Below are 109548 nucleotides of genomic sequence, written 5' to 3'. Positions count from 1 at the left end.
CCGTTTCTTTGTATCTTAATAGAGTATTCCTCCTTAGCTCAGTCGGTAGAGCATGCGGCTGTTAACCGCAGTGTCGTTGGTTCGAGTCCAACAGGGGGAGCTGGAAAGCCTGCAGATAGAAATGTTTGCAGGCTTTTTTGTTTCTCTAAAGTTATATCTGTCCGCAGGCTTGACTTGGACGCCGTTTATTTAAGCGAATCATCAGTATGACGGTAGCCGGATTACAATAAATGAAATGCAAAAAACAAATAAGTTTTGAACTAACGAATCCGCAATTCGAAAAGGATAAAAGTCTTCATTTCTGAGTTAAACAGAGAAAATCATGGAAAAACAAGGAAAAGACAAAAGTTTGATAAGCATCTTTAACTTGACCTTTTTGGTATAGTATGTTAAAGTTTAATCAAATAAGGAGACTGTCTATGTTATTTACCAGGGAATGCGACTATGCGGTGCGGATGATCCGGGCTCTGGCATCCGGGGAGATCATCAGCATCCACTCAATCTGTGAAAGAGAAAAGATAACAACAGCCATTGCCTATAAGATCGCAAGAAAGCTGGAAAAGGCCGGTTTGATTCGAAGTTACCGGGGAAATACTGGCGGTTACGCTCTGACCTGTGACTTAAACCGGCTGTCGCTTTTGGATGTGTTTTCCGCCATTGATCCCAACCTTCTGCTGACCGACTGCATGCAGAGCGGGTACGAGTGCCCGCGGAACCGACCGGGCGATCCCTGTCAGGTTCATGGGGAGTTGTGCCGGATTCAGGCGCAGCTCACTCAAAGCCTGAGGGAAAAGTCTATCGCGCAGATTTTACAGAAATGAGATTTTGGTAGTATTTATTTTTACCCTTAAACTAGACTAAATAAGTTAAGTATTGAAGGAGGACATATGCTATGAGCCAATGTTATGGATGCAGCACCTGCAAGAGTGCAGACAAACCGTTGGAGGACTTTATCCGGTCCCTTCCGATGGAGACATCCCATCACCGGGTGGAGACCCAGCGCACGAAATGCGGTTTTGGGCTGCAGGGAGTCTGCTGCCGCCTGTGCGCCAACGGCCCTTGCCGGATTACCCCCAGCTCTCCCAGAGGGATCTGCGGGGCCAATGCGGATACGATCGTAGTCCGGAATTTCCTGCGCGCCGTGGCATCCGGCAGCGGCTGCTACATCCATATCGTGGAGAATACCGCCCGCAATCTGAGGGATACCGCAAAAGCGAGGGGAGAACTGAAAGGCCTGGCCTCTCTGAATCATCTGGCGGAAATCTTCGGGATTGAGGAGACCGACGACTATAAGAAGGCGGAACGGGTGGCTGAGGCGGTACTGGCGGACCTCTACAAGCCGGAGTATGAGAAGGCAGAGCTGGTGGAAAAAGTTGCCTACGCTCCCCGCGTAAAGCGCTGGAAGGAGCTGGGAATCTTGCCCGGAGGGGCCAAGTCCGAAGTCTTTCACGGCGTGGTGAAATGTTCCACCAACCTGAATTCCGATCCGGTGGATATGCTGGTGGACTGCTTGAAGCTGGGAATCTCCACGGGCGTGTACGGCCTGACCTTGACGAACCTTTTAAATGACGTACTACTGGGACAGCCGGAGCTGCGCATGGCGCCGGTGGGGCTCCGGGTGATTGATCCGGATTACATCAATATCATGATCACCGGACATCAACATACGATTTTTGTGGATTTACAGGAGAAACTGGTTTCCCCTGCAGCCGTGGAAAAGGCAAAGGCGGCTGGAGCCAAAGGCTTTAAGCTGGTGGGATGTACCTGCGTCGGCCAAGATCTCCAGCTGAGAGGCGCGCATTACACCGAGGTGTTTGACGGGCACGCCGGAAATAACTATACCAGCGAAGCAATCCTGGCCACCGGGGCGATCGATGCGGTCCTGTCGGAATTTAACTGTACGCTGCCCGGTATTGAGCCGATCTGCGACCAACTGAAAATCAAGCAGATCTGCCTGGATGATGTGGCGAAGAAGGCGAACGCGGAGTTAATGCCCTTTGAATTCCAGCAGAGAGAGCAGCAAAGCGAAGCTCTCATCGATAAGATCATCGAAGCCTACAAGGAACGGCGGGGAAGTGTTCCCATGAATTTGATGAAGGATCACGGGAACGATCACTCCCTTACCGGGGTCAGTGAAGGTTCGCTGAAAGCATTTCTGGGCGACACCTGGAAACCGCTGATCGACCTGATTGTGTCCGGGGATATCAAAGGAATTGCCGGTGTTGTGGGATGCTCGAATCTGACAGCCGGAGGACATGATGTTCTCACCGTGGAGTTGACCAAAGAATTGATTGCCAGGGATATCCTGGTCCTGACGGCCGGCTGCTCTTCGGGAGGAATTGAAAACTGCGGCCTGATGACGCCGGAAGCCGCAGAGCTTGCCGGACCGAAACTCCGCGCAGTCTGTCGGAAACTGGGGATCCCCCCTGTTTTGAACTTTGGTCCCTGCCTGGCCATCGGACGTCTGGAAATCGTAGCCACGGAGATCGCCGCGGAGCTGGGCGTGGATCTCCCTCAGCTTCCTCTGGTGCTTTCCGCTGCTCAATGGCTGGAGGAACAGGCGTTGGCTGACGGTTGCTTTGGTCTAGCCCTGGGCCTGCCGCTGCACTTGGGTCTGCCTCCGTTTGTGACCGGAAGCCCCGTGGCGGTGAAAGTATTGACTGAGGATATGAAAGCGCTGACCGGAGGGCAGGTAATCATCAATCCTGACGCCAAGGAATCCGCGGATATTTTGGAGAAAATCATATTGGAAAAGCGAAGCGGGCTGCAAATTTAGGAGGTGGCTGGTATGAAACGAATCCTCATAGACGCCGCCAAGTGTGACGGCTGTATGAATTGTACGGTGGCCTGTATGCAGGCCCACCGGGAAGGGCCGGGGACTGTGTACGATTTGGATTTAACGGATATTCGTAATGAATCCCGCAACCATATCGTAGGGTGTGCGGACGGCAGCTACAAGCCGATCTTCTGCCGTCACTGCGACCAGCCGGAATGCGTCATGTCCTGTATGAGCGGAGCCCTGCAAAAAGATCCGGTCACTGGCCATGTGAAGTACGACGAAAAGCGCTGCGGGTCCTGCTTCATGTGCGTGATGAATTGCCCCTACGGTGTTTTAAAAGCAGATACCGCCACCAGAACCAAAGTGATTAAGTGTGATTTCTGCGAGGGGCTGGCGGACGGGCCGAGCTGTGTCAGCGCGTGTCCGAAAAAAGCAATTTTTGTGGAGGAGGTGGAGGTATGAGACATATCATTATAGGCGCCGGCGCAGCCGGGATACAGGCGGCCCAGACCATCCGCTCTCTCCGGCCGGATGCTTCCGTTCTTGTGATTGCTTCCGACGAGTACGTGCACTCCCGCTGTATGCTGCACCGGTATCTAAGCCATGAACGGGATGAGGCCGGTCTTTCCTTTGTGCCGGAACACTTCTTTGAAGACCAGAAAATCGAACAGCTCTTGGGCGTCACCGTCTCTGGGATCGACACCGGAGAACGGCGGGTGATTTTGGCGGATGGGCGTGCTTTCCCCTACGACCGCCTTCTGATTGCCACGGGGGCAAATAGCTTCATTCCGCCGGTGGGGCAATTCCGGGAGGCAAACAACGTCTTTGGCCTGCGCCACCTGAAGGATGCCCAGGAGATCCGCGCCCTCGCGGACCCGGCGGAAAAGATACTGATCGTGGGCTCCGGCCTGGTTGGTATGGATGCGGCGTATGCCTTTTTGGAGCAGGGCAAGGAGATTACCGTAGTGGAGATGGTGGACCGGATTCTTCCTCTTCAGCTGGATGAGACGGCGGGCGAGGCTTATCGGAAGCTGTTCGAGGCCGCCGGATGCCGGTTCCTGCTTGGGAAGAAGGCGACGGAAACCGTGATGAATTCTTCCGGCGCGGTTGAGACGGTGATTTTGGATGACGGGACTCGGATCGACTGTGATCTTGTGCTGGTTGCCGCCGGCGTTCGTCCTGCGATCGAGTGTGTCAAAGACAGCGGCATCCGGGCGGAGCGTTTTATCGAAGTGGATGATTATTTAAAAACCAGCTGCGAGGATGTCTATGCGGCCGGAGACGTGACGGGAATCGCCGGAATCTGGCCCAATGCCAAGAAGCAGGGAGAAACGGCGGCCCGCAACATGTGCGGGCAGGCGGTGAAATATGAAGACCGCTATGGGATGAAGAATACCATGAGTTTCTATGGCCTGACCACCCTCTCTTTGGGGCGCGGCGCGGTCCAGGAAGGAGACCAGGTGATCCGCTGCCAGGACTCGAAGGGTTACCGGAGAGCGATCCTGCGCGGCGGCAAGCTGGACAGTATCCTGATCCAAGGAGCCATCGACTACAGCGGCGTTTATCAATATGTCATCAAAAATCAAATAGACCTGTCGGGGATTCAAACCGATATTTTCCATCTCTCCTTTGCCGATTTTTATGGAGTCGGCGAGAGAGGACAGTATCTGTATTCTTGATTTTGGGCGGTGGGACGGAAACCGGGAACCTGCCGTGGCCCTGCGGAAGGAAATGCCAGGCTCCGCAGGGCCTATTCATATTTTTCAAGATCATGCGCATACTAAAAACAAAGGGCAGGACGAAGCCAGGAAAACAACTGCGGCCCGCGGGAAAGGAATTTCGCTCCGCAGATCCTGAAAACCGGCGAGCAGGCCGATGAAACTGGATTTACCGTAATATTTATCACAAAAAGCCCTTGCATTTCTCTGGAAAATATGATATTCTATTCAAGGTCAGTTCCGAGCTAGGGATGACATCTCGGCTCCGTGGTCAAGCGGTTAAGACATCGCCCTTTCACGGCGGTAACACGGGTTCGATTCCCGTCGGAGTCACTTGTGCTAACGCCGAAAGGTACGGCATATAATAGAAAGTGCCAGGATTGCAGAGCAGTCGTGGAGCACGGCAATAGAAATGAGCTGCCGGGCAAATTAAATATGGCGACTTAGCCAAGCGGTAAGGCAAAGGTCTGCAACACCTCTATCGCCGGTTCGATTCCGGCAGTCGCCTCTTTGGAAACCTTGGATGGAACCTTCCAAGGTTTTTTTGTCAGTTTTAGCGGAATGGCGTGTGCCTCTTTTCTGATTTTATCCGGAGGAAACAGGATGAACCTAAATCATTTGCACGATTTTCAAGTGCTTGCCGAGATCCGCCACTATACCCAGGCGGCCCGGAAGCTTTCCATCACCCAACCGGCTCTGACCAACGCCATCAACGCTCTGGAAGAGGAGCTGGGAGCTCCGCTTTTTATCCATGAGGGGAGAAAGGTGGAGCTGAGCCCCTGCGGCGAAGTATTTCTTCCCCATGTGAATCAGATTTTCAGCGAACTAAAGCTGGGGATTTCCCGTGTGGAGAATCTAAAAAAGCAGCAGGAAAACACGATCCGGCTGAGTTATATTGATTTGCTGGAGATGGATTTTATTCCTGCGCTGGCCAGGAGTTTTTCGGAAGCGGAGGGAGAGCGGGCGCCCCACTTTGAGATGCGTCATGCGACGACCGGAGAAGCGCTGCGGCTTCTCCGCCAGGACGCACTGGACTTTGCCTTCTGCCTGAACATAAGAGAAGAGCCGGACCTCGCGTTCCTGCCGGTGCAGGAGCGGGATTTTGTTCTGCTGGCTCCGGAAGGCCACCCGCTGCTTGAAAAAGAAACGGTTACGTTAAAGGATCTGGAGCCGTATCCGTTTATCCACTACAGCAGGGACAGCGGTATGCGGAGCCTGACGGAGGGAATTTTGCAGGGGAGAGGCGTTTTGCCTGAGAAGGTCAGCGAGGCGTACAATGAGATGGACATTATTGGTCTGGTTTCCTACGGAAAAGGTATTTCCCTGGTCCCGGAGATGCCGGTGCTGCAATATTTTGCTGTGGGCGCCCGAAAGATCGAAGATTTGGAGGAGAGATGTTCTGTCTGCCTGGCATTCCGGGCGGACCGGGAACTTGCCGGGACCCGAAAACGCTTTTTAGATTTTTGCCGGGAAGCCTGCGGCGGTGAACGTGGGAAAGACAAAGAATTATTGTGATAAGTTCCGCTTATCAAAAGGAAAAAAATAGAAATTAGACGGCGCCTGCTCGGTATGGTATGGTAGAAGCAGGAAGCCGTCTGATTTTGATTTGAGGGCAGGGCGCGGGTGAGGGCAGGGCGTGGGGATCTTCCGGCGACCGAAAGACCAGCGGCCTCCTCCGAATTTGAAAACGGCCGTATAAGGGGGTATGAAAATGAAAACAAGAGTAACGGAAATCCTGGAGATTACCTATCCCATTTTGCAGGGGGCCATGGCCTGGATCTCAGACTGCCATCTGGCGGCCGCGGTGTCCAATGCCGGGGGCGCGGGAATCATTGCCACTGGCGGGCAGACGGAAAACTGGATCCGGGAACAGATCCGCGAGGCCAAGCGCCTGACCAACCGGCCGTTCGGCGTGAATCTGGGCCTGGCGATCCCGGCTGATGACTTGAACGCCATGATCCGGGCGATCTGCGAGGAGAAGCCTGCGTTTGTGACCGTGGGGGCGGGGAACCCGGTTCCCTTTATCGAGACCTTTCACGCCAGCAAAATAAAAGTGGTGGGGATCATTCCGAATACGAGACTTGCGAAAAAAGTGGAAGCGGCCGGGATCGATCTGATTGTTGTCGAGGGTACGGAGGCCGGAGGCCGGATTGGGAAACTGACCACCATGGCGCTTTTGGAGAATGTGCTTCCGGAGGTGAAGCTGCCGGTTTTAGCCGCAGGCGGGATCGTGGACGGGCGCGGCATGGCAGCCGCCATGATTATGGGGGCTGAAGGGATCCAGATGGGGACCCGTTTTTTGGCCAGCAAGGAGTGCATCGTTCATCCTCAATATAAGGATGAGATTCTAAAGGCCGGGGATGAACAGTCGGTATCCATCGGACTCTCCCGGAATAAAGGGCTGCGCGGGTTAAAGAGCCCGTTCACGGAGCGCTACACCCAGATGGAAAACAGCGGAGTCAGCACCGAGGAGCTGAGCCTTCTGGTAGCCGGTATTTCTGAGAAAGTGGCGAAAGAGGGACTGGGAGCGGATGGCATGAACGGGATGGTGCAGTGCGGACAGGCCGTCGGGCCGGTCAAGGAAATCCTCAGCGTAAAAGAGATTATCGAGCGCACGGCAGAGGAAGCGGAACAGCTGCTGAAGAACGCTTACCGGCTGGCGGCGGAATCTTAGGGCGCACGGAAAAGGCGGGTTTTTCTCACTAATATAAGGGGCTGGCACAAGATTAAATTTGTGTCAACCCCTTTTTACCGATTTCGCCGCCAGGCGTTCTAATGAGTATAATCCAAGAGCCGGATCCCGTCTCCCAGATCGTTCTGAATCAGTTCTTTCATCTTTTTCGCAAAGGGACAGGGATACCCAATGGGCGTACCCTTCTGGATACAGGATGCAAACGCGATGGTATCCGCACCCCGCTCGACCAGTTTTCTGGCCCGCAGCACCGACTTCTTGGCCGGGCAGCCGCCGCAGTTGGCAAAGCCGACGATCTCAATCTCTTCTTCGACCCCTTCAAAAACGCCCTTCTTCTCCCGAACCATCCGAAAATCCGTGGTTCCCGGACAATAGTCCTCCGTCTGCATACAGCGAATCATTCCAACTTTCATGACAGGATCCTTTCTCTATGATTACTCTAAAATATCTATTTTTTCAGATTTCCTTCCGGCACGCCATAAGATAAGACCTATTCTCTGTATCCGATCTTTCGGGCGAGAAAAGAATCGATCTCTTACAGCTCCGGCGGTATGTTCTTGTGAAGCATTCGGTAGTCATTGGGCGAGTAGCCGATCCGCTTGATAAAAAGCTTGGTAAAGTGGGCCGGGTTGTTGTAACCGACGGTGTATGCGATCTCGGCAATGGAGAGATCCGTGTTGATCAGCAGCGCCTTTGATTTGCTGAAGCGCACGTCGATCAGATAATTGATCGGGGAAATCTGGAACTCTTTTTGCAGCAAATGGCTGATGTGTCCGGCGCTCATGTAAAAATGCTGGGACAGAGTTTCCAGGGAAATGTCCTCCGCATAGTGGTTATAAATATAGGAAAGAATATCACAGGCCAGAGGATTTTCCCTTGCCTTCCAGTGAGGCGCGGTATCTTTATAATTTTTCCGGAGAAGCACCAGGAGCGGGGCCAGAATCATGCGGCCAAGTTCGGTGTCCGGCTTTGGTTCCCGGTACATCCGCCAAAGCTCCATCATGGTGCTGCTCAGATAAGGCGTATGGGTCCCTTCTTTGATCAGTGGATAGGAAGTGGGATAAATAATGTTATTCGGCGCGGATTTGTCTTTCCAGTGGACGTCCGACACCACCAGTACCAGAGTTTTCATCGGATTGTGAAGGCTGGATGCGCCCGCATGGATGAAGCCGCTTTCAATGACCAGGATGTCCCCCTTCTCAACGGAAAAATGTTGATGATTGACCATATAGATTCCATTTCCGGAAGCGACATAAACCAGTTCGGTGACGTTCTTGTGCAGATGAAAGGTATAAGCCTGATCGGTCAGGTTATAGTCCAAGTGCATCCGCTCAATCGTGGGAAGGCAGCCGTCAAAGTAATCTTGAAAAAACATAGAGACTCCTTTCTGCAACGGATCAAAAAGGGCGCGGAAACAGGATGGAAACATCCTCATCTTAACATAATTCAGCACAAATCGCAAGATAGTTCATATCGAAACAAAAAGAGTGGCGGCTTTGCGGCTGAAAAACGTGTTTTTTTTCCTTTCACAGATGTAAAGATAATTTATGGAACAAGTAAAAATAGAGGATGGAAAATTAAGCCCGCCTAATTTATAATTTTGCTTGTACAAATTAAAGGTCGGACGGCCATTCACATAGAACAGACCTGGAATAGGTTTTTTGTAGGAAAACAATGACAGAGACAGGTCTGTCTATCGGGAAACGGCAGAATCGGATCCGAAGAAATAAAAATTATCAGAAAAATGTATGAGGAAATGAAACATGAAAATTACGAAAATCGAAGTCTTAAAGGTGAAAACGGTCCGGCCCACCTGGAGGCCAGTGTACTGCCGGATTTACACCGATGAAGGGATCTATGGTGACGGCGAGGCGGCGCTGGCCTACGGGAGGGCAGCGGACGCAGGCTTTGCAGCAGTAAAGGAATTTGCCGGTCTGGTCATCGGGATGGATCCTTTAAAAAATGAGGTGATCTGGGACAAGCTATATAAGACCACGTTCTGGGGGCAGAACGGCGGCCCGGTGATCTTTGCCGCGATCGGAGCCATCGACATGGCGCTTTGGGATATCAAAGGTAAGTTCTTTAACGCCCCGATCCATCAGCTTTTGGGAGGCGCCCGCAGAGACAAACTTCGTTCTTATGCCAGCCAGCTCCAAAATGGCTGGGAGAATAACCGGGAAGATTACGTATTCCAGTACGCGCCGGAAGATTTTGCCGATGCGGCGAAGAAGGCGGTTGCGGAAGGATATGACGCGGTAAAATTTGACTTTTTTGAGAAGAAGCCGGATCACGGCGCTTTTGACACGGAGGACCGCAGATGTTTTGTACTTCCCAAAGACCTGCATACGATCGAAGAGCGTTTGGCTGCTGTCCGGGAAGCGGTCGGACCGGATGTGGATATCATTGCGGAAGCCCATTCCCGGATGGACGCCCCCGGAGCCATTCGATATGCAAAGATTTTGGAAAAATACGACGTCATGTTTTTCGAAGAGCCGGACACTCCGACCCCATATATGACGAAATATATCGCCGATAAAGTAAACATTCCGCTGGCCAGCGGGGAACGGGTTTATGGCAGGTGGCAGTTCGTCCCGTATTTTGAGGACCGGTCCTTGCAGGTGATCCAGCCGGATCTTGGGAACTGCGGCGGGTTCACGGAGGTGAAGAAGATCTGCGATATGGCCCACGCCTACGACGTGGCGGTTCAGGCTCATATCTGCGCGAGCCCGCTGTCTACCACCGCGGCGATCCACCTGGAGGCGGTTCTCCCCAATTTCGTGATTCACGAGCATCATATTGTCAATCGGATTACATATAACATGGGGCTTACCACAGTGGATGAGCAGCCTGTAGACGGCTATCTGGCGGTCCCGAACGCCCCCGGTTTGGGAAATGAAATCAGCGAGCAGGCATACAAACAGGCAGAGGCATTTGCTGTTGTAGAATAAGGAAAGCATAGGAGGGAGAAACATGAAAAAAATATTATCTATGGCACTGGCATTGACGATGTTGGCGACCGTATGCACCGGTTGTCTGGGAGGCGGATCCGAAGCGACGACTGCGGCGGCCGGGACGACGGCAGCTGCGGGCGGTGCCACGGCGGCTGCGGAGACCACGGCGGCCGGAGAGACCACGGCGGCTCAGGACGAGACCAAGCCCCTGGCGGACGGCGCGGTCGGCCTGAAACTTTCTACCACCATGAAACAGTTGGAGCTGACAACGGTTCCCAACGGCATGGGCGTTCAGGCGATGGACGACGGTCTGCGCGAGAAGAGCAGCGGCAGCTTGTATCTGGACATGTATCTGGACGGCGTGCTGGGCAGCAGCGCAGATGAGCTGATCGGCGGCGCTCAAAACGGAGCTTTCGACATGATCGCATTATCTTTTGGCAGTTGGGGGGACTATACGGACGCATTCGCTCCGCTCTCGATTCCGTACCTGTTTACCAGCTCCGAGCAGCTCTATCAGTTTATCGACGGGGAGATCGGAGACGAGATCAAGCAGAAAGTGGAAACGGATACCGGCATGGTTGTTCTGGCGTTCCTGGACGTTGGCTTCCGCAACGTGACCAACAACCGCAGCCCCATCAAAACCCCGGATGATATGAAGGGGCTGAAAATCCGTACGTTAAACGACAGATATCAGATCGCCGCCATGGAAGCGCTTGGCGCTTCGACGCAGCAGACCAGCTTCTCCGAGCTGTACAGCGCGCTGCAGCAGGGCCTGGTGGACGCACAGGAAAACCCGATCATCAACACCTACACCTCCAAATTTTATGAGGTGCAGAAGTACATGACGCTGACCAGACATAACTACACCTTTACGATCCTTGCGATTTCCCGGACGGCCTTGGACCGCCTGACTCCGGAACAGCAGCAGATGGTCATCGACATGGGCAAGGTTGCTCAGGATACCTGCCGGTCTCAGCTGGCCGCCAAGGAAGGCGAGATCTTAAAGGAGCTGAGTCAGAAGATGGAGATCTATGATCCCACCGTCGAAGAGCTGGAGAAATTCCAGGAAGTGGCGAAAACCTCTTGGGGCCAGATCGAACAAGATATGGGCAGCGAAAACTTTAACCGCTATGTGAATGCGGCTAATGAGATTGCGGAGTCTCTGAAATAGAGCAGAGACAAAACATAACGACAACGGAGCCGGTGGATGGGGGATTGAAACCACCGGCTCATCTTCTCAAAACTATGTTTTTCTTATGGAATTTAACAGAATTGTCTATTCAGAGAAAGATGAGGGTAACCGATGAAAGGAAAATTCAATGGCAAGAAGTTTCTGAATGAATTTGAAATTTATCTGGGAACGATTGTTTTCCTTGTCCTGACCGCACTTTTGACCATCCAGGTGATTTCCCGTTATGTGTTCAACAGTGCGATTACCTGGGCGGAGGAACTGGCTGTTATCATGTTTGTCTGGCTGATTTACCTTGGGGTAGCCGGCGCGGTCACCAACCGGAAGCATTTGAAAATCGATGCTCTGATCAATGCGGTCCCATTTCGGGTGAAACGAGTTCTTTTGATCCTGGATAATGTGATCACATTCGGGTTTTGCGCTTTTGTCATTTTCCCGTTCAGCCAGCTGATTGTCAACCTGGCGAACAGCGGGACAAAGACTTCCCTGCTGCGTCTGCCGAAAGCAGCGATTTACAGTATCGTACCTTTTTGTCTGGCGCTGACCTGTATCCGGCTGATTCAGGATACCGTCAAGCTGACGAAAGAAAATGAGAAAGAACTTGGCAGTTCAAAACCTACGATTGATATCGAGGCCCTGGAGGCAAAGGCCGAAGAGCTGAGACGCCAGCAGGAACTGGAGAGAAAGGAGAGTGGCAAATAATGGGAGTAGCCGTACTGTTTATCGTGATGGCCGTGACGCTGGCAATCGGAGTTCCAATCGGCGTCAGCCTGGCCCTTTCTATGTATGCTCTGCTGTTGGTGGAACCGGTGACCACCAGCGCGTTTATTGCCCAGTCCATGTATTCCGGCGTGGCGTCCTTTACCATGTTGGCCCTGCCGTTCTTTGTGCTGGCAGGCGGGATCATGGATACCGGAGGCATTTCCAAGCGGATCGTTTCCGTGGCCAATGCCATGATCGGAAATGTGACCGGCGGCCTTGGGATCGTCACCATTGTGGCCTGCATGTTCTTCGGTGCCATTTCCGGTTCCGCTCCGGCCACCGTGGCTGCCATCGGCGCAATCATGATTCCGAGTATGATCATCAACGGCTATGATAAGGCCTATGCCACCGGCCTGGTGGCCGTGGCGGGAAGTCTGGGCGTGGTCGTGCCGCCGAGCTATCCGATGGTGATCTACGGCGTGACCAACAATGTCTCGATCAGCGCTCTGTTCATGGCCGGCATCGGCCCGGCTTTGGTGGTTGGCGGCGTACTGATGATTTTCAACTATTTTTACGCGAAAAAACATGGGCTCAAGGGTTCCGGAGAAAAATTCCACGTCAAGAGACTTCTCAAAGCGATCTGGCAGGCCAAGGCGGCTTTGCTGATGCCCGTGATCATCCTCGGCGGAATTTACAGCGGAGTATTTACGGCGACCGAGGCCGCGGTGGTATCCGTGGTGTACGGTATCTTTGTGGGATTGTTTGTCTATAAGGAAATCTCTCTGAGAAAAGTGATCGGCCTGTTTAAGGACAATGTTGCGTTTATCGGCGGCATGATGTTCACCTTTGCGCCTGCGGCCGCTTTGGGGAGCGTGTTCTCTTACCTGGGCGTCCAGAAAGCGATCAGCAGCTTTTTCCTGGGAATTTCGACGAACCCGTACATTGTTCTGCTTTTTGTCTTTATTATCCTGGCGATTGCCGGTATGTTTATTCAGACCACGCCCTGTACGATCATTCTTTCCCCGATTCTGCTTGCAATCGTCCAGTCGGTGGGAATCAATCCGGTCCATTTCGGTGTGATCATGACGTTGGCGCTCTGCATTGCTTTTGTGACGCCGCCCGTCGCGTCGAACTTGTTCGTGGCCATGACCATGACGGGGCTCAGTATGAACAAATTGGTGAAGATCGCCTGGCCATTGATCGTGGCGCTCTTTATCTGTCTGTTTATCTGCGGATATATCCCGCAGATCAGCCTGGGTCTCCTGGATCTTTTTGGGGTTCCGTATTAAAGAAGAACAAAAAATGGAAGGAATACGATTATCTGATTCGTATTCCTTCCATTTTTTGTTGCTCACCCGCTTTTTTGGGAAATGCCAAAAGAGATTATTCCCACCGGAAAAATTTCAGTGCAATCCCGGTGCAGACGAGGGTTAAGGCGCACATGGCCAGGAGGGGAAGCAGGACGCCGCTGATCGGAAGGCCGAGGGACGCGGCTTTCAGCAGCTTGATCCCCTGGGTCAAAGGAAGCAGATCCGCGGCTTTTTGCAGGGCGGCGGGCATGACCTCATAGGGCAGAGTCGCACCGGAGAAGATCAGCATGGGGAAATAGAGGAGGCTCGCGATCACGCTTGCCGTCTTTAAGTTCGGGGCGACGCCTCCCACCATCACCCCGATGCTGAACATGGAGATCAGTACCAGCAGATAGCCGCACAAAAAAAGGGCGGGAGAACCGTGGATCTGCAGCCCGAAAAAGAGTTTTCCCGTCAGCAGGAGAAGCAGCAGGGAGCAGACGGCATACAAGGTGTAAATGACAACCTGGACCAGCAGGATCAAAGCAGGGCTGGCCGGCGTCACCTGGAACCGTTTAAGTATTTTGCGGCTCCGGTAATCCGACACCACGAGCGGCAGCCCCATGACCCCGCCGGCGCAGATGGAGATGGAAGCGAGCGCGCCGAAGGACTGTTCCAAAAACGTGTATCCCGCGCCTTCAAAAGCTGGTTCGCCGCCGTAGATCATGCCCAGGATCGCTAGGACTGCGAGGGGCATGCAGATCGCAAAAAGAACCATGTCCATTCCCCGAAGGGAAAGTTTCAGCTCGGTTTTCAGCATGATTAAAAAAGTTTTCATTTTTCCTCCTCCGTAAACCAAAGATAAGCATCCTCGAATGTTTCAAAGGGGCTTGCCGCAACTGCCTCCGCCGTGGTCCCGGTGAATACGGCGCGCCCGTGTTTTAAGATGCAAATGCGGTCGCAGAGCGCCTCCACCTCGTCCATAAAGTGTGAGGTCAGAAGGACGGTCAGCCCTTCGGCCTTTAACGCGGAGAGCATTTTCCACACATCCCTCCGCGCCCGCGCATCCAGACCTGTCGTCAGCTCATCCAGAAAGACCACCTCCGGCCTGGGAATCAGAGCCAGCACGATAAACAGCCGCTGCTGCTCTCCGCCGGACAGGTCCGCAACCAGGTTTTTTTCTTTTCCCTCCAGCCCGAATTCAGCCAGAAGACGGTGAAAATCATCCGGGCCCTGGTAGAGGGAAGCGGTGACCTCGCAGAGCTCCCGGACTGTGATTTTTTCCTGGCAGGCGGTTTCCTGGAATTGGACGGCCTACCCGCTGAAACAGTTTCTTTCGTTCCGAACGGGGATCTTTTCCCAGGATGCGCACGGTTCCGCCATCCGGCCGCCTGGTTCCGAGCATACACTCGATCGCCGTACTTTTTCCCGCGCCGTTGGCCCCCAGCAGCCCGAAGACCGAACCGCGTCCCACCGACAGGGTCAGGGACTTTAAGGCGGAGAGGCTGCCGTATGATTTTGAAAGTTCCTTGACTTGTATTGCTTGCTCCATCATTTTGACCTCCTGTGTTTGTTGTACCAAAAGAATACCACCAGCGAAAAGACTGGTGGTAAAGTGGAGGCTTAGCCGAATTGAATTTTCATACCGGCGAGCATTTCCAGCATGAGGAGGGCGTTTTGTTCCGCCTCCTGGAGTGACAAGATCAGTTTGTCACAAGCGGAAATGATGTCGCTGTCGGCCCTCGGCGTATTGAGCGCCGTCTCTATGTTTGTATTGGGATCGGCGGAGAGTTCCCGGAGCAGCCGGAGAATCGCTTCGAGGGAATAATTGGCGCACCGGAGCGCCCGGATGATTTTCAGGCGCTGGACATCCTCGCCGGAATAGACGCGGTAGCCGTTTTCTTTCCGCCTGACGGTCAAAAGGCCGTTCATCTCCCAGTTGCGGAGGGAGTCCATGGAGATTCCCAGACAATCGGAGACTTCTTTTCGGGTCTGCAACGGGGCGAAAGCCGCCGCCCCACCGTCCAGAAGACGTCTGACAATCTCAATGGCCTCCTCCGCGTTCCGGCGCTCCTGCCGCACTTGGTTCAAATATTCCAGGGTCAGCTCCTGGGCCCGTCCGAAGTTCCCTTGAGCGGATACCTGGACCATCTCCACGATTTTTTTCCGCAGGCCGTTTTGCAGGACTTCCACCTGAAAAGCCAGGCGGGCCAGACGGAATTGGGCGATGTGGGCGTCGGTAAAGACGCGGTATCGGTTCTTCTCCCGCGCAGGTTCGGGAATCAGTTTTAATTTTTCGTACAGCCGAACGGTATTGGGGTGTATTCCAATGATTTTCGCAACCTCTGCGGTCCGGTAAGTCTGCATACGGCACCTCCTGTTCCCTTTTATTTTACCCCTCAGAATAAGTCTGGTGTTATAATGGAGAGTACAGTTTAACAAAAAGAACGGAAAAATGCAAATCAGCGCACCGCCGGTCAGAGGATGTTTTTTTCGGTTCGCTCGATCCTGACCTTTGGGACTTATAATTACAGCAAAAAACGTCGAGAATATTTTTAACCGTAAGAGTAAGATAGAAACTGTCAGGAGGGAACGAACATGACGGAGAAGGTAAAGGCGGTTCAGCGGATGCAGGACTATATTGAACAGCATCTGTGCGAGGAGATCACACTGGCGCAGCTGGCGGAGGTGTCCCTTTATTCACCCTGGTATTCCTACCGGCTGTTCCAGCAGTATACGGATTTGACGCCGGCCGATTATATTCGGCGGCTCCGGCTGTCCAAGTCCGCGCTGCGGTTGCGGGATGAAGCCTGCCGGATCCTGGATGTGGCCCTGGATATGGGGTTCGGGAGCGTGGACGGGTATCAGCGGGCGTTTTACCGCGAGTTCGGCTGCAATCCAAAAGAGTTTGCCACAAAGCCAATCCCCCTTCCCCTGTTCGTCCCTTACGGCGTCATATACCGAGAACTCAGAAAGGAGCCAGAAGAAATGGAAACAGTAAGAAATGTGTTTATCCAGACTGTTGAGAAGCCGGGGAGGAAAGTCATCCTGAAACGGGGCGTCAGCGCCGCCGACTATTTTCAGTACTGCGAGGAGGTTGGCTGTGATGTCTGGGGAGTGCTCACCAGCATGAAATCCATCGGCGGGGAGCCGGTGTGCCTGTGGCTGCCGGAAGCCTACCGCGCCCCTGGAACATCCGAGTACGTGCAGGGCGTAGAGGTGCCCGCAGACTATGACGGCGTGGTTCCGGAAGGGTTCGAGGCAGTGGAGTTCCCGGCTGCCCGGTACCTGATGTTCCAGGGACAGCCTTTTGAGGAAGAGGACTACTGCCAGGCCATCACAGAGGTACAGCAGGCGATCGAAAACTACAGTCCGGCGTCTCTCGGACTTGTGTGGGACGAGGCCAATCCCCGGATTCAGCTGGAGCCGGTCGGAACAAGAGGCTATATTGAGCTTTGCCCGGTGCGCCCGAAAGACGCGTAACGGTTGCTGCCGGTCAGCTTCCTTTCCAAGCAGTTGACAAAAAATGGGTTCGCGCTTAGAATGAGACTAACGCAAAGGATCATATCGAACACAAAAGAAAGGCTGTTGACTACCAGTATGGAAAAAATCGGAGAAGGCGACGAGGAAGTCCGGGACCGTTCCACTGTCCGGAGCATTGAGAAGGCGCTGAAAATTCTGCGCCTCTTTTCTTACCGGGAGGGCGAACTGTCCCACTCGGAGATTTCAAAGCGGATGGGATGGACCACCTCCACCACGTCAAGACTTCTGAACACCTTGGTGGAGAACCAATTTTTGATGAAGGATGCGGAAAACGGAAAATACCGGCTGGGCAGCGCGGTTCTCTACCTGGGCCGGGTGGCGGCTGCCAATGCGGACCTGAGGCGGATCAGTTATCCAATCTTGCTGAAACTCAGCGACCAGACCGGCGAGACCGCCCATATTTATGTGCGCGCGGGAATCTATCGAACCTGCTATGAGCAGGTGGAAAGCGAGCAGGCCGTGCGCCAGGTGTCGGCGGTGGGATCAAAGGAGCCGGTTTGGACGGGAGGCACCGGGACGGTTCTCCTGGCTTTTTTGGACGCCGGGGAGCAGGAACCGGTGCTGGCGCAGATCCAAAGAGAGCACCCGGAGGTCAACCAGGCCGCCCTGCGGGAGAGGCTTTTGGGGGCCAGGAGCCGCGGGTATGTTGAGCGGCACGGAATGGATGAGAATCAGGTTGGCTCGGTAGCCGCCCCGATCTGGAATGCCGAAGGGAAAGTGGAAGCCTGCCTGGCCGTATCCATGCCCAGCTTCCGTTTTCCGGAAGATCCAAAAGCGATTCGGGATGCGGTTCTGGAAGGGGCCCTTGAAATTTCCAGACAGTTGGGATACATGGGGTGACAAAGCGGGCCGGAAACTGGGGATAGGAGGAGAATAGGATGCTGGCACAAGACGGAGCTCAGAGCCTGCGGGACTTTACAACTAAGAATGATAGGGAAACCGTCTCCCAAGTGACGGAAGGCGTTTGGTATGTGCTGGGGCTCGGCCATAGCAACGCCGTTTTTGTGGAGGGGGATTCCAGTGTGATCTTAATTGATACGTTGGATACGCTGGAGCGGGGAAAACGGCTGCTGGAGATCATTCAGGAAAAAACAAGGAAAGAAGTAAAGACCATTCTCTACACCCATGGCCACCCGGATCACCGGGGCGGCGCCGGGGCTTTCCGGGAAAGCGCGCCGGAGATCCTTGCTTTTGAGCCGAAAAATGCTCCGCTGGAAAGAACAGAGCTCCTGCAAGGAATTCAGAATCAGCGCGGAGGGCGGCAGTTCGGCTATTCCCTCACCGACGAAGAAGCCATCTCCCAGGGAATTGGACCGCGCGAGGGTGTTGTCTATGGGGAACACCGCGCGTTTGTGCCTCCGACGGCGGTGTATTCGGAAGAGAAAGTCAATCGGAAAATCGACGGGGTGGAGCTGGAGATGGTCCGGCTTCCCGGAGAAGCCGAAGAGCAGATGATGATCTGGTTCCCGCAAAAAGAAGTGCTCTGCTGCGGCGACAATTATTTTGGCTGTTTTCCGAACTTATATGCGATTCGCGGGGGACAGTACCGCGACATTGCCACGTGGATCCACAGCTTGGATGTGATTTTATCCTACCCGGCCAGATATCTTCTGCCAGGCCACACGGCGGCTATCACGGGGAGGGGAAAAATCCAGGAAGTGCTGGGGAACTTCCGAAATGCCATGGACTTTGTCTTGACGAAGACTTTGGAAGGAATGAACGCGGGCAAGAGCGCAGAGCAGCTGGCTTCCGAAATCCGGCTGCCGGAGAAATACGCCGGACTCCCTTACCTGGCGGAGCATTACGGCTGCGTGGAATGGACCGTGCGGGAGATCTATTCCGCTTATTTGGGATGGTTTGACGGGAATCCAACCAATCTTCATCCGCTTCCTCCCGAACAGCGGTCGAAAAAAATGCTGGATTTGATGGGCGGAAATGGGAACGTTTTGGCCGCGGCCCAGACCGCGCTTCAGAACAAAGAATATCAATGGTGCCTGGAGCTCTGCGATTTGCTGCTGTTGTCCGATGGGGGTCAACCGGCGCGGCAAATCAAAGCAAATGCACTGGAAAAAATAGCGGAATATGAAACGAGCGCCAACGGACGGCACTATTATCTGGAATGCGCGAAAGAATTAAGAAACAGCCGGTGATCAAGGCCTTCTCTGATCTGCCGGAAGATCCCCCTCTTTGCGGAGGCTGAATCAGGGAGATCTTCCGGCGGTTTCTTTATTCCGTCACGAACCGGGGGGCTCTTTTCAAAAGAGTTTCCGCCTCCTCCATCACTTCTCGTATGATCTCCGCCGCCGGCTGGATTTTCTTTAACGGCTCCAGGCTTTCCCCTACCTGGACAATCCCGTTCTTTCCGTCTTCCCCGGTCCCCAGATCCGCCACGCGTTTGCTGCATCCATTGACGTATTGGCCCAGCGTTTCCGTGGGGACGCCGCTTACTTCCATGGATAGATATTCTTCGGCAAAGGGATTTTTAAGCCCACGCAGGCCTTTTCCGCGGGACCAGCCGATGGTGACGGAATCCGTGTCGGAGGCGGCCACAATGGCCTGAGCGTTGGAGGGGTGGCTCCCACATTCCGAAGCTAGAAGGAAACGGGATCCCATCTGAACGCCGTCGGCGCCCATGATCAAAGCGGCGGCCAGACCGCGTCCGTCCACGATTCCTCCGGCGGCGGCCACCGGCAGGGAGACTTCCGGGAGGATATTGGTCATCAGCGCCATGGTAGTCAGATTGCCGATGCGCCCGCCGGATTCCATGCCTTCGATCACCAGCATGTCGGCCCCGCAGGCCTCCATGCGCTTCGCCAGTTTTGTGTTGGGAACGATGCAGATGGTTTTGATGCCTGCTTCCCGGAAGCGGGGAAGAAAGGGGCGGGGATCCCCGGCCCCCAGGGTCACAAAGTCAATGCCTTCTGCAAGGATCGCTTCCACCAGCTTGTCACGGAGCGGCGTGGTCTGAAGGGAAAGATTGATTCCAAAAGGCTTATCCGTCAGCGTTTTGGTTTTGCGGATTTCCCGGCGCACCCACTCTTCGTCGCGGCCGCCTGCGCCAAGCACACCGGCGCCTCCGGCGTTGGAGACGGCTGCGGTCAGTCCGGCGGTGGTGATCCAGGCCATCGCGCCCATCAAAATCGGATATTGAATTCCTAAAAGTTCTGTCATTTTCGTCTTAATCATCGGAACATCCTTTCTTTGCTGCTCAACCATTTACCGGGCGGCGCGTCCGGAGGAGTCACATTTTTTATGGAATTAAAGGTAGCTTATCATAGCTTTTCTTTTTAGTCTAATCGATAAAATTTGGATTTTGATAGGAAATGACTATGAATGATCTTGCCATCCGGGAAAAGGACGGATATACTGGAGAAAAGGAGGGAGAGAGATGACGCTGCAGCAATTGCGGTATTTTTGTGCGATCGCCCGGCATGCCAGTTACCGAAAAGCATCCGAGGAACTGTTTGTCTCCCAGCCGACCTTGAGCGCGGCGATTTCCGCTCTGGAAAAAGAGCTGGGTTTTCTTTTGTTTGAACGGACGGGGCGGCAGATCGGCCTGACCAAGTACGGGGAGCAGTATTTTCATGAGGTGTCACCGGTGCTGGAGCAGTTGGAACGAGTGACGGACCGGGCGCGGCAGATGGCCAGCGCGGCGGAAGGGCATTTGGATCTGGCCTATAACCCTCCGCTCTCCAAAGGGTTTATTCCCGCCGTGGTGCGGATGTTTTTAGACCAGCCGGAGAATCGGTCTGTGACGGTCCATTTTCATCAAAACTCTTCCCGGCGGATTGTGGAGGGCATTCAGTCCGGCTGTTTCGACGTGGGGTTTTGCAGTTGGATTCCCGGCGCGGCCCGTGTGAATCTGTCCCCGGTTCTCACCCAGGAGATGGTGGGCGTCGTGCCGCCGGGACACCCGTTGGCCGGGAAGACGGAAGTCACGCTTCCGGAGCTGGGCCGGTTTCCGGTGGTGGCTTACTCCCCCCATTCCGGCCTCCGGAGAATCGTGGATGAGTTTTGGGAGACGGCTGGAGTCGCCCCCTGTATCCGGGCGGAAGCGGAGGACGAGGACGCGATTGCCGCCTTGGTGGCTTCCGGCTTTGGAGTCGGGCTGGTGGCAAAGATGCGGGCACTCCGTTTTCTCCCGGTCCGGCAGATGAAAATCAAGGGGATCTCTTGCTCCCGGACGTTGTACCTTGCTTCCTCCGCCGAGCGTTACCTGACGCCTGCCGCGCAGCGGTTTCTTACTTTTATCCGGGAGCTTGCCGGTACAAGGCGGCTCCCGGATATCTGAACATCGTTTTATACGATCCGGTGCATCTCGCGGAATTTTTCCGGGGAGACACCGGATCGTTTTGTGAAAAGCTTGCTGAAATGGTAGCAATTCCCATAGCCGACCCGCTGAGCGATCTCGTGGACCGGCTGCTGCGTGTTGATCAGATACCATTTGGCCTCGCAGATTCTTCGATTGATCAGATAATTAATGGGAGAGATATGGAATTCCTTTTTAAATTCGCTGCTGATGTGACTGCTGCTGACAAAGAAGGCCTGAGAAAGGGAGGCCAGGGTCACATCCTGGTCATAATGACTGTTGATATAATGAAGGATGTCCTGGGACAGGGATTTTTTCGGCAGAGAAAAGGCGATCTGCGAGGTGGAAAAGATTTGCCGGAATATGTTCCAGAGAGCGCCGCCCAACATATTACAGATATCGGCGTTTTGGGCGATTCCGTGCTGGGCAATTTCCACCATTGCCTCCATCAGCTTTAAAATAAAAGTGTAATATTTTCCGGAAGACATCACCGGAGAGACATCCGGCCGGATTACCACGTCTTCATTTCCCGGCGCAAAAGGCGACTGACGGAACCGGCAGGTATAAAGGTAGACAGGGGCGTCGGATTCCACCATATGAAGAAATCCGGGACTGATTGCAAGGATATCCCCGGCCGTCACGGTAAATGACTGGTTATGGATGGTGACGGTGGTGGAGCCTTGTTTTACGAGATGCAATTCAACTTCATTATCGTGCATGTGCACGTTGGCCTTCCACGTGTGATTTTCCTGTGAACAAGTAATCCTGGTCACGATCGGAAGGAAATCTTTGGACACGGTTTGAATTCGTTCTTGCGTTTCCCGTCTGTAATCCATTTGTAGTCCTCTCTATCCGGGCCGTCTCGGTTCCGCCTTAAATTTGCTTTTCCTCAATGAAAGCCCAAAGATCCGGCGGCTAAAGCAGCCGTTCGATTGATAAGATAGTTTAAAAAAGTGTGTAAGATAATTGGATGAAAGGGGAGATTTTCACCCCTTATCTTATCATAAGCATGAAAAAACGTCAATTTCCGCTGGAATGGATACCAGAAGATAATTGGAAAGGGTTCAAAATATATTACATTTCTTCTTCGGAAAAATTCAATATAATGCAGATATACCGGTTGCGCAGCCGAACAGAATCAGATGGGAAAACATCTGAATGGTAAGGAGTTAAAATTTGATGGATGCACTGGTAAAAAAAGAGAGGAAGAAAAGACGGACCGTGTTCCGGGTGCCGGTTATGACACCGCGGGAAGCAGTGGAAATGATCCGGGATGGAGATACCGTTGCCTTCTGCGGCGCCGGAGGGGGAATTACGGAGGCTACGGAAGTGATCGAAGCTTTGGCGGAGCGGTACCGCACGACCGGGTTCCCGAAAGATCTGACTCTCTTTCATTCGACAGGATTGGGGGACCGGAAGGAGAGAGGGATGTCTCCTCTGGCCCAAAAGGGCTTGGTGAAAGCCGCAATCGGAGGTCATTGGGGACAATCCCCGCGCCTCGCCGACATGGCAGATAAAAACGAAATCGAGGCGTACAACTTCCCGATGGGAGTGATGAGCCAGATGATGCGGGCGGCGGCGGCCGGACAGCCGGCGGTGATCACCCATGTAGGGCTTGGCACGTTTTTAGATCCCAGACAGCAGGGCGGCAAGCTGAACGAAGTTACGAAGGAAGACTTAATCGAGCTCTATGAGCAGGATGGAAAAGAGTATTTGAAATACCGGACCATCTTTCCGGACGTAGCGATCATCCGGGGGACCACAGCCGACACGGAAGGGTATCTGTCCATGGAGGATGAGGTGGTGAATGTGGACAACCTGGCCACGGCCATGGCGGTGCACAATAACGGAGGAACCGTGATCTGCCAGGTGCAAAAGGTGGTCAAAGCCGGCAGCCTTCACCCGAAACGGGTTCATATTCCCGGATATCTGGTGGACGCCCTGGTGGTGGTTCCGGAACAAAAACAATTATACGGCGCGCCGGTCAACCGGTTTATCTCCGGGGATTATATCCAGGACTTTGAAGAAGAGTCCGGACGGATGCCTCTCAATGAGCGGAAAGTGATCGCCAGGAGGGCGCTGATGGAGGTAGAACCCGGCGATATCGGGAATGTAGGAGTGGGAATCTGCGACGGCATCGGCGTGGTGGCAAAGGAAGAGGGGGTGAATGAACAGTTTACCCTGACCGTTGAGACCGGAGCCGTAGGAGGCGTGACCGCCCAGGGAATCTTTTTCGGAGCCACCGTCAATATGAGAGCCCTGGTGGATATGCCTTACCAGTTCGATTTCTACGACGGCGGAGGGCTGGATATTTCGTTCCTCTCTTTTGCGGAGCTGGACCGCTTTGGCAATGTAAACGTACATAAATTTAACGGCAAGGCCATGGGAACCGGCGGTTTCGTCAATATTTGCCAGAATTCCAGGAAAGCGGTGTTTTGCGGCACGCTCCGGAGCGGCGGGCTCCGGACGAAGGTGGAGGACGGGAAGATTTCCATCGAGCAGGAGGGGCGTTACCGGAAGATGGTGGAACAGGTTCCAGAGATCACTTACAACGGCCGGGAGGCCGCCGAAAGAGGACAGGAAGCCGTCTATATCACGGAACGCGCTGTGTTCCGGCTGAGTCCGGAAGGCCTAGTGCTGACGGAGGTTGCGCCGGGACTGGATCTGGAGCGGGATATTTTTTCCCAGATGGATTTTCGTCCCCTTGTATCTCCCGACCTAAAGGAGATGGATGCGAGACTCTTCCGGGATGAGAACATGGGAATCCGAGAAGAATTTAAGGCAAAGACAAAGGATCGGAAAGGAGCGGATCATGAGCCAGGAAAAGAAATATAAGCTTCCCTTTGCAATCGGGGACAGCACGACATTTACCAAAACCATAGCGGAGTGCGATATCTATCAGTTCGCAGGAACCACCGGGGATTTCAGCCAGATGCACACCAATGAGGCGTTTATGAAGACGACGAAATATAAAACCCGGATGGCCCACGGCATGCTGACGTTTTCCATCGGCGTAACCGCGACGACTCTGATCCAGATCCAGGCCAAATCATCGATGCCCAGCGTATCTTATGGATTTGACAAAGTGCGCTTTATCCGGCCGGTCTTTCCGGGAGATACGGTGACGGCTGTCTATACGATTGTGGAGCTGGACGAAGAAAACCTGAAATCCTTTGGAAAGCTGGAGATCTTCAATCAGAATCAGGAGATCGTGGTAGCAGCCACCCACATTTTGAAGTTTTTCCCGCTGGAGGAAACCGGCGAACCGGATCAGGCGTGCTGATTTGTTTCCCAAAAGCGTGTACTTCTATAGAACAAAATGACCGTGCGTGTACTTGAAAAAATGTGATAGGACTTTTTTCTCCGGACCAATTCCGGAGTGGAAAGATAAACAACTTGAAGGAGGAAATCAAATGAAAAAGGCAATGAGTATCCTGTTATCGGCAGTGATGGTTTTGGGAATGGCATCCTGTGGAAGCGGCGGAGGAACGACGACGGCGGCGGAGACTACGGGGGCGGCCGGAACCACCGGCGCAGCCGCGGCAACGACGGCGCAGGCGGACACGACAAAGGCGGAGCCGTCCGGCGATGCGATTGTCTGCAAGCTGGCCTTAACCGTATCTGCGGATCATGCCTACGCGAAAGCCTATCAGAAAATGGCGGACCTGATTGAGGAGAAGACCGGAGGAGCTGTCAAATGCGAGATGTATTATGACGGACAGATGGGCACGGACCGCGAGGTGATCGAGTCCATGCAGATGGGAATGATGAGCGGCACCATGTGCTCCACCAATACCTTTTCGATCTTTGCGCCGGGGCTGGAAGTATTTGACCTGCCCGCCCTGTTCCCGACCAGAGAGATCGCCTATGCCATCCAGGACGGCGAGCTGGGGCAGGAAGTCATGGATCTGTTAAACGGAACCGGAGTGACCGGCTATGGCTTTATGGAAGGTGGCTACTATTACCTGACCAACAACAAGAATGAAATTACCACCATGGATCAGTTAAAGGGGCTGAAGGTCCGTTCCCAGGAAGCAACTGCCCAGAAGATGACTTGGGAATGCCTGGGGATGCTGCCAACGATCATGAGCTTCAGCGAACTGTTCACAGCGCTGCAGCAGGGCGTTATCGACTCTCAGTGCAACATTGCTCCCAACGTGATCAATTCCAAGGTCTATGAAGTTCAGAAATATGTGACGGATTTCCCGGTCATGTATATGACTTTGATTGTTGCTTTCAGTGATCAGTTTATGAATCAGCTGACCGATGAGCAGAAGCAGGCCGTGCAGGAAGCGGTGGACGAAGCGATCCTGTGGCACCGTGAAAACAATCAGAAACTTGTGGAAGAGGATCTGAAGACCATGGAGGCGAACGGAAACGTCATTTCCAAGCTGGCGGACGGAGAGCTGGACAAGATCCGTGAGGCTTGCGAGCCGGTGTATGAATATGCGCTGGAAGCCCACGGGGATATCGTGACCCGCCTGAATGATGCCGTAGAAGCCATGAAATAATTGCGGCGGCGGCCGCACGGTTCGGGAGATGATTCTTCCTTGCTGCGCGGCCGCACCAAAAAACACTGGGGGGCACATGGTGAACAAAGTTTTCGCAGTGCCAACTACCTTTCAGGCTGAGGAGGAGAAGTAAATGAAGATATTTATTAAGCTGGTGGACGGGCTGAACCGGGTGGTAAAGGTCCTGGTTGTGCTGATGTTCGCCGCTGCCCTGGCATCCATTGTCGGTTCTGTCATCTGCCGTTCCGTGCTGCATATTCCGGTGGCGTGGTCGGAAGAAGTGGCGAAGTTTTTGACGGTTTACATTGTGTATTTTGCCGGAGGCCTGGCAGCCCGGACGGGCCGGCTGACGCGTCTGACCGTGCTGGTGGACGCCCTTCCGCTCAAGGGGAAAGGCAGAAAGGCTCTGGAAGTGATTGTAGGGCTGATCGCCGTTGCCTTTTATGCCTTGGCAGGCTATGCGGCCATGATGGCAATGCAGCTTGCGGCAATGCAGCAGAGCCCTGCTTTAAAGATCCCCATGTGGATCCCCTACCTGGGAATTCCGGCTGGGTGTGTTCTCTTAATCTTGAATACCTTTGCGTGCCTGATCGATCCGGACGCACAGGATGAAATCAAAGGAGGTGTGGCAGAATGAGCCTGCTGTTCCTTGTGATTGCTTTCATATTCTTTTTTCTGATTTCCGCTCCGATTGCGGTAGCCATCGGGCTTGCGTCCCTGCCGGTTGTGATTGACGCGGGGATGCCCATTATGTACATTGGCCAGCGCCTGTTCGCGTCCCTGGATTCTTTTACGCTTTTGGCGATCCCGTTCTTTATCTTGGCCGGTACGATTATGGAGGGAGGCGGCATCTCCCGCCGTCTGATTGATTTTGCCAATACCTGTGTGGGAAACCGCTACGGCGGCCTTGCGATCGTCACGATTGTGGCATCCATGTTTTTTGCCGCGGTATCCGGTTCCGGAAGCGCGACGACAGCTGCCATCGGGGCAATTATGATTCCCGCGATGGTGAATAAGAAATACGATATCCGTTTTGCTTCGGCGACGACCGCCACAGCGGCCCAGATCGGAGTCATTATCCCGCCGAGCATTCCGATGGTACTCTACTGTGTGGGCACCAACAATTCGATCGGAACCATGTTCATCGCCGGTATTGTACCGGGAATCCTGATCGGTATTTCGTTGATCCTCTATGCCGGCCGTACTTCCAAAAAGTTAGGGTATGTGGGAGACCGAAAATACACGGGGGCGGAAAAATGGACGGCTTTTAAAAAGGCAATTTGGGCGTTGCTGATGCCGGTGATTATTCTGGGCGGCATCTACAGCGGCGTCTTTACCCCGACAGAGTCTGCTGCGATTGCCTGCGCTTATGCGCTGGTGGTGGCTCTGTTCGTCTACCGGGAAATCACATTCAAGCAGTTATTCCAGATTTTCCTAAAGTCCAGTATCACCACCGCAGTGGTCATGATCATTCTGTCCACGGCCGGCCTGTTCGCCTCGGTTTTAACCTACGAGAAAGTGCCTCAGCTGGTGGCGGACGCCTTCTTAAGCCTGGGCGGGAACAAATATGTGTTTCTGATTATCATCAATATTCTGCTGTTCTTTGTGGGAATGTTCTTTGACGGAGGCCCTGCGATGATCATTCTGGCTCCGATTCTGGCGCCGGTTGCTGTTTCCCTTGGGATCGACCCGATCCACTTCGGCATCATCATGGTCTGCAACAGCGCGCTGGGCCAGATCACGCCTCCGTTCGGCGTCAACCTGTTCGTGGCCTCCCAGGTGGCGAATATTAAGATGGAATCGATGATAAAGAATTTGCTGCCTTATATGGCGATTGTCGTCATTGATGTATTGTTAATCTCCTACCTTCCGATTATCAGCATCGGGCTTCCGAAGCTGTTTGGGATGATGTAGGAGCGGAAAAAGTTTCTTTCAGGAAAGGGGCTGCCGGATCAGCTAATATATTTAGCTGGCCTGCAGTCCCTTTCCTTGAAATTCAACCTATTGGTTTAGCAACATGGCATACTCCGGCTGTTCCGCTTCCGGAATTTTCAACACTTGCATGGCCTGTTCTTCCGTTAGATTTAACGTCTGCATAATCGTTCGGATGTTGGCGAGAATGGCCTCTTTCCTTCCCTTTTCCAGGCCGGCTTCCAGGCCTTCCTCCCGGAGATCTTTCTCATATAGTTCCCGATCAAATTCTGTTAGTAGCACATCTATCACCTCGCTTTTATGCCGGACAAAGAATTCGCCCAGGCAGGGCCAGGCAACCGCCTCGTCCACCGCCCGATACACAGCTTCCGTCAGCTCCATCGACTTTTCGTATTCCCGAACTTTTGCCACATATGCTGCGTACTCTTTCAGCGATGGGCATTGTTCCATCAACTCCGTATTATGTCCGGCGTTGATATTGAATACGGTTGAAGTCCACTGGTACCCATGGGTCGGATCCGGAACGCAGAAATGATCCGACAGGTGCAGATCGTAGCAATCCTCCGCCAGGTCTTTTTTGCCGTTGTAGAACACGATACAGCGGGGAGTCGGAATCTTTACCTGCTTGCTACCAAATAAGTTTAGGCGGTTGGCCTTGCTGTATGCCTCCAGTTGCCTGGCATAGTAGAGTAACTCTCTTACTGGCATATTCGGATTGTCGGTACTTTGGTGTTCATAAAGATGGATCGTTCCCTGTACCAAAAACGAAACATCGTTTTTCATTCCCATGTAGATCACATCATCCAGCGTTACGATTTGCAGTTCGTTCGGATCCTTGTATTCCGTATGGTTTAGCGCATTGTAGAGGGAAAGCAGAAAAGCTCGGTTTTCTTCTCTTCCAAAGATGCTGCGGAACAGCCGGTCCTTGTACCTGGGGTTTACCGTTACGGTTTCTTTCGTCATTTTTTGTCCTTTCTCTGTGCCTTGGCAGGTATCCTGGGATCAGAGAACAAGGGATGCTTCCATGCGCTTTGAAAATGGAAACACATATGACGAGTAAAGTTATCACATTTTATACGAAGTATCAGATCTTATAGATAATTTAACACACTTGGTTTTCTTCTTCAAGTGTAAGTTCAAATTTGCTTATTAAAAATTTGCGCCTCGTTACTAATCTTGTAAATCGTTGCTTTTGTGAAAGAAGGTGGCAATCACATAAAGGACTTTATGTACGAATCGTTTCCCCGAAAATAATTGTTTGGGGTTTTGAGTCTCTGATTGGAGGGCCGAATTGGCCGCGGATCTGTAAACGGCGCCCTGAAAACTGTCAGGCCGCAGGAGCAGGAGATCAAAAAATGTCAACATATTATAAAAAAGAGCGCAGGATAATTCTATTTTACCTTGAAAAAACAGGAAACCGGTTGGAAAAAAAGGTAAAATGCAGGGGAATTTGGATGGATTTAGAAGGCACATGAACTGGAGAAATATATATAAATCTTAAGAGATTATATGGAGATTAAAATGGATTGCATCTTGGACTAAGAAAGCCGCGCTTTTCTATGGGATAAGAATTGAACCCAAAAGCGAGGAGGAGACACCTTTGCTGTGAGATCTGCCTTGAGAAAAATACGAAAAGCAAATGAAAAGAACAAAAGAAATTCCTGTTACCTATTTGAATAATAGCAAATTATGTGCCAGATATCTAATAGCTCTGATCAAGATAATACTAAACAGAAAACAACAAATAGGATGAGAAATAGTATTGACAAAATTGCAGGAGAAATGCTACGATAACCATACAAAGTTTTGCGGAGTTTAAGTCCGCTATACGGACTAAAAAGAAAAGGGAACGCAAAACGAGAAAAGAATCAAAAAGGAGGAAAATTTATGAAAAAGCGTATCATGTGTTACTGCTTGGCGGCGGTCCTGGCTCTGGGAAGCCTGGCAGGCTGTGGTGGATCGGGCGATACCACAACAGCGGCGGCGGGGACTACGGCAGCTGGAACAACAGCGGCGGCGGGCACAGCAGCAGCAGAGGGGACCACGGCGGCCGGAAGCGGCGCGGCGGTGAATCCGGATGATCTCGGCGATCCTCAGACCTTTAAATTCGGCTTGACGGTGGCAAACACTCACCCCTATGCGATTGCTTCTCAGAATTTTGCAAAACTGGTTGAAGAGAAGAGCGGCGGCAACATGAAGGTGGAGCTCTACTATGACAGTTCTCTCGGCGACGATGCCGCTCTGCTGGAAGCCATGCAGATGAACGGCGTGACCTTCGCCCTGATGGGCCCGGCGGGTATCCAGTCTCTGAACCAGATGTATAACTTCTTCGATCTGCCCTGCCTGTTTGACAGCAGGGACGCAGCCTATGAGTTCCAGGACAGCGAGCCGGTTCAAAAATTGCTGACCAGCCTGTCGGACAACGGAATCCGCGGCCTCGGTTTTTATGAGAACGGTTTCTATGCCATCAGCAACAACGAAAAAGACATCAAGACCGTAGCCGACCTGGATAACATGAAGATGCGTTCCATGACTTCGGATATGGCCATCGCATCCTGGGAGTGCCTGGGCGTGCAGCCGGTTCCGATCTCGTTCGGAGAACTGTTTTTGGCCATGCAGCAGGGTGTTGTGGACGGACAGGAAACCACGATCGGTTCTTTCTACAGCTCCAAGTTCTATGAAGTGCAGAAGCATCTGACTATGTCCAACCGTGTGTTCCACATCATGACTTTCCTGATGAGCAATGCGGCCTGGGAGGGCTTAAGCGAAGCACAGCAGAACATCCTGATGGAGGCAGTTGCCGAATCAAAGATGGCTCATAAGGATTACATGACCACTTACAATGAGGACGCTCTGAAGGACATGCAGGATAACTACGGCGTAGTCGTAACCGAATCTCTGGATGAAGGCGAATTTGCGAAGATGAAGGAAATGAGCCAGTCGATCTATGAGATGGTGAAGGGTTATGATTCGGCTCTGTACGATGAACTGATGGCAGCAGCCGATGCCGCCAACGCAGCGCATCCCGCAAAATAGATACGAAAATGAAAAGGGAGCGGGACGGTTTTCCGGCCGCTCCCTTTCTGACTGGAGAGGAGGTTTGGCAATGTCGCTTTACATTAAAATCGTGGATGCGGTTAACAAGGTAATCCGGGTGATCGTAATCGCAATGTTTGTGGTGATGTTCCTGGCGGCGTTTTTGCAGGTGATTGTCCGCAACTTTACCCATTTTTCCGTTCCCTGGAGTGATGAGCTCTGCCGGTTCCTGATCATCTATATCGTGTATCTGGGTGCAGGGCTGGCTGCCCGTTCCGGCCGCCTGATTCGGATGGAGGTCCTCCCGATGCTGGCGAAAATGTCGGACAAAGGGCTGCACCGTTTTTATTGGGTCGCCGCCGTGATCAGCCTTGGCTTTGCGGTTCTGACCGTATACTGCGGCGCATCCGCTATGATGGTGAACTATAAGTCACTGTCCGCAGCGTTGAAAATTTCCATGGCAATCCCGTATCTGGCGATCCCGGTCGGGAGCGTGTTCATGGCTTTGAATATGTTTGCCAATATTTTTGAATTAACGATTCAGGATAAGGAGGCGGCAAAGGTATGATCGTTGTAATGTTTATCGTAATGTTTGTTCTCTTTCTCCTGACCGTTCCGGTGGCGGTCTCCCTGGGGCTTGCCTCCTCGATCACCATCCTGGGCATGAATATGCCGGCCGGACTGGTGGCGCAGCGGTTTTTTACCGGGTTGAATTCCTTTACCCTGCTGGCAATTCCCTTTTTTATCCTGGCGGGAGCCTTGATGGAGAGCACCGGGATTTCCAAACGAATCGTGGACTTTGTCAGCTCGATGGTCGGCCATTACCATGGTGGCCTGGCTACGATATTGATTATTTCCTGTATGTTTTTTGGCGCCCTCAGCGGTTCAGCCGCTGCGACTGCCGCGGCCATCGGCTCCATCATGATCCCCAGCATGGTAAAGAGAGGCTATGACGTCCGCTTTTCCGCGGCAACCCAGGCTTCGGCGGCCGGGTTGGCGGTCATCATACCGCCCAGTATCTCCATGATCCTTTACTGCGTGGCCACCAATGTTTCGATCACCGACATGTTTGTGGCCGGTGTGGTTCCGGGGATCCTGCTGGGCCTGACGGAGATCCTCTATGCCTGGTATGTCTGCCGGAAAAAGGGTTACACCGGGGACAAGAAGCACACCTGGAAAGAAAGAGGAAAAAGTTTTAAGGATGCCATCTGGGCCTTGTTTATGCCGGTTATTATTCTCGGCGGTATCTACGGCGGCTTTTTCACCGCCACTGAGGCTTCGGCCGTAGCCGTGGCTTATGCGATTTTGGTAGGTTTTGTAATTTACAAGGAACTGACTTGGAAGAAGCTGATGGCAACCTTTGCGGAAGCCGCGATCCTGGTGGCGGTCATCATGCTGGTGCTTTCCACGGCCGATCTGTTTGCTTATGTGCTGACGTCCGCGCAGATCCCCAACAAGGTGGCGGAGTGGTTTATCGGCATTGCCGGAAACAAATATCTGTTCCTGATCATGATTAACATTTTCCTGTTTATCGTGGGCATGTTCTTCGATCCCGGTCCTGGCATGATCATTCTGGCTCCGATTTTGATGCCCGCGGCGGTTGCTCTTGGCATCGACCCGATTCATTTCGGTATCATTATGGTCATTAACTTCTCGATCGGCGCGATTACGCCGCCGTTTGCAGTGAATTTGTTCGTCTCGTCTCAGGTGGCGGGGATTAAGTATGAGGAGATTGTGAAGCCGATCTTGCCGTATATTGGGCTTTTGGTGGTGGATCTATTGGTGATCTCTTATGTACCGCCGTTGAGTTTGATCTTGCCGAATCTGCTGAAGTGATACGAGGGGGGGACCAGCTCAGAGTTGCGATGCCCGCAGGTCCCCCCCTCGCGCTCCCCTCCCCCTTGGGCACGCTTTTTGCCAGATGATTGTAGATGCTAGGCGGGCGGGTGTGATTGGGGGAGAGAGGAAAGGCTTGCTGTTCTTCACTTGGGGTGCCTGTTGCCTTGGCATGTTTTTGGGAAGGCGGGGGTGGTTTTGTTGTTGGAAAAGGAATTTTGGTGGAAGGGATTTTTCGGATGGGGGATGAGGAGAAGAAGTATATAAAAAGCGTGGAGAAAGCTTTGGATGTGCTGCTGCTTTTTAGTACGGAGGAGCAGGAGCTGGCCCATGTGGAGATCGCACGGAAGATGGGCTGGACCACTTCGACGGCATCCCGTTTTCTTAGCACTCTTCTGAAAAAGGATTTTCTTTTGAAAAATGAGGAGAATGGAAAATATCGTCTTGGGCACAGGATCTATTATCTCGGAGCGTTGGTTAGAAATAATGCCGGGCTTCGGCGCGTCGGACTTCCTGTTATGGAGCGGATCAATCGGGAAACGCAGGAGACCGTCCATATTTTTGTGCGGGACGGCATTCATCGGGTCTGTGTGGAGCAGGTGGACAGCCCTCAGAAAATCCGGATGGCTTCGGAGATCGGTGTACGGGATAAGCTCTGGGTCGGCTGTACGGGCCGGGTTCTTTTGGCCTATTGCCCGGAAGAGAAGAGGGAAAGGCTGTTCCAGCAGATTTTGGAGGCGGAGCCAGGGGTGGATGTGGCGTCTCTGAGAGACAAGATTATGCGGGTCCGGCAGCGGGGCTTCTCCTCCAAGGATGGACCTTGGGACCGCCATTGCGGCTGTGCAGCCGCCCCCATTTTTAATGCAGATGGAAAGCTGGAGGGCTGTCTTGCGATTTCTACCCCGGATTTTCGTTTTCCAGAGGATGTGATGGAATACGCCAGTCTTGTAATGGAAGGCGCAGACGAAATCTCTGAGAAAATGGGGCATTTGGGACGGAGAAAGGGCGGAGGCATAACCCGATAAAAGGTGGCGGGTTCCGGAAATTACGGAAAATCAAGGGCGATAGAATTGGCACGAAATATGCGTTACATATCACAATAAAAGGTATGCCCCCGTTTCAGCAGGGGAGCCTGAGGAATAAAAACTTAGGCATAGTATAAAGATAGAAAGGATGATATAATTTATGAGAGTTGTACTTTGCGGAGATTTCTTGTTTTCCAGCCGTCATCTGATGGATCGGATTGATCCTAAGATTGTGGAATTGTTAAAGGGCGCGGACGCTGTGTTTGCCAATGCAGAGTTCAGTACGCCGCGTCAGGATACGCCGCCTGGATTTACGATGTATTTGACCTCGGTGCATCCGGTGACATTAAACGAGTTTGTGGATCTGAATATTAAACTGGTGAATTTCGCCAATAATCATACGGTGGACTATGGCTGGCGCGGCTGCTTGGATACGATCGAGGAGGCGGAAGCAAGGGATATCGAGCCGTGCGGCGTTGGCAGAAATTTGTCGGATGCCAGGAAAGCCAAGTTCCTGGATACTGCCAAAGGGCGCGTCAGTGTGGTGGCGGCTTCGTCTACGTGGTCGGACCGCGCCCTGGGCGCGGATGCCAGTGCGGATACGGTGGCGCGGCCGGGGCTGGCGCCTCTCCGGTGGGGTCATACCTATTATGTAACGAAAGAGCAGTTTGAGCAGCTGAAAGCGATTGACCAGGCATGGGGAACCAGGGAGAGCATGGACGAGACAGGACGTGTGGAAACTTGGGCCCCTCAGGGAGAGACAAGCTTTAAACTGGGATCGGCCATGGAGCATTATCTCTATATCGAGCAGGGAGAGCGTGCAGAGGTAAAGACCTATACGAATGAAGAGGACGAGGACGCTTTGCTGCGCAGCATCCGGGACGCTGCGCGCCGGTCCGATTATGTGATCGCCAGCGTGCATTCCCACGAAGGAAAGAATGAAAACTGGTATTCTGATTTTTCACCGGAGTTCCTGGAAGAGTATGCCCATAAGGCGATTGATGCGGGGGCCAGCGTTTTTGTGAGCCATGGCGCTCATTACCCCAGAGGCATGGAGGTCTACAAGGGTAAGCCGATCTTCTATGATCTCGGAAGCACGGTGATGGAATTTGAGGCGGGAAACTCCATGGTATCGCCGGAGATGTACCATACATACCATCTTCCTGTGGATGCCTACCCCTCGGATCTGCACAGCTTCCGCGCCAAGTTTGAAGATGGCAGCTGGAAGGGATTTTATGCGGAACGGCGGTTCTCGGAACATTTTATCGTTGTTGTGGACATAGACGATGAAACCGGCGAGACAAAGTATGAGCTGCTCCCCATTGATATTGATATGCAGCGGGACAATCCGATTAAGCGGGGCCTGCCTTTCGTGGCCAGCGATGAAGCAGCGGAGCATATTGCAGAAGAAATGGCGCGCCGCAGCGAGCCTTATGGAACAGAATTTGCTTATAATAAGAAAACCGGTATGATTACATTTCAATAGGCAAATGGATCATTCGCGGTAGGTGTGACCGGCATCTGGCGCATGGAGACATGCGCCAGATGCCGTTTGCGTCAGGGAAAGATGCTGCGGCCCTGAAAAAAGGCTTCTCTTTCCATCAGCAGAAAGGACGGAAACAAATGAAAACATTAGCAATCGTTGCCTACTCCAAAGCCGCCCTGAAAGACTACTGGAATTTATTTGATAAAATCCTGAAGGGCTATGTGGATATAAAAGGATACTGTATGGAAGATGGCTCGGTCTATACCGATATTTGCGAGGATCTGGTGTTGGTATCCAGCGACGACATGTTTCGGATTGCCCGGAAACAGGTCCTCCCCGGCACCCGGATTGTCCGCGCCAATCTGACGATTTCACGGAAAGGGTATGAAGCAATCCAGGCCTTGCCGAAAGGCACCAGGGCTCTGTTGGTCAACGTCAATATGAACCTCAGCTTACAGTGCGTGGAACAGCTTTATCATTTGGGGATTCAAAATGTAGAGCTGATTCCCTATGCTCCTTATTCCGAGGTTCGGGAGAAAGTGGAGATCGCCGTCTCGCCCGGAGAGCGCTGGAGTGTTCCGCCATACGTCAAAAAGATTGTTGAGATCGGAAAACGTCAGATCGATATCGCCACGATCGTCTATATTCTCCTGACACTGGATCTGGGTTTTTTGTTTAATTCCCCGGCCGTCCGGCAGTATTGCCGGGAAATTATCCCGGCCAATTATGGATCCACCTTCCAGTATGTAAACAGCCCAGACGGAAAAGAGGAGGAGGCGGAGGGGCGCGGGCTGATTGCCTTCAGCGGGGACGGTAAGATCAAAACCTATAATTCTCTCGCAAAAGAGATTTTTGGGATTCAGGGGGAGGAGATGGTCGGGGAGGAAGTCCTGCGGCTGTTTCCCAAGGAGGAAATGCGGCAGTCTGTCATGAATATGAAGCCGGGGAAGAAGAAGCGCTATTCCATTCAGGGAAAAGAGGTGCTGATTCAACTTTATCTGGAACGGTTTCAGCAAGACAGCGTTTTAAATTATATGACCGTGGAATACGCGCAGGAAATCAAAACGAAACGGCATGTGCCGGGCCGGGGCTATACGGCGAAATATTGGTTTCCCGACATCATCACCCAGTCGGAGCGGATGAAGTCGCTGATCAGCCTGGCGGAAAAAAATGCAAAGTCGGAATCTTCTATTTTGATCAGCGGGGAGAGCGGGACCGGAAAGGAACTTCTGGCGCAGGCGATCCATAACGCGTCCTCCCGGAAAGACCGCCCTTTTGTCGGATTAAACTGCGCGTCTTTGCCGGAATCTCTTTTGGAAAGCGAATTGTTTGGCTATGAGGAAGGGGCTTTTACCGGGGCGGTTCGGGGCGGGAAGCGGGGGCTTTTTGAGCAGGCGGATACCGGAACTCTGTTTTTGGACGAGATTGGCGAGATGCCGATTCATCTGCAGACGAGGCTGCTCCGAGTCCTCCAGGAAAGGGAGATCATGCGGATTGGAGGAGACTGCGTCGTGGATGTGGATGTGCGGATCATTGCCGCGACCAACCGGAACCTGCGCCAGCAGCTGGAGCAGGGGACCTTCCGGAGGGATCTGTATTACCGCCTGAATGTAATTCCGCTGAAACTTCCGGCTTTGCGGGAACGGCCGGAGGATATTCCTCTTTTGATCGAGAACTTTAAACGCCAGCTGGGGTGTTCCTATCAGTTTTCGCCAGAAGCGCTAAAGTTCCTCCAGGCAACCTGTTGGGAGGGAAATATCCGGGAGCTGAGAAATTGCGTAGAATATTTTGCCAACTGGAATCAGGAGAAGATTACCCGAAAGGATTTGGATTCGCTGTTTGAACAGGAAGAGGCGGCGGCATTGCCGAAAAATGCTCTGCCGGAAGCATTTTTAACTTATATTCTGCACACCAAACAGGAGGCGTCTCTTTCCCTGCTGGTGTTGGAGCAGATCCGCCTGAGGACGGAGCGAGGACAGACGGCAGGGCGAAGGAGCCTGGGGGAGGAACCGGCGCTGAAAGAAGTGGGCTGCACAGAGGCCAAGCTGAGGGGGATCCTGCGGGAACTGGAACAGTTTGGAATGCTGGAGATGTCTCGCGGGCGCGGCGGCACGGTGCTGACCCCCAGGGGAAGAGAGACGGCCGAGATGCTAAAGGGGTATTTGGAAACCCAATAAATAAAAGGGGTGAGGAATTCCCCCATATTGCAAGAGCGGCGTGGCGGGAAAGGAAGAAAAACCGCGAAAAAACGCGGCTCTTTCATTTTAAAAAAGTTGGCACAGGAATTGCTATATAAAGAGATATCAACAAATCCATAAGAGATAGGAGGAAAAATCTATGGAACAATTTGTAAGCACGGTCAGTGGATTTCTGTGGGGAAATGCCATGATCGTCCTGTGTCTGTTTGTCGGAGTTTTCTTTGCGGTGCGGACCCGGTTTTTCTGGCTCCGCTATTTCAAGACATCCATCAAGCTGGTGGTGGAGAAAAACACCAGCGCCGCGGGAGTATCTCCCTTTCAGGCGTTTTCTATGGCCCTGGCAGGGCGGATCGGCACCGGTAATATCGTCGGCGTCGTTACGGCGATCGCAGTCGGAGGACCCGGCGCCGTCTTCTGGATGTGGATCCTGGCATTTTTCGGAGCCGGAACCTCTCTGGCAGAGTGTACCTTAGCTCAGATTTACAAAGAAAAGAAGATGGGCGAGTACCGCGGGGGCCCCGCCTTCTACATGGAAAAGGCTTTAGGTCAGAAGTGGATGGCTGTCCTGTTCGCTATTTTCTGTGCAGTGGGAAATCTGCTTTTGATCCCCGGCGTCCATGCCAACGCGATCACCACTTCCCTGGATAACGCATTCCATATCCCGACCTGGGCGGGCGGCCTGATCATCGTGGTTTTGATGGCTTTCATCATCTTTGGCAATGTAAAGCGGATCGCAACGGTTTCTCAGTATGTGGTTCCCTTCATGTCGGTGGCTTACATCGTCATGGTCCTGATCGTTCTGGGCGCGAACATTACCCAGGTACCGGCCACCTTTGGCCTGATTTTCTCCAGCGCGTTCGGCGTAAACGCCGTGTTCGGCGGAATCGTCGGCTCCGCCATTGTCTGGGGGGTAAAGCGCGGTGTGAACTCATGCAGCGCCGGTATGGGCACCGCTCCCCAATCCGCTGCTGCGGCTGAGGTTTCTCACCCGATCAAGCAGGGAATGGTTCAGGGCGTTTCCGTCTACGTCGATACTCTGCTGGTCTGCACGGCCACCGCACTGATGGTTTTGGTGACGGGCTGCTACAATGTAACCAGCGAGGCCACCGGCGAAGTGCTGTTTAACGGCATGGGCAGCGTGGCGGCCGGAGCTTCCTGGGCGCAGGCTGCGGCTAGCACGGTGTTCGGCAATCTGGGCAGCGCCTTCGTGGCCATCGCTCTGTTCTTCTTCTCCTTTACCTCCCTGATGGCGGCTTATTACATCGGCGAGACGAATGCCGTCTTCTTCATGAGCGACGAGAAAAGAGAAAAAGCAAAACCCTTGTTCCTGGCGTTAAAGGTGATTTTCCTGGGGATGGTACTGTTCGGCTCGGTGAAGTCGGGCGGCCTGGTATGGGCCATGAATGATATCGGAACCGGTTTTATGTGCTGGACCAACCTGATCTGCCTGCTTCTGCTTTCCGGCATTGTGAAAAAGGCAATCGACGATTTCGAACGTCAGAAAAAGGCCGGCCTCAACCCGGTATTTGATCCGGAAAAGGCGGGGATTCACAATGCTTCGCTTTGGTCTTCCGATGAGATGAAGAAGCGCTATCAAGATTTAAACCGGAACGCCGGAGAGAAATAAGTTTTGGAGAGTAAGAAAATGAGAAATTTTGATCAAGTAGTAAACCGTTTGGGTTTTAACAGCAAAAAATGGGATGCCTGCGAGGAAATGTTCGGCAGCCGCGACGTGGCGCCGATGTGGATCGCAGACATGGATTTTCCGACTGCGGAGGAGATCGTAGAAGCAATCAAAACGCGGGCGGATCATGGGATTTTCGGCTACACCGGCATGCCGGATTCCTATTCTGAAGCGGTGGCCGGATGGATGGAACGCCGGCACGGCTGGAAAATCGAACGGGAGTGGATCTGCCATTGTCCCGGCGTGGTCAGCGCGCTTAGTTTTCTGATTGATACCTTTACGGAGCCTGGGGATGCGGTGATCGTTCAGAGCCCGGTGTATTATCCTTTCGCCCGCGCCGTGAAAAACGGGGGCCGCAGGGTGCTGGACAATCCGCTGAAATTGGTGGACGGCGCCTACCGGATGGACCTTGCAGGCCTGAAGGCGCAGCTGGATGATAAAGTTAAGATGATCTTCTTGTGCAGCCCTCACAACCCGGTGGGCCGTGTGTGGACCCGCGAGGAATTAAAAGAGCTGGCGGATCTCTGCCTGGAGCACCATATTTTGATTGTGTCCGATGAAATCCATGCGGATCTGCTGTTTCAGGGCGCGCATCATACCTGTTTCGGCACCCTGGGGCCGGAAGTGGAAGAAAATCTGATCCTCTGCAACGCGGCCAGCAAGACCTTTAACCTGGCTGGACTGAAAACATCCAACATTATTATTCCCAACGAAAAGCTGAGAAAAGCGTTTACCGCCACCTTAAATAAATATAATGTGGGCTCCGGCAATGTCTTTGGCCTGGTGGCCACCGAGGCGGCCTATCGTTATGGGGAGCCGTGGCTGGAAGAGTTGAAGACATATCTGCAGGGAAATCTGGATTACATGCTGGAATTTATGAAGGAACGGTTGCCGCAGATTCCGATTATCCCGCCGGAAGGGACTTATCTGGTCTGGATGGATTTTCACGCGCTGGGCATGGAGGATAAGGAGCTGGAGCAGTTCTGTATCAAAGAGGCGAAGATCGCCTTTGACCCCGGCTATGAATTCGGCGAGGGCGGCTCTGGTTATATGCGCGCCAACATTGCCTGCCCCCGCGTTTTGCTGAAAGAGGCTTTGGAAAACCTGGCAAAGGCAGTGGAGGCAAGGAGATAACCCCTCCGGGTTGAAGGAATCCGATCCAGTCCATTTGTCATGGCCGGACGGCCCGTGAGGGAGCGGCTATTCGGATCCATTCCGGAAACGCTTTCCACGGGCCGGCGGTTGTGATACAATGCTCATAAGGCCGGCAATGTAGTCATTATATATGGTAGAAATTGTTTCGCTGGCATGATAACATGGATGAGCAGAAAGGATGGAGTAACATGGGTCAAAAATATGAAGCAGGCATGAAGATGTTCGATTTTACCTTTAACAGTCCGTGGAACGAGAATCTGGACTTTTATCAGGAGACGGAAGGGAGGCCTTGCGTTCTGATGTTTCTGCGCTATTACGGCTGCTCCACCTGCCAACTGGAGATGCACCGGCTGATCCAGGACTATCCGAAATTTGCAGCGAAGGGCGCAAAGGTCTTTGTTGTGCTTCAGAGCGAGCCGGAGACCTTGAGGGAGCAGAGCGCCGAGGATTATTTTCCGTATACCATCATCTGCGACCCGAAGCAGGAGCTCTATCAGGCCTGTGAGATCGGTTCTAATCCTCATCCGGATATCCGCTCGGCGGAGCTGGAAAAGCGAGTGCAGGAGGCGCGGGCCCTTGGCATCCGGCACGGAAAAAACGAAGGCAATGAAGCCCAGTCTCCGGCCACCTTTGTCCTCGCGGGGGATCAGACGATCCGGTACGCCTGGTACGGCGTGGAGAGCATCGACGTGCCCGCGAACGAAGAACTGCTGAACCTGCTGTAGACGGCGGGACCTCTGAGAAATCCTCCTCCGCATCCCGCCTGCTGTTCACGATGCGATAGGAGAGACTGTGGCAGAGATTCCCGTATTTCTGATCCAGCTCCCATAAGGCTTGCTCGGAACGTTCGAATAACAAATCAATGATTTTTTCATCCTCAATCAACTGCACCGCCTCCTTTCTTCCCTTATCGATATACTACGGTTTCAGCAGCGAAAACTACAACGATTTCCAAACAAAAAGCGCCTGGACGGATAATCGGCCGTTCGGGGCGCTTTTAGATCAGCAATTCCATTTAATTTTGGCGGGATTCGGCTCATCGGGGAAAGAAACCTGCTGCAAGGACTGAAAGGCTTTTATGAATTCGTTAAGAGCCATGCGGTCATAGCATTCGGCATTCTGTGTCAGTCCTGCGGTGTGATAGGCGGAAGCCGCAGCACCGTAGAACAGAAATCCCAGCGCGTTGGTAGGGGTCTGTATTGCAGCGCAGGCAGTGGCGACCGCGCGGGCGGCGGCCTGCGCCACCGGCTGGTCTGCGAGATTCCGGGCAATTTCCGCCGCTTCTTTTAAGACAGGCTTGATTTCCGTCAGCCTCCGGCCGCCGCGCAGATAGTCCTCGCAGGCAGAAATCCCCTCCCGCAGGCGGAGATCCCCGGGATATTCTTCTTCATATATAGTTAGATAATTTTCCTTCGCATAGGAAATCGCCCAGGCAGCCAGAGTGGATTTACTCTGGGTCTCAATCAGGCGCATCAAGTCGATGCACTCCTGAGATTGGAGATCACACAACATTTTTCTTAACTGTTTTTTTGCCATTGCAGTCCTCCGCCTGGATAATGGGTAGTGTGTGGATGAACATAGAGTGACATTTATTTTACATAATTAGAACTTAAACGTCAAGACAGAACGCTGAAGAAACAGAAGAAAGGTTAAACTGCAAGAATCGCCTATTCGCCTTCCAGCATTTGTCAGCTGTCAAAAGCTGGATTTTTTCTAAAAGGAAGAGAAAATTACCACAATCGAGAGGGGATCATGGTATAATGTCGGTAGACAGGTCGAATATACCAAGAGAGAATAGGAGTGCTGTGTGAATTCAAGAGATGAGATTACTTGTATGAAGCGGATTGACTTCGATATGGCCCGCGACTTTATCCGATCCTTCAACGGGGCTTCCCATCTGGGATGCACGATTGCGGATCAAGAGGGAGGTATTCTCTATGAGCTGGGGTATGGCTGCGCCAGCTGTGAACTTTGCCGCGTCCTGGGAATGGACCACAGCGTATGCTTTAACGCGCAGCAACATGGAATGGCTGAGGCGGAGCGGTTTGGAGGCAAGTATATTTACTACTGCCCAATGGGATTGACCTGTTTTGTCTCCCCGATCGTGGGGCCGGAGGGGAGTGCGGCAAAAATCATCGCCGGGCCGGTATTAATGGTAGACTATGAGGACTATATCGCCTTAGACTTAGAAGACCGGCTGCAAATCCACGGGGCAAGTTTGGATGAGGCGGTTCGGGTCGTAAAAAATATATCTGTGGTCCCTCCCAAAGAGGTTAACGCTCTGTCCAATCTTTTGTTTATGTCCGTGGGCTTCATGAACGATATCACTTATACGAACCAGTTGTTGGAGCGGCAGCGTTCCGACCGGATTCAAGGTGAGATTAACGAGGTGGTTTACCAGCTAAAACATGTGGATCAGAGGCCGCCGTATCCCTTGGAGCGTGAATATGAACTTTCTTACTGCATTTCTCATCAGGAAGCCGGCCGGGCGCAAAAATTATTAGATGAATTGTTGGGATATATTATTTTCTGTTTTGGCGCTTCTTTCTCCCATGCAAAATCCAGAATCCACCGCCTGCTGTTTTTGATCTCCCAATCTGCCATCGAGGGCGGCGCGGATCTGGAGCATGTTTTTATGCTGGATCATCAGTTTGGACAACAGATGCCGTATTTGCGCGACGCCCAGGAGATTTGTGTCTGGATCCATGATGCGATGCGACAATATATGGACCTGATTCTGGTACATATGAAAAAAAGCATAAAAATATTATCCTTCAGGCTCTGCAGTTTATGAATGATAACTATGCGGAGCGGATTACGCTGAAAGATGTGGCCGGGCACGTATATCTGTCGGAATCCTATTTCAGCAAAATATTCCGGGAGGAGACTGGACAGACCTTTAATTTTTACCTGAACCATATCCGGATTGAAAAAAGTAAGGGGATGTTGTTGAACCGAAATCTCAAAATCAGCGACGTAGCGATTCGGGTCGGATTTGACGACCAAAGCTATTTTACCAAGGTATTTAAACGGGCGACGGGAATGCTGCCGAATGCTTATAAAGAATCCATGGGAAGAAGGTGTGGATGATGAAGCTGCTTCATGAAATTTCTGAGGAGCTGGAGTTGGGACATGCGGTTCAGGTGAAGAAAAAGGTTTTGGCGGCGATAGAGGAGGGAACTTCGCCGGACCAGATTTTAAAGGAAGGGCTGCTTCGAGGACTGGACCACATTGGAAAACAGTTCCGGGAGAGCGAGGTGGGGATTCCAGAAGTACTCCTGGCGGCCAGAGCCATGAATACGGGAATCCGGGTGTTGAAACCATTTTACGACAAGACAAAAGAGCCTAGGGGAAAGATCTGCGTAGGCACGGTACAAGGGGATATTCACGATATTGGAAAAAATTTGGTCAAACTGATGATGGAATGCCAGGGGTTTCAGATCATTGACCTGGGGAATGATGTAGCGCCGGAACGCTTTGTGGAAGCTTCTCAAGAACACCACTGTACGCTGATCTGCTGTTCCGCGTTGCTGTCAACCACCATGAATGAGTTAAAGGCTGTGATCAAGGCATTTGAAAAGGCAGGATTGAGGCAGCAAGTGAAAATCATGATTGGAGGTGCGCCGGTCACCCAGCAGTTTTGCGAAAAGATTGGGGCGGACTGTTATACGGAGGATGCGATGGAGGCGTCCCAGTATGCGGTTTTGTATGATGAGGGAGAAAAATAAAATCAGAAAGTAGACAAAAGGACAAAGAGGAGACGGGCGCCTGTCAAGCGCTTGCCTCCTCTTTGCTGTTGGCAAAATTTTTTACTGCTGCAATACAGCCTAAACCTTTATTTTCCTGATCCGGCAACCTCTTGTAAAACAAAATTTTTCTTAAAAAAGATACCGGGAATATTACCAAAAGAAACAAGATTTTCCTGGAAAAAAGCCACAACTATCTTATAATAAAAAACAGATATGGTTATTGTCAAGCTAATATATGAGGTGAATCCTATGATTCTTATCGGAGAAAAAATCAATGGTTCCATTCCAGCGGTGGCAGAGGCAATTGCCCGCAGAGATGGGGAGTTCATCAAAAACCGTGCCAGGATGCAGGCGGAAGCCAATGCTACGTTCATCGACTGCTGCGCGTCGGTTCCGGAAGCAGAAGAGGTCGAGACGCTTCACTGGATGATAGATTGCATTCAGGATGTCACGGATCTCCCGATTTCTGTCGACAGTCCCAGCGCGGCGGTTCTGGCGGAAGCGTACCGTTTTTGCCGAAAGCCAGGATTGTTTAATTCAGTCTCCGGTGAGGGGAGTAAGCTGGATACAATTTTTCCAATCATGGCACAGGAAGCAAATCAAGAATGGCAGGTCATTGCTTTGCTCAGCGATGACACCGGAATTCCAAAATGTGCGGCGGACCGTCTTCGGGTCTTTGATAAAATCATGAAGAAAGCGGAAGAATATCAAATTGCCCCCGGCAGGATCCATATTGATCCTTTGGTAGAGATGCTTTGCACCTCAGAGGACGGTATTGCGACGAATATCGAAGTCATCCGGACGGTCAGAGAGCGGTATCCGGAGATTCATATCACAGCTGCGGTCAGCAATATTTCTTTTAACCTGCCCGCCCGCAAATTGATTAACCAGGGTTTTTTGGTTTTGGCGATGAACGCCGGACTGGACAGTGGAATTTTAGATCCGACGAATCGGGACCTGCTGGGATTGGTTTATGCGACGGAAGCGCTTTTGGGAATGGATGATTACTGTATGGAATATATCGGGGCCTATCGGGACGGTCTGATCGGGCCGGTTCGATAGATAAAAGAGGGAAAAGGAGGAGATAGGAATGTCTAAAATTGAAGAAATCTTTGCCGCGGTATCCGCAGGCAAGAAAAAACAGGTTCCCGGTCTGGTACAGCAGGCCCTGGAGGAAGGAATTGCCCCGGAAGTGATTTTGAATGAGGGAATGATCCAGGCCATGAATGAGGTGGGGGAGAGGTTCCGGCTGGAGCAGATCTATGTGCCGGAGATGCTGGTGGCTGCAAGGGCCATGAAGGCAGGCGTCGAAGTGCTGAAGCCTTATCTGGGAGGTGAGAGCAGTACGGTCCGCGGCAAAATGGTGATGGGCACTGTGGCGGGAGATCTCCATGATATCGGAAAAAATTTGGTGATTTTGATGATAGAAAGCGCAGGTTTTGAGGTTGTGGACTTGGGAGTGGATGTTCCTATCGCGGATTTTGTGGCGGCGGCCTCGGCGCCGGATGTGGATCTGGTGGGTCTTTCTGCTCTCCTGACGACGACGATGCCGGCGCTGAAAGACAGCGTGGAAGCTCTGAATGCCATGGATTGCCGCAGCCGTTTTCAGATCATGGTGGGAGGAGCTCCGGTGACTCAAGCTTTTGCCAACGAGATCGGAGCGGACATTTATACCGCGGACGCCGCATCGGCGGCCCAGGCGGCCAGAAAAGCGGTACAGCATTAAAATGATGAAATGATTGGTGAGAACGAATTGATGATTTCCGCTGCGATATAAAGGAGAATGTATATGACATCAAGAGAGCGAGTACAAAAAATGTTCCGCGGCGAGCTGAAAAACAGCTTTGCCATCAGTATCGGCGGCATGGCCAATGATAATATGAGCGCTTACGCCTATGCGAATCTGTTGAAGTATCTGGGAATGGAAGAGAAACCGATCAAGATTTATGATTTGTTCCAGTTCATCCCCTTGATGGATGTTGAAGTGATCGACCGTCTGGGCGGAGATTTTGTCCATGCCCAGAGACCTCGTTATCGGTTTAATTTGGACCAGAAAGAGTGGCGTCCCGGCACTCTCCACGACGGAACTCCCTGTTACTATCCGGCGGAGTTTCAACCGATCCGAACCGAAGACGGAAGCCTTTATGTAGAGATGGACGGGGAGCGTTATGCCCGTATGCCGAAAGGGGGGCTTTATTTCGACATTATCCGCCATCCGCTGGAAGATGCAGAGGAAGTGGAGGATCTGCGGCTGGTACATCCGGCTGTCCGTATGAGTGATGAAGACATAGAATATACGGCGAATCAGATTGAGGATTTGTATCAAAACACGGATAAGGCGGTGGTACTGCTCTTTGCCGGTCAGCTGATCGAGCAGGCTCAGAGGGATTTTGGTTTTGAAGAATTTTACTGCAAGCTGGCGATCGAAAAAGAGCTGATGCACGCGTATTTCCAGATGGTAACAGACGCGTATCTCCACAATCTGGAAGGGATTTTGAGCAGGGCCGGAGAAAAGCTGGATGTGATCTGGTTCTGCGATGATATTGGCACTCAACAGACCCTTCAGATTTCCGTGCCAATGTATAAGGAGATGATCAAGCCCTATGAAAAACAGATGTGGGACTATATTCATCAGAATTACCCCCATATCCGCATCCTGTTCCATTGCTGCGGAGCTATCTTCGACGTGATTCCAGAACTGATCGATGCGGGCGTGGACCTGTTGAATCCGGTGCAGATCAGCGCCAAGGGCATGGATCCGGAACGACTGAAGGAGACCTACGGGAAAGATATTATTTTCTGGGGAGGCGGAACCGATACTCAGAATCTGGCGAACTTAACCACCGTCGAGGAGGTGGAGGAACACGCCAGGCATCTGCTGGAGATTTTCTCCAAGGGCGGGAACTATGTTTTTTCCCAGATTCATAATTTCCAGGCCGATGTACCTCCGGAAAAGATCGTCGCGATTTTTGATCAGGCGAAAAAATACCGGGAAAAGCTGGAGGCAGGTGAAGTTTGAGAAGAAAAAGAGAGGAGGAGAAGGATGAAAGTATTGCGCTGGCTTGATGAGAATCTGGAAAAATGTCTGCTCCTGGTTTTTCTGATTGTGATGGTGTTTGCATTAACCTTGCAAATCATTTTCCGGTTCGTACTGAATACCCCGTTGAGCTGGTCGGAGGAGTTGGCCCGTTACATGTTTGTCTGGTCCGGCTTTATCAGCATTAGCTATTGTTTAAAAACAAACATTGCAATCCGGATCGATCAGGTGGTGGGTTTCCTGCCGAAGAAGGGGCAGCTGATCATGAACCTGGTCGTGTATGCGCTACTGTTTGCGTATTTTATCCATATGACGCCCTACGCCTATGAGTTTTTCCAACGAGCCGCGGACGCGAATCAGGCGATGCCTGCTTTGCAAGCCCCCATTGCTCTGGTGTACGTGTCCCCGCTCTTGGGATTTCTCCTGTCTATGGTGCGGTTGATACAAAACTTGATAAAAGATATCCGGACCTTGTGCGCCAAGGGCGCCGAAAAAGAATAGGAGGGGATGGAAATGTCTGCTGGATTGGTATTAGTTGTGTTTTTTGTCTTGCTGGCCTTGTCCGTCCCGATTTTTGGCGCGCTGGGAATCACCTCCGTGTTTCCCTCCCTCTTGAACCCCAGTTTTTCGGCCAATGGGATTTTTCTAGTGAGGGAAATGCTTGGCGGCATCAACAGCTTCCCTTTGCTGGCTATCGTCATGTTTATTTTGTCCGGTATCATCATGTCCCGCGGCGGCGTGTCCCGGAAGCTGTTTAACTTTTTTTGCTACTTTCTGGGCGAGATTCCGGCCGGCATGCCCTGCTGTGTCATCGTAACTTGTTTGTTCTACGGCGCGATCTCCGGTTCGGCTCCGGCCACAGTAGCCGCCGTAGGCAGCATGACCATACCGGTATTGATTGAACTGGGGTATGAGAAACCATTTTCAACCGCCCTGGTGGTAGTGGCGGGAGGCTTGGGCGTAATCATTCCGCCTTCGATCCCTTTCGTTTTGTACTGTATGGCCACCGGTGAGTCGGTGGGCGATCTATTTATCGCCGGGATTTTGCCAGGTTTCCTGATTGCTTTCTGCCTGATGGGGTATGCCATTTACTACTGCAAGAGGAAAGGCGAGGATAAGCAGAAAATCCGGGAGGTGGTGGGAGGTCTGCGCACAAAGGGGTTCTTCCAGGTACTGAAGGATAGTATTTGGGCATTGTTTACCCCAGTGATTATCCTGGGCAGTATTTATTCCGGCATTGCGTCTCCGACGGAAGCGGCGGTTTTATCCGTGATATATGCCCTGATCATCAGTATTTTCGTGTACCGCACACTGAAAATTTCGGAGCTGATGAACATCTTTGTGGAAGCGATCAATACCTATGCTCCGATGCTGTTTTTGATTGCGGCTGCCAATGGATTTGCCCGCGTTCTGACTCTTCTGCGGGTGCCTCAGACCGTCAGCGAAACCATTTTAACCACGTTTGGCGGAAATAAGGCGGCGATCCTTCTGGTGATTAACTTATTCTTGCTAGTCGTCGGCATGCTGATCGATCTGGGACCGGCTGTGCTGATTCTGGCTCCGATCTTCGCTCCCATGATGACCGAGTTGGGCGTGGATCTAATTCATTTTGGAATTATCATGGTGGTGAACCTGGCGATCGGTTTTGTAACGCCGCCTGTTGGCGTTAATCTCTACGTGGGGAGCAGGCTTTCCGGCGTCCCTGTGGTCACAATTGCAAAGAATGCAGTTGGCTTCCTGCTATTGTTTGCGGTAGCCCTTGCGCTCTTGGTTATTTTTCCGGAAATCAGCCTGGTGCTGGTGGGACGGGCGTAAATCAGAGCCGAGATTACATAAAAAATATATGTTCAGAAGGGAGAAATGAATATGAAAAAGAGTTGGAGCTTTATTCTGGCGGCCGCGATGGTTCTCAGTTTGGCTGCTTGTGGGGGAGAGGCAAAAGATACGACGGCTGCGCCCACCACAAAAGCGGTGGAGAACACGAATGCCGAGGATCCTGCCAAAACGGATGGGACGGAGGCGCCAGTGGCTGATGTCAGCGGTGAAGTGGGGGAACATCACTGGGTATCCGGTGTTGCCAGCCCGAAGGATGCCGTTGCGTTCTATTTCATTGATAAGATGGCGTCTGAACTGGATGCCCGCACCGGCGGCAAGATGACCATTGATGTGTATCCGGACAGCACTTTGGGCGATGATGTGGCGCTGTTGGAGAGTCTTGGCACCCGGAACGTAAACTTTGTTGTGCAGAATCCGGCGCCTGAGGTGAATTTGATGCCCAAGCTGGCGGTGTTCGACCTGCCTTTCGCATTTAAGGACATTCAGGCATTCCGCGCCGCGATTGACAGCGAAGAGCTGATGTCCCTGCTGCGGCCGATCTATGAGGAAGGCGGTTACAAGCTGCTGGGTTTTGCGGACCAGACGTTCCGCGTCATGTCCTCCAATAAGAAGATCGAAAAGATCGAAGATTTCCAGGGCATTAAAATTCGGACCATGGAAAACAAGAACCATATGGCTCTGTGGGAGGCGCTGGGCGCTGCCCCGACTCCGATGGCGTTCTCCGAGGTTTATACCTGCCTGCAGCAGAAAGTGATTGATGCGCAGGAGAATCCTTATGCGACGATTGCCTCCTCCCGCATTCAGGAAGTACAAGATTACATCATTCAGACCAACCATCTGGCCCACCCGATCGTGATGATCATGAACCTGGAAGAATACAACGAGCTGAATGAGGCCGAAAAGCAGGTGATCGCCGAGGCCTTCGAGGTGGCAAAAGCTTACGGACGCGAGATGGCGGACAAGCAGGAAAGTGAGAAGCTGGAAGAGATCAAGGCTTCCGGCACGGAGATTATCCCGGTATCCGACGAGCTGTACGCGGCCTGTGTGGAGAAAGTGCAGCCGGTTTACGACATGGTTGCAGAACAGGTGGGAGATGAGCTGGTAAATGCTTTTCTAGGGAAATAAAGAAGAAGGAAAGCATTTGGCCGACGCCACAAATAAAAAAAGATTATTGGACGGCGCTCCTTCTATGACGGTAGGAGCGCCGTTCCATTTGAATTTGTTTCTTGTGATGGCCGCAGACGGCCCCATCCTTATTCCAGCTGATCTAACCGGCCTGACTGAATCGCCCGGATATTTTTTTTGATTTTTTCTTCCGGCCAATCCCACCATTTTAATCGAAGGAGCCAGGCGATGGTATCATCATCGAATCGTTTCTTAAGTGGTTTTGCGGGGACGCCGCCTGCCACAGTATAGGGTGGAACATCCTTCGTAACAACGGCGCGGGCGCCGATGATGGCTCCATCGCCGATTGTGACGCCCGCAAGAATGACGGCGTCATAACCGATCCAGACGTCATTGCCGATTCGGATATCGCCTTTGTTATCCCACGCCGCGGCAACCTCTTTTTTTTCCAGTCCCCATTCCTCAAAAAACAGTGGAAACGGGTAAGTAGACAGAGAAGCCATAGTATGATTGGCGCTGTTAAAGAGAAATTTTGCCCCGCAGGCAATGGAACAGAATTTGCCGATGATCAGCCGGTCCTGGTTGATGGGGTATTGATAGAACACATTGTTTTGTTCGAATTCAGCCGGGTCATGGATAAAATCATTGTACATGGTATAGTCGCCTGCCTCTATGTTGGGCCGGGTAATGACATTTTTCAGGTATACGGTCTGCGCGTCGCCTGTCCGCGGGTAAATCTTGCTGGAATCAGCCATTTTGTCGTCCTCCTGTTGCTTCATGGGTTTGATCCTTATTATACCCATTCGCAAGACGGTTCTCAATATACCAAACGATACCGAAGGAAACGGTAGAAAAAGAGAGCCGCCGTGTGGCAGCCCTCCGCAGTTATCTGTGATAAATGATTTTTCTTATGGCATAGACAGAAAGAGCGTATTTGTCCGCAAGTTTTTGAATCGAAGCGCCGCCGCGGTATTCCGCGGTAATGGCTTCATTGCGCGTTTGAAGCTCTTTCCGATAGCCGGACCGTTCCCCCCAGGATTTATGCTGTCCGTCTTTGGCAGGAATATAGAGATATCCTGCCTGAACATACCTTTGCAGTTCCTCGACCAGCACATCAGGGAGAATCGTGTTTGCATTCACATATTTCATACAGGCTTCCTCCTTGATCGGTAAAGTCAAGCAGCAAAGCCAGCTATATGGATTCAGCGACTGAAATTACTCCATGCAGGCGTCGCTTCTACTGGCTTTGCATGGAGCCATACTTTATTTCTTCTTTTTTCATTTCTGCACATTCGTTATCACCGCCAATATGTTTTGTCTGCCCTTAGTATATCATCTCTTCCGGGAGCATTCAAGCGCTTCGCCGGGGACCGCATAGGGACAGTTGGGAAAATTACAGGTTTCACATTCGCACCCCACCGGATGGGAGACCGGATCCGCGGACGCGCCGAACAGGTAGAGCATGGATTTTTCCGGTTTCAGCATATAATGAGAGTTAAGGGTGACGGGAAGGTCAGACTCCTCCTCGAACAGAGCCAGCAGTTCTTTTTGATAAGATAGATCCATAGGCGGCTCGCCGGGAGAAAACCGGCGGGTCAGGCGCAGACCCTGCTCCTGCATTTCCTTTTCAATCTGACGGTTCATCTGATTAGAGGCGTTAAAGAGGATTTCATTGGCAAGGTCATTGAGGAGATATCCTTCTAAATACTCTCCCTCCTCCAATTTCTGCTGGATCACCTGGTTGATGGAATCGGAGCAGGAGGCAAGGCAGAGAACCCATTGACCGCATAGGTCGAGGGGGGAGGCAGAAAAAGAGGGAAGAGGAGCAATGCTTTTATAGCAGAAAAAGAGCTCCATCTTTTCCGCCGCCAGAGCGTGGAGGCTGGAAAAAATATTTTCCGTATAGGAATAGGCCGGCGTATCCTTGCGGATTTGAAGCCTCCGGTAGATCTTTTCCTTATCGTAAAGCATGGCGGGGTTATAAAAATGGATCATAAAAACTCCTTTCCCAGGTGCAAGATATCTGTTGACATCATAGCAGATGAAAAGAGGGAAGGCTAGAAGTTGAAGGTCATTTTTGGTACTATTTTATGCAGACAGCGTTTTTCCTTTTTTAGACATGGACTGGAAAGGCGTGTTTTTTATTTGTTTTCCCTGTGATCCTGTGCTATGATTTTTATAGAAGATAGGAACGTAAGAAATTCTTTTGAGAGGGAAAGGAGGACGTTATGAAAAAAAGGAATTCTGCCATTGCCTTATGTCTGGTAACGCTCATGGCCGCATCCGTCTCGCTCTTCGGCTGTAATCCGCGCGTGCAGGCCGAGAATCTCATGGCCGGGGTGAGAGCAAATCCCGTCCATGTGTCTGTGGATTTGAACGGAGAAGAAACGGCTGCCGTCACGGATTTCGCAGTGCGCTTGTTTCAGCAAAGCCTGGAGAAAGAGAAAAACACTCTGATTTCGCCTCTGTCCATCCTGTATGCCCTTGGCATGACGGCCAACGGAGCGAAGGGGGAGACGCTTTCTCAGATGGAAGAAGTGTTCGGCCTTCCGGTGACAGAGCTGAACCAATACTTGTACGCCTACAGAAATGCTGTTCCCACCGGAAAAGACGAAAAGCTCTGTCTTGCCAATTCCATCTGGTTTCGGGAAGATTTTCAGGCCGTGGATGCTTTCCTTCAGACCAATGCGGACTGGTACGGCGCCGAGCTCTATCGGACGCCTTTTGACACCGCTGCGTTAAACGACATCAACGCCTGGGTGAAGGACAATACGGATGGATTAATCGAGAATATCCTGGATCAAATTCCCTCCGATTCGGTGATGTATTTGATCAATGCGCTGGCCTTTGACGCAAAGTGGATGGAGAAGTACGAGGAGGAACAGGTGCGCGAAGGTGTGTTCACCAAAGAAGATGGAACGAAACGAGATGTGGAGTTGATGTATTCCACGGAGAGCAAATATCTGGCGGATGAGAACGCCGTCGGTTTTATCAAGTATTATGAAGAAAAGAAGTTTGCTCTGGCGGCATTGCTGCCGGATGAAGGCGTCAGCGTTGCGGATTACGCCGCCGCGCTGACCGGGGAAAAGCTCCAGCAGGTCCTGGAGAAGGCTAGAGACGTGCAGGTGGACGCCGCGATCCCGAAGTTTGAAAGTGAATACAGCGCCGGGATGATGCAGGTGCTGAAAGCGATGGGAATTACGTTGCTGTTTGACGAGATCAATGCGGATCTGTCCGGGCTGGGAACCTCGACGGCAGCTCGTTTCTCCGCCGGCCAGGTCTTGCATAAAACCTTTATTACCGTGGACGAACGGGGCACCAAAGCCGGAGCGTCCACCGCAGTGGGGATCACCGCTGCTTCCGCGTCTGTCGGTCCCGTGGAGATCAAGACCGTCCATCTGGACCGGCCTTTTGTCTATCTGGTGATTGACTGCGAGGCCAATGTACCGGTCTTTTTCGGCACGGCCATGGACATCGGCAGCTAAAGGGAAGACGGAAAGCGGAGGGTGAGAGTCAGCCGCCCCTTCTCATAGGCGCAATGGATTACGCCGCCCTGCTGTTCTGTCAGAGTTTTGGCGATAGAAAGGCCGAGACCGGTGGAACGGCGGGCGGACTCCACGGTGTAGAAGCGGTCAAAGAGCCGGCCGGCCATGACCTCATTGAGGCTGGGGGCGAGATTGGAAAATTGGATCACTCCGTCCTCCGACAGAGTGACGGAAAGGTCTCCTCCGCTGTATTTGACGGCGTTGCTGATTATATTGCTGAAAATCCGCGACAGGGCGGCTCTGTTTAACCGGCGCTTCACAGGGCGTTCCGGGAGACGGATTGCCGGCTCGATGCCGCGGCCCTTTAGCGTACCGTAAAAACCGGCGATGCTCTCCTCCAGGACTTCGCTCAGAGAGAGAAACTCCCTTTCCTCATAGGAGTCGGTAGAGGTTACGACAAAATAGCGGAACAGCTCTTCGGTCAGCTCTTTCAGCGCCTCAATCCGATTGTCGATGATTTCCAGGTATTCCCGGACCGCAGGCGATTTTTCTTCCCGATCTAACAGCTCCATATAGCCACAGATGGCGGTCAGCGGTGTGCGGAGGTCGTGAGAAATATTGGTGACCGCTTCTTTTAGATCCCGGTCTCCCTGCTCCAGACTCAGTTGGCGGCGGCGCAAAAGTTTCAGCTCGTGATCAATACCGGCGGCCAGCCTGCGCATGGCCCGGTCTCCGCAGGAGATATCGATTCCTATGTTTGTGTCTTCTTTCAGACGCGCAGAAAATTCCAGGCGGATTTCCTCAGCTGCGCGGCGCATTTGATGAATCTTGCAGAAAAGAAGGCATAATACCAGGAAGAAAACCGCGCAAAGCGCTGCGAGAAGATATACCATGGAGCTCCTTTCCTGCATGTACTGCTATGATATCTTGGTTACTTCAAATCTTTTTTTCGGAAGAAAAAGATGCCGGAAATATTGGTGACCAGGACAATTCCCAGGGAATAGACCGCCATCTGCCATAGGTGCGGCGCGCTCATTCCGGAGAGCTGCATGCTCTGCCCGGTGGGAATCAGGTCGAGGACGAACTGGGTGATTGTCCGCTGGCCCGGCGTCAGATAATAAGGATTCGGAACCGTCTCAGAGTTTATCATGCCGGATACCGATAAGGTGTAATTTTCGACAAATTCCGGTTCCTCGATTCGGGCGAGCAGGTAAACGACGAGAAACATGGAGACAATGACCAGGAGAAGGCTGACGATGGCAGCAGTTGTTTTGTTCTGGATCAGCATGGACAGCAAAGTCAGAATCCCAGCGTAGGAGGCCATCATCAAAAATCCGTCCAGGATGAACCACAAGTAGATCGAGCCCATGTGCTGAAAGGAGCCGAACAGAGGGAGCCCGACAGCCAGAGAGGGAATCCAGAAAGCAATCAGCATCAGGATGCCCGCGGCGGTGCAGACCAGAAAATGGCTCAGATAAATGTTCGGCCGGGTGTGTCCGACCACCAGCTTGTTCCGGATCGTGCCGTCGGAAAAATCCGTTCCGATAAACACACTGCAAAAGGCGGCCATGATCAAGCCCGGTATCGGGACAAATCCCATCATTCCATAGGCGGAGAGAAAATACCTGTCATATTCAACGGGAGCGCCGCTTATTTTCCCGCTGTATGCGAGGAGACCGGCCAGCACAAAGGCGTAGATGACCATAGCGGACAGACTGAACCAGAAGACCTTTGACTTCCTCAGCCGGGAGAAATCGGCGCGCAATAATTTACTCATGACCGCCACCTCCCATCAGGTTGATGTAATAGCTTTCCAGGTTTTCGTCGTGTTCGGCAATCTTTTGAATTTCACAGTGTTCTTCCGCCAAGGCCAGTGTCACTTCCGTGACGTTCCAGGAACCGTAAACATCCGCCTCATGGCCGTTCCTTATGGCGTATTCCAGTTTTCGCGCGTCCAGGACACGGACCAGGGCTTTGATATCCGATACTTGAAGGCGCATACATTTCCGGCAGGCTTTCTCCAAGTCCGCGGCGCTGATTTCCTTCACCATCTGCCCTCTGTCGATAAAACCGTAATGGGTGGCCAGGCGAGCCAGCTCATCCAGGATATGGCTGGAGATCAGTACGGTAATTCCATGTTCCCGGTTCAGCTTTAAGATCAGCTCCCGCACCTCCACGATCCCCTGAGGATCCAAACCATTGACAGGCTCATCGAGGACCAGAAAATCCGGGTTTCCGGCCAGAGCCACAGCGATGCCGAGACGCTGGCGCATGCCGAGGGAAAAGTTTTTGGCTCTTTTTTTGCCGGTATCGCCGAGGCCGACCAGCTTTAGAAGCTCCGGGATGCCATCGAAGCTGGGGCGGCCGAGAATTTGGTACTGCTGCCGCAGATTGTCCTCGGCAGTTAATTCCAGATAGATGGACGGCGTCTCCACCACCGCGCCCATCCGGCGGCGGGCCGAAGCGATCTTGGAATCGGTATGGGGGATTCCATAGAGGGCATAGCTGCCGGAGGTCGGCCGCTGCAGCCCGCAGGCCAGGCGGATCAGAGTGGTTTTTCCCGCGCCGTTTTTACCTACAAAACCATAGATTGATCCCTTATTTACGTGCATCGACAAACGATCCAGGGCTTTGAAATTTTTGTACTGCTTGCACAGCTGATCTGTGCGGAGAACATATTCCATTTTGTGCCTCCCTTATTTTTTCTGAGGCCAGTATCTCATAAAAGGGGAAAGAAAGCGGTAAAGAAAATAGATAAGATTTGGTAAAGGCCGGAGAAGTTGTCCACAGACTATTTTTCCACAGACTATTTTTCCGGTTCTTTCATTTTAAACCCAATTCCCCAAACCGCTTCGATGAAGTCGCTTCCTGCTGCTTCCCGCAATTTCCGCCGCAGGTTGCTGACGTGGACCTTTAGAGAACTTTCGGTGCAGTCCGGCGTGTCCAGGCTGATCAGATCCAAGAGCTGGGATTTCGTCACCACCTGGGAAGCGTTTTGCATCAGCCGTTTTAAAATGGAGAATTCCGTGGCGGTCAGCCGGACCGGGGAGCCGTCCGCGAAAAGCGTGTGAGAAGCCGCATCCAGACGGAGGTCCCCGAAGGTAAGGACAGCGCTTTGCCCGGCGCGGCTGTCCTTTCTGAATTGCACGGTGATCCGCGCCAAGAGTTCTTTTGTGTCAAAGGGTTTCGTCACATAGTCCGCGGCTCCTCCCAGGAGGAGGTTTACTTTGTCGTCGATCCCGACTTTTGCACTGACCACGATGACCGGGATTCCCGAAATCTTTGGCAGGACTTCTTCCCCGGACAGGCCGGGCAGCATCAGGTCCAGCAGGATCAGGTCGGGCTGTTCCCGTTCCAAAAGCATCAGCGCCTCGGTCCCTGAATAGGCGCGAAGGATGCGGTAGCCTTCCTGGCGCAGCAAGGTTTCCAGCAAATTTCCGATAGGGAGGTCATCATCCACGATGGCGATTGTTTTCATAAATGGTTCCTTTCTCTTCACAGGGGTCCACGCTTTTTATTATAGGGCGTGCAGAGGGGAAAAAGCAAGGGGAAACGTGACGGCCTCCGCCCAGCAGTACGGATCCGAATGGTTCTTGGCGGCAGCCGAAAATTTCTGTTTGCAATCCCCGTAAACAAAATTCAAACATTTCTGTGATATAATAAAAATGAACAAACGCAGCTTTCCCAGCGCGCAGGGAGACGAAAACTGGCTATCCAAAGCGGATGGATATCAGGCGATGCGATGCGGGATCCTGCAATCGGAGAGTGAAGTGCGCGGGAATGAAGAATAGGAGAACGATTATGGTAAATATCCTTGTTGTGGAGGACGACACGAAGCTGAATCAAAGCGTCTGTACCTTTTTAAATCAAAACGGCTATACCGCGAAGGGCTGCCTGAACCCACGGGAAGCCTATGATCTGATGTACCGTTATCTGTTTGATCTGATTATCTCCGATATCATGATGCCGGAAGTGGACGGTTACGAGTTTGCCCGGACCGTTCGGAATCTGAACCAAACCATCCCCATCTTGTTTATGACCGCCAGGGATGATATTGTCTCGAAGCAGAAAGGCTTCCGGGCCGGGATCGATGATTATATGGTAAAACCGGTAGATCTGGAAGAACTGGCGCTGCGGATCTCGGCGCTGCTGCGCCGGGCGCATATTATGGAAGAAAAGAAGCTGACGGTGGGAAACCTGGTTTTGGATGCGGACGGGATGGCCGCGTCTGTGGACGGCAGGGAAGTTTCCGTAACCGTCCGTGAATTCAACATCCTGTATAAGCTGCTTTCTTATCCGGGGAAATCCTTTTCCCGCAGTCAGTTGATGGATGAATTCTGGGGAATGGACAGCGATACGAGCCTGAGAGCCGTGGATGTTTATATCACAAAGCTACGGGATAAATTTTCCGCCTGCGACGGATTTAAGATCGTAACCATCCATGGGCTGGGATACAAGGCGGTGTTGGTATGAGGAGAGAAGAGAATCCATGGGACGGCCGTGTTAAGATCCGATATTTTTCCTGGGCGGAATATATCGGCGTACTGTTTGCTTTTGGCGGTTTGGCCTCCCTGCCGGGGATTTTGTACGGGGGATGGGAAAATTTTACCGGGTCTCTAAAACATTACGGTCTTTGGTACTTATTATATTGGATTTTGATCACGTTCGCCTTCTGTGCTATGACAGCCTACCAGAAACATCAGGTGTTTGACCGGCCGATGCGGCAGCTCAGCAAAGCCACAGAGCGGGTGGCTTCCGGTGATTTTTCCGTCTATCTGGAGCCGGTGCAGAAGACGGTCCGTCTGGACTATATCAGCGCGATTTTTCAGGACTTTAACAAGATGGTGGCGGAGCTGGGGTCCATTGAAACCATGAAAAATGATTTTATCGCCAATGTCTCCCACGAAATTAAAACGCCCCTCTCCGTAATTCGAAACTATACGGAGCTTTTGAAGGATCCGGACCTGCATCCAGATAAACGGGCCGAATATATCGACAGTATACTCTCTTCCACCGACCGCCTGTCGGCTCTCGTGACTAATATTTTGAAATTGAACAAACTAGAGAGCCGCCAGATCTTACCGAAACCAGAACCCTTTGACCTCTGCCGCCAGCTCTCCGACTGCGCCCTGCATCTGGAAACCCTGTGGGAGGAGAAAAACATCCGGTTGGAAGCGGAGATCGAGGACAGAGCTTTGATTTTTTCTGATCCGGATATGCTGGAGCTGGTGTGGAACAACCTCTTATCCAATGCGCTGAAATTCACGGAGCCGGGAGGAAGCGTGACGCTTCGTCAGACATCGGATGCGGATACCGTCACGGTTACCGTGTCCGACAGCGGCTGCGGCATGGGCGAGGAGACCATGAAGCATATTTTTGAAAAGTTTTATCAGGGGGATACCTCCCACGCCCAGGCCGGAAATGGCCTGGGCCTAGCCCTGGCGTACCGCGTGGTAGACCAGCTGAACGGTACCTTGACCGTGAGCAGCAGGCTGGGAAAGGGGAGTGCGTTCACCGTAAGACTACCCGTTCATCCGGAAGGGCATGGAAATGGAATTTAACATTTCAGAAACAAAAGAGAAGTAAGGCGTAAACACTTTTGATCTAAAATGCTTTCATGACGGCGCTAAGCCGGGGAAACCAAAAAGATCAGGAGGAAAACAGATGGAGAATCACGAAGGAAGCGTTTGCTGCCAAAAGACAGTATTTACAGGAAAAAGAATATTCCGGAGAGAAGGACAAAGAGGGGGGACTCAGGCATGACAAATCCGGAAAGAAAAAACGAGATGGGATTTATCGGATATGAATATAAAGATCAGGTATGCAGCAGAGAGATGAGTTCGGTCTATTTGGACGGTTACCCCAATTTCGGCTGGATCCCGGAAGACACGGCCCTTACCTCTGCCGGAGCGAAAACTATCTCGATCCGATTCAAACGAGACAGGAAGATCCGGAATAAGGCGGAGCTGACCAGGCTCCAGCGTCAGTTTGACGCCTGCGCGGATGAAATTGTCCGCTTAACCAGGGCTGAGACGTCCGGGGCCGCGATCCTGGCATTCACCATTGGGCTTTTGGGGACAGCATTTCTTGCCGGAGCGACCTTTGCCTACCTGGGAGGGCTTTTCCCTCTTATGGTTCTCCTGGCAATTCCAGGATTTGCCGGTTGGATCTTACCCTACTTTTGCTACCGGAATTCTTATGACAAAAAATGCCGGGAGACCGCTCCTTTAATCGAAAGAAAATATGACGAGATCTACGATGTCTGTGAAAAGGCCAACCGTTTGCTTTCCGCCGCGGCGGAATAGCAGGAAGCCGTTCGCGTCCTGCTTCCCGCTCGCCGTCCATGCCGCGATCGGAGTCTGGAATCTGATCCTGGGAATTGTGGCGGGATCGGCCTGGTTCTTAGCCACTGCGGTCTACTATCTGTTGCTCTGCGCTTCCAGGAGACAAGTTTTCCGGATGCTTCGTGATGCGCAGAAGATGAAAAATCCGAGGAGAAGGGGAGCGTTTCAGATGAGAGGCTGCCGGCAGGTCGGCGTATGGATTGCTTTGATTGGAATTTCCTATTTTGGCGTGTGCCTCTGCATGTATGTTTATCATAAAACCGTGACGTACCCTTTTTATCTTCTCTACGGGGTGGCTGCGGCCGCCTTTTTCAAGATCGGAATGGCGGTCTATGGAATTCGAACGGCGGGAAAACAAAACCAGCCGCTGCTGTCTGCTCTGAAATGGATCGGCTTTGTGGACGCCTGCGTGTCTATTGTGGCGGTCCAGTGCGCCCTGCTGACCTGGAAAGGGGAGGGGAGGGCGGCGTCTGACAGCAGCGCTTTGCTGGGAATGGGATGCAGCGTAATCTTTTTGGGGATCGGCGCAGCCATGTTTTTCCGGCGCGGAGCGAGAGGGGCTGCGGGGAGTGAAAAAAAGGAGTAGAGGACTGGCCTTCGTCCGCAATCAGCCCAGCAGCCCCGTGATGTACTTCAGCCCCCGCTCAGCCGCGCCTTCTTCCGGCTGATATTCAAAGACCAGGAGTCCGTCGTAGGAAATCTCCTTTAACGTCCGGACCAGCCCAGGATAATCAAAATGTTTTCCGTCCGGGCAATGACGGCCCGCGTCGGAAATATCAATCTGGCTCAGGACATCCCGGCCTTCCCGGACGGCCTGAAAAGGGTTTTCCTCACACAATAACTGCATGGTGTCCAGATGGAGATGAAGATACGGGGAGCCGAATCCACGGATAAAGGCGGCGGTATCGGCCGTCTTCTTAAAATAAAACTTTTCCGGCTGGTGAATCACTTCCAGGGTAAGGGGAACCTGGCGCTCTGTGGCGTAGGAGAGGAGTTCCTGCAAGCTGAGGGAGAGATTCTCCTCAAATCGCTCCGGGCTGCTGCACTCGGAGACCACTCCCCGGATGGAGCCGATCACCACCTGAGCATGATCCAAAAGGGCGGCTGTATCCATGTGCCGTTTCATCCGTTCGACGGCCTCTTTTCGGATTTCTTCTCTTTCGGAGCTGAGGGAGAGGCCGTCCACGGAATATCCTCTCCCGGTGGCAAAGCCGGAGATGGAAAGTCCGTACCGCTCGATTTCCGCTTTGATGGAGGCCGGATTCAGTTCCTCCGGCCGGTTTACGGTCAGTTGGAGGGCGTCAAAGCCCAGTGCCGCGGCCTCGCGTGCCGCCACTTCGAGCGGGCCTTGAAGTGGGGCGGTGTCACAGGGAAAGGTCCCATCGCTGATCACAACGCTTGTTTTCATATCGAAATCTCCTTTTCTTGTTCCAATTATCGTAATCGTATCGGAAATTGCAGGGCTTGTCAACTTGCAGAAAGGGTGTTTCGAAAAAACGGCTGTGTTTCTACGGCGAGTCTGCTATAATAAAAAAAGGAACCAGATTGCAGGATCGTATATGGGAGGAACTATGAACTATCACCACACCACAACCGGAATCTTCCGTTCCCGGCCGAACCGTTTTCTGGCGCAGGTGGAGATCGGAGGGAAGACGGAGCTTTGCCATGTAAAAAATACCGGACGCCTCGGAGAGCTGCTGCTTCCTGGGACGCCCGCTGTCTTAGATCGGCACGAGCCGGGCAAGAGAAAGACCAACTATTCCCTGATTGCCGTCCGGAAAGAGGGACAGTGGGTGAATATTGATTCCCAGGCCCCGAATGCGGCGGCCGCCGAATGGCTTTCCGGCAGCCCTCTTGGTTTTCCGGTCACGCTTTTGCGCAGAGAGCAGACATTCGGCGATTCCCGTTTTGACTTTTACCTGGAAGGCGAAGGCGGACAGAAAGCGTTTTTGGAAGTCAAGGGGGTGACCCTTGAGGTAAATGGGATCGCCCGCTTTCCGGATGCGCCGACCGAGCGGGGCGTCAAACATATCCGGCATTTGATAGAGGCGCGGGAGGCCGGATATCTGGCGTATCTGTTGTTCGTCATCCAGATGAAGGGAGTAACGGCCTGGGAGCCCAACGAGAGGACGCATCCGGAATTTGCCCGTGCCGTCCGGGAGGCGGCGGGGGCGGGCGTTATCGTTCTGGCGCGGGACTGCCGTGTGTGGGAGCAGGGAATGGAGATCGACGCTCCGGTGGCCTGCCGTATGGGCTCCGGCGGCCCTGCCATGTGACAAGTGCCCATTTTATTTAGAAAAATATGGGCTGTCCCGTACATTGACGCGCGTTTACCCGGATGTTATGATAATTTCGAACAGCTAAAAGCGAGGAACAATAGCGTTTGGTTTTATCGTAACGGAAGGGAGTACATATGGGAGAGAAGTTTAACAGGGAACAAGAATTGAACAGTCAGGAGACCATGACCGTTGGCCTGCGGGGAAAGCAGGTCGTTCGTTATCATAGCCCCATCACACCGAAGGAAAATGCCGTGCGCACCCTGACCGGGAAGACGCCGTGCTGGCTTGGCACGGATATCAATGTGATCCTGCCGAGAATCGTGCCGGACAACCCGGCCCGCGGAATCATATTTGACGGCAGCCCTTTTGACCCGGTGAAAGAGGGCGGCGGCCCCGACTGGTTCGGCGTAGAATGGGTCTATGAGCCGTCGGCAACCGGCTCCATGGTAGTTCCCGGCAACCCTAAAGTGAAGGACATCAGTCATTGGGAAGATGATATTACTTTCCCGGATCTGGACGCCCTGGACTGGGAGGGGGCGAAGAGAGACTGCGCAAGGATCTGGAGGGCGGATCAGTTGAATTCCACTCAGATTTTCACTGGTTTCTTTGAGCGTTTGATCTCTTTCCTGGATTTTGAAGACGCTGCCGTGGCGATGATCGATGAAGAAGAGCAAGTGGCGGTGCACCGTCTCTTTGACCGGCTGGCAGATTTCTACGACGCTCTGATCGGAAAACTCCATGATTATATCGGCCTGGACCATATCACCCTCCACGACGACTGGGGAGCCCAGCGCAGTCCGTTTTTCTCCTATGATACTTGCGAAGAGATGCTTCTTCCCTATGTCAAGCGCGTGGTGGAGTCCTGCCACAAACGGGGAATGCTGTTTGAGTTTCATTCCTGCGGGATGATCGAGCCTCTGGTGCCGATTATGATCGAGGCTGGAATGGACAGTTGGGGCGGCCAGCCGATCAATGATAAGTGGAAGCTTTATAATCAGTACGGCGATCAAATGTGCTTTACGGTGAACGCGGACGCCACCTTAGACGAGGAGGCGGCTGCTGCCTGGGCGGACGACTGCCTGTCCCGCCTGGAGCCGGGGAAAAACCTGATCGTGAATGTGATGGAGGACTGCCCGCTGCGGGAAATTCTATATGTGAAGTCGCGGGAATATTTCAGCAGGCAGAGCTGAGAAGTTTTGATATCACAATGTTGGGGTCAAAAGGTATTTTGCCCCTATGATGCGGAGGACCAGTTTTTTTGGCCGGACCGGCGGTACGGACAGTACCGCCGGTCCGGCCGGTTTGTTTTTCACCCGGAACTCGAAACCGGCGGCGGAAGAAAAAACAGCGTCCCGGAATCCCTCTTTGACAATTCCCAAAGATATGCTATAGTTATATAGGAAAAGAATTGCCGGCCGGACATGCCGGATTTCAGCCGGACTTGTTCCGGCTTTTTATTCCCTGGAAATCCCATATAATTAGGAAGAAACGCAGAAACAAGAAAGGCGGGAGGCAAATGGATCAGCAGCAGACCTTACGGCAGTGGGTAGAAGAAAGCAGACGGATTGTTTTTTTCGGCGGGGCAGGGGTATCGACCGAGAGCGGGATTCCGGATTTTCGGAGTGTTGACGGGTTGTACCACCAGGTCTACGATTACCCGCCGGAGCAGATTTTGAGCCATACGTTTTTCCGGCAGAACCCGGAAGAATTTTTTCGCTTTTACTGGGATAAAATGATTGCGCCAGACGCCAGGCCCAACGCGGCCCACAAAGTTTTGGCCAAGTGGGAGGCCGAGGGAAAGCTTACCGCCGTCGTAACCCAGAACATCGACGGCCTTCACCAGATGGCCGGGAGCAAAACGGTCTATGAGCTGCACGGTTCGGTTCACCGGAATCACTGCATGCGCTGCGGAAAGTTTTACGGCTTATCCGATCTGAAAGAGCGCCAGGGCATTCCGCGCTGCGGCTGCGGCGGGATCATCAAACCCGACGTTGTACTCTATGAGGAAAGCCTGGATGAGGAAACGATGCAAAAATCATTGGAAGCCATTGCCTCTGCGGACATGCTGATCATCGGCGGGACGTCGTTAAGCGTTTATCCGGCCGCCGGTTTGGTCCACTATTATTCCGGGAACCGGCTGGTGCTGATCAACCGGTCCGCTACGCCGATGGATTCCCGTGCGGATCTCGTCATCTCAGACTCGATCGGAAAGACTTTGGAGGGATTTTTATCATGGACATCCAGGTAGGAGATATCCTGCGCTTAAAAAAGCAGCATCCCTGCGGAAGCGAGGAGTGGGAGGTCCTGCGGACCGGCATGGATTTCCGGCTGAAATGCTGCGGCTGCGGCCGCCAGGTCATGCTGGCGCGCCGTATCGTGGAAAAAAGCATCCGGGAGATCCGGAAAAAAAAGGAATAAGAAATTTGTCATTGAAAAATAGGGAAATCGTAAGAGGGAAAGCATTGATTTTTCGGTAGCCTGGTTGTATAATGTCCTTCGGCTATATGGAATAGAGACGGAAATACCAGGATTGCGGAGCAATTATGTGACTGTCCGGCGGTGGATACAAAGGTTTGCCGGAGGCCAATCCATCATAGTTGTTTTCGCAGTGTACGGGCAAGCGTTTAATATGGAGAGCAGGAGGACAGGATGGCGACAAATAAGGGATATCCGGAAATCGACAGCCGGCCGCTCAGGCGCCGGGAGGGCGATCCTTCTTACCGGACTTCGGGGAACGGCCGGTCAGGCGCCGGCTCCGGAACACAGAGAAGTACCAATGCCGGAGGGCAGAGAAATACAGCCGCAGACAGCCGGAGAACGGCTTATGCGAAGACGCAGCAGGGCTCCCGCGCCGGAGGCCAGCGGGGCGCCTATGCAGGAAGTACCCAGGGGGGACGCGCAGCGGACCGGAACGGCGGTTACAGCGGCGGTCAGCGGAGCGCCTATCCCGGAGGCCAGCGGAACCGGTATTCCGGGGGCCCGCAGGATGAAGAAGCCAGACGGAGGGCCGCGGCCAGAAAGCGGGAGCGTCAGCGCAGGAAGCGGAGAAAACGGATCATTCTGATTGTGGTATTGATTCTTCTTTTGGCTGCTATCGCCACCGGCGTTTATTTCCTGCTTCGCTCGCCGAAAGACGAGACTCCGGTTAACTTCAACCCCGGAGCCAGCACGGCCGCCACCCAGGGCTCCACGGCTTCCAGCGACAAAGAGCCGCCGGTGATCTCCGGCGTGCAGGATCAGACCGTGTTTGTGGGGGATTCCATCTCCTATAAAAAAGGCGTGACAGTGACCGACAATGTGGATCAGGACGTAAAATTAGAAGTGGATACCAGCAAGGTCGATTTGAATCAGGCCGGGACTTACACCGTGACTTACACCGCCACGGATGCCGCCGGGAATCAGGCGAGTGCCACCGCCACGATCACCGTGGAGGAAAAGCCGGCAGGCTACGAGAATAAAGCGGAGATGGAATCCATGGCGCAGGAGATCCTGGACAAGATCATCACTTCGGATATGACCCAGATGGAAAAGGCCCAGAAGATTTACAACTGGTGTCATGGAAATATCAGCTATGTCAACACCTCGGACAAATCCAGCTGGATCAATGGAGCCATCCAGGCGTTTGAGTCCCATTCGGGAGACTGCTTTAACTATTTTGCCGCCGCCAAGGCGCTTCTCACGGCCGCGGGGATTGAAAATATTGATGTGGTGAAGAGCGATACCAGTCATTCTTCCCATTTTTGGAGTCTTGTCAATTGCGGCGATGGGTGGTATCATTTTGATACGACGCCGCGAAAGGGCGACGGGGATTATTTCTTTATGGTGACGGACGATCAGCTGGAGGAATATTCCAAGGCCCACGACAACAGCCATATTTTTGATCATTCACTGTATCCGGCCACCTCGACCAAGGTGATTACGGATCTGCATGCGAGAGACTGAGGGGATATGTTTTGAAAGGAAAGCGAGGAAGAAAGAAAGCATACAGACGAAAGCTGATTCTTCTGGCCGGCCTGGTCCTGATTGCGGGACTGGGCTGTTTCCTGTGGTTTTATAAGCCGGACCGCGTCCAGGCGAAAGTGACGCTGGAGGCAGGCGAACCGATGGCCGAGGCAGATGACTTTTTGAAAAGAGACGGCGTGGAGGCCAGCTACGTCACCAACATGACCGGGATCGATACGTCAATTCCCGGCGAATATTCCGTGGAGATCCGGGCGGGATATTATTCCTATGAGTCGGTTTTGGAAATTGTGGACCGCACGCCGCCGGAAGGCACGGTGCGGGATTTTGCGATCTGGCAGGGGGATTCCTGCACGGCGGAAGACTTTCTGGAATCTGCTTCGGATGTGACCGGAGTCACGGTTTCTTTCGGAAAAGAGCCGGATCAAAAGAAAACCGGCGATCAGGAAGTGGAGATTCTTCTGACTGACGGAGCGGGAAATGAGACCAGGCTGACCGCTACTTTGACGATCTGGGCCGATACGGAACCGCCTGTGATTTCTGGCGTCTCGGACCAGACGGTCACCGAAGGGGATTCCATTTCCTATAAAAGCGGCGTGACCGTGACGGATAACCGGGACACGGATGTGGAGATCCAGGTGGACGCCTCCGCCGTGGATCTGGAGAAGGCAGGCACCTATGAAGTGGTCTATACTGCCGTGGACCGCGCCGGAAATACGGCAACCGAAACCGCGGAGATTACGGTAAAGGCAAAGGACAAAGGCGAGGCCAACCGCGAGGAGATGGAGTCTTTGGCAAGGAAAGCCGTTGCCGCGTGCATTTCCGACGATATGAGCGACCGGGATAAGCTGTATGAAATGTTCTGGTATGTGAAGCGCCATATGAACTATACCGGCGATTCCGATAAAACGACCCAGGTGAATGAGGCCATCCGCGGTTTTGAAGAAGGCCAGGGTGACTGCTTTACTTATTTCTCCGTGCTGAAAGCCATGATGGAGCAGGCCGGTTTTGAGACGGCCGACGTGACCCGTCTGGGCGGCGAGACCAGACATTTCTGGAGCCTGGTCAAGGTCGGAGACGAGTGGTATCATATTGATTCCTGTCCCCGCAGCGAAGAGCACAATAAATATTGGTACTGCTTCCTGCGGACCGATGCGGAGTTAGAAAAGTTTTCAAAGAATTATGACGGCTATTATAATTTTGATCCCACTGGGCTGCCTGAAACTCCTTAACTGACAGGAATCTACGTCCTATGGACCAAGAAAGGCGAAAGCAATATGAAAACATTAGGCGTAATCGGCGGCCTGGGCCCTATGGCTACCGCATATTTCATGGAACTGGTGATTCGGATGACCGATGCCGCCTGTGATCAGGAGCATCTTCCGATGATAATCTATAACCGCCCGGACACCCCGGACCGGACCCGCTATATTCTAGGTCTCAGCAATGAGAATCCTCAGAATTTGATGGTGGAGACCGGCCGCGCGCTGGTGCGCCAGGGCGCAGACCGATTGGTGATTCCCTGCATCACAGCCCATTATTTCCACCCGTATCTGGAACTTCAGATCGGAAAGCCGGTCTTGAACCTAATTGAGGAGACGGCGGCACATCTGAAAAAATTCGGTTTACATACCATCGGCATCATGGCGACGGACGGAACCATCCGCAGCGGCCTGTTCCAGAAAGAGCTGGAGCACCAGGGCATGCAGGCGGTGATTCCCACGGAGAAGAGCCAGCGCAAAGTCATGCACCTGATTTATGAAAACGTAAAAGCCGGAAAGCCGGTGGAATTTTCCTTGTTCCGGGAAGCAGAAGACGAGCTGCGCTTAGCCGGGGCCCAAGTGATTGTATTGGGTTGTACGGAATTGTCCATGATAAAGAAAGAGTTTCCCATTGGTCCTGGTTTTTTGGATGCGATGGAGGTTTTAGCGATGCGCGCCATTGAAGAGTGCGAAGCGCCGTTAAAAGAAGAATACCGCTGCCTGGTCACCAGGTAGAACCAATTAAAGGGAGAAAACCAATGCAGCAGACAAATGTGTTAGAGTATTTGGAGCGGACGGCGCCGCGGGTGCCGGACAAGCTGGCTTATGCCAACGAGAATATGGGGCTGACGTTTTCTGAGGTGTATCGGGATGCGCGGGCCATCGGAAGCTTTTTGAGCCGGCGCGGACACTACCGGGAGCCGGTGGTGGTATTTATGCAGAAACACCCGAAAATGGTGGTCAGCTTCTACGGCGTGATCTACAGCGGCTGCTACTATGTGCCGATCGATGAGGAGATGCCGAAGCACCGGATTGAACTGATCTTCCAGAACCTGAATCCAAAGGCGATCATCTGCGACGATGTCACCAAGGAGATGGTAAAAGAATTCCACTACCAGGGAGAGATCTACCTCTATGAGGAGATGACCGCGGAACCCGCCGATGATGAAAAGCTCGCCGAAATCCGCCGGAACGCTTTGGACGTGGATCCCATCTACATTGTCTTTACCTCCGGTTCCACCGGGGTGCCGAAGGGCGTTGTGGCCTGCCACCGCTCGGTCATCGATTATATCGACAACCTGGCCGATGTGCTGGAATTCGATGAGAATTCCATTTTCGGAAATCAGACGCCGCTCTATTTTGACGCCTGTCTGAAAGAACTGTACTCCACGATGAAATTTGGGGGCACCACTTATCTGATCCCGAAGAATCTGTTTATGTTCCCGGTGAAGCTGGTGGAGTTCCTGAACGAATACAAGATCAACACGGTCTGCTGGGTGGTGTCGGCCCTGACGATGATCTCCGCCTTTAAGGCCTTCGATAAGGTAAAACCCCAGTACCTGCATACGATTGCGTTCGGCAGCGAAGTATTTCCGATCAAGCAGTTCAACATCTGGCGGGAAGCCCTTCCGGATGCGAAATTCGTGAACCTGTACGGTCCGACCGAGGGAACCGGCATGTGCTGCTATTATAAAGTAGACCGGGAATTTGCCCTGGATGAGACCATCCCGATCGGGCAGCCCTTCCACAACACGGAAATTTTGCTGCTGGACGAGAACAATAAGCCGGCAAAGCCCGGCGGGCCCGGCGAGATCTGCATCCGCGGGACCTCGGTGACCCTCGGCTATTATCATAATCCTGAAAAAACCAGGGAATCCTTTGTCCAGAACCCATTAAACGACGCTTACCCGGAGATTATCTACCGGACCGGAGACCTGGCCAAGTACAATGAGAGAGGCGAACTGTGCTTCCTTTCCCGGAAAGATTATCAGATCAAACACATGGGACACCGGATCGAACTGGGGGAGATCGAGGTTGTCGTCAATATGAAAGATGGAATAAAAAGCGCTTGCTGCATATTTGATGATGACAAAAAGAAAATTGTGTTGTATTATGTGGGTGAGGTATCTCCCGCCGACATGGTCCGATACCTGAAGGAAAAGCTGCCGCGGTATATGATTCCCAACTCTATGGAGGTCCTCGAAACCATGCCTCTGACGCCGAACGGGAAAATCAACCGTGTACTGCTGAAACAAAACTATATGAATAAAAAGGAGAAATAGGTATGGAAGCTTTATTAAACATCTTGAAGGAACTGCACCCCGAAGTGGATTTTGAAACATGCGATACGCTGATCGACGACAAGATCCTGGATTCTTTCGATATCATCTCCATCATCACTTCGGTGAACACCGAGTACGATGTGGCGATTCCCGCGGAAGAAATCATCCCTGAAAACTTCAACTCTGCGGAAGCTCTCTACGATCTGATCGAGCGGCTGCAGGATGAAGACTGATTGAGGTAAGTATGCTTTTTACATCCTATACGTTCATCGCTTTTCTGGCGGCGATGTTCGTCCTTTACTATTTGGTGCCTAAGAAATTCCAGTGGATGCTGCTGCTCGCAGGCAGCTATCTCTTTTACGCCTGGGCAGGCATCCACTTCTTAGCGTATATATTGGTCACCACCGTGACGACCTGGTATGCGGCAAAGCGAATGACGGTGCTCCAGACGGAACAGTCGGCTTACCTGAAGGCGCATAAAGCCGAGCTGTCGCGGGAAGAGAAGAAGGCGCTGAAGGCGGCGGGCAAAAAAAAGACCAGACACTGGATGCTGTTCTGCCTGCTTTTGAATCTGGGTATCCTGGCGGTTCTGAAATACACGGATTTTTTCATTTCCAATATCAATGGAATTTTTGATACGGACATTGCGTTCATGCGGTTTGCCCTGCCCATGGGAATTTCTTTTTATACGTTCCAGAGCATGGGGTACCTGCTTGACGTTTACCGGGGCAAATATGCGGCCCAGGACAGCCTGGGACGGTTTGCCCTGTTTGTTTCCTTTTTCCCGCAGGTGATCCAGGGCCCGATCAGCCGTTACGACGACATGGCGAAGACCCTGTACGACGAGCACCCCTACGACCACCACAATATCAGCTTCGGCATCCAGCGGATCTGCTGGGGCTTTTTCAAAAAAATGGTGGTGGCGGACCGGATTCTCGTGGCGGTGAATGAATTAATCAAAAACCCGGCAGACTATACAGGAGCCTATGTGTTGGCGGCGATGTTCTTTTACGCCATCGAGCTCTATGCCGATTTCACCGGGGGAATCGATATCACCATCGGAATTGCCCAGGTATTCGGCGTGCATCTGGTGGAAAACTTTGAGCGGCCGTTCTTTTCCAAGAACACCGCCGAGTATTGGCGCCGGTGGCACATTACCATGGGCACCTGGTTTCGGGACTATATTTTTTATCCGATTTCCGTCTGCCAGCCCATGCTGAAACTCTCCAAGGCTTCCCGTGAGAAATTGGGACAGGCCCTGGGAAAACGGGTGCCGGTTTATCTCTCCACTTCGATTGTCTGGTTTGTGACCGGCCTGTGGCACGGCGCCAGCTGGAACTTTATCGTCTGGGGAATGCTGAACTGTCTGGTTTTGATTGTCTCCCAGGAGTTCGAGCCCTTTTACGCCTGGTTTCACAAAAAGTTTCCGAAAGTGGGAAGGACCTTCTGGTACCGCTTGTTCCAGGTGGCCCGCACTTTCTGCCTGATGAGCGCGATCCGTATTCTGGACTGCTACCGGGATGTACCTTTGACCTTCCATCAGGTGGGAACGATTTTCACCGAGGGGAACTGGAATGTGCTGGTGAACGGCAGCTTGCTGGAGCTTGGCCTGTCGGCCGCTGACTGGGGCGTGATTCTGGCGGGCGTGCTGGCGATGCTGATTGTCAGCCTGATCGGCCGGTCGGGAAGCGTCCGGGAGAAACTTTCAAAGCAGCCGATGGCGCTTCGCTACGGAGTCTATGCGGCCTTGTTCCTCGGCGTGTTGATTTTCGGCGCCTACGGCATCGGGTTTGACGCCAGCCAGTTCATTTACAACCAATTCTAGGAGGAGTCATGAAGAAGAAACGGATTTTGACGATTCTCGTCGTGGCGTGCCTCCTGGTGGGAGGCTTGTGGTTTCTGCAGAAACTGCTGACGCCAAAATATATCAATGAGATTATCGAAGGCCGGCTGATCGCCGATTACTATGATAATGCCGGCGGAAACGATGTGGTTTTCATCGGGGACTGCGAAGTCTATGAAAACATTTCCCCGATTACGCTCTGGGAGGACTACGGAATCACAAGCTACATCCGGGGAAGCGCCCAGCAGCTGATCTGGCAGTCGTACTATCTGATGGAGGAAACGCTGAAGTACGAGAAGCCGAAGGTGATGGTGTTTAATGTACTCTCCATGAAGTACGGGGAACCTCAAAATGAAGCGTATAACCGGATGACCTTAGACGGGATGCGCTGGTCGGACTCCAAGGTGAACTCGATCAAGGCGTCCATGACCGATGAGGAAGAGTTCATCACCTACCTGTTCCCGCTGCTTCGCTACCATTCCCGCTGGAGCGAGCTTTCCGGCGAGGATTTCGAGTATTTGTTTAAGACCAAGCGTTCGTTCCACCAGGGCTACCTGATGCGGGTGGACGTGCGGCCGGTGACTTCCTATCCGAGCCCGACGCCGCTGCAAGATTATCAGTTCAGCGATACCAGCTACGAATATCTGGACAAGATGGTGAAGCTTTGCAAGGACAATGGCGTGGAACTGGTTTTGATGAAGGCTCCCAGTATTTATCCTTACTGGTATGACGAATGGGAAGAACAGATGGAAGACTACGCCGAGAAAAACGGCCTGCTCTACATTAACTTTTTGGAGCTTCTGGACGAAACAGGTATTGACTTTGACACGGATACGTATGATAATGGGTTACATCTGAACTTGTCCGGGGCGGAAAAACTCGCCAAGTATCTGGGGGCAGAGCTCCAAGAAACCTATCAGCTGCCGGATCACCGCGGCGACGCCCAGGTGGCGGCAAAGTGGCAGGAAAAGTCTGATTTTTACCATGAGATGGAAGCCGATCAGTATCGGGAGCTGGAAGAATACGGTTACTTGAAGAGCTACGGGGGCAGAAAGCCTGCTGGACAGGAAGATTAAGAGAAGAAAAGAATTTAGGAGGATGTACGAGATGAAAAAGTTTGCAATTTTGTTTGTGGCAATGCTGATTTTAGTCGGCTGCGGCAGTTCCGACGACAAGACGACGGCTGCGGCGGGCACCACGGGAGAAGCGGGCACTACGGCTGCGGCGGCAGCGAACAGCGGCGCGTCGGATGCGTTTGCGTTTCAATCCGGGGATGTGACCATTGCCATGAACGCCGAGGTGGCTCCGATTCTGGAGAAACTGGGAAAAGAAGTCGAGTATTTCGAGTCTGAGAGCTGCGCATTCAAAGGCCTGGACAAGCAGTATACCTATGCCAGCTTTATCTTAAAGACCTACCCGATCGATGGGAAGGACTATGTCTCTTCGATTGAAATCAAGGACGACCTGGTCTCCACTCCGGAGGGCATTTCCATCGGTTCTTCTGTGGCAGATGTAACCAAGGCTTACGGTGAGCCCGCGACAGCCGGAAATTACAGCTACACCAAGGGAGACAGTACGCTGATCTTTGTGATCAAGGATGATGCGGTTACCTCGATCCAGTACACTGCGATTACGAAATAAGATTTAGAACCGTGCAGACGGAACAGAAACGACGGGCTTTTGCTGTTTTCAGGCAAAAGCCCTTTTTAGGCAAAGAGTTCCTTCCGGCGGAACGCTCCGCCAAAGGGAAAGCCCTGACCCGATCCGGTCAGGGAGCCGCAGAATCTGCGGCAAGAATCGGATCCTCAGATAGGAGGAAAACATGAACCTGCACTTTAAATCGTTGGAGGCTTCGGATGTGGAGCTTCTGCGGCCCTATTTTGGCCTGCGCACCAACAAGACCTGCGACAGCGTGATTTTGGACAGCTTTCTCTGGAAAGATTTCTACGGCTGCGAGTTTGCTCTGCTGGATGAGCGGGCGGTCCTGATGCAGAGCCACACCGGCGAGGATTACGAGGCGTCCCTGCCGATCTGCCGGGCCGAAGACATGCCTCGTTACTTTGATATCATGGAACAGCATTTTAACCGGGACTTAGGCCGGAAGATGAAAGTCATCTTCGCCGATGAGGATGGCATCGCCGCCCTGAATCTTGTGCCCGGCCGGTATACCATCGTGGAGGATCCGGACGCGGCCGACTACGTCTACGACGCCGAGAGCCTCCGTACGCTGTCCGGAAAGAAATACCATAAGAAGAAAAATCACGTCAACGCGTTCCTGCGGGAATACGGGGAACGTTATGAATACCGCCGTCTCATCCGGGCCGACCGGGACACGATCTGGGAGTTCTTAAGCCGCTGGCGGGAACAAAAGGGAGATGAGGCCGATGTGCATCTGGATGGGGAAGCCGAAGGAATCCACGAGGTGCTCCGCCACATGGAGGTCCTTGGAACCTATGTGGCCGGCGTGTATATCGACGGCCGTCTGGAAGCCTTCACCATGGGCAGCTACAATGAGCGGGACAAGATGGCGATCATCCACATTGAGAAGGCAAACGCAGAAATCCGCGGCCTGTATCCGTTCATCAACCAGCAGTTTCTGGTGCACGAATTCCCGGATGCTGTGCTGGTAAACCGGGAGGACGACGTGGGCCTGCCGGCGCTGCGCAAGGCCAAGGAATCCTATTCTCCGATTTTCATGGCGAAAAAATATACGATGATACAAAACTAGTACACGGTAATAGGCAAACGCGGCCTGCCCTCTGGACGGCAGGCAAAATGCCGGTAGGAGGCAATATGCGGTATTTGGAATCAAAAGAGGAGCGCGGCCGGACCAGAAAGCTCTGGGAAGAGATCTTTCCGGAGGATTCTGAGGCCTTCCTCGATTATTATTATACGGAAAAGACCGGGACAAATGAAATCCTGGCCGATGAGGCTGGCGGAGAAATCGTTTCTATGGTACAATGGAATCCGTATCCCCTTTGGGTAAACGGGCGGATCTGGGACAGCCGCTATCTGGTTGCAGTGGCGACCCTGCCGGAATACCGAAGGCAAAAGCGAATGGCCCGCCTTCTCGAAGCCGGGATGAAAAAATACGCATCCCTTGGGATGCCGTTTTGCTGGCTGATGCCGGCAAAGGAAGAAATTTATCTGCCGTTTGGGTTCCGCTATGTGTTTCAAAAATGGGAGGGGGAACTTCCTTTTGGAATTTCAGCCGGAGACCTGTCGGTGGTGACCCTGACCGATGAGGATTTGACGGCCGCCGCCTTTTTCTTAGAGCGGGAGCTGGAGGACCGGTTCCAGGTCTTTCCGGAGCGCACGGAGGAGTATCTTCGGACTTTGCAGAAAGAGGTTGCCTCGGAGGGCGGCGGACTGGCCGCCGTTTTGAACAAAGAGGAGCTCGCCGGTGTGTTCAGCTATTGGCCGGGGGAGGAGCAGACGGAGATCCGGGAGTTGGTTGCAGACAGCCGGTTTCTGCCGGACGCACTCCGGCAGGGGAAAGAACCGTCTCCGGACTCAGAGAAGAGGGCCGGAGAACTGGCCGCCGCAATCCGCTCCTATTTCCGGAAAACGATTTCTGCGAAGGCAGCGGAGGGAACCATATCTGTGGTGAATACCGGGTGGCTGGGAAAGGAAAAACCGGCGATTATGGCCAGGATTTTGAACCTCAAGGCCTTTGTCCGGGAGATTCGCTCCTGGGGACCGAAGACGATCTTACTGAAGGTACAGGATGACATCCTGGAAGAAAACAACGGTGTATTCCGTTGGGAGCTGACATCAACCGATTCCCGGTTGATTCCGGCGCCGGACGAAGAGCCGGAGCTGGTTTTAACCATTGCAGAGCTGACGGAATGGCTGCTCGGCGGGAAAGAGCGGGAAGGCTATTCGGAAGTTTTTCCTTTCCAGGGATGCTTTTTTACGGAGATTGTCTAAGTACGGCGGATTGACATCGAAAACGATACGAAAGAAAAGGAGGCGTCCAGGTGGACTTAAAGATTTCTTTGGAGCAAAAGCAGGTACTTTCTCAGCGGATGATTCAGTCTGTGGAGATTCTTCAAATGAATGTACAGGAGCTGGACGGCTTTCTGAAAGATTTGTCTCTGGAAAACCCATTGGTGGAGCTGGAAGAAGCAAAGGAAGCCCCGGCCCCGAAGAGTGAGCTGCAGAGAAAGCTGGAGTGGCTGGAGGCGGCGGACGAGCAGAACCGGGTTTACTATGGACAGGAATACGAGGAGGAGGAGGAACGGGACGAGTGGAACCTTCCCACCGAATATGGGGAGAGCCTTCCCCAATTTGTACTGTCCCAGCTGATTCCTCTGGCGAAAAATTCCCTGGAGGAAAAGGTGTACCATTATCTGGCCTACTCCCTGGACTCCCGCGGATATCTGGAGGGGATGCCGGAAGGCCTGGCCGAGGAATTCGACCTGCCCCCCGCGGAAGCCGCGGAATACCTGAGGCGTTTTCAGAACGCAGATCCCGCCGGAGTCGGCGCGGCGGACTTGAAGGAATGCCTGAAGCTGCAGCTTTGGCGCCGCGGTGAGGACGACCCTCTGACCGAAGAGATCGTGGATCAATACCTGGAACTTCTCGGAAAGAATCAACTGCCGAAGATTGCAGCGCAGGCCGGGGCCAGCCTGACAGAGGTGGAGGAAGCGTGCCGGATCATCAAGGCGCTGAATCCGATTCCGGGCAGTGGTTTTTCTTCGCGGGAAAATCTGAAATATATTCTCCCGGACGTCACGGTGGTAAAGTTCCAGGATTATTTTGAGGTACTGCTCAACGATAATTCCTACTCCAAGGTACTGATCAGCCATTACTATGTCCAGATGCTGAAAGAGGATCCCAATCCGGAGACGCAGAATTATATCGGCGAAAAGCTGAAACAGGCGGAATGGGTGGTTTCCTGTATCCAGCAGAGAGGTAACACCTTGACGTCCGTGGCCCGGACGCTGGTGGAATGTCAGAAGGAATTCTTTGAGCAGGGGCCGGGGCACTTGAAGCCTCTCCGCCTGTTGGATGTGGCGGAGAAAATTGGGGTTCATGAGTCTACGGTCAGCCGGGCGGTGCGGGACAAGTACCTGCAGTGTACCTGGGGAATCTATCCGATGAACTATTTCTTTACCCGCGGCGTGGCGGCCGAGGGAGAAAAGGTTTGGACGCCGGAGCTTTTAAAGGATAAAATCCGCGGGTTGATTGAGGCGGAGGACAAGAAGAAGCCGCTCAGCGACCAAAAGCTTGCGGATTTGCTGAAAGAAGCCGGAGCGGGGATTTCCCGTCGGACCGTAGCCAAATACCGGATGGAGATGGGCGTGGCGGATGCCAGCGGGCGGAAGAGTTACCGGTAAGGCAGGAGGCATATTCCCATGAAGCGATTTCGATTTGCCGGCAGGTTCCGTTTTCAAAGTGTACTGATGAAAACGGTCCTGCTGCTTTTTTTATTCACAGTGCTGGCCTTTGCGTCGTTTGCGTGGGTCTTTCACACCGTGATCACAAAAAATTTCCGGGAGACCGAGTATCAGTCTCTCTTTTCTGTGCTGTCCAGGACCAGCGGATCGGTGGACACCGTGCTGGAGCAGGTGGAGGTCCGCATGGAGGAATTTTTGGAAGCTCCTTCCACCACCAGTTACTTGGTAGCGCCGGAGAGAAACGACTTTGAACGGATGTTTCGCGTCTCCACCGCCTTGGTGCAGCTGGGGAATAAGAATGATCTGATTCTCCGTACTTTTTTGTATCTGGAGAAGGAGGAGCAGATTCTCACCGACGGCCAGCAGACGCTGGCGGCCGTGGAATTTCCGGACCGCCATCTTCTGGAACAGTGGCGCTTCGTGGATTCCTCCGAAGGTCCGGCTTTCTACGTCGGAGATTCCCGGCTTTTTTTGCTCCAAAGTTATCCGGTACATAAACGGCTGGGGCTTTTGGTGGTGGAGTTGGATACCTCTCTCTTATTTCAGAAAATGCAGGGAAAGGATGAGTCGCTGTCTTTCTATCCTTATACCTCAAACGGAACACCGGTGCTCCCGGCGGAAATGAAGTACCCGGAGGCGGAAGAACTGTTGGTCTCCGATTGTGTGTTTTCTCAGGATTCCTGCCGGATCTATGAGACCGGAGAGGGCGGGAGGCTGCTGTGCCGCTACCAGTCGGGCCATACCGGCTGGAACTATGTCACGTTTCTGGATTCTGCGGTGTTCCCGCCGCTTTCCCGGCTGCTGCCGGTGGTGCTCCCTCTTTTCCTTGTGTTTGTGCTGCTGGTGTTCGGCCTGGCCCACCTGATCTTGAAGCTGCTGTACCGGCCGATGGAACAGATGCTTTCTTCCTGGGCCGGAGGAGAACCGTGTCCGGAAGCAAAGAATGAGTGGGATCTGCTTTGGAAACAGTATTCCTTGACCCAGAATGAGAACCAGGAGCTGTCGGAGCTTTTGCGCCAGGCGGCTCCGGCACTGACGGATCAGCTCTTTCACCGCCTGCTTTTGGAGGAGGGGATTCCGGAAGAAAGGGTAAGACAGACGCTGGACGCCACCGGCAGCCTTTTTTCTATCCGCGGTCGTTTCTTGGTGCTGGCGCTCCAAGCTTTTCCGGTGGAAGCGCGGCATACCGAGGTGGAGGAGAAATTGTTCTTTTTCCGCCTGAAAAGGCAGACGGAAATTTATTTTAAGGAGCGCTGCCCGTTCCATCTCACGGAGCTGCAAGACAATCTGCTGGTGTGTATCCTTTCCTTTCCGGAAACAGAGGCGGAGGCGAAGATCAAAGAGGCGGCGCGGATGTTTGAGGAGCACATAAAGACGGCGCAGCAAGGCGGCGTCTTCTGCATGGGCATGAGCCGGACTTGTCCCTCCCTTCTCCAACTGTCGCCGGCCTACCGGGAGGCCAGGCAGGATTTTAATTATCGAAGGTATTATCAGTCGGAAAAAGCGGAACCGGATGCTGTGTCCTCCGATGCGCTGTACTGGAAAAACGCCTGGTTAAAGGCGCTTCAAAAAGCGCTGGAAGGGGAAGAAACCGACGCCGGGCCGTTCTGCGGATTGATCAAAGAGCAGGCCGGCGATGCCTATGGAACGGCGATCTGCCAGGGGCTTCACAGTGAAACCTTAAGTTTTCTGGTATCCCTGCATCTGCCTCCGGAGGAACTTTCCTTTGTGGATCCGAAGGCATACACAGACGAAGATTTCTTTTCCCGGCCGGAGGCAAAACCCTATATGAAGGAGTTCCTGATCCAGTCCCTGCATTGCCTGATCCAGACCGGTCAAAAAAACCGCGTCCGTTATGTGGCCGCGGCGAAGAAGTATATGGAGGACAATTATGCCGACAGCAGCTTGTCTTTGGATGCCGTCAGCCGTTATATCGGGATCAGCCCCTCTTACCTTTCCACCTTGTTTTCCGAGCAGACCGGGCAGAATGCCGGTGATTATCTGAGGGGATACCGGATCGGCCAGGCTTGCCGGTTCCTCGTGGCGACCGAAGATACAGTTGCGGAAATCGGCTTTAAGACAGGGTTTAACTCGGCCAACAGCTTCATCCGCGCGTTTAAGAAGCGGACGGGGAAGACGCCCGGTCAATACCGGGACAGCAGCCGGAGGCAGCAGAAAGAAACGGAGGCTCAACCGCCGGATTCCAGATAGCCCATAAGCTCTTCCAGAAACCCGGCGCCGAAGCGGCGGCTTAGAAACTCGATCAAAATCGGCTGCATCTGTTCAAAAGCGCGCTCCCTCTCGCTGTCGGGAAAAGGCAAAACCGTTACCCCGTGCTCTTCCAAAAAATGATATCCGGTTTCCTCAAATTCTTTTGTTTTGGGGGCCATCTCGGCGATGGTCTGATCCGCCGCCTCCTGGATGACCTCCTGGTCCTCCGGCGAGAGGAGGTCCCAGGTCTGGGAGCTGATATAGATGGTTTCCAGATAAATCCGGAAATTGGTTTGGATCAGATAGGATTGCTGCTCATACAGCCGGTTGTCCAGGATGATAGACACGGTATTTTCCTGGGCGTCCACGGCGTTTTGCTGTAGGGCGAGATAGACCTGGCCGACATCGTAGGGCAGAACTTCCATACCGAACGGTTTCCAGAGCTCGCTTCCGATATCCCCGGAGAGCACCCGCATCCGGACGCCTTCCATGTCCTCCAGACTTCGGATTTCTTTTTTTGAGGTGACCACCCGGTAGGAGCCGGGCAAAAGCCCTAAAATACGGGCCCCATTTTCTTCGCTTTCCTGTTCCAGCTGATCCTGGAAGGCGGGATTTTCCTGAAAAAGAGCGTCCAGCTCTTCGGGTGAGCTCCCCGTCAGAATCGGAGCCCAGCCGAGAATCGGGATAATATTGGAGGGCCCGGCTCCGATTCTCATGTCAATGCTTCCGTTGGAAAAATACCAGCGGCCGTCTTCCAGATTTCCAAGCGTATCGTTGGGATAGAGATCCACCCGCCATTTTCCGCCGGAAAGACGCTCCAGGCGCTCCTGAAACAGAAGCGCCGCCTGCTGTGTTAAGCTGTCTTCCGCAGCGGAATGGGTCAAAATCAGGTACTGCGCGTCATCCCGTTCTCCCGTGCTCTCCACCGATTCCTCTGCTATTTTCTGAAAAACCGGTTTTGCCGGGTCTTGAACGCCGCAGCTAAAAAGGCAAAATACAGCCAGCCCGGCCAGTGCGGCGAAAACTGTTTGCTTCATGATCTTCCTCCCCATTCACGTTTCCACAATATACCCTTTCTTGAGTATACCGGACGAGTTAGGTTTCATCAAGCTTGGGATCTACCTTTTTTTCAATGATCTACAATCCTTTGCTTTTCATAAGAATCGTGGATCAGTGCAAAAAGATCCCATATACAAAGTTCTTCTTTTCTTTTATACTGCGGCTGTAACAAAAAATCCGCGGATGCAAAATGAAAAGAGAAGATGGAGGAGGAAGATATGAAGAGAAAGCTGTCCCTGTTGTGCACGGCTGTTTTGTGCGCCGGTCTGCTGTCTGCCTGCGGCCAGGAAGCAGCGGGCACCACGGCAACTCCCACGACTGCGGCTTTGGAAACGTCCGCTGCCGCAGAGACCACGGCCCCGGAGACAACCGCTCCGGCAGCCACGGCAGCCCAGGCCCCTGCCGCCGATGCGCCGAAGGTTCAGGCGCTGCCGCCCCTGGCGGAAGCGTCCTATGAGCTTGACCTGAAAAATCAGGCCAAACAGTATTACTATGGCCTCTATGAGCAGGAAGTCAAGATGGAAGATGAAAGCGTCCGCACCATGAAGGTGTACTGCCCCGACGGAACGAGAAGAGACTGCGCCGTCATCTATGTGGCCGTCCCGGACGGGGTGGATACGGCTTCTTTCCTGGCCCAGAGCGGCTGGATGAAGGTGGCGGAGGAGAATCAGCAGATCGTTGTGCTCTTTGAGCCGGAAGCGCAGGCCTGGGCGGCTGCGGAGACGGAGACTTCGTACATCGATGCGGCCTTCAGCGCATTTTCCCAGAACCTGTATTTCTATTCTTATGGCCAGGACTGCCGTTTTGTCGGCTACGGAACCGGCGGGGAAATGCTGCAGCGGTACATTATGACGCACCCGATCAATGCGGCTGCGTTTGTGGCGGTGGATGCCAGTGAGAACCTGGACAGCGCGTTTTTGACTGCCACCGGCGCAACCAAATACGAGAAATATGAAGACTATGAGATCACCTATGGGGAGACCCCGGTTCCGGTTTGGCTGATTTCCTCTTCTGTCACCGACCAGACCAAGGCCGTGGCGGATTACTGGAAAAAGGCGAATGACTGCCTCTTAGATCAGACCGTGCTGGAAGATGGCACCAAGGTTTACCATCAGGATCCCTACAGCAATTCTCCGTTTACCTATAATCAAAAGGTAGGCGAGGTTCGCGTAACGGAAAAAAGCGTGACCTACACGGATCCGGAGTTTGCTGCTGAGGTTTACGGCGAGTTCCTGTCCCGTTTTGCCAGAACCGGCAGCGGAAGTCCTTACAGCAACGTTCTGAAGGCAGCGGCGGACGAGTCCCGCTTTGTCTACACAACCAAGGAAATCGACGGCATCACCAGAGAGTGGTATACTTACGTTCCCACCACCTATTCGGAAAGCGGCGATCCCATGCCGGTTGTGATCTACCTCCATGGCGGCGGACAGTCCGGCCGTATGGGAATGCTCTGGTCCGACTGGTGGAAAGTCGGCGAAGAGAAAGGATTCATCGTGGTCTGCCCGTCGGCGGCTTTGCAGCCGGGGAAAGACGGAAAGATTCCGAATATGTCCTGGAACGGAGGCCAGACGGAAGGGTTAGCCGACGACGTAGCTTTCATCCGCACTCTGGTGGAGGAGACAAAGACGGTTTACCATGCGGACGCGGGGCGGTTCTATGTCAGCGGCCAGAGCAACGGCGGCCAGATGTCCTGCGTGGTGGCTCTGACGCTGCCGGATCTCTTCGCAGCCCACGCCAACACCGGCGCTACGGCGATCAAGGCGGACGATGCGCTTCCGGCCAGACTGAATGACGGTATCGAGATCCCGACGTTTTTGATGCTGGGCGAATACGACATCGACAGCCACGACCTGGACGACATGGAAAAGGCCACCGGCCATCAGATCCGTTACTTTGTTGACCGCTACGGCATAAAGATGGATGACTCCGGATCCTATGTCAACGGCACTTATACCAACCGGATCTGGCAGAAGGACGGAGTGCCCATGGTCCGCTTCACCGTGGTGGAGGGCCGGGCCCACAGCTGGAGACCGGAGGAAACCGTAGTATTCTGGAACGAGTGGTTCTCCCAGTTCTCCCGCGGGGAAGACGGTTCTCTCATCTATCAGGGAGAATAAACGGGACAGAATGCCATAAACATTTGATAAGCCAGAAGGCTAAAGAGGGCTTCCGCCGGAGATTCCGGCGGGGCCCTTTGCTTTTTTGTCATGTTTTTTCCTGTCCCGCATAAAATTCATAAAGGATAGGGATAGGGGGGAGCAGACCTTGAAACGAATTGTCACCATGTTCCTGCTGGCCTGCCTGATTGTGCTCGGTGCGGGCTGCGGCAAGGATAGCGAAAACAAAGTGAAGGATTTGGATTTTACGGTGGTACCGGACGGAGAGATTCCGGCTGAGCTGAAGGCGGCGATCGAGGAGCGCAAGCAAAACGATTTTAAGCTGACCTACAGCGCCGAGCAATATCTCTACCTGGTTGTCGGCTATGGCGCTCAGCAGAGCGGAGGCTACAGCATCCAGGTCAAAGAACTGTATCTGACCGACAGCAATATCGTGCTGGATACAGAGCTCTTGGGACCGGAGGACACTGCGGAATCCGGTTCGGAGGCGTCGTATCCGTATATTGTGCTGAAGATGGAAATGCGGGAAGAGCCGGTTGTATTTCGTTAGGAGGAGATTATGGAGTTAGAGAAAAGAAAAATCTATATGAACCGCCAGAAGGCAAGAATTGTGACGCAGGTCACAATCGACGAGGACCGGAATGTTCCGGACGTCAAGCCCGACATGGAGCGGATCATCCTGCAAAAGGGAGAGGTGGAGCCGGAGGAAGTCCGCTGCTCCGAGGAGAAAGGCACTGTCAGGGGCAAATTAAAATATGATGTCCTCTATGCGGCCGAAGGCGGAGGCGTCCAGAGCCTGTCGGGAAATCTGCCGCTCAATGAGCCGGTCCGGCTGGAAGGCGTGGATGACAAGGATTCCCTGACGCTGGATTGGACGGTCGAGGATCTTGACATCGAGATGATCCATTCGAGGAAAGTGCGGATCCGCGCGGTCTTGACCTTTACGATCACGGCGGACGGACTGGTGCAGGAGGGCCTGGTGACAGCGGCTTCGGCCAATGAACCTCTGGAGACCCGCGAGGAGAATTACCAGATTACCCGGATCGCCGTGCAGAAAAGGGAGACCTACCGGGTCAGCGAGGAGCTGGAGATCTCAGGAAACAAGCCGAATCTGGGCGAGTTGATCTGGCGGGAAGTGGAGCTTCGCGGAGCCGACTGCCGGCCGCTTGACGGCGCCCTGGCTGTCCGCGGGGAGCTGGCGGTTTTCGCCATGTACCAGGGCGACGGCGAACACATGCCGGTCCAGTGGGAAGAGTTTTCTGTTCCGTTTTCCGGCCAGATGGATCTGCCGGACAGCACGGAGGAAATGATTCCGGATATTGACGTGAGACTGATTCACAGTGATATGGAACCGAAGGAAGATGCGGACGGGGAGCTCCGGATGCTGGATACCGAGGCGATCCTGGAGATGCAGATCCGCCTTTACGAGACCGAAAACGTCACCGCCATCTGCGATATTTATTCCCCCGCCAAGGAAGCAGTCCTGACGGAGAAAGAGGCGGCATTTGAAAAAATATTGGTCCGCAACAGCTCCCGCGCCAAACTCAGCGAACGGGTAAAACTGCCGGAAGGGGAACGGATTCTCCAGATCTGCCATGGCAGCAGCCAGGTGATGGTGGACCGGATCGGAGTCACCGAGGAGGGCCTGGAAATCGAGGGCGCTCTCCATGTAACCGTGCTTTATGCGTCGGCGGACGATACGGCGCCGCTGCGCTCCGTGGATGCAGCCCTGCCATTCCAGCATTTGATGGAGGCCCGGAACATCGACGCGTCCTGTACATACCGCCTGAAATCCATGGCGGAAAACCTGAACGTCTTGATGCTGGGGGCCGATGAGGCCGAAGTGCGGGCCGGAATTGTCCTGGAGGCCATTGTGCTGACCAGGGAGGATATGACGATCCTGGGAGATGCGGAGTTGGTTCCCTACGACGAGGAAAAGATCCGCAAGATGCCGGGAATTGTGGGTTACCGGGTGCAGCCGGGGGATACTTTGTGGAAAATTGCGAAGAAATTCTATACGACTGTGGAAGGAATCCGGGAGACCAACGAGGGAATTGGGGAAGAAGTGAAGCCGGGTGAGCGGCTGATTCTGATTAAACAGACGGATGAGATTACGGCCTGACCGTAGGAAGAGGGGAAAAAGCGCGGCGAAGCAGAGGAGAAATCTGCGGACGGCCGCGCTTTTTTATTTTATGAAAGGGAGGACGGCTGGTTTTATGCTAGAAAACCATCTTTGGCTAGAACTAGAAATGGACAGAATAAACTTGATGATGTTAGCGATTTTGATTGTGGCTATTTTGTTTTACTCAAAGGATAAAGGTGAAGAAAAATGGCGGAACAGAATATGTACAGAGGATACCGAAAACTCCGGCATCCCCGTTTTATACAAAAGCATCAGGCAAAACGGTATCTTTACAAAAGAATGAAAATCAGTAGCAATCCCGATGCGTGTTGTGAATGAATATATCTTATCTTATGCGGCTCCGCCAGTCCCGGTGCCGTCATCTTCGGCCGGCGGCTTGGGGTCGTGGTGCTCGTACACATCCCGCTCTTCCGGGATATCTTTTTCGTCGATGTCTTTGTCGATTTTTGCCACGAATAGATATTTGCGGACCACAAAGAGCAAGGCGACTCCGGCGACACAGAGCAGATTTTCCAGCATCGTAGTCGGCTCGATGATCATATGACGGGCCAGGGTGAACAGCAGAACTTCCACCACGGAGTCCATATTGTGGCGGCAGAGCATCTTTAAAAATTCAATGCCGATGACAATATCCAAAGTGATTTCCAGAAAGTGCATGAAGCCATAACTGGACGGGTTCCGGAAAAACTGTAAAAAGACCTGGCTCAGGGCGTAGACCACCAGCAATATTACAAAGCAGGCGACGATCAGCTCCAGAAAAAAGGTGACTTCATATAACGACTTCTGTATTTTCTGCCGGCGTGGCCGGTTTCTTTCATGTCCTTCCATGTTTCATACCCTCCCAGTGAAAACATGCGGGGAAGCAGCTCTTCCCCCAGATATAGAAAAATAATGGTAACTGTGAAAACCGCCGTGACCGAAAAAGTATGTACGGCAGCAGCAAACAAGATAAAAAGAATTTCTTTCAATATAAAAACAGTATAACAGAAAGGAAAAAGCCGTGTCAAATAAAATTAACAAAAACCCTGGGGAAAAAGAATGTAAATTTGAAAAAGCATTTGCATAAAGAGGAGGGAAATGCTATAATCTCTATAATAGCGGTTTTTTCCGGAAGGCGGACGCCGCAAAAGCAGACACAGGATTGTGGGAGGTTGTTATGAGCGAAGAAATGAAGATTCAAGAAACACCGGTGGAGACGATGGAGGACTATGCGGCAGAGCTGGAGGCATCTCTGAAGCAGGGCCCGCCCAACGACGATCCGGTATGGGATAAATTTGAGACGATGTTGAAGGAAAAGACCATTTTCCCGGTTAAGATCGACAGCGTGGTGAAGGCTGGCGTGGTTGCCTATGTGGACGAGGTGCGCGCCTTTATCCCGGCATCCAAACTGGCTGCCGGCTATGTGGAGAATCTGGAAGAGTATAAAGGCCAGACCGTGGAGGTGATGGTGATCACCGCGGACAAGGAGAACAAGAAGCTGGTTCTCTCCGCCAAGGAAGTGGCCCGTCAGAAAGAAAAAGAGGAGAAAGCCGCCAGGCTTGCTGCCTGTGAGGTAGGCCAGGTTCTGGAAGGAACCGTGGATTCCCTGATGGATTACGGCGCTTTTATCGACCTCGACAACGGACTTTCCGGCCTGCTGCACGTTTCCCAGATCAGCTACAAGAGAGTGGAAAAACCCTCTGATGTACTGAAAAAGGGCGAGAAGGTTCAGGTAAAGATCATTGCGGTGAAGGACGGCAAGCTGAGCCTCAGCATCAAAGCGTTGCAGGAAGCTCCGGCCAGAGAGAGAAAAGACCGCGCGCCCCGCGAGTCCAGAGAAGACAAGGAAATGTTCAATTATAAAGAGACCGGAAAGGCTTCTACAAGTCTGAAGGATCTTCTGGCAGGGCTGGATATTAAATAAAATGAAGACAATTCTGAAGATTCTGGGCGGCCTGATTGGCCTCGTTCTGGTATTGGCTATCGCCCTGGTGACATGGCTGAGCCTGCGGGAATATCGTCCGGAAGCCGAGGAAATTGTGGAGATCAAGGGTTCGGGGAATTCCCTGCTGAAGGCAGGGGATTCCCTTTCTTTGGTTACCTGCAATATCGGCTACGGCGGATTGGACGCGGAACACGACTTTTTTATGGACGGCGGAAGCGACGTGCGGGTGGAATCCCGGCAGATCGTGGAGCGCAACATGGAAGGAATCCGGAGCATGCTCCAGGAAGCGGAGGGGGATATCTACTTTTTACAGGAAGTAGATATTGATTCCAAGCGTTCTTATGGATTCAATGAATCCGAATATTTGCAGGAAGGACTGAAAGGCGCGGCGGCCTTTGCCGGTAATTTCCTCTGCGACTACGTCCCGTATCCCCTTCCAACCATCGGCCGGGTGCATTCCGGCATCCTGACAGTCAACCCTTATGCGGCGGAGTCGGCCGTACGCGTGGCGCTTCCGACTTCTTTTACCTGGCCGGTCCGGGTCTGCCAGTTAAAGCGGTGTCTGCTGGTGGAGCGGGTTCCTCTGAAAGACTCGGAGAAAGAACTGGTGCTGATCAACCTGCATTTGGACGCCTATGACGACGGAACCGGGCGGGAAATGCAGACGAGACAGTTGGCGGAGCTGCTGAATGCAGAGTATGAAAAAGGAAATTACTGCATTGCCGGCGGCGATTTCAATCAGACGTTTTCCAATATTGATCCTTCTCTCTATCCGGTGCAGGATCGGGAAAACTTCTCACCGGGGCTGGTGGAAGTTTCGGATTTCGGGGAAGGCTGGCAGTTGGCCAATGACCCCTCCACACCGACTTGCCGTCTGCTGAACCAGCCCTATGATCCTAAGAATGCTGCGACCCAGCACTATGTTTTGGATGGCTTTTTGCTCTCCCCGAATGTGAAGCTGGAGCAGGTTCAAACCATTGACGGAGGATTCCGCTATACGGATCACAACCCGGTAAAGATCACCGTCACACTGTCGGAGTAGAATGATGACGGCTTTTGTCGAAACATTTCGATGGATCCATCGAGTAAGTTCCTATTTCAGAAAAAATTAAGGATTTCTTTCTTAATAATATGAAGGCTATCTGTTATGATAAAAAAAGAAAATTGATAAAAATGGCGAAATCCCCGAAGCCAGGAAAGAAGGAGTGGAGAATATCATATGAAAAAGAGATTGGGAAAAATTCTCTGTTTTGCGGTGGCGTGTATGATGGCGGCCAGTGGCTGTTCCGGCAATGCGGAAGAAAGCGGAGAAGCAGTGCCTGTACAGTCTGTGTCGATTTTGGCCGGACTTGGCGGGGGACTGCAGAACCGGTATGCGGGCAAGGTTGTCTCCCAGGAGACATTGGAACTGAAAAAGGAAGAAAATAAGACCATCAAAGAGGTCTTTGTTCAGGCAGGAGATGAGGTCAAGGAAGGGCAGAAATTGTTTGCCTATGACAGTGACGAGATCAGCCTGAGCATCGACCAGGCAAAGCTGGAGCTGGAAAAACTGGAAAACAGCATCACGACCATGGAGAAGCAGGTCGAGGAGCTGGAGAAAGAAAAAAAGAAAGCCGCTTCTTCGGAAAAACTCTCCTACACGATTGAGATTCAGTCGGTGCAGGCGGAGATCAAACAGGCGGAGTACAATATCAACGCCAAAAAGATCGAGATTGAGCGTCTGGAAAAATCCCTGGAAAATGCCGAGGTGACATCGACCATCGACGGAGTGGTCCAGAGCATCAATGAGAACGGGTATGATAATTATGGAAATCCGCTGCCTTATATGGTCGTGATGCAGACCGGGAATTACCGGGTAAAAGGGACGATCAATGAGCAGAACGTGGGCCAGCTCCCGGTGGGAAGCCCGGTGATCCTGCGCTCCCGCGTGGATGAGAGCCAGACATGGAACGGTGTGATTGAGAAAGTGGATCTCGATGCGGCGGAAAGCGGAAACGACAACAATAATGGATATGTCATGTCCAGCAGCGGAGGCGGGGAGATGACCCAGTCTTCCAAATATCCGTTCTATATTACCCTGGAGAACGGGGACGGCCTGATGCTGGGACAGCATATCTACATAGAATTGGATGTCGGACAGGAAGATAAGAAAGAAGGGATCTGGCTTTCTTCCTATTATATTGTCCAGGATGGCGACAACGCTTATGTCTGGGCGGCAAACGAGAAAGACAAATTAGAAAAACGCAAAGTCACGCTGGGGATGCGGGACGACGCAGCAGATGAATTCCAGATCACCGAAGGTCTGACGGCTCAGGATTATATCGCGATTCCCGCGGATAACTTAAAGGAAGGTTTGAGCGTCACGAAATATGACGATGGCTCCTTCGGCGGCGGGATGAACGGCGGAGACGCGGGCGCAGCATCCGGCATGGAAGGCGGCGGAGCGGCGGAGCCTCTGCCCGGCGGCGACGGCCTGGAAGGAGATTTGCAGGATGGCGGAGCGGATCTGAATCTGGAAGGTTCGGATGAAGGAGCGGCCGGTGAAGAAGGCGGAGAAATGCTGCCCTCTGAGGACGGCGGCGAACCGGAAGCGGCGACTCCTGCGGGAGAAGGAGGAACGGAGGCCGGCGTATGATATTAGAGCTGAAGGGAATCTATAAGGATTATTTGCAGGGGAAAATGGTGGTCTCTGTCCTGAAGGACATCAATTTATCCGTGGAAGAAGGCGACTATATTGCGATCATGGGGCCTTCCGGTTCCGGCAAGACGACTCTGATGAACTTGATTGGATGTCTGGATGTGCCGACCAAGGGCAGCTACCTGCTGATGGGCGAAGACATCTCCAAGGCAGGCGAAAATAAGATGGCCGAAATCCGGAACCAGAGTATTGGCTTTGTGTTCCAGCAGTTTAATCTTCTGCCGAAGCTGAGCGCGCTGGATAATGTGGCACTGCCTCTTCTCTACGGCGGCGTGAACAAATCGGAGCGCCGGGAGAGGGCGAAGGCCGCGCTGGAAAAGGTGGGGCTGGGGGACCGTCTGGATTTCCGGCCGAATCAGCTCTCCGGCGGACAGTGCCAGAGGGTTGCCATCGCCCGCGCCATTGTGGGAAACCCGAAGCTGCTGCTGGCGGATGAGCCTACCGGCGCGTTGGATTCCAAGTCCGGCGAACAGGTTATGGAGCTGTTTCAGCGTTTGAATGACGAAGGGGCGACCATTGTCATGATTACCCATGAACAGGAAATCGCAGACTATGCGAGAACCCTGTATCATATCCGGGATGGCGTACTTCAAAATGGCAGCCGGAAAGGAGGCTCCGATGAATAAAGTAGGAAAACGGGTTTTGATCGGATGCCTGGTGGTTGCGCTGGTCGGAGGCTTAGCGGCCGGTGGGGTTTATCTTGCCAAAAACCAGAAAAAAGATCCCATCGGGGTATTTTCCATCACGGACGTAGGGATGACCGAATATTGGGGCGACCAGTCCCAGACCTACGGCAGTGTCTCGACGGATAAAATGCAGAACGTGTATATCAGCACGACGCAGATCATCAAGGAAATCTATGTGCAGGAAGGGCAGGAGGTCAAGACAGGGGATCCCCTTTTGGCTTACGACACCACCCTTTCCAGTTTATCCCTGGAGACGAAGCGCCTTGAGATTGAAAAGCTGAAGCTTTCGCTGGAGAAAGCGCAGAAAGATTTAAAGAAAATACAAAAATACCGCGCTGGAGTGCCGGTGGATGAGGACGACCTGGTGAGCGGCGGCTCCTCCGGCCTCGGCGGTTTGACGAAGACGTCCGCCAAGCTGGGAAAAGGCGGAATCGCATTGGTTGGAAATCTGGATTTCGGGGAGACGGCGGCAAACAGGGTGAAACGGATGGCGGCGGTTGATATACCAATCGGAGGGAACACACCGGATGATGGGAACACACCGGATGGAGGGAATACGCCGGATGATGGGAACACACCGGATGATGGGAATACACCGAATGATGGGAATACGCCGGATGATGGGAATACGCCGGATGATGGGAACACGCCGGACGATGGGAATACACCCGACGATGGAAACACGCCGGATAAGGAGGAGCCCACGGATCCGGAAGTTCCTGTGGCCCAGTTGATTCGTGGAGAAGGTACCAAAGAGCAGCCTTATCTGTATTTGTGGAATGTAAATATTCCATTTGATAATGCTTTTATTTCTCAGCTTTTGACAGGAAAAACAGAAGTATATGTTGATTTTATGTATCGACAAAATGATAGCATAGATGGTGATCCTGTTGGGACTTGGGAAATGAGATTTACCAATCAAAATGGACAGTATATCAGCCAAGTGATGTGGGTGGCAGGCCCCGAATTGGATTTGATGCTGACTCCGGTAGATCCCGATAATCCGGACAATCCAGGTGGCGATGTTCCCGGCGGAGGCAGCGTTGGCCCGTCCGGCCCGTCCTATACCGCTTCGGAGATCGCCAAGATGAAATCCGATAAGGAGATGGAGATCCGGGATATCAACCTGAACATCCGGGTGGCGCAGGTGGAATACGATAAGCTGGAGAAAGAATTGAACGACGGCGTGGTCTATGCGCAAGTGGACGGCGTGGTGAAAACTGTCGGGGACTCCGAGACCGCGGCGGTGGACCACAAGCCGCTGGTGACGGTTTCCGGCGGAGGCGGCTACTATGTCCAGGGAACGCTGAGCGAGCTGGAACTGGAGACCGTAAAGGTCGGCCAAACCGTGAACGTGATGTCCTGGATGTCTGGCGAGTCGGCCGAGGGGACCATTCAGGAGATTTCCGATATGCCGGTTCTCTACGGCAATAACTATGGAAACGGAAACACCAATGTGTCCTACTATCCGTTTACCATTTTCATCGATGGAGAATCATCCTCTTTTGAAGAAGGGGATTATCTGGACATCACCTATACGCCGCAGACGGACGAGAGCGGAAGTAGTTCGCTGTACCTGCAAAATATGTTTGTGCGCAGCGAGGACGGCCAGAGCTATGTCTACGTGGCCGGAAAAGACGGCTTGCTGGAGCGGCGCGAAGTGGTAACCGGAAAGTCTCTGTACGGCTCTTACACGGAAATCCGATCCGGACTCAGCGCAGAGGATAAGGTGGCGTTTCCTTACGGCAAGGAAGTGAAGGAAGGCTGCCCCACCAAGGCCGGGAATCTGGACGAATTCTATAAGAGCATGTACCGTTAGGAAGGGGGGAAACGCATGTTAGAAAATATATCACTGGCTTTCCAGGGAATCTGGGGCCACAAGCTGCGTTCCTTTCTGACGATGCTGGGCATCATCATTGGAATTGCATCGATTATTTCCATCGTGTCCACGATCAAGGGGACCAACGATCAGATCAAACAGAATCTGATTGGCGCCGGAACCAATGCGGTGAAGGTGCAGCTTTATCAGGGGGACGGCATTTTTGACGTCTCCTACAATACCGTGCCGGAAGGCGTCAACCCGATCAGCCAGGAAACGAAGGAAGAGCTGGAAGCATTGGAGGAAGTGGAGAAGGCTTCCCTTTACACTTCCAGAAATTATGCCGGAAACGTATTTCATAAGAATCAGGCGTTCACCGGTACCCTGCTTGGCATCGACACGGATTACTTCGATGTCTACGGCTACTATGTCCAGGTGGGCAGAAACTTTACCGAGGACGATTTTACCTCGTTCCGAAAAGTGGCGATTGTGGACCGCAAGGCAATGACCACCTTGTTTTCCGGGGATAATCCGGTAGGAAAGACGCTGGAGATCAGCGGAGAGCCTTATCTGGTCGTCGGCATGGCGGATCAGAGTTCCCAGTTTGAACCGGTGATCAATGATCCCAGCGATTACAATCTGTATATGAACAATTCCAGCGGATCTGTGTTCATCCCTGGAACCACCTGGCCGATTGTTTTCCAGTATGACGAGCCGCAGACGGTAGCCCTAAAGGCATCCGGGACGGACGCGATGACTAATGCCGGGAAGAAAGCGGCGGATATCCTGACGGAAAAGCTGAGCGCTTCCAGTGATTTGAAGATGAGCTATAAGAGCGAGGATCTTCTAGAGCAGGCGAAGCAGCTCCAGGAGCTGAGTACTTCGACGAACCAGCAGTTGATCTGGATCGCCAGCATCTCTCTTCTGGTCGGCGGAATCGGCGTCATGAACATCATGCTGGTGTCGGTGACGGAGCGGACCAGCGAGATTGGCTTGAAAAAGGCCATCGGAGCAAGGAAGAGCCGTATTTTGATCCAGTTTTTGACGGAGGCGGCGGTTCTTACCAGCCTGGGCGGCCTGGTCGGCGTCGGAGCCGGGATCGTGATGGCGAAAGTGGTCTCCGGCGTGGCGGGAACCCCGGTCGCAATCAGCGCCCCGGCCACAATCATCGCGGTGGCGTTCTCCATGGTCATTGGGCTGATCTTTGGCCTGATCCCTGCGGTGAAGGCGTCCAACCTGAATCCGATTGAGGCATTGCGGAGAGAGTAGCCAGAGGCGCGGTTACAGTCAGCGCTAAGATCAAAGCCGGAGGTAAGAGGAAAGTCAAAGCTAAGATCCAAACAGAGAGGATATCAACCAAAACTTAGATCCAAGCGAAATAAAATTGGAGCAAAAAGAGTGATAGAAAAAGCAGCAAAGATGCCGGTGGGAACCTACTGGTATCTCTGCTGCTTTTTCTTTGGATTCAGGGGAGGCTTGTCCTTTCTTTGTGTTTAGTGTAAAAAGTGTTGAATGGAAACAGGAGGAACGAAAAGAGGTTGTCCAGGGAAAATCATGGCTAAAAGAATGGAAATTGAATCTTTGAAAAAAGTATGATATTTTACTGACAAATACAATTGACATGTCTGGAAAAAAATAGTATGATTCATATATAAAACTGAACGCATTAAATGAGATAAGAACGTGTTCAGTATTTGGCAAAAAGAATGCAAAAGGAACGGAGGTGAAGGCTCCAAGGCTTGGAAAATGGTTTTGCTGGAGGAATATGTGGAATGTCGCCAATTTGCACAGAGACAGTGAAAACGATCAAATTTATCAAAGATGAGGAAAGCATATGAAGAGAATGAAAAAGAGCATATTGTTGGGCTTGGCAGCAACATTAGCGGCGGCAGGGATCGCTGGCTGCGGTGCGGGAGACTCGGAAAAAACCATCACCATGGGAGGCAAAAACTTCACCGAAGGCTTCTTGATGGCGGAATTGTATTCTCTGGCTCTGGAGGATGCAGGCTTTAAGGTGGAACGTCAGTACGGCATCAGTACCTTGACCTTAAATACAGCCATCCAGGAAGGCGAGATCGATGTATATCCGGAGTATACGGGAACCGGCCTGATGACGGTTCTGGGCCTGGAAGCCATGACCGACGCGAAGGAAGTTTACGATACGGTCAAAATCCAGTATAAAGAAAAATATGATATTGCCTGGCTGGAGCCGTCCCAGGTCAATAACTCTACCTGTATCGTGATCCGCAAGGAAACCGCGGACCAACTGGGCATTACCTGCCTGTCCGATTTGCAAAAACATGCTTCCGAACTGGTGCTGGCGGATTTCCAGGGCTGGAGCGAGCGGGAGGATAACCTTCCGGCTATGAACACACTGTATGGGGATTTTCAGTTCAAGGATATCATTTCCATTGACCAGGGATTAAAATATGATGTGCTGAAAAGCAAAGATGTAGATGTGATTCCCGGAAATACCACGGAACCGCAGCTTTTGGACGATCAGTATTATTTGGTGACCGAGGACATCAAGGTGTGGCCGCCGTATTATCTGGCTCCCATTGTCCGTCAGGAAGTTTTAAGCAAACATCCGGAGATCGAGGAAGCTTTAAATCGGGTTTCCGCTGCGATGGATAATGATAAGATCGTTGCTCTGGTTTCTCAGGTAGATATGGGCGGAAAAGAATACGAAGTGGTGGCAAAGGAATTCTATGAGGCAAACATCAAATAGAAACCCTGCCGTCCGCCGGAGCCTTTATCTCCGTCAAGATAATTTTGTCCTGGAAGAGAGGAACGTGTTTTATGATTCAGGAAGTCGCAGAATACATCGGCTCCCATTGGGACCGATACATCGGTGCATTGGTCAGGCATCTGCAAATTGATGTGATCGCCTTGCTTCTCTGCTTTGCCATCGCCATACCGCTGGGATATTTGTGCGCGAAAAAAGAAAAGCTGGCGATTCCCGTGCTGAATGTAACAAATGTCTTAAAGATTATTCCCGGAGTAGCAAAATTTTTCCTCCTGATGCCGATCTTTGGCATTGGACTGACCCCGGCGCTGATCGCATTGGTGGCACTGGCTGTTCCCACCATTCTGATCAATACGATGTCGGGGGTGAAAGGAATCGACCCGCTGGTTTTGGAGAGCGCGGAAGGCATGGGGATGGGAAAATTCCGCACCTGCTGGTCGGTGGAACTTCCCTTGGCCCTGCCGATGATCCTCAACGGTATGCGGATGGCTACCATCGAGGTGGTGGCGGGCACCACCATTGCGGCCTATGTGGGCGCGGGCGGCCTGGGAGATTTTATTGTGTCCGGCCTTTCCCAAAACAAAACCGTGATCATGCTGGCCGGAGCCATTACCGTGGCCGCTTTGTCCATTATTCTGGATATTCTTTTGTCCATTGTGCAGAGGCGCGCGCGGAATCGGATTCAATAGGGAAGGAAAAACATGGAAAAGAAAATTGCGATTGAATACAAAAATGTTTGCAAGAGATTTGAGGGAAACTCCTATGATTCCGTGAAGAACGTCAGCCTTAAGGTCGAGGAGGGAACCATTGTAACGATCCTGGGGACATCGGGCTCCGGGAAGACCACGCTTTTAAAGATGACCAACCGCCTTTATGAGCCGACCGGCGGCGATATTGAGTATTTCGGCGAGTCGGTCATGAAGCTCTCCCTGATCGAGTACCGGCGGAAGCTGGGTTATGTGATCCAGCAGGGCGGGCTGTTCCCGCATCGGACCGTGGCGGAGAACATCGCCACTCTCCCGAAGATCTTGGGATGGAGCAAAGAAGAGATGAAAAAGCGGGTGCTGGAGCTGATGGAATTGGTGCAGCTGGACCCGGAAGTGTTTTATGACCGCTATCCCAGACAGCTGTCCGGCGGGCAGCAGCAGCGTGTCGGCATTGCCAGAGCCCTGGCGGTAAAACCCTCGGTCATGCTGATGGACGAACCCTTTGGCGCGATTGACGCCTTGACGAGGGAGAGCCTTCAGGAAGAGCTGATCCGGTTACAGACGGAGCTGAAAAACACCATTCTCTTTGTCACCCACGATGTCCAGGAAGCGTTTAAGCTGGGCCACAAGGTGATTATCATGGACAAGGGGGAGATTCAGCAGTACGATACGCCCTATCACATTCTCCAGAATCCTGCCAATGAGTTCGTGCGGAAACTGGTTTCCACCGGGGATTTCTACGATAAGCTGAGGGTTTTGTACGTAAAGACGTTATTGGAGCCCGCAGGCCCGAAAGAGATCGAGCAGGGGACCCGTATCCGCATGAAGATGTTTTTAAGCGAAGCTTTGGGCTTGTTCTTAAAGACAGGGGAAGAGTATTTCATTGTGGAAGACTCCGAGGGAAAGCCGGTGGGAAAGATCACTTATGGGAAAGTAAAGCAGATGATTGCATGAGAAAAGAGGGAAATCATGATTGGTTATCTAACAAGGCATCCGGACAAACTGATTGAGCTTACCCTGGAACATTTAGAACTTTCCCTGATTTCGGTGGCGGTGGCTTTTGTGATTGCCTATGGCGTGGCCATGCTGATGTATCGTTTCCGGTTCCTGAGCGTGCCGGTCAACGGGCTGTGCAATGCGATCTTTGCGATTCCCAGCCTCGCTATGTTTGCGATTCTGATTCCCATCACCGGTTTGGGGGAAGTCACGGCGATCATCACTTTGATTTTGTACAATCAGTTTATTCTGACGAAAAGTATCAGCAACGCGTTCCTGTCCATACCGGCGAGCACGGTGGAGGCGGCCACCGGTCTGGGGATGAGCAAACGCTCCATCTATTGGGGCGTGAAGGTTCCTATGGCGCTTCCGGGAATTGTCAGCGGACTGAAAATGTCCATTGTTTCTACGATCACCATGGCAACCCTGGCGGCCACGGTAGGAGCCGGGGGCCTGGGCGTTCTGCTGTTTGACGGTATGACCATGAAACAGTGGAACCAGGTGCTTTGGGGCGTGCTTCTGTCATCGGTTTTAGCCCTTCTTGCCAGCAGCCTGACCCACCGTTTGGAGACCTTCACATTGGCCAGGTCCCGCGGGGAGGGAAAACGGAAAAGTACCATTTAGATGAGAGGAACAAAAAAGGAACTGCTTCCCCCGCCTCCTAATAAGAAAACATGAGCAAGTCCAGTAAAATCAATGTTTTCAGAGGCAAGGAACACGATGTGAAGTCAAAAATTTAATACTGGCAGGACAAAGGGTGCTGATATGAAATGTCAGCACCCTTTTCCTGTCCCAAACGCCATAGGTTACACAAACCTGTGGCGTTTTTTATGCCCTGCCGAGGGTGCATGAAACTGTATGAATACGGGTGGAAAATCCCCTGTTTTTTCGCCTGTGGGCGGCGAAAGTGAAACTGCCCATATTCTTTCCCTCATGGGAGACGGGGTGGTGATACAGGGGCGCAAAACCACCGAAACGAACACTTTTCAAAACCAACGGAAGGAGGTATCCAACATGGCGGTATTCCGCATTGAGAAAACCCGCGACTACACGGTGATGTCCAACCATCACCTGCGGGACAAGTCGCTTTCGCTGAAAGCGAAGGGCCTTCTCTCCCTCATGCTCTCCCTGCCGGAGGAATGGGACTATACCACCAAGGGGCTGGCTCGGATCTGCAAAGATGGCGTTGACAGCATCTGCGCCGGAGTGCGGGAGCTGGAGGAACACGGCTATGTGATCCGCCAGCGGGTTCGCAACGCAAACGGTCAGCTCGGCGCCATCGAGTACACGATCCTGGAGCAGCCCAGACCGCCGGAACCTAAACCGGGAAAACCTGAACGGGAAAATCCAGTCTTGGATAATCCTGAACAGGCTTCCCCTGTCTTGGGAGACCCTGAACAGGAAAACCCCGCACAATTAAATACTAAAGAATCAAGTAAAGATAAATCAAAAAAAGATTTATCAAGTACGGAAGGATCAAATCCTATCCTATCAAGCCCCCAACCCCCCAGGGGCTCGGATAGGGCCGGACGGGATTGGATGCGGGAGCGAGAGAGCTATCGGGAATTGATTTTGGAGAACATCGAGTATGACATCCTCATACAGAATGAGCGCCTGGACCGTGACCGGCTGGATGAACTTGTGGAGCTCATGGTGGACACGGTTTGCTCCCATCGGGAGATGATCCGCATTGCCGGGGACGACTATCCGGCGGAGGTGGTCAAATCCCGGTTCCTGAAGCTGAACAGTTCCCATATCGAGTATGTGCTGGACCGTATGCGGGAGAACACCACCTATGTCCGTAACATCAAGAAATATCTGCTGGCTGCCCTGTATAACGCTCCGGCCACCATCGACAGCTACTACACTTCCCTGGTGAGCCACGATATGTACGGCAGTGGAGAACGGAGGTGATGTGAGTGCAGGAAGAAATCACGCAGAGGACGGTATCCCTCTCGGTGGAGGCCGGCAAGATGACGGCGGACCTGCTCCAAAAGGCCGTGAAAAAGGTGCTGGAGGAGATGCAGAAGAAGCCCTCCCAGCGCACCCTCCACCAAGGGAAACAGACCCTGCACCAGCTCAAACAGCATGGGGCCTCCCTGACCAACATCGAGATCACGGAGCAGAACATCAAGGCGTTTTCGGCGGTGGCGAAGAAGTATGACATCGACTATGCCCTGAAGAAGGACCCCACCACCGACCCACCGCACTACTATGTGTTCTTCAAGGCGAAGGACAAGGACCAGCTTCAGCCGGCCTTCAAAGAGTTCACCGCCATGACCCTGAACCGGGAGAAGCGCCCCACCATCCGGGAGCGGCTGGCCCAGGCCCAGGAACAGACCAAGGCCAAACACCGGGAACGGGAGAAGGTCAAGACCAAGGACCGGGAGGTGGCGCGATGACCGATAAGGTGAAAAAGCTGGTGCTGCTCAACCTCCCGTATCTCATCTTCGTGTATCTTTTTGACAAGCTCTGCCAGGGGGTGCGGCTTTCCCCTGGGGCGGCCGCCTCGGAGAAGCTGCTCCACATCGGGCAGGGCTTTTCGGCGGCCTTTGCCAGCCTGGCGCCCAGCTTCCATCTGCTGGACCTGTGCGTGGGCGCCGCCGGCGCGGTGCTGATCCGGCTGGCGGTCTACTCCAAGGGCAAGAACGCGAAGAAATACCGCCGGGGGATCGAGTACGGGAGCGCCCGCTGGGGCACCCCGGCCGACATCGCCCCCTATGTGGACCCGGACTTTTCCCAGAATGTCCTTCTCACCCAGACGGAGCGGATCACCATGTCGAGCCGCCCGAAAGAGCCCAAGTACGCAAGAAATAAAAATATCCTGGTCATCGGCGGTTCCGGCTCAGGCAAAACGCGGTTTTTCGTCAAGCCCAACCTGCTCCAGTGCCATTCCTCGTATGTGGTCACGGACCCGAAGGGCACCATCTTACAGGAGGTTGGCGCTCTGCTGGAGCGCAGGCAATACCGCATCAAAAGCCTGAACCTCATCAATTTCAAAAAATCCATGAAATACAATCCCCTGGCGTATATCCGTAGCGAAAAGGACATTTTGAAACTGGTGAACGCCCTGATCCTCAACACCAAGGGAGAGGGCGAAAAGAGTTCCGAGGATTTTTGGGTCAAAGCCGAGCGCCTGTACTATTCTGCCCTCATCGGGTACATCTGGTACGAGGCGGAGCCGGAGGAGCGCAACTTCATCACCCTGCTGGACCTCATCAACGCCAGCGAGGCGCGGGAGGACGACGAGGAGTTCCAGTCCCCCGTGGACCTGCTGTTCGCCAAGTTGGAGAAGGAGCACCCGGACCACTTCGCCGTGAAGCAGTACCGCAAATTTAAGATGGCTGCCGGTGATATATGCTCTAAGTGACTTCTTAATCATGATTTTGTCATGGTTAGTGAAGCAATCACTTAGAGCATTTTTGTTTCAGGAGGTACAGCCATGAGAAATGAAAAAATTACCCCACTGTACGAGCGCCTGAGCCGGGACGATGAGTTACAGGGCGAGAGCAATTCCATATCCAACCAAAAGCAGATGTTAGAGGATTTTGCCCGCCGGAACGGGCTGCCCAACCCTACGCACTTTACCGATGATGGTATCTCAGGCACCCGTTTTGACCGCCCCGGATTTTTGGCGATGATGAAGGAAGTGGAGGCAGGGCGTGTAGAGGCAATCGTCATCAAGGACATGAGCCGGTTGGGGCGCGACTATCTAAAGGTCGGTCAGGTCATGGAGGTTTTGCGGCAGCGCGGAGTTCGGCTGATTGCGATCAATGACGGTGTGGACAGTCTGAAAGGCGATGACGATTTTACCCCGTTCCGCAACATTATGAATGAATTTTACGCCCGTGATACCAGCCGGAAAATCCGTTCTGTGTTTAAGTCAAAAGGTATGAGCGGCAAGCACCTGACCGGCACCGTGATTTACGGCTACTTATGGGACGAAAAGCGGGAGCATTGGCTGGTAGATGAGGAAGCCGCCGAAGTGGTACGCCGTATCTTCTCCCTCACGCTGGAGGGATATGGGCCTTATCAGATTGCTTGTAAACTATCCACAGACCGGATTGAAATTCCTGTCGTACACCTTGCCCGCTTCAATGAGGGTGTGAACCGTTCAAAGCCGGTCAAAGACCCGTATGGATGGGGATCATCTACCATCGTGAACATTTTGAAAAAACGAGAGTATTTGGGGCACACCATCAATTTCAAGACCCGCAAGCACTTTAAGGACAAGAAAAGCCACTATGTTTCTGAGGATGAATGGACGATCTTTGAGAATACCCATGAAGCCATTATTGACCAGCAGACCTTTGATTTGGTGCAGAAAATCCGTAGCAATGCACGGCGCTATCCAAACGGCTGGGGCGAAGCAGCTCCCCTCACAGGCTTACTCTATTGTGCCGATTGCGGCGGCAAGATGTATGTCCACCGCACCAACAATGGCAAGCGGATTTCTCAATATACCTGTTCCAATTATACCAAAGTTCCGTGTGGGACACTATGCCCTACACAACACCGTATCAATGAGAGTGCTGTTCTGACATTGGTTTCCGACACGCTCCGGGCTATCGCTGAATATTCCAGAAATGACCGGACGGAATTTATTCACACCGTTCAGGAAACGCAGGTTGCCCAACAGAGTGCCGATATATCGAAAAAGCGCAGGCGTCTGGCCGCTGCTCAAAAGAGAGCCGGAGAACTGGAAAAACTGATTTGCAAAATCTATGAGGACAACGCCCTCGGCAAACTGCCGGATGCACGATATAGGGCGCTTGACGCACAGTACGCCAAAGAGCAGGACGCACTTGAGATTGAAATTGCAGAGCTGGAAAAGGCTGTTACCGGATATGAGCAGAGCCAGAAATCAGCGGAGAAATTTATAGCCCTGATTGATAAGTACGAGAATTTTGACACGCTGACAAACACCATGCTCAATGAGTTTGTAGAGAAAATCCTTGTCCATGAACGCGCTCGCAAAGGCAGCCAGGACACTACGCAGGAAATTGAAATCTACTTCAATTTTTTAGGACGCTATATCCCACCATCTTTACAGCCGGTTCCTTTAACCCCGGAGGAACAGGAAGAACTGCGAAAAAAAGAAGAACGCAAGGACAGGCTTCATCAGAACTATTTGAAGCGGAAAGCCAGCGGCGCACAAAAATGGTATGAGGACAAAATCAAGGCGAAGAAAAAAGCGGAAATGGACGCTAAGAAAGCCTTGATCCGGGCTGAGGATATGAAAAAAGGTGTTTTTTCTACTATCGGTCAGCTACCAAAAGAAGAACCGCGCAAAGGCAGCATAGCAGCCAGCGCAGCAGTCTAATCATCACGAAGCAAAGGAGAATGAAAATGAGTAAGTTGACTTACATTCGTTGTGGAGATTATGATATACCCAACCTAAAACTTTCTGAACAGCCGGAAACTTCTATCGGCAAGTACGGCAGGATGATAAAATCCTACCTAAAGAAACATCGCCCCATTCTCTACAACCAACTGCTGATGAGCGAGAAGCTGTATCCACACCTGTTAGAGATTGACCGGACAGCGCAGGAGCGCGTGGACACCATGTTGCCTCACATGATGGAGACTGCGGGTGTCACGGAAGAACTGAAAGCCTGTGACCCTATGCGCTGGGTGGGGCTGATGAACACATTAGCGGCACAGATTGAGGAAATTTTAATCAGGGAACTGATTTGCAGCTGAATGGGAGGTGTGGGAAATGCTGACCTTTGAAAAGGTTTTGAAAGTGTTTCAGGCATATCTGGATGATGACCCTCTGTATGAGGTGGTTCAGACCAGTCATGGTTATACATTGATGGCATGGGAACCCCACCGGAATGACTGGTACAGCGCTGAAATACAGAAAACCCCGGAGGATTTACGGAACGCTTTGTTGGGTACATACGCCAACTTTCTGGAAGATAAGATTACTGGAAATGACCGTGACCTGACTGTGACAGAAACCGGAGAAATCCAGCAGAGGTGTCGGGAACTTTTGGAAAAGTGCCGGGAACCTTGATATAGAAATGCCAGAAGGAGGCCGCGATTATGCGTCCTCCTTCTGCTTCGCAGTCTGTTCCATTTTGAGCGCCCCGTCTATGGCACCTTCGATAATCGGCAGGTATTCTTCAGGGCAAAGCTTCAGCTTGTGGCTGACCCGTTGCCGCTGTTCGCTTTCTTCTCGCATAATCTCCGGGTTAAAATACCGTTCCACGGGAAGTCCGCAGACCTTAATCAACTGGATCATCACAGGCAGGCTCGGAATCGCACCTTGATTCTCAATGTTGGCAAGATACCGCCATTCAATCCCAACCATTTCTGCCAATGTTTTTCGTGCCAGACGCTTTGCCTCTCGTGCAGCTTTGACATCTGCGCCGAAGGTTTCAAAACCGGGACAATCTTCAACTTTCGCCATATAACATCACCCAGTTACATTGTATAATTCATACTTCGCCCGTGGAATGTTGCTATATGCAGGTTGGTTGAAGTTTATAATTCACATTTCGTTCCTTGCATTGTTCGAGAAAGAGAACTATAATGTACTCTGTGGAGGTGCGAAATGGACTATATGACATTGAAAGAGGCCGCCGAAAAGTGGGGCGTGACACCTCGTAGGGTAAATTATTATTGCGCCGGAGGGCGCATTCCCGGCGCTGTAAAGATGGCTGGTGTTTGGCTGATCCCAAAGAACGCAGAAAAGCCGATTGACGGAAGGACAAAACAAGGGAAGGGGTTGCACCATGAATAAAATCCTGATTATAGATGATGACAGAGAACTGTGCGCTTTGATTAAACGTAGCGTACAAGCAGAAAACATAGAAGCTGATTTTTGTAATACCGGAAAAGAGGGCTTACAAAAATTAAGAGAGCAGGAGTATCAGCTTGTGGTGCTGGATGTGATGATGCCCGGCATGGACGGGTTTGAAACGCTGGAAGAAATTCGCAAGGAGTACAGCTTGCCGATTTTGATGTTCACATCTAAAAATGACAGCATTTCTAAAGTACGGGGCTTACGGGCCGGAGCGGACGATTATCTTACAAAACCGTTTGATATGGATGAACTGATTGCCCGTATTGCGTCTCTTATTCGCCGCTACACTCGCTTTAATCAGCAAGCTGGAGCCATGCAAAAGCTAAATTTTGACGGATTGCAGATTGACCTTGAAAATCGTTCTGTTACTACATCAAACGGCACTTTTGAACTGCCCCCAAAGGAATTTGATTTGCTCCTGTACTGTGCAAAACATCAAGGGAAAATTTTGACCAAACAGCAGATTTATGAGGAAGTATGGGGCGAAGAATATTTCTATGATGACAGTAACATTATGGCGATTATCAGCCGACTTCGTAAAAAATTAGAAGTCAATCCTTCAAGCCCAAAGTATATACAAACGGTCAAAGGGATTGGCTACCGGTTTAATAAGGAGGTGTAGTCAGCATGAAAATTATCGTATTCTTGTCCATTGTGATTGCTGTTGTGGCTGTATTGACTTCCATCGTTCTCGTTCGGCGTGTAAAAAAACAAATAGCAGAAATGACCGATGTGCTGGTTGATGTGAAAAACGGAAATGGCAACCGGCGTATTCTATCTGCAACAAATGAACTGACAGCACCTCTTGCCTATGAAATCAATGAGATCGTTGTGGCCTATGAAAGCAGACTTTCAACTGTACGGCAGACAGAAGAAACCAACCGCCAGCTTATGACGAGCCTTTCCCATGACGTGCGAACGCCTCTTACTACTCTGCTTGGGTATCTTGACGCTACACACAAAGGACTGGTCACAGGAAAAGACCGGGATGATTATATTGAAACCGCCCGTCGGAAAGCCCATGATCTGAAAGAATACATTGATGTACTCTTTGACTGGTTCAAGTTAAATTCAAACGAGTTTGCTTTGGAGATCCAGAGCGTTGAGGTTGCAGAGCTGACAAGAAATATTCTGATCGACTGGATACCGATTTTTGAGGATAAACAGGTTGATTATGACATTGATATTCCTGAACAGCCTGTCCGGGTAAGATTGGATATGGATAGCTATATGAGGATCATCAATAACCTTATTCAAAATGTAATCGCTCACAGCCATGCGGACAAAATCAAAATTTCCCTATCGAAGAAGGAAAATAACATGGAGCTGCTGCTGGCGGATAATGGAGTGGGAATTGAGAAAGAAGATTTGAAACACATATTTGAACGGCTTTATAAGTGTGATAAAGGACGCTCTGAAAAAGGCAGCGGACTTGGTCTTTCTATTGTCCATCAGCTTGTAGAAAAGATGGGTGGAAGTATAACAGTTGAAAGTTTGCCGGGAAAAGGAACTGAATTTATGTTGCTTTTTCCTTTGGAGAGTTAAGCGGGTTCCCGTCTTTATGGCGGGAGCCTTTGTCATTTTACTGGATTTCAAATTGCAAGGTTAATGCAAGGTTGCGGCAAGGTTAATGCAAGGTTGGCATGATAGAATACCTTACAGAACAGGAGGTTTTGAATATGGATACAAATTATATCATTGAAACAAAAAATCTGACAAAGCAATACGGCTCACAAAAGAGTGTGGCTGACTTAAATATCCATGTCAAGCGTGGGAGAATTTATGGTCTGTTGGGTAGAAACGGAGCCGGAAAAACCACAACTATGAAAATGCTGTTGGGTTTAACGAAGCCTACTTCCGGTGAGGTCAAAATCTGGGGAAAGTCTTTGCAAGGAAATGAAAAGAAGTTGCTGCCCCGCATTGGCAGTTTGATTGAGTCCCCTGGTTTTTATCCCAATCTGACCGGTACGGAGAACCTGCGTATCTTTGCTACCCTGCGTGGAGTACCAAACAATCATGCCATCAAAGACGCTCTGGATTTGGTCGGGCTACCTTACAAGGATAAAAAGCTGTTTTCGCAATACTCTCTTGGCATGAAGCAGCGGTTGGCGATTGCCCTTGCAGTCATGCACGATCCGGAGCTTTTGATTTTGGATGAGCCGATCAACGGTCTCGATCCCATCGGTATTGCAGAAGTGCGATCCTTTATCCGTGAGCTTTGCGACACAAGAGGAAAAACCATTTTAATCTCCAGTCACATTCTTTCGGAGATTTCCTTGCTGGCTGACGATATTGGAATTATTGACCACGGTGCATTGCTGGAAGAAGAAAGCCTTGCTGAGTTGGAGCAAAAAAGCAGTAAACATATCCGGTTTACGCTCTCTGATACTGCACAGGCGGCAAGAATTTTGGAACGCAATTTCCATGAAACCCATTTTTCCATACAAGACGACCACAATCTGCGTCTACACAATATGGAGCTACCCGTGGGGAAAATTGTAACTGCTTTTGTAGAAAACGGATTGGAGGTATCAGAAGCACATACCTGTGAAGAAAGTCTTGAAGATTACTTCAAGCGTGTGACAGGGGGCGAAGGAATTGCTTAAACTAATCAAATGCGAATTTTTGAAATTGAAACGGAAGAAATTTATTCCGCTGATTATTTTGGCTGCGTTCCTGTTTCCAATCCCGCTGACTTATCTGATGACAACGCCCTCTATGATGGAGCGATATACGGATCGGGCAGATGCTTTCGATGGACTATTTAACATGGTGTTGGGATATGGTATCCAGTTTTTACTGCCCTGCATTATCGGAGTGATTGCCGCTATTCTGTTTTTTATGGAACGCGACAACGATACATTCAAAAATCTGCGTACAATTCCCGTAACCAGCACGCAAATGGTACTTGCAAAGATTATTGTCCTTTTTATCTTTGGAATTGTTTTTTGCGTGGCTTCTACCATTGCAACAATTCTTTGCGGAATTGGAACATTAGAAGTTTATGGAATTGGTTATAAGCTGTTTTTGGCGGTTGAAACGGGGATCTTCATTACGGCAGGAACACTCCCGTTGATTGTCCTTGTTGTCTTTTTCAGTAAGACCTATGTTTTTTCCATTTTGTTGTGTGTCTTTTACAGCGTTCTGAACATGAGTGCTACGGCATTGTTTGACACACTGCCTAAAACTATGTTATGGCTTCTGCCCACGCCACTGACTACATTTTGGAGTGCGGGAGATATGGCGGCTCATGGAATAAAAATGGACTTGGAGCAAATGACAGGGCTAATTCCCTCAACATTTCAAGTTGTATTCATTCTTGGGATCATGGCATTGGTTTCGTTCTTACTGATTGACAGATTATATAAGCAGAGGGGGGAATAAACATGGTTCGCATTGTAAAAACAGAATTTTATAAATTGAAAAGGTATCATATCCTTTGGGCGGGCGTTGCACTCATGCTCCTATCCGTCCTGCTGACCTTGTTTACCTCTATGGCGAATGATGGTTCCGTTTGGGATTTTGCCTATCTTACAGAACAGGTCATCAAAAACAATATGTCCATGATTTTTCCGATGTGTATCAGCCTAATTGCTGGATATATGATTTCTCGTGAGCAGACGGATGACACATTGAAAAATATTCTGACTGTGCCGATCTCTTTTAAGAAACTGTTGACCGGAAAATTGATTGTGTGCGGCGTATTGTCTATTATTTTCGGGCTGATATGCAGTCTGTTTACAATCATAGCAGAAATGATTGTGGGATTTCCCGGCTTTGAGATTTCCTTAGCTCTAAAAGCAGCCTTGCAGATTACTGCGGTTAATTTCTTTTTATATCTTGCGGTTCTGCCGATTATCGCTCTTACTTGTCGGAGGGCAGGCAGCTTTTTAGTCGGTGTAATCATTGCTTTTGTCTATGGATATGGAGGGATGTTTGCCGCAGGAAATATGACATTAGCAAACCTTTATCCGATTACCGCAAGTCTTGGAATGGTAGGCTACCGTAGCTATGATACCGCAGTCAACTGGAATATCGGAACCTGTTCTTGCAGTCTTGCGCTTGCTGTCGTTATTTCTGCCATCTTGATTTTGTGCATGAAAGAACGAGAAGCAACCCAAACAAAGAAAAAGGCCAAAAAGGTAGCTCCAAAGAAAGGCTGGTGATGATTGTATGAAGAAAATAGTTTTAGCATTAACATTCGTCCTTGTGGGAAGTTTTATGCTTGCTGGCTGTTCAAAAGATGAAATTCTCAATCATTACAATAACATTGTTCAATCTGCGGGCTCCATAGAACTGACAGGGAAATCGTCACTGCAAGGGGAAAAAGAAAAAGGCATTGATGATTATACAGGGACTTATACGGCTGATTATACGAACTTTTCAGGTACAGAGTATTTGTTCGGAGGAACTTCCATAAAGAGAGAAGCCGGTAAGGAGCTGTCCATTGATTGCACCTTGGAGATTACGGAAGGTACTGCAAAAGTATTTTGGATTTCTGGATCTGATGAAGCAGTCACGTTGATTGAAGCAACCGGAACTTATAGTGACACAATTACACTTCCTGATGGTGGAAATTATATTGGCATTGAATGTGAGAATTTCACTGGAAACATTGAATTAAATATTGAATAATACTCTGCCGCGCGACGGCAAAAGAAAAAAGCCGTCGCAGAGCAGACATATTTTCACGCGCCTATGAAACGGCGGCTTTGATTTTCAGAGCCGCCGTTTCTTTGCGTTTGCACAAACCAATGACGACTTGCAGGGACACGGTAGCTGATTGGAGGTTAATTTACCGTGTCCTTCTTCTTATTTCGCAGTATCCATGATCTGCACCAGTTAAAAAAAGCCTGTTCCCAGCAGCGGAGCAATGCGGTCAGAAGTATGCACTATACCATGTAACTAAACAGCAAAATATACTCTATTACGCTCGTATGGCTTTATGCCGTCCGGGCGCTTTTTTGTCTCTATGGAGCCGGAACATCGGGTCAGCATGGCCCGAACTTTATCCCCGGTGCCGTTCTCCGCCGCCCCATTCAGATTTTCCCGAAAAAATCTGAATGGAGGAAAGGCAGATGGAAGTTACCATCAATTATAACGGACAAGCTGTGGCCGTGGAGGTCACGCTGGAAGTCTATGAATTTCTTGACCTGGCCGATCACAAAACGGAGAACCTGTTCCATGAACAGCGGCGGCATTGGGATGGCCGGGAGTTTGACGAGTACATCATTACCACTGAGGGTGTAGGGGTCTACGGCGAAACGCCGGAGGAATACCTTTGCCGCATGGAAACGCTGCATGAGCTGATGGCGGTTCTGGACACCTGTACCGAGGCCCAGCGCCGCCGGTTCCTGCTCTATGCGCTTGACGGGCTGAGCCTTGCAGAGATCGGTGTGCTGTGCGGCTGCTCCAAAGTGGCTGTTTATCAAAGTGTGGAGGCGGTCAGAAAAAAATTTATAAATTTCTTTGAGAACAGGCTTAACGAATGACCTGTTTTCGGGCTACCAAGTGAAAGGGATCATTTCCCTTATCTCAGCGAGGGGCGGACAGCGGACAAGCTGCCCGCCTCTCCGATTTTCAGGAGGTAAGCCTATGAAAACAATCAATCTGCGGTGGATGTATCCCCACTACCGGCATGACGAGTTTGTGGATGTTACAGACGAGGTATGGGCAGCGATGTATCAGGCCAAGCGGGAGATGGAGAACTATGAGCGTCGGAAAGTCTACCACCGCGCCTACTACTCTCTGGACGCATACAGCTGGCTGGAAAATTACGCACTGGAACACAGCAGATCGCCGGAAGATATTTTGCTGGAACGAGAAGAAATGACCACCCGCCTATACCTGATTGCAGCTCTGCCGGTGGCTCTGGCTCATGCCACTCCGACACAGGCCCGCCGAGTTCACGCCTACTACATTGCCGGTATCAAGCAGCCGGAAATCTCCCGGAGAGAGGGCGTCCACAGCAGCAAGGTCAGCGTTTCCATCCGTCGGGGGCTGCGGAATATGCGCCGTTGCTATGATGGCCTTTTCCAAACAGAGTGAGGGCGTGCCTATGCAGACCATCAATCTCAAACAATATTATCCATTTTGCAAAGAGGACATTTTTGTGGAGGTGTCCGATGAGATCGTCGAAGCGTTTCTTCTGGACAAGAGAGCCGAGGCCGCCAGAGATCGCAAGATGTTCCGGTATAAGGCGTTTTATTCCCTCGATTGTAACGATGGAATCGAAAATGCCGCCATCGGCTGGGCGCAGCCATCGCCGGAGGACTACCTGATAGAAAAAGAAGAATTAGCCGAATACGAAGAACTGATACGGCGATTGTACGAAGCCATTTCTTCCCTGCCGCCTATGCAGGCTCGCCGTGTCCACGCCCGCTATATGCTGGGTATGAAAGTGAAAGATATTGCCGCAATGGAGGGTATCACGCCATCACAGGCGGGAAAATCCATCCATGCCGCACTGCGGAGGCTGCGCCGGTACTTTGCGCGTCAGAAATGGACGGTCAATCTATGAGTATTTCCATCAATCTATGAGTATTTCCAAAGAAAAGAGGTGCCTGACATGAACGAAAAAATTACAGCCCACCCCCAAAAAGAAGAACGGGAGAAAGTCCTGAAGGAGATTCGGCAGCTTGAAAACCGAAAGAAGATTTTGGAGAACAAGCAGCGGAACGAAGAACGCAGGGTTCGCACCCGCCGCCTGATTGAGCGTGGAGCCGTTTTGGAGGGGATTTTCCCGTTGGCTCCCGACCTTTCCGGCGCAGAGGTTAAAGCATTTTTGATTGCCCTGTCCCATCTTCCGGGGGCTGCGGAATTGACTGCAAACCTGCCAAAATCCGGGGACACGCCATAAGTCCCTTGTTTACAAGGGCGCATTATCCCAGATATTCAATTATCCGAGGAAATTCTTAAAAAGCACCATCCGTAAAGGCTTTCAAGAAGATTTCCTCGGATAATATTTTACCTACATGGTACAGTTAAAGCCA

At 52.2% G+C, this 109548-nt stretch carries 107 protein-coding genes, 3 tRNA genes and 2 pseudogenes; 92 read left to right on the top strand and 20 right to left on the bottom strand.

Translation table 11 applies throughout. The features are described 5' to 3' along the window. Positions 1–27 precede the first annotated feature (27 nt). The 9 genes from MUB23_RS07895 (at position 28) to MUB23_RS07855 (ending at position 7171) form a co-directional block, all read left to right on the top strand. Positions 28–100, top strand: a tRNA-Asn gene (locus tag MUB23_RS07895). 319 nt (positions 101–419) lie between these two features. Then, positions 420–821 (top strand): RrF2 family transcriptional regulator, encoded by a 402-nt coding sequence (locus MUB23_RS07890; RefSeq protein ID WP_244799841.1) that lies wholly within the window; start codon positions 420–422, stop codon positions 819–821. Positions 822–892: 71 nt separating this feature from the next. Beyond that, positions 893–2776, top strand: a complete 1884-nt coding sequence (gene cooS, locus MUB23_RS07885; RefSeq protein ID WP_244799840.1) for an anaerobic carbon-monoxide dehydrogenase catalytic subunit — start codon at positions 893–895, stop codon at positions 2774–2776. Between the two features lie 12 nt (positions 2777–2788). Further along, positions 2789–3241 carry a 4Fe-4S dicluster domain-containing protein gene (locus MUB23_RS07880; protein WP_244799839.1) on the top strand — a complete coding sequence of 151 codons (453 nt, stop codon included), beginning with the start codon at positions 2789–2791 and terminating at the stop codon, positions 3239–3241. Continuing rightward, entirely contained in the window at positions 3238–4458 is a 1221-nt protein-coding gene (locus MUB23_RS07875) for an NAD(P)/FAD-dependent oxidoreductase (protein ID WP_244799838.1), read from the top strand. Before MUB23_RS07880 ends, MUB23_RS07875 begins: the two co-directional genes overlap by 4 nt. Before the next feature lie 300 nt (positions 4459–4758). Then, positions 4759–4830: transfer RNA gene (locus tag MUB23_RS07870), tRNA-Glu, on the top strand. Positions 4831–4934: 104 nt separating this feature from the next. Continuing rightward, positions 4935–5005 (top strand) — tRNA-Cys (locus MUB23_RS07865). A 95-nt stretch (positions 5006–5100) separates the two neighbouring features. Beyond that, positions 5101–6012 carry a LysR family transcriptional regulator gene (locus tag MUB23_RS07860; RefSeq protein ID WP_244799837.1) on the top strand — a complete coding sequence of 304 codons (912 nt, stop codon included), beginning with the start codon at positions 5101–5103 and terminating at the stop codon, positions 6010–6012. Positions 6013–6208: 196 nt separating this feature from the next. Continuing rightward, positions 6209–7171 (top strand): NAD(P)H-dependent flavin oxidoreductase, encoded by a 963-nt coding sequence (locus MUB23_RS07855; protein ID WP_244799836.1) that lies wholly within the window; start codon positions 6209–6211, stop codon positions 7169–7171. A gap of 98 nt (positions 7172–7269) precedes the next feature. Here the strand turns inward: MUB23_RS07855 and MUB23_RS07850 are convergent, their stop codons facing one another. Together MUB23_RS07850 and MUB23_RS07845 are read right to left on the bottom strand one after the other, a co-directional pair. Next, positions 7270–7602, bottom strand: a complete 333-nt coding sequence (locus MUB23_RS07850; RefSeq protein WP_244799835.1) for a CGGC domain-containing protein — start codon at positions 7600–7602, stop codon at positions 7270–7272. 122 nt (positions 7603–7724) lie between these two features. Beyond that, positions 7725–8564 (bottom strand): helix-turn-helix transcriptional regulator, encoded by an 840-nt coding sequence (locus tag MUB23_RS07845; RefSeq protein WP_244799834.1) that lies wholly within the window; start codon positions 8562–8564, stop codon positions 7725–7727. 388 nt (positions 8565–8952) lie between these two features. On the opposite strand from MUB23_RS07845, the gene MUB23_RS07840 reads away from it, so the two are divergent. From MUB23_RS07840 to MUB23_RS07825, 4 genes are all read left to right on the top strand, one after another. Continuing rightward, positions 8953–10137: a mandelate racemase/muconate lactonizing enzyme family protein gene (locus tag MUB23_RS07840; RefSeq protein WP_244799833.1), complete on the top strand. Its 1185-nt coding sequence runs from the start codon at positions 8953–8955 to the stop codon at positions 10135–10137. A gap of 22 nt (positions 10138–10159) precedes the next feature. Beyond that, the gene (locus tag MUB23_RS07835) at positions 10160–11311 is read left to right on the top strand and encodes a TRAP transporter substrate-binding protein (RefSeq protein WP_244799832.1); all 1152 of its coding nucleotides are present in this window, start codon (positions 10160–10162) and stop codon (positions 11309–11311) included. Between the two features lie 132 nt (positions 11312–11443). Beyond that, a complete protein-coding gene (locus MUB23_RS07830) occupies positions 11444–12031 on the top strand; it encodes a TRAP transporter small permease (RefSeq protein ID WP_244799831.1) in 588 nt (195 codons plus the stop codon). Continuing rightward, positions 12031–13320, top strand: coding sequence for a TRAP transporter large permease (locus tag MUB23_RS07825; protein ID WP_244799830.1), 1290 nt, complete (start codon positions 12031–12033; stop codon positions 13318–13320). Before MUB23_RS07830 ends, MUB23_RS07825 begins: the two co-directional genes overlap by 1 nt. A gap of 94 nt (positions 13321–13414) precedes the next feature. On the opposite strand, the gene MUB23_RS07820 is transcribed toward MUB23_RS07825, so the two are convergent. The 3 genes and pseudogenes from MUB23_RS07820 to MUB23_RS07810 all read right to left on the bottom strand — a co-directional run bounded on the left by MUB23_RS07820 (position 13415) and on the right by MUB23_RS07810 (position 15687). Then, positions 13415–14158: an ABC transporter permease gene (locus MUB23_RS07820; RefSeq protein WP_244799829.1), complete on the bottom strand. Its 744-nt coding sequence runs from the start codon at positions 14156–14158 to the stop codon at positions 13415–13417. Next, positions 14155–14872 (bottom strand): annotated as a pseudogene (locus tag MUB23_RS19985) (ABC transporter ATP-binding protein). Before MUB23_RS19985 ends, MUB23_RS07820 begins: the two are co-directional and overlap by 4 nt. Before the next feature lie 71 nt (positions 14873–14943). Continuing rightward, positions 14944–15687 carry a MerR family transcriptional regulator gene (locus MUB23_RS07810; protein WP_244799828.1) on the bottom strand — a complete coding sequence of 248 codons (744 nt, stop codon included), beginning with the start codon at positions 15685–15687 and terminating at the stop codon, positions 14944–14946. A 231-nt stretch (positions 15688–15918) separates the two neighbouring features. Between MUB23_RS07810 and MUB23_RS07805 the strand changes: the two genes are divergently transcribed. The 3 genes from MUB23_RS07805 to MUB23_RS07795 all read left to right on the top strand — a co-directional run bounded on the left by MUB23_RS07805 (position 15919) and on the right by MUB23_RS07795 (position 19013). Beyond that, positions 15919–16803 carry a helix-turn-helix domain-containing protein gene (locus tag MUB23_RS07805; RefSeq protein ID WP_244799827.1) on the top strand — a complete coding sequence of 295 codons (885 nt, stop codon included), beginning with the start codon at positions 15919–15921 and terminating at the stop codon, positions 16801–16803. Between the two features lie 117 nt (positions 16804–16920). Next, a complete protein-coding gene (locus tag MUB23_RS07800) occupies positions 16921–17703 on the top strand; it encodes an IclR family transcriptional regulator (RefSeq protein ID WP_244799826.1) in 783 nt (260 codons plus the stop codon). 38 nt (positions 17704–17741) lie between these two features. Next, positions 17742–19013 carry an alkyl/aryl-sulfatase gene (locus tag MUB23_RS07795; protein WP_244799825.1) on the top strand — a complete coding sequence of 424 codons (1272 nt, stop codon included), beginning with the start codon at positions 17742–17744 and terminating at the stop codon, positions 19011–19013. Positions 19014–19089: 76 nt separating this feature from the next. On the opposite strand, the gene MUB23_RS07790 is transcribed toward MUB23_RS07795, so the two are convergent. Further along, complete coding sequence (locus MUB23_RS07790) at positions 19090–20049, bottom strand: nitronate monooxygenase (protein WP_244799824.1); 960 nt, start codon at positions 20047–20049, stop codon at positions 19090–19092. 202 nt (positions 20050–20251) lie between these two features. On the opposite strand from MUB23_RS07790, the gene MUB23_RS07785 reads away from it, so the two are divergent. After that, positions 20252–21154 (top strand): LysR family transcriptional regulator, encoded by a 903-nt coding sequence (locus tag MUB23_RS07785; RefSeq protein ID WP_244799823.1) that lies wholly within the window; start codon positions 20252–20254, stop codon positions 21152–21154. Positions 21155–21162: 8 nt separating this feature from the next. On the opposite strand, the gene MUB23_RS07780 is transcribed toward MUB23_RS07785, so the two are convergent. Continuing rightward, on the bottom strand, positions 21163–22008 hold the full coding sequence (locus MUB23_RS07780) for an AraC family transcriptional regulator (RefSeq protein ID WP_244799822.1): 846 nt from the start codon (positions 22006–22008) through the stop codon (positions 21163–21165). Between the two features lie 343 nt (positions 22009–22351). Here MUB23_RS07780 and MUB23_RS07775 point away from each other — a divergent pair, with 343 nt between their 5' ends. The 5 genes from MUB23_RS07775 to MUB23_RS07755 all read left to right on the top strand — a co-directional run bounded on the left by MUB23_RS07775 (position 22352) and on the right by MUB23_RS07755 (position 27597). Beyond that, positions 22352–24007 (top strand): acyl CoA:acetate/3-ketoacid CoA transferase, encoded by a 1656-nt coding sequence (locus MUB23_RS07775; RefSeq protein ID WP_244799821.1) that lies wholly within the window; start codon positions 22352–22354, stop codon positions 24005–24007. Further along, complete coding sequence (locus MUB23_RS07770) at positions 23985–24455, top strand: MaoC family dehydratase (protein ID WP_244799820.1); 471 nt, start codon at positions 23985–23987, stop codon at positions 24453–24455. Before MUB23_RS07775 ends, MUB23_RS07770 begins: the two co-directional genes overlap by 23 nt. A 130-nt stretch (positions 24456–24585) precedes the next feature. Beyond that, on the top strand, positions 24586–25683 hold the full coding sequence (gene dctP / locus MUB23_RS07765; RefSeq protein WP_244799819.1) for a TRAP transporter substrate-binding protein DctP: 1098 nt from the start codon (positions 24586–24588) through the stop codon (positions 25681–25683). 133 nt (positions 25684–25816) lie between these two features. Beyond that, entirely contained in the window at positions 25817–26320 is a 504-nt protein-coding gene (locus MUB23_RS07760; protein ID WP_244799818.1) for a TRAP transporter small permease, read from the top strand. Further along, complete coding sequence (locus MUB23_RS07755) at positions 26317–27597, top strand: TRAP transporter large permease (RefSeq protein ID WP_244799817.1); 1281 nt, start codon at positions 26317–26319, stop codon at positions 27595–27597. The genes MUB23_RS07760 and MUB23_RS07755 overlap by 4 nt, the downstream gene beginning before the upstream one ends. Positions 27598–27684: 87 nt before the next feature. Here MUB23_RS07755 and MUB23_RS07750 read toward each other — a convergent pair whose 3' ends face one another. Further along, positions 27685–28578, bottom strand: a complete 894-nt coding sequence (locus MUB23_RS07750) for a hypothetical protein (protein ID WP_244799816.1) — start codon at positions 28576–28578, stop codon at positions 27685–27687. 924 nt (positions 28579–29502) lie between these two features. Here MUB23_RS07750 and MUB23_RS07745 point away from each other — a divergent pair. From MUB23_RS07745 to MUB23_RS07705, 9 genes are all read left to right on the top strand, one after another. Then, positions 29503–30651 (top strand): TRAP transporter substrate-binding protein, encoded by a 1149-nt coding sequence (locus MUB23_RS07745; protein ID WP_244799815.1) that lies wholly within the window; start codon positions 29503–29505, stop codon positions 30649–30651. A gap of 70 nt (positions 30652–30721) precedes the next feature. Next, positions 30722–31219, top strand: a complete 498-nt coding sequence (locus MUB23_RS07740) for a TRAP transporter small permease (protein ID WP_244799814.1) — start codon at positions 30722–30724, stop codon at positions 31217–31219. Further along, positions 31216–32487 (top strand): TRAP transporter large permease, encoded by a 1272-nt coding sequence (locus MUB23_RS07735; protein ID WP_244799813.1) that lies wholly within the window; start codon positions 31216–31218, stop codon positions 32485–32487. Before MUB23_RS07740 ends, MUB23_RS07735 begins: the two co-directional genes overlap by 4 nt. A 167-nt stretch (positions 32488–32654) precedes the next feature. Continuing rightward, positions 32655–33512, top strand: coding sequence for an IclR family transcriptional regulator (locus MUB23_RS07730; protein WP_244799812.1), 858 nt, complete (start codon positions 32655–32657; stop codon positions 33510–33512). 160 nt (positions 33513–33672) lie between these two features. Then, positions 33673–34998, top strand: a complete 1326-nt coding sequence (locus MUB23_RS07725) for a CapA family protein (RefSeq protein ID WP_244799811.1) — start codon at positions 33673–33675, stop codon at positions 34996–34998. 137 nt (positions 34999–35135) lie between these two features. Then, positions 35136–37175, top strand: a complete 2040-nt coding sequence (locus tag MUB23_RS07720) for a sigma-54 interaction domain-containing protein (protein ID WP_244799810.1) — start codon at positions 35136–35138, stop codon at positions 37173–37175. 160 nt (positions 37176–37335) lie between these two features. Continuing rightward, positions 37336–38823 carry an alanine/glycine:cation symporter family protein gene (locus tag MUB23_RS07715; RefSeq protein WP_244799809.1) on the top strand — a complete coding sequence of 496 codons (1488 nt, stop codon included), beginning with the start codon at positions 37336–37338 and terminating at the stop codon, positions 38821–38823. 18 nt (positions 38824–38841) lie between these two features. Then, positions 38842–40014, top strand: coding sequence for a MalY/PatB family protein (locus tag MUB23_RS07710; protein ID WP_244799808.1), 1173 nt, complete (start codon positions 38842–38844; stop codon positions 40012–40014). A 209-nt stretch (positions 40015–40223) separates the two neighbouring features. Further along, complete coding sequence (locus MUB23_RS07705) at positions 40224–40760, top strand: peroxiredoxin-like family protein (protein ID WP_244799807.1); 537 nt, start codon at positions 40224–40226, stop codon at positions 40758–40760. A 277-nt stretch (positions 40761–41037) separates the two neighbouring features. Here the strand turns inward: MUB23_RS07705 and MUB23_RS07700 are convergent, their stop codons facing one another. After that, positions 41038–41571, bottom strand: coding sequence for a putative immunity protein (locus tag MUB23_RS07700; protein ID WP_244799806.1), 534 nt, complete (start codon positions 41569–41571; stop codon positions 41038–41040). A gap of 271 nt (positions 41572–41842) precedes the next feature. Between MUB23_RS07700 and MUB23_RS07695 the strand changes: the two genes are divergently transcribed. From MUB23_RS07695 to MUB23_RS07655, 9 genes are all read left to right on the top strand, one after another. After that, positions 41843–42829: a PocR ligand-binding domain-containing protein gene (locus tag MUB23_RS07695; protein WP_244799805.1), complete on the top strand. Its 987-nt coding sequence runs from the start codon at positions 41843–41845 to the stop codon at positions 42827–42829. Beyond that, a complete protein-coding gene (locus tag MUB23_RS07690) occupies positions 42826–43125 on the top strand; it encodes a helix-turn-helix transcriptional regulator (RefSeq protein ID WP_244799804.1) in 300 nt (99 codons plus the stop codon). The genes MUB23_RS07695 and MUB23_RS07690 overlap by 4 nt, the downstream gene beginning before the upstream one ends. Further along, positions 43122–43763 (top strand): corrinoid protein, encoded by a 642-nt coding sequence (locus MUB23_RS07685; RefSeq protein ID WP_244799803.1) that lies wholly within the window; start codon positions 43122–43124, stop codon positions 43761–43763. The genes MUB23_RS07690 and MUB23_RS07685 overlap by 4 nt, the downstream gene beginning before the upstream one ends. Before the next feature lie 270 nt (positions 43764–44033). Beyond that, positions 44034–44846 (top strand): methyltetrahydrofolate cobalamin methyltransferase, encoded by an 813-nt coding sequence (locus MUB23_RS07680; protein ID WP_244799802.1) that lies wholly within the window; start codon positions 44034–44036, stop codon positions 44844–44846. Between the two features lie 28 nt (positions 44847–44874). Continuing rightward, complete coding sequence (locus MUB23_RS07675) at positions 44875–45510, top strand: corrinoid protein (RefSeq protein WP_244799801.1); 636 nt, start codon at positions 44875–44877, stop codon at positions 45508–45510. Positions 45511–45573: 63 nt separating this feature from the next. Continuing rightward, complete coding sequence (locus tag MUB23_RS07670) at positions 45574–46803, top strand: uroporphyrinogen decarboxylase family protein (protein WP_244799800.1); 1230 nt, start codon at positions 45574–45576, stop codon at positions 46801–46803. 24 nt (positions 46804–46827) lie between these two features. Continuing rightward, positions 46828–47322 (top strand): TRAP transporter small permease, encoded by a 495-nt coding sequence (locus tag MUB23_RS07665; protein WP_244799799.1) that lies wholly within the window; start codon positions 46828–46830, stop codon positions 47320–47322. Between the two features lie 12 nt (positions 47323–47334). Further along, positions 47335–48636, top strand: a complete 1302-nt coding sequence (locus MUB23_RS07660; protein WP_244799798.1) for a TRAP transporter large permease — start codon at positions 47335–47337, stop codon at positions 48634–48636. Positions 48637–48687: 51 nt separating this feature from the next. Then, positions 48688–49782, top strand: a complete 1095-nt coding sequence (locus MUB23_RS07655; protein ID WP_244799797.1) for a TRAP transporter substrate-binding protein — start codon at positions 48688–48690, stop codon at positions 49780–49782. Between the two features lie 128 nt (positions 49783–49910). On the opposite strand, the gene MUB23_RS07650 is transcribed toward MUB23_RS07655, so the two are convergent. The 3 genes from MUB23_RS07650 to MUB23_RS07640 all read right to left on the bottom strand — a co-directional run bounded on the left by MUB23_RS07650 (position 49911) and on the right by MUB23_RS07640 (position 51777). Then, positions 49911–50537, bottom strand: coding sequence for a CatB-related O-acetyltransferase (locus MUB23_RS07650; protein WP_244799796.1), 627 nt, complete (start codon positions 50535–50537; stop codon positions 49911–49913). 130 nt (positions 50538–50667) lie between these two features. Further along, entirely contained in the window at positions 50668–50931 is a 264-nt protein-coding gene (locus tag MUB23_RS07645; RefSeq protein ID WP_244799795.1) for a CD3324 family protein, read from the bottom strand. Between the two features lie 183 nt (positions 50932–51114). Further along, complete coding sequence (locus MUB23_RS07640; RefSeq protein WP_244799794.1) at positions 51115–51777, bottom strand: hypothetical protein; 663 nt, start codon at positions 51775–51777, stop codon at positions 51115–51117. A 233-nt stretch (positions 51778–52010) separates the two neighbouring features. On the opposite strand from MUB23_RS07640, the gene MUB23_RS07635 reads away from it, so the two are divergent. Further along, on the top strand, positions 52011–53267 hold the full coding sequence (locus MUB23_RS07635; protein ID WP_244799793.1) for a serpin family protein: 1257 nt from the start codon (positions 52011–52013) through the stop codon (positions 53265–53267). On the opposite strand, the gene MUB23_RS07630 is transcribed toward MUB23_RS07635, so the two are convergent. From MUB23_RS07630 to MUB23_RS07615, 4 genes are all read right to left on the bottom strand, one after another. Continuing rightward, positions 53264–54160, bottom strand: coding sequence for a sensor histidine kinase (locus MUB23_RS07630; protein WP_244799792.1), 897 nt, complete (start codon positions 54158–54160; stop codon positions 53264–53266). The two genes, MUB23_RS07635 and MUB23_RS07630, sit on opposite strands and share 4 nt — an antisense overlap. Positions 54161–54198: 38 nt before the next feature. Further along, positions 54199–55044: an ABC transporter permease gene (locus MUB23_RS07625; protein ID WP_244799791.1), complete on the bottom strand. Its 846-nt coding sequence runs from the start codon at positions 55042–55044 to the stop codon at positions 54199–54201. After that, complete coding sequence (locus MUB23_RS07620; protein ID WP_244799790.1) at positions 55037–55951, bottom strand: ABC transporter ATP-binding protein; 915 nt, start codon at positions 55949–55951, stop codon at positions 55037–55039. The genes MUB23_RS07625 and MUB23_RS07620 overlap by 8 nt, the downstream gene beginning before the upstream one ends. A gap of 122 nt (positions 55952–56073) precedes the next feature. After that, positions 56074–56745, bottom strand: coding sequence for a response regulator transcription factor (locus MUB23_RS07615; RefSeq protein ID WP_244799789.1), 672 nt, complete (start codon positions 56743–56745; stop codon positions 56074–56076). Positions 56746–57068: 323 nt separating this feature from the next. Between MUB23_RS07615 and MUB23_RS07610 the strand changes: the two genes are divergently transcribed. From MUB23_RS07610 to MUB23_RS07595, 4 genes are all read left to right on the top strand, one after another. Beyond that, entirely contained in the window at positions 57069–57740 is a 672-nt protein-coding gene (locus MUB23_RS07610; RefSeq protein ID WP_244799788.1) for a response regulator transcription factor, read from the top strand. Then, positions 57737–58828, top strand: a complete 1092-nt coding sequence (locus MUB23_RS07605; RefSeq protein WP_244799787.1) for a HAMP domain-containing sensor histidine kinase — start codon at positions 57737–57739, stop codon at positions 58826–58828. The genes MUB23_RS07610 and MUB23_RS07605 overlap by 4 nt, the downstream gene beginning before the upstream one ends. A 198-nt stretch (positions 58829–59026) precedes the next feature. After that, entirely contained in the window at positions 59027–59572 is a 546-nt protein-coding gene (locus MUB23_RS07600; RefSeq protein ID WP_244799786.1) for a hypothetical protein, read from the top strand. After that, entirely contained in the window at positions 59526–60197 is a 672-nt protein-coding gene (locus tag MUB23_RS07595) for a hypothetical protein (protein ID WP_244799785.1), read from the top strand. Before MUB23_RS07600 ends, MUB23_RS07595 begins: the two co-directional genes overlap by 47 nt. A 21-nt stretch (positions 60198–60218) precedes the next feature. Here the strand turns inward: MUB23_RS07595 and MUB23_RS07590 are convergent, their stop codons facing one another. Beyond that, positions 60219–61019, bottom strand: a complete 801-nt coding sequence (locus MUB23_RS07590) for a sugar phosphate isomerase/epimerase family protein (protein ID WP_244799784.1) — start codon at positions 61017–61019, stop codon at positions 60219–60221. 163 nt (positions 61020–61182) lie between these two features. Between MUB23_RS07590 and sfsA the strand changes: the two genes are divergently transcribed. The 16 genes from sfsA to MUB23_RS07510 all read left to right on the top strand — a co-directional run bounded on the left by sfsA (position 61183) and on the right by MUB23_RS07510 (position 78850). Next, a complete protein-coding gene (gene sfsA, locus MUB23_RS07585; protein ID WP_244799783.1) occupies positions 61183–61887 on the top strand; it encodes a DNA/RNA nuclease SfsA in 705 nt (234 codons plus the stop codon). Between the two features lie 137 nt (positions 61888–62024). Beyond that, entirely contained in the window at positions 62025–63080 is a 1056-nt protein-coding gene (locus tag MUB23_RS07580; protein ID WP_244799782.1) for a uroporphyrinogen decarboxylase family protein, read from the top strand. A 326-nt stretch (positions 63081–63406) separates the two neighbouring features. Then, complete coding sequence (locus tag MUB23_RS07575) at positions 63407–64138, top strand: NAD-dependent protein deacylase (protein ID WP_244799781.1); 732 nt, start codon at positions 63407–63409, stop codon at positions 64136–64138. Beyond that, entirely contained in the window at positions 64123–64308 is a 186-nt protein-coding gene (locus MUB23_RS07570) for a DUF951 domain-containing protein (protein WP_244799780.1), read from the top strand. Before MUB23_RS07575 ends, MUB23_RS07570 begins: the two co-directional genes overlap by 16 nt. A 231-nt stretch (positions 64309–64539) precedes the next feature. Next, positions 64540–65832, top strand: a complete 1293-nt coding sequence (locus MUB23_RS07565) for a transglutaminase domain-containing protein (RefSeq protein WP_244799779.1) — start codon at positions 64540–64542, stop codon at positions 65830–65832. A gap of 11 nt (positions 65833–65843) precedes the next feature. Further along, a complete protein-coding gene (locus tag MUB23_RS07560) occupies positions 65844–67082 on the top strand; it encodes an immunoglobulin-like domain-containing protein (RefSeq protein ID WP_244799778.1) in 1239 nt (412 codons plus the stop codon). Between the two features lie 45 nt (positions 67083–67127). Continuing rightward, complete coding sequence (locus tag MUB23_RS07555) at positions 67128–67847, top strand: aspartate/glutamate racemase family protein (RefSeq protein ID WP_244799777.1); 720 nt, start codon at positions 67128–67130, stop codon at positions 67845–67847. A 23-nt stretch (positions 67848–67870) separates the two neighbouring features. Beyond that, a complete protein-coding gene (locus tag MUB23_RS07550) occupies positions 67871–69394 on the top strand; it encodes an amino acid adenylation domain-containing protein (protein WP_244799776.1) in 1524 nt (507 codons plus the stop codon). A 2-nt stretch (positions 69395–69396) separates the two neighbouring features. Continuing rightward, a complete protein-coding gene (locus tag MUB23_RS07545; protein ID WP_244799775.1) occupies positions 69397–69627 on the top strand; it encodes an acyl carrier protein in 231 nt (76 codons plus the stop codon). An 11-nt stretch (positions 69628–69638) separates the two neighbouring features. Continuing rightward, positions 69639–71219: an MBOAT family O-acyltransferase gene (locus MUB23_RS07540; RefSeq protein ID WP_244799774.1), complete on the top strand. Its 1581-nt coding sequence runs from the start codon at positions 69639–69641 to the stop codon at positions 71217–71219. An 8-nt stretch (positions 71220–71227) separates the two neighbouring features. After that, on the top strand, positions 71228–72313 hold the full coding sequence (locus tag MUB23_RS07535; RefSeq protein ID WP_244799773.1) for an SGNH/GDSL hydrolase family protein: 1086 nt from the start codon (positions 71228–71230) through the stop codon (positions 72311–72313). A 31-nt stretch (positions 72314–72344) separates the two neighbouring features. Beyond that, positions 72345–72878, top strand: coding sequence for a hypothetical protein (locus tag MUB23_RS07530; RefSeq protein WP_244799772.1), 534 nt, complete (start codon positions 72345–72347; stop codon positions 72876–72878). A gap of 181 nt (positions 72879–73059) precedes the next feature. Continuing rightward, complete coding sequence (locus MUB23_RS07525; RefSeq protein ID WP_244799771.1) at positions 73060–73965, top strand: DUF2156 domain-containing protein; 906 nt, start codon at positions 73060–73062, stop codon at positions 73963–73965. 65 nt (positions 73966–74030) lie between these two features. Beyond that, complete coding sequence (locus tag MUB23_RS07520) at positions 74031–75167, top strand: GNAT family N-acetyltransferase (RefSeq protein WP_244799770.1); 1137 nt, start codon at positions 74031–74033, stop codon at positions 75165–75167. 50 nt (positions 75168–75217) lie between these two features. After that, positions 75218–76579 carry an RNA polymerase factor sigma-54 gene (rpoN, locus tag MUB23_RS07515; RefSeq protein ID WP_244799769.1) on the top strand — a complete coding sequence of 454 codons (1362 nt, stop codon included), beginning with the start codon at positions 75218–75220 and terminating at the stop codon, positions 76577–76579. Between the two features lie 18 nt (positions 76580–76597). Then, entirely contained in the window at positions 76598–78850 is a 2253-nt protein-coding gene (locus MUB23_RS07510; RefSeq protein ID WP_244799768.1) for a helix-turn-helix domain-containing protein, read from the top strand. Here the strand turns inward: MUB23_RS07510 and MUB23_RS07505 are convergent. Next, positions 78829–79887: a TRAP transporter substrate-binding protein gene (locus MUB23_RS07505; protein ID WP_244799767.1), complete on the bottom strand. Its 1059-nt coding sequence runs from the start codon at positions 79885–79887 to the stop codon at positions 78829–78831. The genes MUB23_RS07510 and MUB23_RS07505 overlap by 22 nt on opposite strands. 240 nt (positions 79888–80127) lie before the next feature. Between MUB23_RS07505 and MUB23_RS07500 the strand changes: the two genes are divergently transcribed. From MUB23_RS07500 to MUB23_RS07485, 4 genes are all read left to right on the top strand, one after another. After that, a complete protein-coding gene (locus MUB23_RS07500; RefSeq protein ID WP_244799766.1) occupies positions 80128–82026 on the top strand; it encodes an alpha/beta hydrolase family esterase in 1899 nt (632 codons plus the stop codon). Positions 82027–82174: 148 nt separating this feature from the next. Beyond that, positions 82175–82576: a protease complex subunit PrcB family protein gene (locus MUB23_RS07495; RefSeq protein ID WP_244799765.1), complete on the top strand. Its 402-nt coding sequence runs from the start codon at positions 82175–82177 to the stop codon at positions 82574–82576. A 9-nt stretch (positions 82577–82585) separates the two neighbouring features. Then, on the top strand, positions 82586–84148 hold the full coding sequence (locus tag MUB23_RS07490) for a DUF3794 and LysM peptidoglycan-binding domain-containing protein (RefSeq protein ID WP_244799764.1): 1563 nt from the start codon (positions 82586–82588) through the stop codon (positions 84146–84148). A gap of 94 nt (positions 84149–84242) precedes the next feature. Further along, on the top strand, positions 84243–84452 hold the full coding sequence (locus MUB23_RS07485; protein ID WP_244799763.1) for a hypothetical protein: 210 nt from the start codon (positions 84243–84245) through the stop codon (positions 84450–84452). 47 nt (positions 84453–84499) lie between these two features. On the opposite strand, the gene MUB23_RS07480 is transcribed toward MUB23_RS07485, so the two are convergent. Further along, a complete protein-coding gene (locus MUB23_RS07480) occupies positions 84500–84997 on the bottom strand; it encodes a hypothetical protein (protein ID WP_244799762.1) in 498 nt (165 codons plus the stop codon). 328 nt (positions 84998–85325) lie between these two features. Here MUB23_RS07480 and MUB23_RS07475 point away from each other — a divergent pair, with 328 nt between their 5' ends. The 16 genes and pseudogenes from MUB23_RS07475 to MUB23_RS07400 all read left to right on the top strand — a co-directional run bounded on the left by MUB23_RS07475 (position 85326) and on the right by MUB23_RS07400 (position 101764). Next, entirely contained in the window at positions 85326–86072 is a 747-nt protein-coding gene (locus MUB23_RS07475; protein ID WP_244799761.1) for a S1 RNA-binding domain-containing protein, read from the top strand. Position 86073: 1 nt separating this feature from the next. Then, a complete protein-coding gene (locus MUB23_RS07470; protein WP_244799760.1) occupies positions 86074–87135 on the top strand; it encodes an endonuclease/exonuclease/phosphatase family protein in 1062 nt (353 codons plus the stop codon). Positions 87136–87312: 177 nt separating this feature from the next. Further along, a complete protein-coding gene (locus tag MUB23_RS07465; protein WP_244799759.1) occupies positions 87313–88728 on the top strand; it encodes an efflux RND transporter periplasmic adaptor subunit in 1416 nt (471 codons plus the stop codon). Then, positions 88725–89417, top strand: a complete 693-nt coding sequence (locus tag MUB23_RS07460; RefSeq protein WP_244799758.1) for an ABC transporter ATP-binding protein — start codon at positions 88725–88727, stop codon at positions 89415–89417. The genes MUB23_RS07465 and MUB23_RS07460 overlap by 4 nt, the downstream gene beginning before the upstream one ends. Continuing rightward, complete coding sequence (locus MUB23_RS07455; RefSeq protein ID WP_244799757.1) at positions 89410–91296, top strand: biotin/lipoyl-binding protein; 1887 nt, start codon at positions 89410–89412, stop codon at positions 91294–91296. Before MUB23_RS07460 ends, MUB23_RS07455 begins: the two co-directional genes overlap by 8 nt. Before the next feature lie 15 nt (positions 91297–91311). Then, complete coding sequence (locus MUB23_RS07450; RefSeq protein ID WP_244799756.1) at positions 91312–92565, top strand: ABC transporter permease; 1254 nt, start codon at positions 91312–91314, stop codon at positions 92563–92565. A 565-nt stretch (positions 92566–93130) separates the two neighbouring features. Beyond that, positions 93131–94024 (top strand): glycine betaine ABC transporter substrate-binding protein, encoded by an 894-nt coding sequence (locus MUB23_RS07445; protein WP_244799755.1) that lies wholly within the window; start codon positions 93131–93133, stop codon positions 94022–94024. A gap of 71 nt (positions 94025–94095) precedes the next feature. Continuing rightward, on the top strand, positions 94096–94731 hold the full coding sequence (locus tag MUB23_RS07440) for an ABC transporter permease (protein WP_244799754.1): 636 nt from the start codon (positions 94096–94098) through the stop codon (positions 94729–94731). Positions 94732–94743: 12 nt separating this feature from the next. Then, positions 94744–95703 (top strand): ABC transporter ATP-binding protein, encoded by a 960-nt coding sequence (locus MUB23_RS07435; protein WP_330641823.1) that lies wholly within the window; start codon positions 94744–94746, stop codon positions 95701–95703. A 15-nt stretch (positions 95704–95718) separates the two neighbouring features. Continuing rightward, positions 95719–96369 (top strand): ABC transporter permease, encoded by a 651-nt coding sequence (locus tag MUB23_RS07430; RefSeq protein ID WP_244799753.1) that lies wholly within the window; start codon positions 95719–95721, stop codon positions 96367–96369. 390 nt (positions 96370–96759) lie between these two features. Next, positions 96760–97659, top strand: coding sequence for a DUF6017 domain-containing protein (locus tag MUB23_RS07425; RefSeq protein ID WP_244799752.1), 900 nt, complete (start codon positions 96760–96762; stop codon positions 97657–97659). 5 nt (positions 97660–97664) lie between these two features. Next, complete coding sequence (locus tag MUB23_RS07420; RefSeq protein WP_193485008.1) at positions 97665–98147, top strand: PcfB family protein; 483 nt, start codon at positions 97665–97667, stop codon at positions 98145–98147. Beyond that, a pseudogene (locus MUB23_RS07415) lies at positions 98144–99097 on the top strand (type IV secretory system conjugative DNA transfer family protein); the annotation flags it as partial. The gene MUB23_RS07420 and the pseudogene MUB23_RS07415, both read left to right, overlap by 4 nt. Before the next feature lie 90 nt (positions 99098–99187). Then, on the top strand, positions 99188–101068 hold the full coding sequence (locus MUB23_RS07410) for a DUF4368 domain-containing protein (protein WP_244799750.1): 1881 nt from the start codon (positions 99188–99190) through the stop codon (positions 101066–101068). 26 nt (positions 101069–101094) lie between these two features. Further along, positions 101095–101448: a TnpV protein gene (locus MUB23_RS07405; protein ID WP_244799749.1), complete on the top strand. Its 354-nt coding sequence runs from the start codon at positions 101095–101097 to the stop codon at positions 101446–101448. A 16-nt stretch (positions 101449–101464) separates the two neighbouring features. Then, positions 101465–101764, top strand: coding sequence for a hypothetical protein (locus MUB23_RS07400; protein ID WP_024738627.1), 300 nt, complete (start codon positions 101465–101467; stop codon positions 101762–101764). Positions 101765–101791: 27 nt separating this feature from the next. Here the strand turns inward: MUB23_RS07400 and MUB23_RS07395 are convergent, their stop codons facing one another. Next, positions 101792–102160 (bottom strand): helix-turn-helix transcriptional regulator, encoded by a 369-nt coding sequence (locus tag MUB23_RS07395; RefSeq protein WP_005933665.1) that lies wholly within the window; start codon positions 102158–102160, stop codon positions 101792–101794. Between the two features lie 144 nt (positions 102161–102304). Between MUB23_RS07395 and MUB23_RS07390 the strand changes: the two genes are divergently transcribed. The 11 genes from MUB23_RS07390 (at position 102305) to MUB23_RS07340 (ending at position 109415) form a co-directional block, all read left to right on the top strand. Beyond that, the gene (locus tag MUB23_RS07390; protein WP_024738628.1) at positions 102305–102493 is read left to right on the top strand and encodes a helix-turn-helix domain-containing protein; all 189 of its coding nucleotides are present in this window, start codon (positions 102305–102307) and stop codon (positions 102491–102493) included. Beyond that, on the top strand, positions 102486–103178 hold the full coding sequence (locus MUB23_RS07385) for a response regulator transcription factor (protein ID WP_244799748.1): 693 nt from the start codon (positions 102486–102488) through the stop codon (positions 103176–103178). Before MUB23_RS07390 ends, MUB23_RS07385 begins: the two co-directional genes overlap by 8 nt. Before the next feature lie 5 nt (positions 103179–103183). Next, positions 103184–104101 carry a sensor histidine kinase gene (locus tag MUB23_RS07380; RefSeq protein WP_118627683.1) on the top strand — a complete coding sequence of 306 codons (918 nt, stop codon included), beginning with the start codon at positions 103184–103186 and terminating at the stop codon, positions 104099–104101. A gap of 134 nt (positions 104102–104235) precedes the next feature. Further along, positions 104236–105162 (top strand): ABC transporter ATP-binding protein, encoded by a 927-nt coding sequence (locus tag MUB23_RS07375; RefSeq protein ID WP_005341684.1) that lies wholly within the window; start codon positions 104236–104238, stop codon positions 105160–105162. Beyond that, positions 105155–105940 (top strand): ABC transporter permease, encoded by a 786-nt coding sequence (locus tag MUB23_RS07370; protein ID WP_055303121.1) that lies wholly within the window; start codon positions 105155–105157, stop codon positions 105938–105940. The genes MUB23_RS07375 and MUB23_RS07370 overlap by 8 nt, the downstream gene beginning before the upstream one ends. A gap of 2 nt (positions 105941–105942) precedes the next feature. Further along, a complete protein-coding gene (locus MUB23_RS07365) occupies positions 105943–106722 on the top strand; it encodes an ABC transporter permease (protein ID WP_002594767.1) in 780 nt (259 codons plus the stop codon). Positions 106723–106729: 7 nt separating this feature from the next. Beyond that, positions 106730–107191, top strand: coding sequence for a hypothetical protein (locus MUB23_RS07360; RefSeq protein ID WP_118512280.1), 462 nt, complete (start codon positions 106730–106732; stop codon positions 107189–107191). A gap of 443 nt (positions 107192–107634) precedes the next feature. Then, on the top strand, positions 107635–108048 hold the full coding sequence (locus MUB23_RS07355; RefSeq protein WP_118649814.1) for an RNA polymerase sigma factor: 414 nt from the start codon (positions 107635–107637) through the stop codon (positions 108046–108048). A 103-nt stretch (positions 108049–108151) separates the two neighbouring features. Continuing rightward, entirely contained in the window at positions 108152–108604 is a 453-nt protein-coding gene (locus MUB23_RS07350; RefSeq protein WP_244799747.1) for an RNA polymerase subunit sigma-24, read from the top strand. Between the two features lie 10 nt (positions 108605–108614). Beyond that, on the top strand, positions 108615–109076 hold the full coding sequence (locus MUB23_RS07345) for an RNA polymerase sigma factor (RefSeq protein WP_009296689.1): 462 nt from the start codon (positions 108615–108617) through the stop codon (positions 109074–109076). 48 nt (positions 109077–109124) lie between these two features. Continuing rightward, complete coding sequence (locus MUB23_RS07340; protein ID WP_024739841.1) at positions 109125–109415, top strand: DUF3847 domain-containing protein; 291 nt, start codon at positions 109125–109127, stop codon at positions 109413–109415. The last annotated feature ends 133 nt before the right edge of the window (positions 109416–109548 follow it).

It is taken from the genome of Cuneatibacter sp. NSJ-177 (assembly GCF_022867805.1).
Classification (GTDB): domain Bacteria; phylum Bacillota; class Clostridia; order Lachnospirales; family Lachnospiraceae; genus Pseudolachnospira.
Note: the sequence above shows the minus strand (reverse complement) of the source record. Positions and strands in the feature narration are given on the sequence as shown.

Bases quoted from the DNA above. Each gene is read 5' to 3' on its own strand.
- MUB23_RS07480 (WP_244799762.1), bottom strand. From the start codon at position 84,997: ATGGAAGGACATGAAAGAAACCGGCCACGCCGGCAGAAAATACAGAAG.
- MUB23_RS07375 (WP_005341684.1), top strand. From the start codon at position 104,236: ATGGATACAAATTATATCATTGAAACAAAAAATCTGACAAAGCAATAC.
- MUB23_RS07385 (WP_244799748.1), top strand. From the start codon at position 102,486: ATGAATAAAATCCTGATTATAGATGATGACAGAGAACTGTGCGCTTTG.
- MUB23_RS07710 (WP_244799808.1), top strand. From the start codon at position 38,842: ATGAGAAATTTTGATCAAGTAGTAAACCGTTTGGGTTTTAACAGCAAA.
- MUB23_RS07580 (WP_244799782.1), top strand. From the start codon at position 62,025: ATGGGAGAGAAGTTTAACAGGGAACAAGAATTGAACAGTCAGGAGACC.
- MUB23_RS07445 (WP_244799755.1), top strand. From the start codon at position 93,131: ATGAAGAGAATGAAAAAGAGCATATTGTTGGGCTTGGCAGCAACATTA.
- MUB23_RS07645 (WP_244799795.1), bottom strand. From the start codon at position 50,931: ATGAAATATGTGAATGCAAACACGATTCTCCCTGATGTGCTGGTCGAG.
- MUB23_RS07820 (WP_244799829.1), bottom strand. From the start codon at position 14,158: ATGAAAACTTTTTTAATCATGCTGAAAACCGAGCTGAAACTTTCCCTT.
- MUB23_RS07555 (WP_244799777.1), top strand. From the start codon at position 67,128: ATGAAAACATTAGGCGTAATCGGCGGCCTGGGCCCTATGGCTACCGCA.
- MUB23_RS07835 (WP_244799832.1), top strand. From the start codon at position 10,160: ATGAAAAAAATATTATCTATGGCACTGGCATTGACGATGTTGGCGACC.
- MUB23_RS07390 (WP_024738628.1), top strand. From the start codon at position 102,305: ATGGACTATATGACATTGAAAGAGGCCGCCGAAAAGTGGGGCGTGACA.
- MUB23_RS07855 (WP_244799836.1), top strand. From the start codon at position 6,209: ATGAAAACAAGAGTAACGGAAATCCTGGAGATTACCTATCCCATTTTG.
- MUB23_RS07715 (WP_244799809.1), top strand. From the start codon at position 37,336: ATGGAACAATTTGTAAGCACGGTCAGTGGATTTCTGTGGGGAAATGCC.
- MUB23_RS07565 (WP_244799779.1), top strand. From the start codon at position 64,540: ATGGCGACAAATAAGGGATATCCGGAAATCGACAGCCGGCCGCTCAGG.
- MUB23_RS07360 (WP_118512280.1), top strand. From the start codon at position 106,730: ATGAAGAAAATAGTTTTAGCATTAACATTCGTCCTTGTGGGAAGTTTT.
- MUB23_RS07465 (WP_244799759.1), top strand. From the start codon at position 87,313: ATGAAAAAGAGATTGGGAAAAATTCTCTGTTTTGCGGTGGCGTGTATG.
- MUB23_RS07690 (WP_244799804.1), top strand. From the start codon at position 42,826: ATGAATGATAACTATGCGGAGCGGATTACGCTGAAAGATGTGGCCGGG.
- MUB23_RS07530 (WP_244799772.1), top strand. From the start codon at position 72,345: ATGAAAAAGTTTGCAATTTTGTTTGTGGCAATGCTGATTTTAGTCGGC.
- MUB23_RS07825 (WP_244799830.1), top strand. From the start codon at position 12,031: ATGGGAGTAGCCGTACTGTTTATCGTGATGGCCGTGACGCTGGCAATC.
- MUB23_RS07350 (WP_244799747.1), top strand. From the start codon at position 108,152: ATGAAAACAATCAATCTGCGGTGGATGTATCCCCACTACCGGCATGAC.
- MUB23_RS07405 (WP_244799749.1), top strand. From the start codon at position 101,095: ATGAGTAAGTTGACTTACATTCGTTGTGGAGATTATGATATACCCAAC.
- MUB23_RS07545 (WP_244799775.1), top strand. From the start codon at position 69,397: ATGGAAGCTTTATTAAACATCTTGAAGGAACTGCACCCCGAAGTGGAT.
- MUB23_RS07485 (WP_244799763.1), top strand. From the start codon at position 84,243: ATGCTAGAAAACCATCTTTGGCTAGAACTAGAAATGGACAGAATAAAC.
- MUB23_RS07775 (WP_244799821.1), top strand. From the start codon at position 22,352: ATGGATGCACTGGTAAAAAAAGAGAGGAAGAAAAGACGGACCGTGTTC.
- MUB23_RS07660 (WP_244799798.1), top strand. From the start codon at position 47,335: ATGTCTGCTGGATTGGTATTAGTTGTGTTTTTTGTCTTGCTGGCCTTG.
- MUB23_RS07425 (WP_244799752.1), top strand. From the start codon at position 96,760: ATGGCGGTATTCCGCATTGAGAAAACCCGCGACTACACGGTGATGTCC.
- MUB23_RS07755 (WP_244799817.1), top strand. From the start codon at position 26,317: ATGAGCCTGCTGTTCCTTGTGATTGCTTTCATATTCTTTTTTCTGATT.
- MUB23_RS07790 (WP_244799824.1), bottom strand. From the start codon at position 20,049: ATGATTAAGACGAAAATGACAGAACTTTTAGGAATTCAATATCCGATT.
- MUB23_RS07640 (WP_244799794.1), bottom strand. From the start codon at position 51,777: ATGATCCATTTTTATAACCCCGCCATGCTTTACGATAAGGAAAAGATC.
- MUB23_RS07840 (WP_244799833.1), top strand. From the start codon at position 8,953: ATGAAAATTACGAAAATCGAAGTCTTAAAGGTGAAAACGGTCCGGCCC.
- MUB23_RS07435 (WP_330641823.1), top strand. From the start codon at position 94,744: ATGGAAAAGAAAATTGCGATTGAATACAAAAATGTTTGCAAGAGATTT.
- dctP (WP_244799819.1), top strand. From the start codon at position 24,586: ATGAAAAAGGCAATGAGTATCCTGTTATCGGCAGTGATGGTTTTGGGA.
- MUB23_RS07535 (WP_244799773.1), top strand. From the start codon at position 71,228: ATGAAGAAGAAACGGATTTTGACGATTCTCGTCGTGGCGTGCCTCCTG.
- MUB23_RS07395 (WP_005933665.1), bottom strand. From the start codon at position 102,160: ATGGCGAAAGTTGAAGATTGTCCCGGTTTTGAAACCTTCGGCGCAGAT.
- MUB23_RS07745 (WP_244799815.1), top strand. From the start codon at position 29,503: ATGAAAAAGCGTATCATGTGTTACTGCTTGGCGGCGGTCCTGGCTCTG.
- MUB23_RS07440 (WP_244799754.1), top strand. From the start codon at position 94,096: ATGATTCAGGAAGTCGCAGAATACATCGGCTCCCATTGGGACCGATAC.
- sfsA (WP_244799783.1), top strand. From the start codon at position 61,183: ATGAACTATCACCACACCACAACCGGAATCTTCCGTTCCCGGCCGAAC.
- MUB23_RS07610 (WP_244799788.1), top strand. From the start codon at position 57,069: ATGGTAAATATCCTTGTTGTGGAGGACGACACGAAGCTGAATCAAAGC.
- MUB23_RS07595 (WP_244799785.1), top strand. From the start codon at position 59,526: ATGTCTGTGAAAAGGCCAACCGTTTGCTTTCCGCCGCGGCGGAATAGC.
- MUB23_RS07880 (WP_244799839.1), top strand. From the start codon at position 2,789: ATGAAACGAATCCTCATAGACGCCGCCAAGTGTGACGGCTGTATGAAT.
- MUB23_RS07575 (WP_244799781.1), top strand. From the start codon at position 63,407: ATGGATCAGCAGCAGACCTTACGGCAGTGGGTAGAAGAAAGCAGACGG.
- MUB23_RS07340 (WP_024739841.1), top strand. From the start codon at position 109,125: ATGAACGAAAAAATTACAGCCCACCCCCAAAAAGAAGAACGGGAGAAA.
- MUB23_RS07760 (WP_244799818.1), top strand. From the start codon at position 25,817: ATGAAGATATTTATTAAGCTGGTGGACGGGCTGAACCGGGTGGTAAAG.
- MUB23_RS07345 (WP_009296689.1), top strand. From the start codon at position 108,615: ATGCAGACCATCAATCTCAAACAATATTATCCATTTTGCAAAGAGGAC.
- MUB23_RS07590 (WP_244799784.1), bottom strand. From the start codon at position 61,019: ATGAAAACAAGCGTTGTGATCAGCGATGGGACCTTTCCCTGTGACACC.
- MUB23_RS07875 (WP_244799838.1), top strand. From the start codon at position 3,238: ATGAGACATATCATTATAGGCGCCGGCGCAGCCGGGATACAGGCGGCC.
- MUB23_RS07655 (WP_244799797.1), top strand. From the start codon at position 48,688: ATGAAAAAGAGTTGGAGCTTTATTCTGGCGGCCGCGATGGTTCTCAGT.
- MUB23_RS07380 (WP_118627683.1), top strand. From the start codon at position 103,184: ATGAAAATTATCGTATTCTTGTCCATTGTGATTGCTGTTGTGGCTGTA.
- MUB23_RS07800 (WP_244799826.1), top strand. From the start codon at position 16,921: ATGGAAAAAATCGGAGAAGGCGACGAGGAAGTCCGGGACCGTTCCACT.
- MUB23_RS07475 (WP_244799761.1), top strand. From the start codon at position 85,326: ATGAGCGAAGAAATGAAGATTCAAGAAACACCGGTGGAGACGATGGAG.
- MUB23_RS07785 (WP_244799823.1), top strand. From the start codon at position 20,252: ATGACGCTGCAGCAATTGCGGTATTTTTGTGCGATCGCCCGGCATGCC.
- MUB23_RS07505 (WP_244799767.1), bottom strand. From the start codon at position 79,887: ATGAAGCAAACAGTTTTCGCCGCACTGGCCGGGCTGGCTGTATTTTGC.
- MUB23_RS07510 (WP_244799768.1), top strand. From the start codon at position 76,598: ATGAAGCGATTTCGATTTGCCGGCAGGTTCCGTTTTCAAAGTGTACTG.
- MUB23_RS07670 (WP_244799800.1), top strand. From the start codon at position 45,574: ATGACATCAAGAGAGCGAGTACAAAAAATGTTCCGCGGCGAGCTGAAA.
- MUB23_RS07500 (WP_244799766.1), top strand. From the start codon at position 80,128: ATGAAGAGAAAGCTGTCCCTGTTGTGCACGGCTGTTTTGTGCGCCGGT.
- MUB23_RS07795 (WP_244799825.1), top strand. From the start codon at position 17,742: ATGCTGGCACAAGACGGAGCTCAGAGCCTGCGGGACTTTACAACTAAG.
- MUB23_RS07455 (WP_244799757.1), top strand. From the start codon at position 89,410: ATGAATAAAGTAGGAAAACGGGTTTTGATCGGATGCCTGGTGGTTGCG.
- MUB23_RS07600 (WP_244799786.1), top strand. From the start codon at position 59,027: ATGACAAATCCGGAAAGAAAAAACGAGATGGGATTTATCGGATATGAA.
- MUB23_RS07735 (WP_244799813.1), top strand. From the start codon at position 31,216: ATGATCGTTGTAATGTTTATCGTAATGTTTGTTCTCTTTCTCCTGACC.
- MUB23_RS07860 (WP_244799837.1), top strand. From the start codon at position 5,101: ATGAACCTAAATCATTTGCACGATTTTCAAGTGCTTGCCGAGATCCGC.
- MUB23_RS07770 (WP_244799820.1), top strand. From the start codon at position 23,985: ATGAGCCAGGAAAAGAAATATAAGCTTCCCTTTGCAATCGGGGACAGC.
- MUB23_RS07805 (WP_244799827.1), top strand. From the start codon at position 15,919: ATGACGGAGAAGGTAAAGGCGGTTCAGCGGATGCAGGACTATATTGAA.
- MUB23_RS07685 (WP_244799803.1), top strand. From the start codon at position 43,122: ATGATGAAGCTGCTTCATGAAATTTCTGAGGAGCTGGAGTTGGGACAT.
- MUB23_RS07830 (WP_244799831.1), top strand. From the start codon at position 11,444: ATGAAAGGAAAATTCAATGGCAAGAAGTTTCTGAATGAATTTGAAATT.
- MUB23_RS07890 (WP_244799841.1), top strand. From the start codon at position 420: ATGTTATTTACCAGGGAATGCGACTATGCGGTGCGGATGATCCGGGCT.
- MUB23_RS07615 (WP_244799789.1), bottom strand. From the start codon at position 56,745: ATGAAAACAATCGCCATCGTGGATGATGACCTCCCTATCGGAAATTTG.
- MUB23_RS07720 (WP_244799810.1), top strand. From the start codon at position 35,136: ATGAAAACATTAGCAATCGTTGCCTACTCCAAAGCCGCCCTGAAAGAC.
- MUB23_RS07550 (WP_244799776.1), top strand. From the start codon at position 67,871: ATGCAGCAGACAAATGTGTTAGAGTATTTGGAGCGGACGGCGCCGCGG.
- MUB23_RS07570 (WP_244799780.1), top strand. From the start codon at position 64,123: ATGGACATCCAGGTAGGAGATATCCTGCGCTTAAAAAAGCAGCATCCC.
- MUB23_RS07845 (WP_244799834.1), bottom strand. From the start codon at position 8,564: ATGTTTTTTCAAGATTACTTTGACGGCTGCCTTCCCACGATTGAGCGG.
- MUB23_RS07470 (WP_244799760.1), top strand. From the start codon at position 86,074: ATGAAGACAATTCTGAAGATTCTGGGCGGCCTGATTGGCCTCGTTCTG.
- MUB23_RS07400 (WP_024738627.1), top strand. From the start codon at position 101,465: ATGCTGACCTTTGAAAAGGTTTTGAAAGTGTTTCAGGCATATCTGGAT.
- MUB23_RS07625 (WP_244799791.1), bottom strand. From the start codon at position 55,044: ATGAGTAAATTATTGCGCGCCGATTTCTCCCGGCTGAGGAAGTCAAAG.
- MUB23_RS07410 (WP_244799750.1), top strand. From the start codon at position 99,188: ATGAGAAATGAAAAAATTACCCCACTGTACGAGCGCCTGAGCCGGGAC.
- MUB23_RS07430 (WP_244799753.1), top strand. From the start codon at position 95,719: ATGATTGGTTATCTAACAAGGCATCCGGACAAACTGATTGAGCTTACC.
- MUB23_RS07620 (WP_244799790.1), bottom strand. From the start codon at position 55,951: ATGGAATATGTTCTCCGCACAGATCAGCTGTGCAAGCAGTACAAAAAT.
- MUB23_RS07680 (WP_244799802.1), top strand. From the start codon at position 44,034: ATGATTCTTATCGGAGAAAAAATCAATGGTTCCATTCCAGCGGTGGCA.
- MUB23_RS07675 (WP_244799801.1), top strand. From the start codon at position 44,875: ATGTCTAAAATTGAAGAAATCTTTGCCGCGGTATCCGCAGGCAAGAAA.
- MUB23_RS07460 (WP_244799758.1), top strand. From the start codon at position 88,725: ATGATATTAGAGCTGAAGGGAATCTATAAGGATTATTTGCAGGGGAAA.
- MUB23_RS07705 (WP_244799807.1), top strand. From the start codon at position 40,224: ATGGGTCAAAAATATGAAGCAGGCATGAAGATGTTCGATTTTACCTTT.
- MUB23_RS07540 (WP_244799774.1), top strand. From the start codon at position 69,639: ATGCTTTTTACATCCTATACGTTCATCGCTTTTCTGGCGGCGATGTTC.
- MUB23_RS07700 (WP_244799806.1), bottom strand. From the start codon at position 41,571: ATGGCAAAAAAACAGTTAAGAAAAATGTTGTGTGATCTCCAATCTCAG.
- MUB23_RS07450 (WP_244799756.1), top strand. From the start codon at position 91,312: ATGTTAGAAAATATATCACTGGCTTTCCAGGGAATCTGGGGCCACAAG.
- MUB23_RS07850 (WP_244799835.1), bottom strand. From the start codon at position 7,602: ATGAAAGTTGGAATGATTCGCTGTATGCAGACGGAGGACTATTGTCCG.
- MUB23_RS07725 (WP_244799811.1), top strand. From the start codon at position 33,673: ATGAGAGTTGTACTTTGCGGAGATTTCTTGTTTTCCAGCCGTCATCTG.
- cooS (WP_244799840.1), top strand. From the start codon at position 893: ATGAGCCAATGTTATGGATGCAGCACCTGCAAGAGTGCAGACAAACCG.
- MUB23_RS07520 (WP_244799770.1), top strand. From the start codon at position 74,031: ATGCGGTATTTGGAATCAAAAGAGGAGCGCGGCCGGACCAGAAAGCTC.
- MUB23_RS07650 (WP_244799796.1), bottom strand. From the start codon at position 50,537: ATGGCTGATTCCAGCAAGATTTACCCGCGGACAGGCGACGCGCAGACC.
- MUB23_RS07355 (WP_118649814.1), top strand. From the start codon at position 107,635: ATGGAAGTTACCATCAATTATAACGGACAAGCTGTGGCCGTGGAGGTC.
- MUB23_RS07630 (WP_244799792.1), bottom strand. From the start codon at position 54,160: ATGGTATATCTTCTCGCAGCGCTTTGCGCGGTTTTCTTCCTGGTATTA.
- MUB23_RS07605 (WP_244799787.1), top strand. From the start codon at position 57,737: ATGAGGAGAGAAGAGAATCCATGGGACGGCCGTGTTAAGATCCGATAT.
- MUB23_RS07365 (WP_002594767.1), top strand. From the start codon at position 105,943: ATGGTTCGCATTGTAAAAACAGAATTTTATAAATTGAAAAGGTATCAT.
- MUB23_RS07740 (WP_244799814.1), top strand. From the start codon at position 30,722: ATGTCGCTTTACATTAAAATCGTGGATGCGGTTAACAAGGTAATCCGG.
- MUB23_RS07750 (WP_244799816.1), bottom strand. From the start codon at position 28,578: ATGACGAAAGAAACCGTAACGGTAAACCCCAGGTACAAGGACCGGCTG.
- MUB23_RS07525 (WP_244799771.1), top strand. From the start codon at position 73,060: ATGAACCTGCACTTTAAATCGTTGGAGGCTTCGGATGTGGAGCTTCTG.
- MUB23_RS07665 (WP_244799799.1), top strand. From the start codon at position 46,828: ATGAAAGTATTGCGCTGGCTTGATGAGAATCTGGAAAAATGTCTGCTC.
- MUB23_RS07810 (WP_244799828.1), bottom strand. From the start codon at position 15,687: ATGCAGACTTACCGGACCGCAGAGGTTGCGAAAATCATTGGAATACAC.
- MUB23_RS07780 (WP_244799822.1), bottom strand. From the start codon at position 22,008: ATGGATTACAGACGGGAAACGCAAGAACGAATTCAAACCGTGTCCAAA.
- MUB23_RS07635 (WP_244799793.1), top strand. From the start codon at position 52,011: ATGAAAAAAAGGAATTCTGCCATTGCCTTATGTCTGGTAACGCTCATG.
- MUB23_RS07490 (WP_244799764.1), top strand. From the start codon at position 82,586: ATGGAGTTAGAGAAAAGAAAAATCTATATGAACCGCCAGAAGGCAAGA.